Raw genomic sequence first — 115,343 nt, 5'->3', positions numbered from 1 at the left:
CATTTTCCGGTGTGCCGATGGAGCCGACCGTCAGCGGATCGCCGTCACCGTCGATATCGTTGACCAGCGGATTGATGGTCTGCGGGGTGTCGACGTCGGTGGTGTAGAAATCATCCTCGGCGATGGGCGCGGTATTGCCGGGGGCGGTGTCGTCGCCCACCACAACGGTGATCACGCCATCATCGCTGCCGCCGTTGCCGTCATCGACGGTGTAGGCAATGGTGTCATTGCCGGTAAAGCCATCGTCGGGCGTGTAGGTGAAGCTGCCATCGCCATTGTCGGTGACGGTGCCATTGTCGGCATCGCCCAAGGTGCCGGTCAGCGGATCGCCGTCGACATCGCTATCATTGTCGGTCGGATCGAAGCTCACCGGGGTGCCCGCGCCGGTGGACACGGTATCATCCACCGCAACGGGATCGTCGTTCACCGGGGTGACGGTGACCGCAACGCTCGCGCTGTCGGAGGTCCCCTCGGGGTTGGTCACGGTATAGGTGATCTCGTCCGGGCCGTTGTAGTTTTCGTCGGGCGTATAGGTCAGGGTACCATCGTCGTTGATGGTGACGCTGCCGTTGCTCGCCGTGGCGCTGGTCACGCTCAGCGCGCCGCCTTCGGGGTCGCTGTCATTGTCCAGCACGTTGATCACCACCGGGGTATCCTCGGGGGTCTCGGCGACATCATCCTCGGCCACGGGTGCCAGATCGTCGGCGTCGATGGTCGAGAAGGACACATCGGAAATCAGCACGCCCTGGGTGGAGTCGCCGCCGTTCTCGTAGACGATCTCGATGCGCGAAACCGGACCCTCGATGCTGACCTTGAGCGTGCCATCCTGATCAGCAAAGGCGGTGATGGCATCGCCGGTTGCGGTGTCGCCATCGACGCTGGTGGTGGTGCCAAGCGGCGAAATGGTGACAGCCGTGGCGTTGCCCTCGGCATCATAGGCGAGAACCGTCACGTAATCCTGAAAGCTGCTGCTGGTGTCGCCACCTTCGGAATATTCTACCAGATCGCCAAGGTCAGAGCCAGCGCCGCCATCGACGTCATTCAGCACGAATGTAACGTTCTGCACGGAATCCGAATACAGCGCGTCACTGGCGCTGAAATTCAACACGGTGGTCGAGGTCGGCGACACGGTGCCGCCGTCGCCGCCAAGGCCGAACAGCTTGAGGTGGGAGTTGGGGTCGATGCCCGACCCCTCTGGCACGTAGCCGTCATAGGTGGCGGTGAATGCCTGAGCTTCGTCGTCCTGCGCGGTGAATGTGATGTCGACGGTTACGCCGCCCGTGTCGACAGAGGTGGTCACCGCATCCGCAGCAGTGTCTTCCAGATTGGTGCCGTAGGCACCAAGTGCGCTCCAGTCCAGAACCAGATCAGCCATCGTTTTCGACCCTCAATACGTCGGCGCTAGGTAAAACCGCGCCAAATTCACTGTGACGCGCGTCAACGATGTCGCCGTCATTTTTCTGTATCGCCAGCAAGGTCTGCAATCGGGGTTGCGCGCCTTTGCCCACCTGTCACATGCGTGGACGAAGTTCGCTCTTGGCGACGGAGGTTTTCCTCCAGCGCATCCCTTCCGCACCCTTGGCAGGCACTTTCCGTTCAGCGGCCGCCCCCGTGGCCTATGGTCCTCACTCCCGCTTGGACTTGGCGAGATTATTAGGGTGCGAAATGCGTCGGACAAAGGATAAAATGTCTGCATCTAGCTTGTCCCTGCGAACAGAGGCCAGATCACCGCATGATTTTGACATGGTTAACAAAATCTTGCTGGCGCTTTGTTTCCAGATACCGTCGGGAAAAGCGGCGAATATCCCCGGATTCCAGCAAAAACAGGCGCTTTTCCCCGGCCCTGCTGTGGCCCACTGTTTCCAACAGTGAGACAGCACGGTGCTGGCAACACCTCGGGCACCCTTCACGCTGGCGTGAATAATTTTGGCGGTCGCTGTCTCTGCCTCGTGGTCAATCCACCAAGATCATGAAGATTAGCCAGCACGACATCGACGTCGTGCTGGCGGTAATGCGAATCATTTGAAGGAAATGCAGCAAAACCGGCGCTGGCCGTGCTCTGCCTCAGGCCCACTAAACCTGCGCGTCAGGCTGGTTCGAGATCCAGCGGCACTGATAGGGCGCCAGCGACACCGGCCCGGCAACGATCTCTTCGCCGCTCAGCAGGTCGACCCAGCGCTCGTCGGCGATCAGGTTCAGATCGGCTTCGGGGATCTCGACGGTCTCGGCGCTGACATTGTGCAGGGTAAAGATCGACTGCGCCCGATCCAGCGATTGCCGCCACAGGCCAAAGATCCGCGGATCGAGGTTGAGCGTGAACTGCGTCGCATTGGGATGGAACCCCGGCTGCTTTGCCCGCAGCCTGAGCCGTTCGGACAGCGCGCCAAGCACCTGCGCATGAATCGTCTCGGGATCTTCAAGCTTGCCGATCAGCGTCGGGTAATCCCAGCGATGCCGGTTGATCGCACGGTTCATGCCGCGCCGCTCGACCGCCTCCAGATCGTTCGGCGTCGCCAGCATCGAGTGGATGTAAAACGCCGGAATGCCTTCAAGCGACATCGGAATGGTCTGCGAACACAAGAACCGCGCAATGTGATGCTCGTCGCGGCCCTCGAAGGTCTGCCCCATCGCCTCGAAATACGAACAATTCAGCTCGTAAGGCGCCTCGCCGCCGCCGGGCAACGAGCGCATCGACACCCGCCCGCCGATCTCGCGGATGGTCTCGATCATCTTGCCGATCTCGGGCGGCGGGATCAGCCCCTCCGCCGGGCGCATACCGATACCATCATGCGACGCGGTGAAGTTGAGATAGGCGCAGCCCAGCGGCGCCGGCGGCATGGTGCGCTGCCAGTTGATCAGGTACTTCGCATTGCCCGACATCATCGCATGCAGGATCAGCGGCGGCAGGGGGAAGTTATAGACCACATGCGCCTCGTTCCGGTGACCGAAATAGCTGAGGTTTTCGGCCTTGGGCACGTTGGTCTCGGTCAGCAGGATCACCGTCTCGGTGGCGTAATCCATCAGCAGGCGCATCAGCTGGATCACCGCATGGGTCTGCGGCAGGTGAATGCAATTTGTGCCAAGCTGCTTCCACAAAAAGGCCACCGCATCCAGCCGGATGATGCGCACGCCCTCGTCGATGTGCAGGCGGATGATGCGCAGGATCTCAAGCAGCACTTCGGGGTTGCGGAAATCCAGGTCGATCTGGTCGTGGCTGAAGGTACACCAGACGTGGCGCGTGCCCATCGCCGTCTCGACTTCCTGAAGCAGCGGCGTGGTGCGCGGACGCGTCACCATGCTGACGTCATCCTCGGGCGAGGCTTCGAAAAAGAAGCCGTCAAAGGGCTTTTGCCCTTGCCGATAGGCATTGAACCAGACGCCTTGCGACGAGACGTGGTTCAGCACCAGATCCGACATCAGATGGAATTCACGGGCGATCCGGCCCACATCCGACCATTCGCCAAGCTGGGGATTCACCTTGCGATAATCCGTCACCGCAAAACCATCGTCCGAGGTGAACGGAAAGAACGGCAGGATATGCACGCCGTTCACGACGCCCTTCATATGCGTCGCCAGAAAGTCGTGCAGCAGGTCAAGCGGCTTGTGGGTGCCATCGATCAGGCTGTCACCATAGGTGATCAGCACCGCGTCATTTTGCGTCCACAGATTGTTGCCCGGCTTGCGCGGCTGCTTGCGCCGATGCTTTTCATCCGGCCAGAATGCTTCGACCACCTGACTGCCAAGAATATCGGTGTTTACGTCCGGATAGATGAAACGCAGCAGTTCGGACAGTTTGGCACTAAAGGTTTTCGCGGTCATGAGATCTCCCGGTTTCCCGTCCGGAGCCATGGCCCCAGCATCAACCGGCCAGAACAAAGCCCCTCTTTATTTTGCGCTTTGCTCGCGCCATGACGAGCTTGAAAGAGGGTTAAGCCCTTGCAACTTGAGGCACAAGCGAAAACCCCGGACCCAGCACGCCCCATCCCGCCCCCGCCACTTTCGCCCGCAGTTTCTTCTGGCAGGAAAATATCCCGGGGGGTGAGGCCGCAAGGCCGAGGGGGGCAGAGCCCCCCAACCCCCACAATGCCGGGCGCTGCCCACAGCTCTTCTCGCGCAGACGCTCAGCGCTTCTCGCGCAGACGGATCGCCCCGGCCTTTTCGGCCAGATCGCGCGCGATGGCATAGGCGCCCTTGATCTTGTCCGCGTCCGAGCGCCAGTCGCGGCGCACCACGATCTTGTTGTCCTTGATCTTGGCCAGCCCGTCTTCACCCTGAATAAAGGCCACCAACCCCTCGGGCTTGGCGAACTTGTCGTTGTGAAACTGGATGGTTGCGCCCTTAGGTCCGGCGTCCAGCTTGGCGATTCCAGCGCGTTTGCACATGTCCTTGATTCGCACCACCAGCAGCAGCGTGTTGACCTCCTTGGGCAGTTTGCCGAAACGGTCGATCAGCTCGGCGGCAAAGCCCTCCAGCTCGACCTTGGTGGTCAGCCCCGACAAGCGCCGGTACAGCCCCAGCCGCACATCCAGATCCGGCACAAAGCTTTCGGGGATCAGCACCGGCACGCCAAGGCCGATCTGCGGCGCCCATTGCCCGTCGTCATCTAGCAGTCCAACCGTCTCGACCGAGCGGATCTTGGCAATCGCCTCCTCCAGCATCGACTGGTACAGCTCGTAGCCCACATCCTTCATCTGGCCGGACTGCTCCTCGCCCAAAAGATTGCCCGCCCCGCGAATGTCCAGATCCTGTGAGGCCAGCGTGAACCCTGCTCCCAGCGTATCCAGCGAGCCCAGCACCCGCAGGCGTTTCTCGGCGGTATCGGTCAGCTTGGCGCGCGGCTTGGTGGTCAGATAAGCATAGGCACGGGTCTTCGAGCGCCCCACCCGGCCACGGATCTGGTACAGCTGCGCAAGGCCGAACATGTCGGCCCGGTGCACCACCATCGTGTTGGCCGTCGGAATATCCAGACCCGATTCCACGATCGTCGTGGCCAGCAGCACATCGAATTTGCCGTCGTAAAACGCGTTCATCCGGTCATCGAGATCGCTTGCGGCCAGCTGGCCGGTGGCAACCACGAATGACACCTCAGGCACCTGTTCGCGCAGGAATTCCTCGATTTCGGGAATGTCCGAGATGCGCGGCACCACGTAAAAGCTCTGGCCGCCGCGATAATGCTCTCGCAACAGCGCCTCGCGCACGGTCACCGGATCGAATTCCGACACATAGGTGCGGATCGACAGCCGGTCGACCGGCGGTGTGCCAATGATCGACAGATCGCGCACCCCCGACAGCGACAGCTGCAAGGTGCGCGGGATCGGCGTCGCGGTGAGCGTCAGCACGTGAATGTCGCTACGCAGTTCTTTCAGCCGCTCCTTGTGACCCACCCCGAAATGCTGTTCCTCGTCGATGATCAGCAAGCCAAGGTCCTTGAACCGGATATTCTTGGCCAGCAGCGCATGGGTGCCGATGGCGATATCGACCGTGCCCTTGGTGATGCCATCACGGGTTTTGGCCGCATCGCCTGCCGTCACGAACCGCGACAGCGGCGCGACATTGATCGGAAAGCCGCGAAAACGCTCGGCAAAGCTCTTGTAATGCTGGCGCGCCAGCAGCGTCGTGGGCGCAATCACCGCCACCTGCTGGCCCGACATCGCCGCAACAAAGGCCGCGCGCATCGCAACCTCGGTCTTGCCAAAGCCGACATCGCCGCAGATCAGCCGGTCCATCGGCTGGCCAGAGGTCATGTCGCCCAGCACATCCTCGATGGCGCTGATCTGATCGTCGGTCTCGGTATAGGGGAAGCGGGCGCAAAAGCTTTCCCACGCCCCGGCGGGCGGGTCGATGATCGGCGCCTTGCGCAAGGCGCGTTCGGCGGCGACGCGGATCAGCTTGTCCGCCATCTCGCGGATGCGCTCCTTGAGGCGGGCCTTCTTGGCCTGCCATGCGCCGCCGCCAAGCCGGTCGAGCAAACCGTCCTCATGGCCGTAACGCGACAGCAACTCGATGTTCTCGACCGGCAGGTACAGCCGCGCGCTTTCGGCATATTCCAGCAGCAGGCATTCATGCGCCGCCCCGGCGGCGGTGATCACCTCGAGCCCCTGATAGCGCCCGATGCCGTGATCGACATGCACCACCAGATCGCCCGGCGACAGCGATTGCGCCTCGGTCAGGAAATTCTCGGCCTTGCGGCGCTTTTTCGGGGCGCGGATCAGCCGGTCGCCCAGAACGTCCTGTTCCGAGATCACCGTGATGCGCTGATCACCCCAAGGCGCTTCAAAGCCGCTTTCCAGCGCCCAGACCGCAAGATGCAGCCCACGCTTGCCGATCCGCGTGCCGTTGGTGACAGGGATCGCCTCGGCCAGACCCTCGTCTTCGATCAGACCGGTCAGGCGCTCGCGCGCGCCTTCAGACCACGATGCGATCAGCACAGGGCCATCGTTCATCTTTGCCTTGACGTGGCTGGCCAGCGCGCCGAACAGGCTGATGTTTTCCTGCTGCCGCTCGGGGGCGAAATTGCGCCCGATGCGCCCACCCGCATCCACCACCCCCGGCCCGCTGGCCTGCGGCAGCGGGTGAAACTGAACCCGGCGGCGGCCCGAAACGGCGGCCTCCCACGCGGCATCGTCGAGATAAAGCTGCCCCGGCGGCACCGGCTTATAAACCGATTCCAGTCGGCCCTTTTGCGTCATCGCATGGCGGCGGGTTTCGTATTGATCCTTGATGCTGTCCCAGCGCGACAGCCGCGCCGGGGTCATCTGGTCATCCATCAACAGCGGCGCGCCCGGCAGATAATCGAACAGCGTCTCCATCCGTTCATGAAAGAACGGCAGCCAATGTTCCATGCCCTGCTGCTTGCGCCCGGCGCTGACCGATTCATACAGCGGATCGTCCGAGCCGCCCGCGCCAAATTCGATGCGGTAATTCTGTCGGAACCGGGTAATGGACGCCTCGTCGAGGATCACCTCGGACACCGGCGCCAGCTCGACCACGTCGAGCTTTTCGGTGGTGCGCTGCGTCGCGGCATCGAACCGGCGCGCGCCGTCCAGCACATCGCCGAACAGGTCAAGCCGCACCGGCCCGCCCTCGCCCGGCGGGAAAATGTCGATGATGCCGCCGCGAATGGCGTAATCGCCCGGCTCGGTCACTGTCGGCGCCATGGAAAAGCCCATGCGCACCAGAAAGGCGCGCAACGCGGTATCATCGATCCGGTCGCCGACGCGGGCGGTAAAGGCCGCTTCGCGCAGCACCTCGCGCGCGGGCAGATACTGCATTGCCGCCGACAGCGTGGTCAGCAGCACAAACCGCGTCGGCATCGCATGCACCAGTGCCGCCAGCGTCGACATGCGCGCGGCGGAAATGTCGGGGTTGGGCGATACCCGATCATAAGGCAGGCAATCCCAGCCGGGGAAGGTGATCACCGGCATGTCGGGCGCAAAGAACGCCAGCGCATCGCGCATCGCGGCAAGCCGCTTGTCGTCGCGCGCCACGTGAATGACCGGCCCGCCGGCCTTGTCGGATTCAGACAGGACAAGCTGCGCGTCGAAGCCTTCGGGCGCGCCGCCCATGACGATACGAGAGGTCGGGGAAAGGGTCTGTGCCATGCTCAAGCCATGTGGCGCGATGGCGCGCGCCCGTCAACCACAATGCGCGCCTTAGCCGAGCGTCTGATACCCCATGTTCTGGAACATGCCCCAAAGCGCCGTGATGAAGATCGAAATCAGGCCGATCACCTGAATCCAGAAGCGATGCGTCGCGAGGCGTTGCCACAGCTCCGGGCCGCTCAGACCCAGACTGCGGATCTGCTTCGCCACCCGCAGGCTCAGAAGCGCAACCAGCGTCATCGGCACCACGATCAAAGCCACGGCCTGAGTCAGCTCGACCCCATACCAGAACCCCGCCACCAGCAGCATGGTCAGGAACAGTGCGCCGAAAGCGACAATCCAGACTCCAGCCTCGTTGACGGTGAACAGAATGCGATTGACGTTGATGCGGACCATGTCTTCAAGATCGCTTGCCGCCTGCCCGCCGTTGCGCTTGGCGCGCACGACCATGTCGAACGGCACCCCCAGCACCCAGTGGCTGGCCTTCGACCATGTGACCGCAAGCGCGATCCAGTACCACAGGTTGGAGAACGACCGCAGGTCAATGGTCTCGAGAACGGTTTGGTACCAATCCACTTGTCGCAGGGCCCCTCTTGCGCGCGGCCTGTTGAAGCACGCAAAGTGCCGGGCCTTGTGACAGCCGCCTTTCCATGCCACCCAAGAGCCGTGTTATCAAGAGAGGCCCACGATGAAACCCACGATTGCCGGTTTTCCCGCAACACGCCTGCGCCGCCTGCGCACCAGCCCGGCGATCCGCGCACTGGTCGCTGAAACGGTGCTGAGCCCGTCGGATCTCATCTGGCCGGTGTTTGTGCGCGACGGCAGCGGCGTGGTGGAACCCATCGGCTCGATGCCCGGGGTGAACCGGCTTTCGGTGGACAAGGTGGTCGAGGCGGCGCGCGAGGCCCATGCGCTCGGCATCCCGGCGATCTGCCTGTTTCCCTATACCGACCCTGCCCTGCGCAGCGAAGACGCCGCCGAGGCGTGGAACCCGGAAAACCTGACCAACCGCGCCATTCGCGCCATCAAGGACGCGGTGCCGGACATCGCGGTGATGACCGATGTGGCGCTCGATCCCTATTCCTCGACCGGGCATGACGGCTTTGTGGTGGACGGCGAGATCGTCAACGACGAAACGGTCGAGGCGCTGGTGAAACAGGCGCTATCGCAGGCGCGCGCGGGCTGCGACATCATCGGCCCGTCCGACATGATGGACGGGCGCATCGCCGCGATCCGCTCGGAGCTGGAGCGTGAGGGTTTCAAGAACACCGCGATCATGAGCTATTCGGCCAAATACGCGAGCGGCTTTTACGGCCCGTTCCGCGATGCGCTCGGCGCCTCGGGGGCGCTCAAGGGCGACAAGGCCACCTACCAGATGCAGCCCGCCAATTCCGACGAGGCGATGCGCCTGATCGAGCGCGACCTGTCCGAAGGCGCCGACATGGTGATGGTCAAACCGGGGATGCCTTACCTTGATATCTGCCGCCGCGCCAAGGACAGCTTCGGCGCGCCGACCTTTGCCTATCAGGTGTCGGGGGAATACGCGATGCTGACCGGCGCTTTCGAGCGCGGCTGGCTGGATGGAAACAAGGTGATGCTGGAAAGCCTGATGTGTTTCCGGCGCGCCGGCTGCGACGGGGTGCTGACCTATTTCGCCCCCGCTGCGGCACGGCTGCTGAACGGCTGAGCCGCTGAGCCGCTGGCAAGCGCATCACGTCTGCCGAGATGCAATGTCAGCGGGGCGGTGGCGCCACAGCTCGCCCCGCTATCCGGCAAACGACAAAACACCTGCCCCTTAACTTGATGCACCAGCGCGACCCACCATCAACTGTCCTCCCAAGCAGAGACCGCCATCCAGCGACGCGTCAGAGCGATCATCGCTGCGACCAGCAGGCTGGCGCTGCCACGAAAACAGCTTGACCGCGCGGAACCCTGCCGGGCAAGACATATGGCGGGTGACACTCGCAGCCACCTTGGCTATCATTTCCGCACAACCGGCGGTACAGCCGGACCAGAACAGGCACCGGCCCGATGGGAGAGGGCCCTGGCATCAGGACAAGAGAGCAGACCGATGAACATGACCCGACGCACGCTCACCCTCTCGCTCGGCGCGATGGGAGCACTCTCCGCCTGCGCAAACGGTGTGGGAAGCACCGGCGGCGCGACCATCGACGCGCGCGTCGATTCCACGCTCAGCCAGATGTACTATCAGTTCCCCGGCACTGTCGATCTGGGCAACAAAGCTGCCGGGATGCTGGTGATGCCGCTGGTGACCGAAGCCGGGCTTGGCATTGGCGGTGCCTACGGCCGCGGTGCGCTGCGCGTGGGTGGCTCCACGGTGGATTACTATTCGATGGTCAAGGGGTCTGGCGGCCTGCAGATCGGCGCTCAGCAATACGCGCATGTGCTGTTCTTCATGACCCAGAACGCCCTCTCTGATTTCCGTCGCTCCACGGGCTGGGCCGCTGGCGCCAATATTGAATACGCGACCCCGGAAAAGGGCGATACGCTCGCCGCCGAGACGACCACCTCGATGTCGCCAGTGATTGCGGTGATCTTCGGGCAATCCGGCCTGCGCCTTGGCGCGACGCTTGACGGCACGAAATATTCGCGGATCATCCCGTGATTTGCCTCGCGGCGGGGGCGCTGCCCCTCTTCGCCTGACGGCGAATTCACCCCGGGATATTTAGAGCCAGAAGAAGCGCGGGCCCGGTTTTCTTCTGGCTCTAAATATCCCGGGGGTAAGCGGGCTCCGGCCCGCGAAGGGGGCAGCGCCCCCTTTCCTTCCTCTTAGTGGTAGCGAAATTCGCCCACAACTTGCCGCCATTCGCCCGAAGACATCATTTTGCGGTGCGTGAAACGCACCGAATGCAGAGGACCTTCGATCTTGTCCTGCCAGAATTCAATGAAGCCGAACAGCTTCGGATGATCCGGCGCCAGATCGTATTCCTGCCATACAAAGGTGTTGAGAACGTTCCGATAGTCCGGCATGCGGTAGAAGATCTCGGCGGTGGTCAGCCCATAGCCTTTCAGCATGAGCTCTGTCGGCGTTTCCTGCATCGCTTTACCTCTTGCGGGTTCCATCCTAGAACGGTGCCGTACGAGTCGTTATATTTCAATGAAAACAGGCTGTTATCACCCGAAGTTGGCGGCTGCCAGAAAACCGCGTGTGCGGCCATTGCGCGCAACATCCTGTCTGGGGTATAACCCCCGCTAACAAGATATAGCACAAGAACAAGCAGGCGAACCCCGTGACTGATACGCCCGAACCCCCTGAGAACGACGAAGAAATGGGCGGACCCGAACGCCCCACCTACAAGGGGCCCGGAATCTCGATCATCGACGAGATGAAATCGAGCTATCTCGACTACGCCATGAGCGTCATCGTCAGCCGCGCGATTCCGGATCTGCGCGATGGCCTCAAGCCGGTGCATCGACGCATTCTCTACACCATGTGGGAGAATGGTCAGACCCGCGCCAAGGGCTATCGCAAATGCGCGACGGCCGTGGGCGACGTGATGGGCCGCTATCACCCGCATGGCGACAGCGCGATCTATGATGCGCTGGTGCGGATGGCGCAGGATTTCTCGATGTCGCTGACGCTGATCGACGGTCAGGGCAACTTTGGCTCGATGGACGGCGATCCGCCCGCCGCCTACCGCTATACGGAAGCCCGGCTTGAACGATCCGCCGAGGCGCTGCTCGAGGACATCGACAAGGACACCGTCGATTTTGTCCCGAACTACGCCAATGAGCGTCTGGAGCCGGTGGTGCTGCCCGCGCGCTATCCCAACATTCTTGTCAACGGCTCCGAAGGCATCGCCGTCGGCATGGCGACGCGTATCCCGCCGCACAACCTTGGCGAGGTGATCGACGCGACGCTGGCGCTGATCGAAAACCCCGATCTGTCCTCTGAGCAGCTGATCGACTATATTCCAGCCCCCGATTTCCCGACGGGCGGCGTGATCCTTGGCCGGTCGGGCGCGCGCAAGGCCTATCTCGAAGGGCGCGGCAGTGTCATCATTCGCGCCAAGACCCGCGTCGAAGAGATCAGGCGCGACCGCTTTGCCATCGTCATCGACGAGATCCCCTATCAGGTGAACAAGGCGGTGATGATCGAACGCATCGCCGAATCCGTTCGCGACAAGCGGATCGAGGGCATCGCCCACGTTCAGGATGAATCCGACCGCTCGGGCGTGCGCGTGGTGATCGAGCTCAAGCGCGACGCCACCGCCGAGGTGGTGCTCAACCAGCTGTATCGCTTCACCCCGATGCAAACCTCGTTTGGCTGCAACATGCTGGCGCTCAACGGCGGCAAGCCCGAACAGCTGACGTTGCGCGCCTTCCTCACCGCTTTCGTGGATTTCCGCGAAGATGTGGTGGCGCGGCGCACCGCCTACCTGCTGCGCAAGGCGCGCGAGCGGGCGCATGTTCTGTGCGGCCTCGCCGTGGCCGTCAGCAACGTTGACGAGGTGGTGCGCACCATCCGAGGCTCTGCCGATGCCGCCGAAGCGCGCGAAAAGCTGATGACCCGCCGCTGGCCGGCCGAGGAAATCCTGCCCTATATCGCGCTGATCGACGATCCGACCCATACCGCCAACGACGACGGCACCTACAACCTGTCGGAAACCCAGGCCCGCGCCATTCTGGAACTGCGCCTGCAACGGCTCACCCAGCTGGGCGTCAAGGAAGTCACCGACGAGCTCGAAGAGCTGGCCGGAAAGATCCGCGAATATCTCGAGATCCTGTCCAGCCGCGAACGCATCATGGGCATCATCACCGACGAGATGAAGGCCGTGCGCGACCTGCACGCAGTGCCCCGCCGCACCGAGATCATCGACTGGGCTGGCGACCTTGAAGACGAAGACCTGATCGAACGCGAAGACATGGTCGTCACCGTCACCGCCGAGGGCTACATCAAGCGCACCCCGCTGGCCGATTTCCGCGCGCAAAAGCGCGGTGGCAAGGGTGTGTCGGGCGGCTCGCTCAAAGAGGATGACGTTGTCACCCAGCTGTTCGTGGCCAACACCCACACGCAGCTGCTGTTCTTCACCACGGCGGGCATGGTCTACAAGCTCAAGTGCTGGCGTCTGCCGCAGGGCGGCCGTACGTCCAAGGGCAAGGCCATCGTCAACATCCTGCCGATCCCGCAGGGGGTTTCGGTCGCAGCGATCATGCCGGTCGACCGCGACGAGGCGGAATGGGACGATCTGCAGATCGTCTTCGCCACCTCCAAGGGGTCGGTGCGCCGCAACCGCCTGTCGGATTTCACCAACGTCATGCGCAACGGCAAGATCGCGATGAAATTCGAAGGCGAGGATGAAAGCACCCGCCTGATCAACGCCCGCATCTGTTCCGAAGATGACGATATCATGCTGGTCACCAGCTCGGGCCGCGCAATTCGTTTCCCGGTGCCTGACGTGCGCGTGTTCAACTCGCGCGCCTCGACCGGGGTGCGCGGCGTGCGGCTGCTGGGATCGGATGAGGTGGTGTCGATGTCGGTGATCCGCCATTTCGACGCAACCTCGGACGAGCGCGCTTCTTACCTCAAGATGCGCCGCCTGATGGCCGGTGTCACCGACGACGAAGGCGCTGACGAGGAAGATGGCAATGCCGACAGCCTGCTGCCGACCGAGCGTTATGCCCAGATGTCCGCCGCCGAGAACCTGCTGCTGACCATCACTGCCAAGGGGCTTGGCAAACTGACCTCCTCGCATGACTATCCGGTGCGTGGGCGGGGCGGCATGGGCGTCACCGCATGGGAAAAGACCATGCGCGGCGGCGAGATCGTGGCCTCTTTCCCGGTCGAGATGGAAGACCAGATCATGCTGGCGACCTCCACCGGCCAGTCGATCCGGGTTCCGATCGATGGCATCTCGTTCCGCTCCCGCAACGCTGGTGGGGTCAAGGTCTTCAACACGCGCGCCGATGAAACCGTGGTGTCGGTCGCGTGGATCGCCGATCAGGGCGAGGACGACGAAAGCGCTGAAAGCTAATCCTCTGCCATGGACAGCCCGCCTGTGCCCACAGCGACACATGGCGGGCGCCGTGGAGGGATCTCTGACACAGGACGAAGCCCGGAGCGCGCTGCTCCGGGCTTCTTTCGTTTCACCAGCTCTGCGCGGCGTGCAAAGCCCGCAGCATCAGCGGTGCTGCGCAAAAGCGGCAATCACCACGACCAACGCCGCGACGGGAAGCCACATGGCCGGCCCGACGCCTCCGGGCGCCGGAGCCGCATGGGCAGGTTGCGGCGCTGGCGCAGGTACAGGAGCCTGCTGCGCGGTTGACGATACCGGGGCCAGCAGTGCGGCAGCGGTTAACACGATCACGAGGTGCTTGCGAAACATGGGTCTCTCCTGTTCTGGCGTTGTTCGCCATTGCAGCACCGACCTACGGAGAGTCTCGGGAGCCGGTGTGCAGGGAATATGAAGAGACTGTGCAGCGCGCCCCAAAAGGCTGGCAGCCGACATTTTTCCCACAGCAGCCGTCCCAAAGCGCCCGATGCCGCCTTGGCAGCACCGGCCCCCGGCCCCATATTCAAGCCATGCTGCGCTTTACCCCCATCCTGCTTGCGATCCTTTACGCCATCGCCATGTACCGCTTTTCAAGCTGGCGCACGGCGCGCGAACTGGATGAGAAATCGACGGAACTGGCGGACCCGACGCTAGCTGCGTTGACCAAACGCATGGCGCAATCGCTCGATCTGCCACGCATTCGGGTCAATATCTACGAGATCGACCCGGTGAATGGCCTTGCCGCGCCCGATGGCCGCATCTTCATCACGCGCGGTTTTTATAAACGCTACCGCGCCGGCGAGGTCACGGCCGAGGAACTGGCCTCGGTCATCGCGCATGAACTTGGCCATGTGGCGCTAGGGCATTCGCGGCGACGCATGATCGATTTTTCCGGCCAGAACGCCATCCGCACAGCGCTGGTGATGGTCCTCGGGCGGTTTGTTCCGGGCATTGGCCCGCTGATCGCCAATGCCCTGACCTCGCTTCTCGCCGCCCGCCTGTCACGAGGCGATGAATACGAGGCCGATGCCTATGCCGCCGCCCTGCTACACAAGACGGGAATCGGGATCGAGGCGCAGAAATCGCTGTTTCGCAAGCTCGATGCGATGAACACCGCGGGGCGCGGCGTTCCGGCCTGGCTGATGTCTCACCCCAAGACGGGCGAACGGATTGCGGCGCTCGAGTCGCTTCAGGACCGCTGGGCGGCGCTGGAGCGCTGAGTGTTCCCTAGCGCTTGAGCAGCCATTTGATCTGGTTCCGCTTGTAGCTGTCGCTGCGATCGCTGTGAAGAACGCCGCGCAACTTGCCGCTATTGGTTGCGGAGACTCTCGACATGTCGACGCCCGGAATCAGGTAACGGATGCTGCTGCGCTCGCCCCGGGTGAGCGGCACGGACCGTCCGATGACAAATGTCCATTCCCGCGTATTGAGGCTTTGGGCGCTGGCCAGCTGCGGGGACAGGGTCGCCAGCGCAAGCGCCAGAAGGCCGGCTTTCGTCGCGGACTGTTTGATCATCTCGGTCTACCTCATGTTATCTCGTGCTAGATATATGTGTGCTGCTTTTCCAAGTGAAAGTCATGCAGTGCCGATTTGCACCTGCTTGACACTCTTGCGTCGCGCCGCCAAAAGGCAACGACGACATAACCCGCAACCGGGCGTTCCGTGGGCGCCAGACCGACGAGGAGAGCCAGCAAATGGCCCAGATTTCCCTCACCTTCCCCGATGGCAATGCACGCGACTATGAGGCGGGTATCACCCCTGCCGAAGTCGCCGAGTCCATCTCCAAATCCCTGTCGAAAAAGGCGATCTCGGCGACCGTCAACGGCGCGCACTGGGATCTGCAATGGCCGATCGAATCCGATGCGTCCATCGCCATCAACACCATGCAGGACGACGGTCCGGCGCTCGAACTGATCCGCCACGATCTGGCGCATGTCATGGCCCGCGCCGTACAGGCGATCTGGCCGGACACCAAGGTCACCATCGGCCCGGTCACCGAAAACGGCTGGTTCTATGATTTCGACCGCGCCGAGCCCTTCACCCCCGAAGACCTCGGCCAGATCGAAGCCAAGATGAAAGAGATCATCAACGCCCGCGAGCCGGTCCGGACCGAGATCTGGGACCGTGCGCGCACCCGCAAGCATTACGAGGACAGCGGCGAGCCCTACAAGATCGAGCTGCTCGAGCGCATCCCCGAAGACGCGCCGATCCGCATGTACTGGCATGGCGAGTGGCAGGATCTGTGCCGCGGCCCGCATCTTCAGCATACCGGGCAGCTGCCCAGCGATGCCTTCAAGCTGATGGGCGTTTCGGGCGCCTACTGGTTTGGCGACGTCAACCGCCCGATGCTGCAACGCATCTCTGGCGTGGCGTTCCGCAACCGGCAGGATCTTCAGGGCTATCTCAATTTCCTTGAGGAAGCCGCCAAGCGCGACCACCGCAAGCTGGGCCGCGAGATGGACCTGTTCCACCTGCAACCCGAAGCGCCGGGCCAGATTTTCTGGCACCCGAATGGCTGGACGATCTACACCACGCTGCAGGATTACATGCGCCGCCAACAGCGCCGCGATGGCTATGTCGAGGTCAACACGCCTCAGGTCGTCGACCGCAAGCTGTGGGAAGCCTCGGGGCATTGGGACAATTATCAGGACAATATGTTCATCGTCGAAGTCGACGAGGAACATGCCCGCGAAAAGTCGATCAACGCGCTCAAGCCGATGAACTGCCCGTGCCACGTGCAGATCTTCAATTCCGGGCTGAAATCCTATCGCGACCTGCCCCTGCGCATGGCCGAATTCGGCTCGTGCAACCGCTATGAGCCGTCGGGCGCGCTGCATGGCATCATGCGGGTGCGCGGCTTTACCCAGGACGATGCGCACATCTTCTGCACCGACAGCCAGATCGAAGTTGAAACCAAGAAATTCATCGAATTTCTGGCCGGAATCTATGCCGACCTTGGGTTCGAGAACTGGACGATCAAGCTTTCGACCCGCCCCGAAAAGCGCATCGGCTCCGATGAAAGCTGGGACCGGGTGGAAAAGGCGCTTGGCGATGCCTGCGCCAATGCTGGCTACGATTTCGAGCTGCAGGAAGGCGAAGGCGCCTTTTACGGGCCGAAACTGGAATTCACCCTGACCGATGCGATCGGGCGTGAATGGCAATGCGGCACGCTTCAGGTCGATCCCAACCTGCCCGACCGGCTGGATGCCAGCTATATCGGTCAGGACGGTGAAAAGCACCGCCCCGTCATGTTGCACCGCGCCGTTCTGGGCAGTTTCGAGCGCTTCATCGGTATCCTGATCGAGGAACACGCCGGCAAGCTGCCGTTCTGGCTGGCGCCGCGTCAGGTCGTGGTGGCATCGATCACCTCGGAAGCCGATCCCTATGTCGACGAGGTCGTCGCGACGCTGCGGGCCGCCGGGGTCCGGGCCGAAGCGGACACGCGCAACGAAAAGATCAACTACAAGGTGCGCGAGCATTCCGTCGGCAAGGTTCCGGTGATCCTTGCGGTGGGCGCGCGTGAAGTCGAAGAGCGCACCGTCACCGTTCGCCGCCTTGGCGAAAAGCAGACGCAGGTCGCTGCGCTTGACGAGATCGTGGCGCAGCTCAAGCATGACGCAACGCCGCCCGATCTGCGCTGATCCCGCAAATATACGAAATGGCCGGGCCCATAGGGTCCGGCCATTTTTTCAGGCAAGCGCCGCCTGCACATCCTTGTCCCAGCCCAGCCACATCGCCGCGCCATCGACGATCAGCGGCCGCTTCATCAGCGCCGGATGCGCCGCCAGAAGCTCTTTTGCAGGCTGCGCCCGCTGTACTTCGTCAAGCCCACGCCATGTGGTCGAGCGGGTGTTGATCAGGCGGTCCCCGAACTGCTCAAGCGCTTGCTCCAGCACCTCGGCCGGAACGCCTTCGCCCCGCACATCAACAAGTTGCGCCTCTGGCAACGCCTTGAGCGCCTTGCGGCAGCTGTCGCAGTTTTTCAGGCCATATAGCTTCATGACGCCCTCTCCTTCGCCTTGCATTTGGTAGCGCCGCACAATTTATCGCCTATTGCTGCAAGAGCGAAGTGTTTCTCTTGATTTTTACATCGCCTGTGTAACGCTTTGGAATGTGACTTCGTCGATCAGTTCCGGAAGACCAGCCCAACCGCTGACTTCCCGCTGAACGGCGAATGTAGCGAGGCGTCCGGGACACCGGGCTATTGTATCGACGACGATTGTAAGGAGCACGGGAACATGCCAAGCGGCACCGTGAAATGGTTCAACACCACCAAAGGCTATGGTTTCATCGCTCCGGAAGAGGGCGGAAAAGACGTATTTGTGCATATCTCGGCGGTTGAGCGGTCGGGCCTGACGGGGCTCGCCGACAACCAGAAGGTGAGCTATGAACTCAAGGAAGGGCGGGACGGCCGGATGATGGCCTCCGATCTCAAGACGCAGTGAACTTGCCCTGTTCGCAGGAGACGTAATCAAGGCCCGGCCCTCGCGGCGACGCGGACCGGGCCATTCCATGCCATCGCACTAGGGCATCGTACTGGGCCATCTCACCGGGCCATCGCAAAACAGGCGCGCCGTCAGGCCTGAAGGCGCCGCGCCTCTTGTCCGGCAAGGCGGACAAGATCGGTCATGAACGGCTTTGCAAGATCGCTGCTGCGCGTTGCCGCATACAGGCTGCGCTTCAGCCCGTCCTTGGTCAGCGGGCGCGTGACGTAATCCGAGCTGTATTTCACCTCGCGCACCACCCAGTCGGGCAGCACCGAAACCCCCCGGTTCGACGCCACCAGAAGCAGGATGACCGCCGTCAGCTCGACCTGCCGGATCGCCGCCGGTTCAACCTTGGCCGGCCCCAGAAGCTGCGAGAACACATCCAGCCGCGCGCGATCCACCGGGTAGGTGATCAGCGTCTCGCCGCGAAAATCCTGCGCCTCGATCCATAGCTTGGCCGCCAGCGGATGCGCCGCCGCCGCCACGAAAACCGGGCTGTAATCGAACAGCGGAGTGAAAGTGACGCCCGGCAGCGTCTCGGGATCGGACGAGATCACCACATCGACCTCTTCCCTGACCAGCGCCGGCAGGGCGTCAAAGGCCAGCCCGGGACGGATGTCGACATCCACATCCGGCCAGCTGCGCCGAAACGCTTCGAGCACCGGAAACAGCCATTCGAAACAGGCGTGGCATTCGATGGCAATGTGCAGCCGCCCGGATTTTCCGGCGCGCAACCCGGCGAATTCCTCTTGCAAGGCTTCGACCTGCGGCAGCACCTGATCGGCCAGCCGCAGCAGGCGCAGCCCGGCGGCGGACAGTTTCATCGGCTTGGCGCGCCGCACGAAAAGCTCGACCCCGGCCTGCTCTTCGAGCCCCTTGATCTGATGCGACAGCGCCGATTGCGTGATGTTCAGCTGATCGGCAGCGCGGGCCAGACCGCCGGCCTCGTGGATCGCCTTGACGGTGCGAAGGTGCCGAAATTCGATGTGCATCCTCAAATCCTCCTCATGTTCTTGATGAGATATATGAGTTTGTCTCACTAGGGTCGATATGTCACAAGGGCGCCGCAACACGCAAGGACTTCGCCTGATGACCCGCCCCGAGATCTCGTTTGAATTTTTCCCGCCCCGCAACATCGAGGGGACGTTCCGGCTGTGGGACACGGTACAGACCCTGTCGCCGCTGCGCCCGCGCTTTGTGTCGGTGACCTATGGCGCCGGTGGCACCACGCGTGAGCTGACCCGCGAAGTGGTGGCGACGCTGCACAAGCATTCGGGGCTGAAGGTCGCTGCGCATCTGACCTGCGTCGATGCCACCCGCGACGAGACGCTGGCCATCGCCGAGCAGTTCCGCGCCGCTGGCGTGACCGACATCGTGGCGCTGCGCGGCGATCCGCCCAAGGGTGATGCGGGATTTACCGCCCATCCCGATGGGTTTGCCAGCTCGGTCGAGCTGATCACCGCGCTGCGCGACTCGGGCGATTTCAACATTCGCGTCGGTGCCTATCCCGACATCCACCCCGAGGCAGCCTCGGCGCAGGCGGATGTCGACTGGCTCAAGCGCAAGCTCGATGCCGGTGCTTCCGAAGCGCTGACTCAGTTCTTCTTCGAGGCCGAGACGTTTTTCCGTTTCCGCGACGCGTGTGCGAAGGCTGGCATCGACAAGCCGATCATCCCCGGCATCTTCCCGATCGAGAACTGGAAGGGCGCGCGCCGCTTTGCCGAAGGCTGCGGCACCAAGATCCCCGGCTGGGTGATCGAGGCGTTCGAGGCCGCCGAAAAGGATGGCCGTCAGGATCTGCTGGCGACGGCGATGTGCACCGAACTGTGCTCGGAGCTGATCGACGGCGGCGTCGAGCAGCTGCATTTCTACACACTGAACCGCCCCGAGCTGACCCGCGATGTCTGCGAGGCGCTTGGCGTCACGGCGACGGCCCCGCTGGGCGCTGTCGCCTGAGCCTATCCTGATCGGCATGGATCCGGCCCTCGGGTCCATGCCATACTCCGGCCCCGTTTGCAGGCGCGCGACGGTCAGAACGGCCGGAATCGCGTCTCGCCTGCCCCGTTGCGCTGTTCGTGGCGGATTGAGGCGCGTCAAGATCAGCCAGCAACGCTGCGGCTGATTGCTGCGCCATCATGCGACAGCCATTTGCTCTGTGCGAACAATCTGCTTAACCTTGCTGCAGGGCAGCAAAGGGGCGCGCAGGTGACACCGATCGTCTTTACCGATCTGGACGGAACGCTTCTGGATCACGACAGCTACAGCTACGCTGCGGCGCAGCCTGCGCTTGATGCGTTGCGGCGGGCGGGCATTCCGCTGATCCTTGCCAGTTCAAAGACCGCCGCCGAGATCGCCCCGCTGCACGCCGCCCTTGGCCTTGGCGACTGGCCGATCATCGCTGAAAACGGCGCGGCACGGCTGATTCCCGGCGCCGCCGTGAGCGACAGATCGATCTACCACAGGTTGCGTTCAACACTAGACGCGCTGCCAGCCGATCTGCGTGCGCCCTATCGCGGCTTTGGCGATATGGACGATGCCGAGGTGGCGCGCATCACCGGACTGCCTCTGCCGGGCGCGGCGCTGGCCCGCGCGCGCCAGTACAGCGAACCGGGACTGTGGTCGGGCAGCGCGGCGGGGCTGGACGCGTTTCTGGCGGCGCTTGGCGCGCAGGGCATCACCGCGCGGCGCGGCGGGCGGTTCCTGACCCTGTCCTTTGGCGGCACCAAGGCCGGGCAGATGGCCGCGATCATGCGCGATCTTGGCCGTGACACCGCCATCGCCCTTGGCGATGCCCCCAACGATATCGAAATGATCGAAACCGCCCGCTATGGCATTGTCATCCGCAATGACCACGGCAGCGGCATTGCGCCCCTTGCGGGCGAAGCCACCGGGCGTATCCTGCGCAGCACCAGCCCCGGCCCCAAGGGCTGGAACACCGAACTCCTTGCTCTGCTCGGCAGGCTTGGCGTCACCGAAGGACAGACCTGAATGGCGGATTTCCAGCAAAACGGCAACATCGCGCAGTTTCACAACCTGCGCACGCGCCCCCTTGAAGAGATGATCTACGAGCTTGAGACGTTTTCGCAAAGCCGCAAGATCTCGTTGATTCTGCCGTCGCTGTTTTCCGAGCTGGAAGGCGACGCGCTGCCCAACATCCTGTCGGAGCTGGCCAAGGTCAGCTACCTGCACCGCATCATCATCGGGCTCGACCGCGCGGACGAAGCGCAGTATCGCCACGCCCGCAGCTTTTTCAGCGTGTTGCCGCAACAGACCACGGTGATCTGGAACGACAGCCCGCGGATGCTAGACATCCAGAGGCGGCTCAAGGAGCTGGGCCTTGGGTCGGTTGAGCCGGGCAAGGGCAAGAACGTCTGGGGCTGCATGGGCTACCTGATTTCCTGCGCCGACAGCGCGGTGATGGCGATCCATGATTGCGACATCGTCACTTATAAGCGCGAGATGCTCGACCGGCTGGTCTATCCCGTGGCCAACCCGACCTTTCCCTACCAGTTGTCCAAGGGCTATTACGCCCGCGTCGGCAATGGCAAGCTCAACGGGCGAGTGACGCGGCTGCTGGTCTCGCCGCTGCTGATCGCGCTCAAGCGCACCATCGGCGATCGCGATTACATCGATTATCTGCGCGCCTTCCGCTACCCGCTGTCGGGCGAAATGGCGCTGCGCACCGGGCTGTTGCCGGATCTGCGCATCCCCTCGGACTGGGGGCTGGAAATCGGCGTGCTGTCCGAAGCGTGGCGCAATCTCGGGCCGCGGCAGGTCTGTCAGGTCGAGGTGGCGGACAATTACGATCACAAGCATCAGGATCTGTCGCCCGAGGATGCCAGCAAGGGCCTGTCGCGCATGTCGACCGATATCTGCAAGGCGATTTACCGCAAGCTTGCCGCCGATGGCACGGTGTTCACGCCGCATGTGTTCCGCACGCTGAAGGCGACCTATTACCGCTCGGCGCTGGATCTGCTCGAGGCCTATTGGGCTGATGCGCGGATGAACGGGCTGCAGATCGACCGTCATGCCGAGGAACGCAGCATCGAGATGTTCGGCGAAAACATCACCCTTGCCGGGCAGATGTTCATCGAGAACCCGCAAGAAACGCCATTCATCCCGACGTGGAACCGGGTGCATTCCGCCGATCCGACCCTGCTTGCCGATTATCGGGCCGCGGTTGCGGCGGATGAGGCAGAGTTCACCCCGGCGTGATGTTAGCGCCTTACATCCCTAGCCCGTTCCATGGTAAAGGGCGGGCAATTTCCCATCTTCAAGAGGCTTGCCATGATCACCCCGCAAGACGCCAGCATCCGTGCCGAAAAGCTTTGCCGTATGGCTCCGATCATCCCCGTCATCGTCGTGAACGATGTGGCCCATGCCGTGCCGATGGCACAGGCGCTGGTCGCGGGCGGTCTGCCGGTGCTGGAGGTGACGCTGCGCACCCCCTGCGCGCTTGAAGCCATCGCCGAAATGGCGAAGGTCGAGGGCGGCGTGGTCGGCGCCGGAACCCTGCTGACCCCCGAAGACGTGCGCAAGGCTGTCGATGCCGGCGCGACCTTTGGCGTCTCGCCCGGCGCAACCGACCGTTTGCTGGATGCCTGCGAAGAAGCGGGCCTGCCGCTGCTGCCCGGCGCTGCCACGGCCTCCGAGGCGATGGCGCTGCTGGAGCGCGGCTATACGGTGCAGAAGTTCTTCCCGGCAGAAGCTTCGGGCGGCGCTCCGGCGCTCAAGGGGATCGGCGCGCCGCTGCCGCAGATCCGCTTTTGCCCGACCGGCGGCGTCAACCTGAAGAACGCTGGCGATTACCTGTCGCTGCCCAACGTGCTGTGCTGCGGTGGCAGCTGGGTCGCTCCGGGCGATGCGGTCGCCGCAGGCGACTGGGCCCGGATCGAGGCGCTCGCCGCCGAAGCGGCCGCGCTGCCGCGCTGAACTGATAGGACCATGGCCCCGAAGCAGCAGCTTCGGGGCTGCGTCATCAGCCGATCAGCCCGCCGCCGGGCATGCGGTTTTCGGCGTAATGGCGGCTGAGACGCTGAAGCGCGATCCGCAGCACCACCTTGCCCGAGCGCGCCGCCCAGCCCATGCGCTTTTCCGTGGTCTCGAGGCCTTCGAGATAGCAGCAGCATTGCAGCGCCACATCGCCCAGCCCCGGCCCCAGATCCCGCAGCGCCGCGATCAGCCGCGCTTGCGCTGCATCTGGCCCGCGTGAGGCGTCATCGCCGCTGATGCCACCGGCACCGCCGCTAAGATACCGATCCCAGTTCTGTGTCCCGCGGGATCCCATCTGCGCCAGCTCGAAGTCTTCGCGCAGACGCTCGCCAGCGCGCACGAGGTCATCCGTCAGGAAGGTCTCGCCCTGGGCATCGCGGCGGCGGGCCAGCAGCACCAGCGGGCTTTCCGCCATCACATGCCGCCGACGTGCCTGCGGATCGGCAGCGGCGGCAGCCATCGCCTGTTCCGCCTCGCGCGAGGTGCCAAAGCCTGCCTGCGCCTCGGCAAAGCCGCGCAGCTTGCTTTCCTGCTCGGCCAGCAGCTTGCTCAGCGCCGTGCGCCCCGCAGGCGTGATGCGATAGCGCGAAATCCGCCCCGGCGCATCGCAGGCGATCCAGCCCTTGAGCGCCATCGCCTGCGCAATGGGCGAGTCGACCACCGCCGTGCGCTGGTTGCCTCCGTCGCCGGTGTCGCGGACCACGACGGCCTTGTCCATTTCCGCCGCGACCGCAAGCATCGCCCCGCTTTCGCAAAGCCGCCGAAGCACGCGACGCGCCTCGTTTGACAGCTTGGTGGCATCCGGCGTCAGTTCATCGCTGAGAGGCTCTTTCATTCCATCCATCTCCTTCATGGAAGGTTGCGACAATCTCGCCTGAAGCTTGCCAAGGCGTCTAAGCGCCCCGTCAACCAGAGGATCGTCCCGCAACGTTTCGATCCGGCGGACCTGCCGCAGAACCGTCGACGCGTGACATCCCGCTTCACGCGCCAGTTTCCGTATCGCCTCTCCGCCCTCGGTATGGGCGAGGTAGTTTCTTGCATCCTCCGGCACCCAGGCCGGCAGCTCTTGTGCCGTTTCGGCACCGGATCGGCAGAGCAACATGACGTATCCCCTCGATCTTCTTTCAGTCCACAGAGTTATCCCCAGAGCGATTCAACCATGACGGGAGCTAGTTACTTCAAAGTTAACGTCTCTGCGTGTTCTCTAAATTCCCTGACAATTTCTAAACAAAGGTGAAATGACCGGGCTCGCACTGCGCCCTTCCCGCAACACCTGCCCCAGACGTGCCATGTTTCGACCACACTCACGAAGAGGGAAACGTGAACATGCAGGATATCCTGAGTCTGATGAACAGCCTTCGCCGCCCGCGTCTTCTGGTACGCACCGCCCGGATCGGGGCGGATGACTACCGGCGCGAAAAGCACCTTCGCCGCATCCTGCCGGGGCTTGCCCCCGGGCGCAGCGGCCCGGTGCTGATGAGGCTGATAGAGATCGAGGCAAGCCTCGACGCCAGCCGCCGGGCATCGGATGCCAGCTATTCGGTGGCCCGCCACGTCGAGGTGCTGGCAGCGATGCTGGGCGAAGCCCGCCTGATGCGCGAGCGCGCCTGATCGCGTTGCACCCTCCCATTGGCCGTGGGGTTCGGCCTTTGGGCCCCGTGCACGACGACACAGCCACTTAGGCGCGGGCCGCGGGTCTCTTCCACGGGGGCAACCCCCAACCTGCTGGCATCGATCGCATGATTTTCGAGGCACGCGCCCGCAACCGGTGCGCAGCCTCTTGCGCAAGCGACAAAGCGACCCTAAAGCACGGGCATGACCCAGCATGACCGACTGCTCATCATCGATTTCGGCTCTCAGGTGACGCAGCTTATTGCGCGGCGCCTGCGCGAGCTCGACGTCTTCTGCGAAATCCATCCCTACCAGAACGTCACCGACGCCTTCCTCGAAGACTTCGCCCCCAAGGCGATCATCTTCTCGGGCGGGCCGGACAGCGTGACGCGCGAGGGATCGCCCCGGCCGCCGAAAAAGGCCTATGAACTGGGCGTGCCAATCCTTGGCATCTGCTATGGCCAGCAGGTCATGATGCAGGATCTTGGCGGCAAGGTAGAGGCGGGGCAAAGCCATACCGCCGAATTCGGCCGCGCCTATGTGACCCCCAAAGACGACCGCATCGACCTTCTGGCCGGCTGGTTCCTTGACGGAACCGGGCGCGAACAGGTCTGGATGAGCCACGGCGATCACGTCTCGGAAATCGCTCCGGGCTTCGAGGTCTACGCCACCTCGCCCGGCGCGCCTTTTGCCATCACCGCCGATCTGGAGCGCCGGTTCTATGCCGTGCAATTCCACCCCGAGGTGCACCACACCCCGAACGGCAAGACGCTCTACGAGAACTTCATCAAGGACGCGGGCTTTACCGGCGACTGGACCATGGGCGCCTACCGCGAGGAAGCGGTGCAGAAGATCCGCGATCAGGTTGGCGATGCGCCGGTGATCTGTGCCCTGTCGGGGGGCGTCGACAGTTCCGTCGCCGCCGCCCTGCTGCACGAGGCCATCGGCGATCAGCTGACCTGCGTCTTTGTCGATCACGGCTTGCTGCGCCTCAACGAGGCCGAGGAAGTCGTCGGCATGTTCCGCGACCACATGAACCTCAAGGTGATCCACGCGCAGGAACAAGAGCTGTTCCTTGGCGAGCTTGAGGGCGTCTCTGACCCCGAAACCAAGCGCAAGATCATCGGCAAGCTGTTCATCGACGTGTTCCAGAAATACGCCGATCAGATCGAAGGCGCGCAATTCCTTGCACAAGGCACCCTGTATCCCGACGTGATCGAAAGCGTCAGCTTCAGCGGTGGGCCCTCGGTGACGATCAAGAGCCACCACAACGTCGGCGGCCTGCCGGAAAAGATGGGGCTCAAGCTGGTCGAACCGCTGCGCGAGCTGTTCAAGGACGAGGTCCGCGTGCTGGGCCGCGAGCTGGGCCTGCCCGCCAGCTTCATCGGCCGCCATCCCTTCCCCGGCCCCGGCCTTGCGATCCGCTGCCCCGGCGAGATCACCCGCGAAAAGCTGGAAATCCTGCGCAAGGCGGATGCGGTCTATATCGACCAGATCCGCAAGCATGGCCTGTATGACGAGATCTGGCAGGCGTTTGTCGCCATTCTGCCGGTGCGCACCGTGGGCGTGATGGGCGACGGGCGCACCTATGATTACGCCTGCGCGCTGCGGGCTGTGACCTCGGTCGATGGTATGACGGCGGATTACTATCCGTTCAGCCACGAATTCCTTGGTGAAACCGCAACGCGGATCATCAACGAAGTCAAGGGCATCAACCGCTGCACCTATGACATCACCTCGAAACCGCCCGGAACCATCGAGTGGGAATGAGGCGTGGCGCTTTACGCCCCTGAGCCGGACGATATTCGCATCGTCGGCCATGATCTGACGGACCGGCCGGGGCTCAGCCTCGTGTCGGTCCTTCGCAATGAAAGCTATCTGCTACCGGCGTTTCTGGAGCACTACCGCGCGCTTGGCGTAGACCGTTTCGTGCTGCTCGATGATCGTTCTGACGATGGGTCTGCCACCTTCCTTGCCGAACAGCCTGACGTGATGCTTTTGCAAAGCAGCCGCCGCTACGGCGACAGCGTGCCCGAATCCGAACGCCCACCAACCGTGCGCAGCAACGATTACCGCCAGATCCACCTGTGGCGCAGCGCGCTGGCCAACAGGTTCTGCGATGGGCGCTGGATGATGCAATGCGACATCGACGAATTCGCCTGCTTGCCGCCGGGCCGTCGCCTGCCCGATCTGTGCGCCCTGCTCGATCAGCGCGGCGAAGCCGGGGCGTGGGGCGGCATGATCGATCTCTATCCCGCGCATGTGTCTGATCTTGCGCCCGGCGCGCCCGGCGCCGACGATCCGCGCGGCGCTACGTGGTATTTCGATGGCACGCGGCATTTCTCTCTGCGCGATGGCGGCCCGCCGCGGCATCGCTACGAGGGCGCGCGCAGCCGCCTGAACCGCTCGCTGATCGACGGGCAGGAGCCGCTGTCGCTACGCGCGCGGCTCAAGCTGAAATGGCTCGGCGCTCGCAAATCGCCTTCGGGGCGGTTCGTGAAGCCGCTGTTGCAGAAATGGCAGCGCGGCACATGGTACCTGTCCTCGCACGAGATCTCGCGCCCGCTGTCGGCACACATACTGATCCCGTTGCTGCATTACCGCTACACCCCGGCGCTCTATGCCAAGGTGGCATGGGCGATCACCGACGGTGGCTATTCCAAGGGCAATTCCGATTACCACACCATCGACAAGCTGCTCGAGGCGATGGCGCGCAAGCAGGCGGGCTTCCTTGGCCCCAATTCGCGCAAGCTGACCGGCTACGCCGATCTGAAGGCAACCGGCAACGCCATCGGGCTCGACTAAGCGTCTGAAGCATCTTGTCCTTTGCCAGATCACCGGGCAGTGTCGCCGCCAGTGCAGGAGGAGACGCACCGTGGCCCAGATCATCTTGACCGGTACCCTGACCTGCCCGCCAGAGCGGGCGCAATCGGTGCGCGACGCCCTGCCCGAGCATCTGCGCCTGACCCGCGCCGAACCGGGCTGCATTGCCTTTGATGTGCAGGAATCCGCGCCGGGCGTGTTCGACGTGAGCGAGCGTTTTGCCAGCCGCGCCGCGTTCGACGCACACCAGCAGCGCGCCGGGCAAAGCGCATGGGCCGAGATCACCCGCGACTGCCCGCGCGATTACGCGATTTGCGAAGCATGAGCCCGACGTTTCAGGCCGTGCTGTGGATGTCGGGCTCGGTGGTGTCCTTCACCGCCATGGCCTTGGCGGGGCGCGCCATCAGCCTCGAACTCGATACGTTCGAGATCATGCTCTATCGCTCGGTCATCGGCTTTTTCATCGTGATTGCCGCGCTGGCCCTGACCGGCCAGTTCCAACAGGTGACGCGGCGCCGGCTGGGCCTGCACGCGCTGCGCAACCTGAGCCATTTCACCGGACAGAACCTGTGGTTCTTCGCCGTTGCCTCGATCCCGCTGGCGCAGGTGTTCGCGCTGGAGTTCACCTCGCCGCTCTGGGTCATCCTGATCTCGCCGCTGATCCTGGGCGAGCGCATCACCGCGACCCGCGCGCTGTCGGCGATCATCGGCTTTCTCGGCATCCTGATCGTTGCCCGGCCTTCGCCCGAAACCCTGTCGCCGGGGTTGATCGCGGCGGCGGGCTGCGCCGTGGGCTTTGCCGGATCGGCGGTGTTCACCCGCAGGCTGACCCGCACCGAAACCGCTGGCTGCGTGCTGTTCTGGCTGACCGCGATGCAGGCGGTGTTCGGCCTGATCTGCGCCGGATATGACGGCGACATCGCCTTGCCGGGGCTGCACAGCTGGCCGCTGGTCGCGGTGATCGCCGTCGCCGGACTGGTGGCGCATTACTGCCTGACCACCGCGCTCAGTCTTGCCCCGGCGCCGGTGGTGATTCCCATCGACTTTGCGCGTCTTCCGATGGTGGCGATCCTTGGAATGCTGATCTACGCCGAGTCGCTCGACCCTTACGTGTTCCTTGGCGCGGCGATCATCTTTGGGGCGAACTACCTCAATATCCTCAAGGAAACCCGTCCGCGCCCCTCTGTCTCGTGAAAATGACGTAGCGGCGCTTTACGCAAGCTCACGTGTCGTAAAGAATTGACTGGCAAATCAGCGCCTCGCTACCCTGATTGGCGGAGGACGAGCAGGCAATGAGGGAGGAGGGTGACGCTATGCAGACGTCGCTTAAGGGGGCTGTCGTTGTCGCCCTGAGTACCGGTGCGGTTCAGGCTGGCGGTATAGAACGCACGCCGCAATCGCCCTTGCTGCTTTACGAGACCGGCAATGTTCTGGAGGTCAGCCTTGCCTATGCGTCGCCGCAACTGACCGGCAAGAACCAGAGCCCGCCGTTCCCGGCGCAGGATTTCGACAACGCCGGGCGGGATTTTTACCTGCCGTCCTTTGCGCTGAAATACGACCTGACAGAGACATGGGCGCTTGGGGTGATCTATGAGCGCCCGTTCGGCGCGGATGTGGCCTATGGCGACGAAAACGTGGTGCTGGGCGGAACCACGGCACAGGCATCGACCCACGCGCTGACGGCGCTGCTGAAATACCAGATCAATGACAATTTCAGCGCCTTCGGAGGGCTTCGCCTGCAACAGGCCTCGGGGCGGATCCATCTTGAGGGCCTCGCCTACGGCGCGGTCAGCGGCTATACCGTCGATCTCGACAAGGCCACTGGCACCGGCTACGTCGCGGGTGTCGCGTATGAAATCCCCGATATCGCGCTGCGCGTCGTGCTGACCTACAGCTCGGCAATCACACATGACATGGAAACCCGCGAATCCGGGCCTGCGATTCCGGTCGATGTGACCGGCGACGGCGTGCCCGATGTGTCTTTGCCGCTGCTCGACGGCAGTGGCAGCACCGAGGTCAAGACACCGACCAGTTGGACCCTCGATTTTCAGACCGGCATCATGGCCGATACGTTGCTGTTCGGGTCGGTGCGCTACCTCAAGCACCGCGAATTCCGCGTCGACCCCGACAGTTTCGTCCTTGTGACCGGCGACGGGCTGATCGATCTTGACGACACCACCGCCTATACGCTCGGCATCGGACGCAGGTTCAACGACCGGATCTCGGGGGCCATCAGCGCAACCTTCGAGGCGCCGACCGACATCCTCGTCTCGCCGCTGGCGCCAACATCCGGCTACACGCAACTGCGCCTCGCGGGGGCCTACAAGGCAAGCGAACGGGTGACGCTGTCGGGCGCTGTCAGCCATTTCTGGCTTGGGGATGGCAAGCCGCAGACCGCCCAGACCGCAAGGGCGAATTTTTCCGACAACCGCGCCTGGGGCATTGGGCTCAAGCTGTCGTACCACTTCTGATCGGCGCTCCCTTCGCCCGTGCGGGGGGGATACGGTTTGACGATGGCCTCGGGCGCGATTACGCCTTGCCGGGTTCACATTGTCAGGGATCTTGGCCACGATGCTTTACCAAACTGCCGCCGACTGGCGCACCGCGCAGCACAAGCGTGTCGTGATCTTTGCCATGTCGGGGCTGGGCAAGACCCATGTCTCGTCGATGCTGCGCCAGTCGGGCGACTGGTTCCATTACTCGATCGATTACCGCATCGGCACCCGCTACATGGAAGAATACATCGCCGACAACGCCAAGCGCGAGGCGATGAAAGTGCCGTTCCTGCGTGAACTGCTGCTGTCGGATTCGATCTATATCGGGTCGAACCTGACCTTCGACAATCTCAAGCCGGTGTCGGCCTATCTCGGCAAACCGGGCGATCCGGCGCGCGGCGGGCTGCCGATGCAGACCTATCAGCAGCGTCAGGACCAGTTTCGCCGCGCCGAGGAACAGGCGCTGCTCGACACGCGCTATTTCATCGACCGGGCGCAGGATCTCTATGGCTATCCGCATTTCGTCTGCGACACCGGCGGGTCGATCTGCGAATGGGTCGATGCCGAAGATGCCGCCGATCCGATCCTGACCGAACTGTCGCGCAGCGCGCTGATGGTCTGGGTGCGCGGCTCCGACGCCCACACCGAAGAGCTGATCCGCCGCTTTGACCGCGAGCCCAAGCCGATGGCCTACCAGCCCGCCTTCCTTGCCCGCAGCTGGGCGGCCTATCTTGCGCAGACCGGCCTGTCCGAAGATCAGGTCGATCCCGACAGTTTCATCCGCTGGACCTATGCGCAGGCGCTGGCCCATCGCCAGCCGCGCTACGAGGCAATGGCGCGCAACTGGGGCGTCACGGTCGAAGCCTCCGACATGGCAACGGTGCGCGACGAGGCCGATTTCACCGACGTCATCGCCGCCGCCCTGCCCGGCTAAGCTTGTTTTCCGGGCGTCTTCGCCCTATTTGCTCTGGTCTGTCCAATCGCTGCGAGCTGCCATGCCCATCCGTCTGCCGTCCGATCTTCCCGCCTATGATGTCCTCACCCGTGAGGGCGTCTCTCTCATGGACGAAGACAGCGCCGCGCGGCAGGACATCCGGCCGATTCGCATCGCGCTGCTCAACCTCATGCCCAAGAAGATCCAGACCGAAACCCAGTTCGCTCGGCTGATCGGCGCGACGCCGCTACAGATCGAATTTTCGCTGATCCGCATGAGCGAACATCAGACCCGCAACACCGCCGCCGAGCATATGGAGGCGTTCTATCGCCCCTTCACCGAGGTCGAGGCTTCGGGCGAGAAATTCGACGGGCTGGTGATCACCGGCGCGCCGATCGAACATCTGCCCTTTGACGAGGTGTCCTACTGGGACGAGCTGACGCGCATCTTCGCCTGGACGCAGACCCATGTGCATTCGACCTTTGGTGTGTGCTGGGGCGCTATGGCGATGATCCATCATTTCCACGGCGTGCAAAAGCATATGCTCGATCACAAGGCCTTTGGCTGCGTGCGCCATCGCAACCTTGAACCCGCCTCGCCGTTCCTGCGCGGCTTTTCCGATGACATGGTCATGCCGGTGTCGCGCTGGACAGAGGTGCGCCGCGCCGAGGTCGAGGCCGCCGGGCTGCCGGTGCTGATCCATTCGCCGGAAACCGGCCCGGCGCTGGTCGAAGATCGCTGCCACCGGGCGCTGTATATCTTCAACCATCTTGAATATGATTCCGGCACGCTGAAGGAAGAATACGACCGCGATATCGCCTCGGGCACGCCGATCAACATCCCGGCGAATTATTATCCCAATGACGACCCCTCGCAGCCGCCGCAGAACCGCTGGCGCAGCCATGCCCATCTGCTTTACGGCAACTGGATCAACGAAATCTACCAGACCACCCCGTTCGATCTGGCGCGGATCGGGGTCGAATCCACCGACTGGCGCGCCCGCGCAGGGGCGGCATGAAGCGGCGCGGCTTTTGCGCGACGCTGCTGGCGCTTGGCGCTTGCGGCACCGGCAAAAGCGCCGCGAAGGACGCAGAGACCCGTTATCCGCCCGAGGGGCGCTTTCTGAACGTCGACGGACACCGGGTGCATTACGTCGAAAAGGGCGCTGGCCCGCCGCTGGTGCTGATCCACGGCGCCAGCGGTAGCCTGCGCGACTGGACCTATGGCGCAGTGGACCGGCTGTCGGCGCGCTACCGCGTCATCGCCTTTGACCGCCCCGGCCTTGGCTACACCCCCAGCCTCGATTCCGATGGCGCGTCGATCTTTGAACAGGCCGATCTTCTGGCTGGCGCCGCGCGCCAGCTTGGCGCAGCGCGGCCCATCGTGCTGGGGCACAGCTATGGCGGCGCGGTGGCGCTGGCATGGGCGCAGCGGCATCCTGATGCGGTGTCGGGCCTCGTGCTGGTCTCGGCGCCCTCCCAGACATGGGACACCGGGCTGCCGTTTTTCTACCGGCTCAGCGCCGGGCCATTGCGGGGCATCGCCAATCCGGCCATCGCCTCGCTGGCCTCGGATTCGCAGGTGCAGCAGGCCATCGCCTCGGTGTTCGCGCCGCAGCAAGTGCCGCCGGGCTATGCGGACCACATCGGCGCGTCGCTGGCGCTGCGCCCGGACTCGCTGCGCGAGAATGCCTTGCAGCGCGCCTCTCTGAAATCCGAGATCGCGCAGATGGTGCCGGGCTATCCCACGCTCGACCTGCCGGTGGAACTGCTGCACGGCGACGCAGACACCACCGTCGGGCTCAACATCCACTCCGTGCCGACAGCGCGGCAGATCCCCGGCGCGCGGCTGACGGTGCTGCCCGGCGTCGGCCACGCGGCGCAGCATGTGGGCGCGGCGCAGATGGACGCCGCAATCGACCGCACCGCCCGCCGCGCGGGTTTGCGTTAGACCGCGCCGCGTCCCATATTGCCTTGCAAGACAAAGATCAAAAAAGGACAGCAGGCCGTGACCCTTCCCTTCGACGGTGCCATTTCCGAGTATTACAACAACGACGCCCCGGACGAGATCCGCAACGCGCTCAAACGTGCCGATTCCGATGACATCCTGTCGACTTCCTATCCTTATTCCGAAGAGATGAAGAAGAAGGCCTACGAGAAAGAGATGGCCGCGCTGCAGATCGAACTGGTCAAGATGCAGGCCTGGGCGCGCGAGACCGGCCAGCGCATCGCCATAGTGTTCGAGGGCCGCGACGCCGCCGGCAAGGGTGGCACCATCAAGCGGCTGCGCGAAAACCTCAACCCGCGGGGGGCGCGGGTGGTGGCGCTGTCCAAGCCCTCGGATACCGAGGCAACGCAATGGTATTTCCAGCGCTATATCGAACATCTGCCTGCGGGCGGAGAAATGGTGTTCTTTGATCGCAGCTGGTACAATCGCGGCGTGGTGGAAAAGGTATTTGGCTTTTGTACCGAATCCGAGCGCGAACATTTCTTTGCGCAGGTGCCGCAATTCGAACAGATGCTGGTGAACGAAGGCATCCGCCTGTTCAAGTTCTGGCTCAACGTCGGGCGCGCCGAACAGCTGCGCCGGTTTCTGTCCCGCGAAAAAGACCCGCTGAAGCAATGGAAGCTCAGCTGGATCGACGCCGAAGGGCTCAAACGCTGGGATGACTACAGCGCCGCGATCGAGGAAACCCTGTCGCGCAGCCACAGCGCGCAGGCGCCTTGGACGGTGATCCGCGCTGATGACAAGAAACGCGCCCGGCTGGCGGCGATCCGCCATGTGCTGAGTCATCTCGATTACACCCAGAAATCCGACAAGGCGCTGGGGGCGCCCGATCCGAAAATCCTCGGCGGTCCGGAGATCTGGAACGCCTGATGGGAAAGCGCGGCTATCATCATGGCAACCTGCGACAGGCGCTGGTCGATGCGGCGCTCGATCTGATCGAACAGAAAGGCCCCACCGGTTTCACCCTGTCAGAGGCGGCAAAGCTGGCGGGCGTGACCCCGGCGGCGGTCTACCGCCATTTCGAGGGGCGTGAAGACCTGATCGCCGAAGCCGCGCGGCAGGGTTATGAGATCTTTGCCGATGTGATGCAATTTGCCTATGACAGCGGCCAGCCCTCGGCGCTGGCCGCGTTCGAGGCGACGGGCCGCGCCTATATCGCCTTTGCGCGCAAACATCCGGGGCATTACATCTCAATGTTCGAAAGCGGCATTTCGGTCAACCATTCGCCCGAGCTGGCGGCGGTATCCTCGCGCGCGCGCCGGGTGTTCGAGCGCGCCGCCGAAGACCTGTCGCGCCACATCCCGCCGCAAAAGCGGCCCCCTGCCAGCATGTTCTCGGCCCATATCTGGGCGATGAGCCACGGCGTTGTCGAGCTTTACGCCCGCAATTCGCCCGGCACGCAATCGCCCTTTCCGCCCGAAGACCTGCTGGAATCGGGCATCGGCATTTATCTGCGCGGGCTTGGCCTGCTGCCCCCCGACGCCTAGCGCAGGCTGGCGCGCATGGTGTCTTCGAGCCGGGTCAGAAGCGCGGCGTTGTCATAGCGCGCAACGGCAGTGTCCCGCGCTGCCTGCGCCATGGCCGCGCGCTGCTCCGGTGCAAGCGCCAGCGCCTGCGCCAGCGCCGCCGTATAGCCCACCGCATCATGTTCGGGCACCAGAAAGCCGGTTTCGCCCTCGCTCACCGCCTCGGGGATGCCCGCGTGCCGGGTCGAGACGATGATACAGCCCGCCGCCATCGCTTCCTGAATCGAGGTCGGCAGTCCCTCGGTATTGCCATTGCGGGCGGTGACGGAATGCTGGGCATAGATCTGCGCGCGTTCCAGATGGGCGCGCACCGTGTCATGCGGCAAGGCGCCGGGCAGTGACACCTTGTCGCCCAGCCCCAGCTCGGCCACCAGCGCGCGGGCCGGCTCATACAACTCGCCATCACCGATCAGGGTCAGATGGGCGTGGGGATGGTTTTTCGACGCCTCGGCAAAGGCACGGATGGTCAGCAGCGGATGCTTTTTCTCGACAAATCGCCCGATGCCCAGCACACTTCCGGGGCGTTTCTCGCCCGGCACAAAGCGGCGCACATCGACGCCAGAGGGAATGACATGGGCGTTGGGATGCACCACGCCAACCGCCGCGAGGTTGTCGAGCAAGGACTGGCTGACCGCAAACACCCCCGCAAGGCGCGGCATCATCCGCCGGTAGGCGCGCTGCACATGGGTGTGCCGCAGCCGGGAAGACGCATCAGCGCCGCGAAAATAGCAGAACATCGGAACCCCGAGCGCATTGGCGATGGGCGCAAGCGCCACGCCTTGCGGGCCGAATTCGGCGAGGATCACATCAGGGCGATGCTGGTCGAGAAAATCCCCAACAGCGCGCCGCGCCGCCCCCCAAGGCACCCGGTTCGAGCCGTGCACCAGATGACCCTTTAGCCGGGCCGCGGGCGCGATCAGCCGGTCGAGCATTGGCCGCGAGATATCGTCAAGCGCCAGATACCGCCCATCCTTCGGCGCATCTGACGTCAACCGGTCCGCAATCACGCAGACCGCCCCGCCGAACAGATGCTGGATGTGCCGGTTTACGAAGGTCTGACCGGGGGTGATGCAGGTCTCGACAACGATGCAGGGTCTCATGAAGGCCTTTCGGGATCGGGTCACATGTCTAGCTGTTTGCGCCGGTATCGGACAAGCCCGCGCACCAGCCCCGGTGCCAGCCGGATCCACCTTGCCCACCTTAGCCATTCGCGCCGCTTGCGCGAGCGCCGCCCAAGGTTCTTGAAATGCAGCACCTTGCCGGTGCGCCGCCCGGTATCGTTGAACACCCTTGGATCAAGTCGGGCCAGTGTCAGGCCGTCGCGTGTCTCGGCCTTGGATGACGGGTCCAGAGACCAGCCTTTCAACACCTCACTCATCGCCCGTTGATCCGAAAACTCGCTGGAGGCACACAGATCGCGCCACCGTTCCAGCACCGCGCGCGATGCCTCGGACCCCGAGAAATACAGGAAGCCCGCATTGATCTGGCCATTCTGCTGCAGATCATCGGCCGACAGTTCATCGGGATGGCGCGGCGTGACGGCCAGATCGGCGTTCAGAAAATCGCCCATGACAATCGCTTCGGTCAGCAACATGTCGGCATCCAGATACAGGCAGGGCCGCCCGGCGTTCAGCACATGGGCAATCGCGGTCGGCTTGTGGGTGGTGCGGATGAAGCCGTCAGCGTTGATCTGATTGTATTCCGCCGCCACGTCGATGCTGACAAGTGGCGATTTGATCGAGGCTTTCTGCGCATCGGTCAGGCCAAGATCGAATACGGTAGGATAACGCCCCATCACCGCATGGATGTTGCGTTCGAAGACGCGCAGGATCTCGTAGAACTGCGCATCGGCGCAGGTGATGATCTCGAACTCCGGCCTCATTACAGCCATCCCCGATCGCCAAGACGAAAAAAGGCCGCCGAACCAACGGCGACCTTTCTGAATGTATGATCGTAACCGATCAGCGCTTCGAGAACTGGAAGCTGCGGCGCGCCTTGCGCTTACCGAACTTCTTACGTTCCACCACGCGGCTGTCGCGGGTCAGGAAGCCTGCGGCCTTGAGAGCCGAGCGCAGCGAGGGATCATAGAGCTGCAGCGCTTTGGACACGCCATGCTTGACCGCGCCGGCCTGACCGGAGAGGCCACCGCCTTTGACGGTCGCGACAACGTCGAACTGGTCTTCGACACCGGCGATCGAGAACGGCTGGCGCAGGATCATCTGCAGCACCGGACGCGCGAAATAGCTGTTGATCGGCTTGCCGTTGACAATGACCTTGCCCGAACCCGGCTTGATCCAGACGCGGGCAACCGCGTCCTTACGTTTGCCGGTGGCATAGGAACGCCCCAGCGCATCACGAACCGGCTCGCGCGGCTCTTCGATGGCGACGGGTGCGGTGTCGAGACCAGCAGCGGTGCCGAGCTCTTCCAGAGAATTGATCTGTTCAGCCATGATTACACCCGGGTGTTTTTCTTGTTCATCGACTTGACGTCCAGCACTTCGGGCGATTGCGCCTCGTGCGGGTGCTCGGCGCTGGCATAGACACGCAGGTTGGTCATCACCTTGCGCGACAGACGGTTGCCCGGAAGCATCCGCTTGACGGCCTGAACGACGACGCGCTCGGGGTGTGCACCCTCGAGGATCTGGGCCTTGGTGCGCGACTTGATGCCGCCCGGGTGGCCGGTGTGCCAGTAGAAGTTTTCTTCACGCTTCTTGCCGGTCATCTGCACCTTGTCGGCGTTGATGACGATGACATTGTCGCCCATATCCATGTGCGGGGTGAAGGTGGCCTTGTGCTTGCCACGCAGACGTGTGGCGATGATCGAGGCGAGACGGCCAAGAACGACGCCTTCCGCGTCGATCACGATCCATTTCTTCTCGATATCTGCCGGAGTCGCAGAGAAGGTTTTCATTGGATTGCCCTTGAGCTTTGTACTGGATGCGATGTCGCCACCGCCTCCGAATTCCGATTGCCGGGTTATACGCGTGCAGAATTCCCAGTCAAGCGAACAAAACACCTATTAATCTTTATAAATCAGTTAGTTAGAAATTAGGTATTTGAATACCCCAAATTTCAGGCCATCATCGACTGCTCCGGCGGGTTGTCGAGCAGGCGGCGCAGTCGCGCCAGCGCGGCTTCGAAATCGGGCAGCGCGATCTGGGCATTCATGCCGATGCGCACCGCATGCGGGGCAAAGCCGTTGCGCGGGGCGAAATCCTCGGCGGGGCGCACCTGCACCCCCTGCGCCTCGGCGGCAAGGCAGAACACGGCAGAGCGCCAGCCCGGCGGCAACCGCAGCCATGCAAAAGGCGAATGCTCGTTCCAGCTCAGATCGTGATCGCCAAGCGCGTTCACCACCGCGCGCACGTAAACCGCATTCTGGCGGCACACGGCGCGGACGATCTCGCGGGTCTCATCGCGGGTCAGAAGATCCTGCGTCAGATCCGCCAGCGGTTTGGCAAGGCCGAAAAAGCCGTTCTCGGCCACCCGCCGCAGCATCTGGCGCTTGCCCTGCGGCGCGATGGCAAAGCCGATGCGCAGCGCCGGTGTCAGCGTCTTGGAGATCGACGACACGAACCACCCCTGCTCCGGCAGCAGCGCCCGGTAGGTTTCGGGGCGACTCTCGCCCAGAAAGGTGCAATCGTCTTCGAGAACATCAAAGGCGCAGCGCCGCGCCACCTCGGCAATCTCGCGGCGGCGGTCGAGCGGCGTGGTGATGGCCGTCGGATTGTTCAGTTCCGGAGAGGTACACAGCAGCTGCGCTTCGTGCTTGCGGGCGAGATCTTCAAGAGCCGCTGGTACAATGCCATGCGCATCCATGGGGACCGATACAATTTCGGCCCGCAGCAATTCGGCGGCGCGGCGAAAGCCGGGATAGGCCAGTTCCTCAACCATCACCACCGGGCGACGGCCGCGCAGCACCGCCTGCATCACCAGCGAAATCGCGCTTTGGGCGCCATGAGACAGCACCACGTCTTCGTGATTGAGAACGCCAAGCGGCACCGCCGACAGCCAATCGACCACCGCCTGACGCGCCGGAACAAAGGCGGCAGCGGTGGGATATTCAAGAAGCGCCCGGTCGGGACGCTCTGAAAGCCGTTGAAAAGCCTGATTTATCAGCGCTACCTGCCCCAGATCGGGCAGCCTTGCGGTGAACAGATTGATCATTTCGGCCCCGTCCGGGCCTTCGGCCCAGGGCCGCGTTACATAGAGCGGCGGGCGCTGTTCTGCCTGCCCCGCAACGAATGTGCCGCGACCGATCTCAGCGCTCAGCTGGTCTTCGTCGGTCAGCAGCGTATAGGCCCGCGCCACCGTTCCCGGCGTCATCCCCAGCCGCCACGCCAGATCGCGCACGGGGGGCAATTGCGTGCCGGGCGGCAACTTGCCCGCCGAAATCCCCTGCCGCAGCGCGCCGGCAAGCATCCTGTACTTCGCTCCGTCCGGCTGGCGCGCGTAGAGATCGAAGATTGTATCGGTCACAATGTTTTTCTCGACGGTCATACCCGCACAATGTACCAACGCGATACCGAACTCAAGGAAATTGTACCAATACACACTAACGGAGACATCCCATGACCTACACTGCCCAAGCCCCGCTCATCGCCGAACTCGACGCGCAGCGCCCGCTGCCGCTGATGGCGAATATTGCGCTGCGCCTTGCGGTGGTGCTGGCGAAATGGTCCGAGCGCGCCCGCAGCCGCAAGGCGCTCGGTCAGCTCGATGCCCATTTGCTGCGGGATGTCGGCCTCGAACGGCGCGTCGCCCAGCGGGAGGCGCACCGGATGTTCTGGCGGAGCTGATCCCCGGATCTGCCGGAACTCTTCCTGAACTGGGCGCGGGCTGTCCCCCGCGCCTTTTTTTGTTTCAGGCGCCGCCCCTCATCCAACCCGCGCCGGAGGGATCGAATAGGTCAGCGATGCATGGGCCACCGGCGCGTCTGATCCTTCGGAAAACAACAGCACATCGGTGACGCTAAGCGTGCGCCCCAGCTTGAGCACCCGCGCCTGCGCCAGCAGATCGACCCCGGCTTCGGGTTTGCGCATGAAGTCTATGGAACAATGCGTCGTCACCGCCAGCGCCTGCCGCCCGATCCGCGCCAGCGTCGCGACATAGGCCGCAACATCGGCCAGCCCGAACATCGACGGGCCCGACACCGTGCCCCCCGGCCGCAGATGGGACTCGGACACCACAAGCCGCATCACCAGAAGCTGCTCATCCATCTGGTCGATGGCGAACATACCTTCGACCTGCGGGAAAACCTCGGACAGATACTCTGTCATCTCGGCGATCGTGAACGCCAGCGCCATGTCTTTCCTCCTGCAACCGCTGCGGCTAGGCTGACCGCAAAGCCAAGGGAGGACAAGATGGCGCTTCTGGAACGTCACGACACGGGGCCGGTGGCCCATTTGACCATGGCCGCGCCCGAGCGGCTGAATGCGCTGTCCGACGAGATGCTCGCGGCGCTGTCAGAGCAGATCACGGCGCTGTCGACGGATCGCACGATCCGCGCGGTGGTGCTGTCGGGCACCGGCAAGGCGTTCTGCGCCGGGCATGATCTCAAGCAGATGCAGGCCGGACGGCAGGCCGAAGACGGCGGCAAGGCCTATTTCGCCGATCTGTTTGCGCGCTGCTCCAAGGTGATGACCGGGCTGCGCGCCCTGCCCCAGCCGGTGATCGCGCAGGTTCACGGCATTGCCACTGCCGCTGGTTGTCAGCTGGTGGCAAGCTGCGACATGGCGGTTGCGGCTTCGGGCACGCGCTTTGGCGTCAACGGCGTCAATATCGGGCTGTTCTGCTCGACCCCGATGGTGGCGCTGAGCCGCAACATTCCGACCAAACAGGCGTTTGAAATGCTGACCACTGGCCGCTTCGTCGATGCCGAGGAGGCGCAGCAGTTGGGGCTGATCAACCGTGTGGTGCCGCCGGATGCACTGGCCGCCGAAACGCAAACGCTGGCCAACACCGTCGCCGACAAGCTGGGCGCGGCAGTGAAGATCGGCAAGCAGGCGTTCTACGAGCAGGCCAGCCTGCCGCTGGACGAGGCCTATGCCTATGCCGGGGCTGTCATGGTCGAGAACATGCTGTGGCGCGACACCAACGAGGGGATTTCAGCATTCCTCGAAAAGCGCGCGCCGGGCTGGTCGCAATAGTCTGCGCTGTGTGACGAGGTCACAGACAGGGCGGCGCGACTCGGGCAGACCAAGGCGGCAACACCCGAAAGGACACGCCATGTTTGCAAAGAATGTCGGAGGGATCGACAAGATCCTGCGCATCGCCGTCGGCGCTCTGATGATCGCCGCTTTCTTCCTGACCGATGGCCCCTACCACTGGCTTTATCTGCTGGGGATCATTCCCCTCGTGACCGGCCTTATGGGGCGCTGTCCGCTCTACGCGCTCATCGGCGTGAACAGCTGCCCGATGAAGAAGTAGGCCCATCGCTCACGGCCCCGCGCCGTGAGCATTTTTTTCGCTTTCGGTGATTTTTCCGGAACGGAACTGCCGAGCTGCCACGTTGTATCTTCAGACAGACATCTGGAGACACATAATGTTCCGCACCCTCACCCTCGCCGCCGTATCCATTCTCGCGCTTGGTGCGCCGATGGCCGCCAACGCCGGATCAAAGGACTGCCCGCCCGGGCTGGCCAAGAAAAGCCCGGCCTGCGAAGCCCCCGGTCAGGCAAAGAAGCACGACGATCGCGACGATAAGCGCGTCGAGCAGAAGGCGAAGAAAGATACCCGCGAGGTCCGTCAGGAGGTGCACCACAAGCGCGGCGACCGCATTCCCAGCGGCTATGTGCGGGTCAGCCACCCCGAGCGCTACGGTCTGGGCAGCGGCACCTATTACCACCGTGGCGGCGATGTGATCCGGGTCGATCCCGACACGCAAAAGATCCTTGCGGCGATCGGCCTGATCAACGCCCTGACCAACTGATCGCGCCAGAAACGCGATGGCCGGGCCCGGCGGGTCCGGCCATTTTCGACAGGGGTTTATTCCGCCGCAACCGTGCGCGGCTGAAGCATTGGCCCAAGGTAGCGCCCGGTATGGCTGCGCTCGACCGCGGCGACCTGTTCGGGCGTGCCGGTGGCAACGATCTCGCCGCCACCATCGCCACCTTCGGGGCCGATGTCGATGATGTGGTCGGCGGTCTTGATGACATCGAGATTATGCTCGATCACCACCACGGAATTTCCTTGCTCCACCAATTCGTGCAGCACTTCGAGCAACTTACGGACATCCTCGAAATGCAGGCCGGTGGTCGGCTCGTCGAGGATATACAGCGTGCGACCGGTCGAACGGCGCGCCAGCTCCTTTGACAGTTTGACGCGCTGCGCCTCGCCGCCAGACAGGGTGGTCGCCTGCTGGCCGACCTTGACATAGCCCAGACCCACCCGCATGAGCGCGTCCATCTTTTCGCGGATCGACGGCACCGCCTGAAAGAAGGTCTGTGCCTCTTCGACGGTCATATCCAGAACATCGGCGATGGACTTGCCCTTGAACTGCACCTCGAGCGTTTCGCGGTTGTAGCGCTTGCCCTTGCAGGTCTCGCATTCGACATAAACGTCGGGCAGGAAGTGCATCTCGATCTTGATGACACCGTCGCCCTGACAGGCCTCGCAGCGCCCGCCCTTGACGTTGAAGCTGAACCGCCCCGGCTTGTAGCCGCGCGTCTTGGCCTCGGGGAGCCCGGCGAACCAGTCGCGGATCGGGGTGAAGGCGCCGGTATAGGTCGCGGGGTTGGATCGCGGCGTGCGCCCGATGGGGCGCTGGTCGATGTCGATGACCTTGTCGAGATGCTCGAACCCCTTGATGGTCTCGCAGGGCGCCGGGGTTTCCCGCGCGCCGTTCAGCTTCATCGCGGCGTTCTTGTACAGCGTTTCGATGGTCAGCGTCGACTTGCCGCCGCCCGACACACCGGTGACGCAGACGAACATGCCCAGCGGGAATTCCGCCGTGACGGTCTTGAGGTTGTTGCCCGTGGCCTTGACCACCTTGAGCTTTTTCTTGTTGCCCTTGCGGCGGGTCTTGGGCACGGCGATTTCGCGGGTTCCGGCAAGGTACTGCCCGGTAAGGCTTGCCGGGTCGGCAATGATCTCGGCCGGGGTGCCCTTGGCGACAACGCGGCCGCCATGAACCCCTGCACCGGGGCCGATGTCAAAGACGTAATCGGCCTGACGGATCATGTCTTCATCATGTTCGACCACGATCACCGTGTTGCCCTGATCGCGCAGCGATTTCAGCGTGCCGATGAGCCGGTCATTGTCGCGCTGGTGCAGGCCGATGGACGGCTCGTCAAGCACGTACAGAACCCCGGTCAGCCCCGAACCGATCTGGCTGGCAAGCCGGATACGCTGGCTTTCGCCGCCCGACAGTGTGCCAGCGGCGCGGGACATGGTGAGGTATTCCAGGCCGACGTTGTTGAGAAATCCCAGCCGCTCGCGGATTTCCTTGAGGATGGCGCGGGCGATTTCGTTCTTCTGCTTGGTCAGCGCCTCTGGCACCGTCTCGATCCAGTCATGCGCCTCGCGGATCGACATCTGCACCACCTGACCGATGTGCATAAGGTTGCCGGGGATGCCGATCTTGACCGCCAAGGCTTCTTCACGCAGGCGGTAGCCGTCGCAGGTGCCGCAGGGGCGGTTGTTCTGATAGCGCTCGAATTCCTCGCGCACCCAGTTGCTGTCGGTCTCGCGGTAGCGGCGTTCCATGTTGGGAATGACGCCTTCAAAGACGCGGGACACGTTGTAGACACGCCCTCCCTCGTCATAGCGAAAGCCGATTTCCTCGTCGCCGGAACCGTGCAGGAAGACCTGCTGCACATGCGCCGGAAGATCCTTCCAGCGGTCGTTCTTGTTGAACTCGTAATGCTTGGCGATGCTTTCGATGGTCTGCAGGAAATACGGCGATTTGCCCTTGCGCCAGGGCGCGATGGCCCCGTCATAGACCTTGAGCGTGGCGTCCGGCACCACCAGCCGCTCGTCAAAGAACAGCTCCATGCCAAGGCCGTCGCAATCGGGGCACGCGCCAAACGGGGCGTTGAACGAGAACAGCCTCGGTTCGATCTCGGGGATGGTGAAGCCGCTGACCGGGCAGGCGAAATTCTCGGAAAAGGTGATGCGCTCGGGCTCGCCGTCCTTGGGCGCGGTTTCCAGAATGGCGATGCCGTTGGCCAGATCCAGCGCGGTGCGGAAACTGTCGGCAAGCCGCGTCTCCAGCCCTTCGCGCACCACGATGCGGTCGACCACCACGTCGATGTCATGGCGGAATTTCTTGTCGAGCGTCGGCGGCGTATCAAGCTCGTGGAATTCGCCGTCGACCTTGACGCGCTGAAAGCCCTGCTTGCGCAGTTCAAGCATTTCCTTGCGGTATTCGCCCTTGCGGTCGCGGATGATCGGGGCCAGCAGGTAGCCGCGCGTGCCCTCCTCCATCGCCATCACCCGGTCGACCATGTCCTGCACCTGCTGCGCCTCGATGGGCATACCGGTGGCGGGGCTGTACGGGGTTCCGACGCGGGCAAACAGCAGGCGCAGGTAATCGTAGATTTCGGTCACCGTGCCGACGGTGGAGCGCGGGTTCTTCGACGTGGTCTTTTGCTCGATGGAGATCGCCGGGGACAGGCCGGAGATCTGATCGACATCGGGCTTTTCCATCATGTCGAGGAATTGCCGCGCATAGGCGCTGAGCGATTCAACGTAGCGGCGCTGCCCCTCGGCATAGACCGTGTCGAAGGCCAGCGACGATTTGCCAGACCCCGACAGGCCGGTGATCACCACCAGCTCGTCACGCGGAATGTCCACGTCGATGGATTTCAGGTTGTGCTCGCGCGCACCGCGAACTTCGATCTGCTTCAGCTCAGGCATGAGACCTCCGGGGACGGATAGCCGGTTACATAGGCGAGCGACCGGCCTTCGCCAATGGCAAATGGTGAACATATCGCGAACTTCACGCTGCGACGCTGAGATTCGGTCTCGCAAATGTAGATCGCTTGGGCAATCGGACTCTGGCGTTCGCGCCCTGTTCTTACAGGCGCCCGCGGGATTTCGGCGGGCGCCCCCAAGCCGGCGGCGCGCGCGGGCGTCAGCGATAGACCAGAGAGCGCCCCTCGCTGAACAGATGCACCTTGGACGGGTCCGCCGTCAGCTTTACAGTGTTGCCGCGCAGCCCCTGATGAATGCCTGGAAGCTTGGCGATCACCGGCTCTTTCGCGGCCGGGTCCGGCTCGAAATGCAGCAGGGTCACCTCGCCGAGCGCTTCGGTCAGCGCGACCTGCCCGGTATAGATCCCCGCCTGCCGTGCAATGGTGAAATCCTCGGGCCGCACGCCGACATTGACCGACAGGCCAAGATCGCCGTCCCCGGTCGGGATATCCGACACCGCGGTACCGCCGCCCTCGAGCCTGACCGTGGTGCGCATTCCGGTGCCGGTGATCTCGCCCGGCAGCAGATTCATCGCCGGAGAGCCGATGAACTGCGCGACGAATTCGCTGTTGGGCGTCTCGTAGAGTTCGAGCGGAGAGCCGACCTGCGCAATGCCCTTGTTGGCAAGCACCACGATCCGTGTGGCCAGCGTCATCGCCTCGACCTGATCATGGGTGACGTAGATCATCGTCCGGTCGGGCATCTGTTCCTTGAGCTGGGCGATCTCGATCCGCGTCGCCACCCGCAGCGCCGCGTCGAGGTTCGACAATGGCTCGTCGAACAGAAACACCTTGGGGTCGCGCACGATGGCACGCCCGATGGCCACCCGCTGGCGCTGCCCGCCCGACAGCGCCTTGGGCAGGCGATCGAGATAGGGCGTCAGTTGCAGCATCTTTGCCGCGCGCTCCACCGCTTCGGTGATCTCGGCCTTGGGCTTCTTGGCGATCTGAAGCGCAAAGGACATGTTGTCGCGCACGGTCATATGCGGGTACAGCGCGTAGCTCTGGAACACCATGGCGATGCCGCGCTGCGCCGGGGGCACATCGTTGACGCGCTGACCGTCGATCTCCAGCGTGCCCGAGGTGATTTTTTCGAGCCCGGCGATCATCCGCAGCAGGGTCGATTTCCCACAGCCCGACGGGCCGACAAAGACGATCAGCTCGCCCGCCTCGATCTCGAGGTCGATGTGTTTGAGCACTTCGATGGTGCCACCGTAGGTCTTGCCCACATCGCTCAGTTTCAGATCGGCCATTGGTCTTCCCCCCGTTACCGTTTGAGCGCGAGCACAGGCTGCCAGCGCCCGAAATGCAGCTTGCCGTCGGGCAAAGGCCCGGCCGAGCCAAGTTCCTCGCCGATCTGGAACCACTTGCCCTGCGGCGCCTCGACGGTTGCCAGCTCGTCGCTGATGTTGAAGCCGCAGAAGATTTCCTCGTCGCCAAGGCAGCGGTGGAATTTCAGCACGTTGCCCTCGTGGCTGACATGGCTGATATCGCCGGTTTTCAACGCGGCATGGGCATGGCGAAAGCTGATCGCGTGCCGGTAGTGGTGCAGAATGGCGGCAGGGTCCTTTTCCTGCGCCGCTACGGTGCGCCGCAAATGTTCGGGGCTGACCGGAAGCCACGGATGCGAGCTGGTGGTGAAGCCGCCGTTATGGGTGTCCGCCTCCCAGACCATCGGGGTGCGGGCGCCGTCGCGGCCCTTGAACGCCGGCCAGAAACGCTTGCCGTAAGGATCCTGAAGATCCTCGAAGGCGACATCGGCCTCGGGCAGGCCCAGCTCTTCGCCCTGATAGAGACAGGCCGATCCGCGCAGGCACATCATCAGGGTGATGTACATCCGCGCCGCCTGTTCGGGGATGTTCCAGCGCGAGACATGGCGCACCACGTCATGGTTGGAAAACGCCCAGCAGGCCCAGCCCCCGGGGGCTTTTTCCGCGATGTCGTCCATCACCTTGGCGATATAGGCGGCGGTGGGCGCGTGGTCCGACAGCAGCTCGAACGCGTAGGACATATGCAGGTGATCGCTGCCACGGGTGTAATCGCCCAGCACTTCAAGCCCGCGCTGGTCCTCGCCGATCTCACCCACGGCGGCGGCTTGGTAGTCGTTCATCAGGCTGCGCAATTTCTTCAGGAACAGCAGGTTCTCGGGCTGGGTCTTGTCGTAAAGATGGTTCTGCCATGTGTAGGGGTTGACCGCCGGGGCGGTGATCGGGTTGCGCTCTTCGGGTGGCAGGGGCGGATTGTCGCGCAGCTGCGCGTCATGGGTGTAGAAATTCACGGTATCGAGCCGGAAGCCATCGACGCCGCGATCCAGCCAGAAGCGCGCGATTTTCAGCAATTCTTCCTGCACCTGCGGCTCGTGGAAATTCAGATCGCCCTGTTCGGTCAGGAAGTTGTGCAGGTAGTATTGGCAGCGTGTCGCATCCCATTGCCACGCCGATCCGCCAAAGATCGACAGCCAGTTGTTGGGCGGCGTACCATCGGGCTTGGCATCGGCCCAGACGTACCAGTTGGCCTTGGGGTTGTCGCGCGAGGCGCGGCTTTCGACAAACCACGGATGCTCGGTCGAGCTGTGCGAGATCACCAGATCCATCAGCACCTTCAGCCCATGGGCATGGGCCGACTGGATCAGCACATCGAAATCGGCGAGCGTGCCGAACATCGGATCGACATCGCAATAATCGCTGACGTCATAGCCAAAGTCCTTCATCGGCGAGCGGAAGAACGGCGAGATCCACACCGCATCGACCCCCAGTGAGGCGACATAGGGCAGACGGTTGGCGATGCCCAGAAGATCGCCCACGCCATCATCGTTGCTGTCCTGAAAGCTGCGCGGATAGATCTGGTAGATCACCGCCCCGCGCCACCAGTCGGGATCTTTGGTCAGGTACTGGTTCGGGTTCGTGTCGCTCATCGTAACGTCCTATTTCACCGAGCCGGCCAGCAGGCCGCGCACGAGGTATTTCTGCATGAAGAAGAAGACCAGCAAGGGCACCGCGATCGACACAAAGGCCGCCGCCGCGAGGATGCCCCAGTCGCCGCCGCGCGATCCAAGAAGGTCGTCGGCGATCTTGACGGTCATCACCCAGCTGTCGCTGCCCGCGGGCAGGAAGACCTTGGCCACCAGCAGATCGTTCCATGTCCACAGGAACTGGAAGATGGCAAAGCTGGCCAGCGCCGGGAAACTGAGCGGCAGCACGATCTTGGTGAACACCTGAAAATCGGTGGCCCCGTCGACCTTGGCGGATTCGATGATGTCGCGCGGCAGCCCGATCATATAATTGCGCAAAAGGTACACCGCCAGCGGCAGGCCAAAGCCGGTATGCGCCATCCAGATGCCCAGAAAGCTTTGCCCGATGCCGATCTTGTTGTGCAGCGTCAGCATCGGCACCAGCGCCAGTTGCAGCGGCACCACCAGCAGGCCGACAACGGCCGCGACCAGCCAGCCCTTGCCCGGAAATTCCATCCACGCCAGCGCATAGGCGGCAAAGGCCGCGATCAGGATCGGGATCACCGTGGCGGGCACGGTGACTGTCAGCGTGTTGATGAAGGCCCGGTCCATGCCGTCGGAGGTCAGGATCTGCTGGTAGTTCTGCAAGCCGAAATCCGGCGGCTGCGTGGTGACCACATAGATCGACGGATCGCGGCTGATCTCACCCTCGTCGATATAGGTGAAATCGCCGTTCTCTGCCACGGTGAGCGAGCGTTGCAACACGCCGCTGCCGGGGGTGATCGGCAGCCCGTCCGCCGTGGTATCGGGGAATTGCGGCTCTTCGCCGGCGGGATAGGCGATCTCGATGCGCTCGTCGTCAAGCGCGCCGTCTTCGGTGACGGTGACCTCGTACCATGCATAGGTTTCGCCGACCTTTGCCGCGCCCGGCTCGCGCCCGATCAGGCCAAAGGCCGAGACGCTGCCGGTGCCGCCTTCGAACAGATTGCCCGTCAGCACGCCGTAAGCGCCATCCATGCCCGCGCCCGCGGCCGAGGGGCGCACCCGCACCGCAGCCTCGACCGGGAACAGCGACTCCCACCAGCCGGTTTCCGAAATCTGCGCCCGCTCGCGGAACGACGACACCAGCAGCCCTACGGTGGGGATCATCCAGATCACCACGAGGAAGATCACCGCAAGGTTGGTGACGATCGACAGCGAGGTTTTCTGTCCGGCAAGATTGTCCATTACAGTTCCCTCCGCGCCTGACGGATGTTGTAGATCATCACCGGCGTGACGATCAGCATGATGACAAAGGCGACCGCCGTCGCGCGCCCGTCATCGCGGAACATGTAATCCATCATGTAGCTCGGCAGAATGTCGGTTTCGAAATTGCCGCCCGTCATGGTGTAAACGATGTCGAAGACCTTGAGCGTCAGGAAGGTGATGGTGGTCCAGACCACGCCGATGGTGCCAGCGATCTGCGGCACCTTGATCTTGAAGAACAGCTGGAACGGGTTCGCGCCGTCGATGATCGCGGCCTCGATGGTTTCCTCGGGAATGCCGCGCAGCGCCGCCGACAGGATCACCATGGCAAAGCCGGTCTGCATCCAGACCATGATGATCATGATGAAGAAGTTGTTCCAGAACGGGATTTGCAGCGGATCGACCGGCTCGGCCCCGAAATAGGCCCCGATGGCATTGATGATGCCGATGTCCGGATCACCGGCATAGACGAATTTCCAGATCAGCGAGGCGCCGACAAAGCTGATCGCCATCGGCATGAAGATCAGGGACTTGGCGATGCTGCCCCAGCGCAGCCGGTCGGTAAGTTGCGCCACCAGAAGACCGAAAAAGGTCGAGGCGGCAGGCACGAACAGGATCCACAGGAAATTGTTGAACACGGCGGTTCGAAAACCGGGTTCCCCGATCATGTCGATGTAATTGCCAAGGCCCACGAAGCTATCGCCCGAGCGGTCGTAGAGCGAGCGGATGAAGCTGCCAATCACCGGGTACACAAGGTAAAGCCCCAGCGCGAGGATCGCTGGCAGCAGAAACAGCCACGGGCGCACCATGGTGGCGCGGCGGATGTTCCTGCCCTGATCATTGGTCCGGGGTGGAAAGATCACCCTATCGAGGATCAGGTTCGATCCGTAGAAATAGGCAAGGCAGCCGCCCACGCCGATAATGATGGTCAGGATGCCCTGAAGCATTGGTGACATGGTCGCCCCCTTGATGCGAAGGCGCGCCCAGTAAAGGGCGCGCGGCGCTTTACTTCAGCGTATCCCAGCGCGACTGGATCGCCGCTGCCGCGTCTTCGGCCGATTCGCTGGTGACAAAATCGACCATGCCGGACCAGAAGGCCCCCGCGCCGATTTCCGACGGCATCAGATCCGACGCGTCATAGCGGAAGGTGGTCGCATCGGCGATGATCTCGCCCATGGCGCGCTGCGCATCGGTTGCATAGACATCAAGGTTGACCCCCGCATGGGCGGTCAGGAACCCGTCCTGCGCCATCCACAGCTCATGCGCGATCGGCTCCTTGAGCCATTCGAGCAGGGCATCCGTCGCCTCGGACGGGTTGGTGATCGAAAACAGCGTCCCGGCCCCAAGCACCGGGGTGCCAAGATCCTTGTCCTCATAGGCTGGGAAGTAGAAGAAATCGACGTTATCGCCCAGCTCGGCGTTGTCGGGGAAGAACGCCGGGATAAAGCTGGCCTGCCGGTGCATGTAGCATTCTGGCGGCACCGCAAACAGGCCCGCCGGGCTGTCGCGGAAATCGGTGGTGGCCGCGACCTGACTGCCGCCCTTGACGTAATCGTCGGTCTTCACGAACCAGCCGAAATCGTCGATCGCCTCGACCACCTTGGGGTCGTCGAACGGAATCTCGTTGCTCACCCAGTCATCGTAGACCTCGGGCGGCTGGAGTCGCAGCATCAGGTCTTCGACCCAGTCGGTCGCAGGCCAGCCGGTGGCCGCGCCCGACCCCAGCCCAATGCACCACGGCGTTCCGCCATCGTCGACGATCTGCTCGGTCAGCTCCTTGAGCTCTTCCATCGACTCGGGGATTTCGTAGCCCATTTCGTCAAAGGCGATGGGCGAATACCACACCAGCGATTTCAGATCTACGCGGTAGAACTGGCCATACAGATGGTCTTCGCCATCCTCGCCCTCGTAGGTGGCCAGATCGACCCAGCTTTGCCCGGCGGCATAATTCTCGGCGACCCAACTGGCGGTCTCGTCGGGCAGCGGCGTCAGCAGCCCCTGTTTCGCCATATCGGCGGCAAGGCCCGGCTGCGGAAACACCGCGAGATTGGGCGCTGTACCCGCGCGGGCGGAAATCACGATATCCTGCTCGAAACTGTCCGAGCCGGAATAGCTCACCTCGGCTCCGGTCGCCTCTTCGAAGTAGCGGAACATGATGTCGACCTTGGCCTTTTCGTTGCCGGTCCACGGCCCCGTAATAGTGACGGTCTGCCCGCTCAGGTCGAATTTGTCGGCAAAGGCGGTGTAGCCATCCCAGTGAAACCCGCCCTCGCCGATAGCAAATGGCATGTCCTGCGCCGAGGCGGAACCGGCCAGAAGCGCCGCGACGGCAGCGCCTCCTAGGATCCGGCGTTTGATCTGTGCTGTCATGACGTTCCTCCCGTCTGGTTGCGGTTGATCCCATGCATCAGTCTGCACTTTAAACGAATCCCTCCCGAGTCGTTTCAAAGCGCTTTGAACTTGCCGCAGGGTCTTACGAGCAACCTAGCGTGTCAATCGCTGGTTGCCAGTTTTTCGGATTGCTTTCATGATGCATCATCACCATTGCGACGGATGGAGAAAGGGCCTTCACCTCCCCCCGGATTTGCGGTTACGCTGACGGAAATTCGAAGCGCTTTGGATTGGGACGGGGGGCCAGGGCGATGAACCTCAAACAGCTTGCGACCCAGCTTGGGTTGTCGCAGACCACGGTGAGCCGCGCGCTCAACGGTTACCCTGAAGTGTCCGAAGCGACCCGAAAACGGGTCTGCGAGGCGGCGCTTGCGGCGGGCTATGTCGCCAATCCGCGCGCCCGCGGGCTGGCGACCGGCCGCGCCATGGCCATCGGCCACGTGATTCCGATTTCGACCAGCCACGAAATGATGAATCCGGTGTTCGGAGATTTCATCGCGGGCGCCTCGGAAACCTATCTTGCCGCCGGCTACGACATGACGCTGACCCTGACCGGAGACGCGGACGAGGCCGACAATTACCGTCGACTCAAGACCAAGGGCCATGTCGATGGCATCATCGTTCACGGGCCAAAGATTGCGGACGGGCGCATCCCCTTCCTGACCGGGCTGGGCATGCCCTTTGTCGTGCATGGGCGCGCCTCGGACATCGCGCAGCCCTACAGCTGGATCGACATGGACAACGCCAGCGCCTTTCGCCGGGCGACCTCGTTCCTGCTCGATCTCGGGCACCGGCGTATCGCGCTGCTCAACGGGCTCGAATACATGGATTTCGCCCATCGCCGCCGGGTCGGCTATACCGAAGCGCTGCGCGCGCGCGGTCTTGCCCCGGACCCCGCAATCATCAGCGGGCAAGAGATGACGGAACCCTACGGCTATCGCGCGGCAAGCGAGATGCTGGCGCTGGAGGCGCCGCCGACCGCCTTTCTTGTCTCGTCGCTGATCTCGGCCATCGGGGTGCGGCGGGCGCTGCACGAGGCCGGGCTGGAGATGGGGCGCGATGTGTCGGTGCTGACCCATGACGACGATTTCAGCTATTTGTCGAACGGGCGCGACGTGCCGATCTTTACCGCGACCCGCTCGCCGGTGCGCGAGGCCGGGCGGCTGGCCGCCGAGATGCTGCTGCGGCGCATCGCTGAACCGGGCCGCCCCCCCGAAACCCGCATTCTCGAAGCGCAACTGATCATCGGGGCCTCGACCGGCCCTGCCCCCTCTGTCCAGTCGAAGGCACCTGCATGAAACTGACCCGAAAGGATTTCCCCGAGGATTTCATCTTCGGCACCGCCACATCGAGCTATCAGATCGAAGGCCACGCCTTTGGCGGCGCGGGCCGCACCCACTGGGATGACTACGCCGCGACGCCCGGCAATGTCAGCCGCGCCGAAGATGGCGGGCGCGCCTGTGATCACTATCACCGCTACCCCGAGGATCTTGACCTCGTGGCGGCTGCGGGCTTCGATGCCTATCGCTTTTCGATCTCATGGGCGCGGGTGCTGCCCGATGGGCGTGGCGCGGTGAATGCCGAAGGGCTGGATTTCTACGACCGACTGACCGATGCGATGCTGGAACGCGGCCTTGCCCCCTATGCCACGCTGTATCACTGGGAGCTGCCCTCGGCGCTGGCCGATCTGGGCGGCTGGCGCAACGGTGATATCGGCGACTGGTTCGCCGACTATACCGAGATCGTGATGACCCGGCTGGGTGATCGCATGGCCACCGTCGCCCCGATCAACGAGCCATGGTGCGTGGCATGGCTGTCGCATTTCATGGGGCTGCAAGCACCCGGCATCCGCGACATCCGCGCCGCTGCCCGCGCCATGCATCACGTGCTGCTGGCGCATGGCCGCGCCACGCAGGTGATGCGCGGGCTGGGCATGGGCGGGCTTGGCGGGGTTTTCAACCTTGAATGGTCGAACCCCGCCGATGACAGCGAGGCTTCCCGCCTTGCCGCCGCGCGCTACGATGGCATCTACAACCGCTGGTTCATGGGCGGCGTGTTCAAGGGCGAATACCCCGCCATCGTGCTTGAGGGGCTGGAGCCGCATCTGCCATCAGGCTGGCAGGATGACATGGCGCTGATCTCGCAGCCGCTCGACTGGTGCGGCATCAATTACTACACGCGCAAGAACATCGCCGCCGATCCGCGCGCGCCATGGCCATCGCTGACGGATGTGCCCGGCGTGCTGCCAAAGACCTACATGGACTGGGAAATCTACCCCGAGGGGCTGCATGATTTCCTGATCCGCACCGCCCGCGAATACACCGGCGATCTGCCGCTATACGTGACCGAAAACGGCATGGCGGCGCATGACGACATCATGGCCGGGGAATGCCGCGACCCGCATCGCATCGACTACTACGAAAAGCATCTGTCTGAGGTGGCCCGCGCCATTGCGGGCGGCGCCCCGGTCAAGGGCTACTTCGCCTGGTCGCTGCTGGACAATTACGAATGGAGCTTTGGCTATGACAAGCGCTTCGGCCTTGTCCATGTGGATTTCGACACGCTTGCGCGCACGCCAAAAGGCTCCTACCACGCGATGAAGGCGGCACTGACGGAGGCAGGACGATGAGCGAAAACATCACGGCGGTTCTTGCGGATATCGGCGGCACCAACACGCGGGTTGCGCTGGGCCACGGCACCGAGGTCGACCTGAGCAGCGCCAGAAGCTATCGCAACGTCGATTATCCGGGCATCGACGCGGTGCTGCGCCAGTACCTGAGCGAAACCGGCGTAGCGCCGCAGGGCTGCTGCGTTGCGGTGGCCGGGCCGGTGCGTGACAGCGCCGGGCGGCTGACCAACATCGATTGGACGGTCGATCGCGAGATGCTGCACGAGGCCACCGGCGCCCACACGCTGGCGGTGCTCAACGATTTGCAGGCGCAGGGCCATGCGCTGGGCCATATCGCGCCCGAAAACCTGACCACGCTGATGCCCGGCAAGCCGGCGAGCCCGCAGTCTGCGCGGCTGGTGGTGGGGGTCGGCACCGGCATGAATGCGGCCCCGGTCTATCGCCTTGGCGATCGCACGCTGGTGCCCCCGGCCGAGGCTGGACACGCCACGCTGGGCCTGCGATCGGACGAAGAGCTACGCCTGCTCCAGCACGTCTCGCGGCTGCATGAAAGCCCCGGCATCGAACATTTCCTGTCGGGGCGCGGCTTCGAGCGCATCTGGAACTGGCTCTGTGTCGAGGAAGCCATCGAAGATCCCAAAAGCGCGGCAGAGATCATGGCGCTGATGGAAACCGGCCACCCGCGCGCCACCGCGGCGGTGCGCATGTTCTCCACCCTGCTGGGCCGGGTCTGCGGCGACCTGGCGCTGACCACCCTGCCCTTTGGCGGCATTTTCCTGATCGGCGGCGTGGCGCGGCATTTCGGCCCGCACCTGCTCAGCCATGGCTTCCCCGAGGGCTTTGGCGACAAGGGCCGGTTCAGCGAGTTCATGGCGCAATTCCCCATCCATCTTCTGACTGACGATTACGCGGCACTGACGGGATGTGCGTGCCACTTGACCGAACAGTTGCAATTGCACGACTAACGCTGGCACAATCTTGCCTTTTAGCGCCCCGCCTGTTGAGACAGAGGTGTTTCCGCGCCGGGGCGCGCGGTTCCTCAAAGGAAAGAAGACGCTCATGTTGCAGCTATCGACCCCCTCGCTTCGCGATTCCATTGTTCGGCACCTGACCTATTCCTTTGGCAAGGACCCCGAACACGCGATCCTGGAGGATTGGCGCATGGCGCTGAGCTACGCCGTGCGCGATCGCATCGTCGATGCCTGGTTCAAGGCCACTGAAAAGACCTATGAAACCGGGGCGAAGCGCGTCTATTACCTGTCGATGGAATTCCTGATCGGGCGCTTGCTCGAGGATGGCATCGTCAACCTCGAACTCGTCGAAGAGGCCAAGGCGGCGCTGGCGGAATTCTCCAAGGATTACCACGAGGTGCTGTCGGATGAACCCGACGCGGCGCTGGGCAACGGCGGGCTTGGCCGTCTTGCCGCCTGTTTCCTTGAAAGCCTGTCGACCATCGGCTGCCCGGCGCATGGCTATGGCATCCGCTACGAACACGGGCTGTTCCGGCAAAGCTTTGTCGACGGGCGGCAGGTCGAGCAGCCCGAACAATGGCTTGGCCAGCGCCACGCGTGGGAGTTCGAGCGCCCCGAAGTGCGCTACCGCATCGGCTTTGGTGGCCATGTCGATGTGCGCGGCGAAACCGTGCGCTGGTATCCCGGCGAAGAGGTCGAGGCAGAGGCCTTTGACACCCCCGTGGTCGGCTACAAGGGCCGCTGGGCCAACACGCTGCGCCTGTGGTCGGGCCGCGCCATCCATCCGTTCGATCTCGATGCGTTCAATCATGGCGATTATGCCCGCGCCGCCGCGCCCGAGGCGCTGGCCCGCACCATCTCGCGCGTGCTCTACCCGGACGACACCACCGAGCAAGGCAAGGAGCTGCGGCTCAAGCAGGAATATTTCCTGACCGCCGCCGCGCTGCGCGACATCCTGCGCCGCTTCAACCACCAGTTCGGCGATCTGCGCAAGCTGCCGAGCAAGGTCGCGATCCAGCTCAACGACACCCACCCGGCGATTGCCGGCCCGGAACTGGTGCGCATCCTGCATGACGAGCGCGGCCTGACCTTCGAGGAATCGGTCGAGATCGCCCGCGGCACGCTGAGCTACACCAACCACACCCTGCTGCCCGAGGCACTAGAATCCTGGGGCGAGGGCCTGCTCGGCCGCCTGCTGCCGCGTCACCTGCAACTGATCGACCAGATCGACAATGCGCATGCCACGCAGCACCCCTCGCGCACCCAGTCGATGCGTTCGGACCATCAGGTCAAGATGGGCCAGCTGTCCTTTGTGATGGCGCATCATGTGAACGGCGTCTCGGCGCTGCACACCGATCTGATGAAAACCACGGTGTTTTCCGAATTGCACCGCCTGCACCCCGAGCGGATCGTCAACCAGACCAACGGCGTCACCCCGCGCCGCTGGCTGCTGGCCTGTAACCCGGCGCTGGCCGGGCTGATCACCGAGTCCATCGGCGGCGGCTGGGTCGATGATCTTGAACAGCTTGAAAAGCTGGAACCGTTCATCGAAGACAGCGCATGGCTGGACAAATACGGCGATGTCAAACGCCAGAACAAGGTCGAGCTGTCAAACTGGATGGGCCAGACCTATGGTCTGCATGTCGATCCGTCGATGCTGTTCGATGTGCAGATCAAGCGGATGCATGAATACAAGCGTCAGCACCTCAACATCCTCGAGGCCATCGCCCACTGGCAGGAAATCCGCGAGAACCCCGACGCTGGCTGGATCCCGCGCCTGAAGCTGTTCGCCGGCAAGGCGGCGCCGGGCTATTTCTTTGCCAAGGACATCATCCGGCTGATCAATGACGCCGCCCTTGTGATCAACAACGACCCGGTGACCAACAAATATCTCAAGATCGCCTTCCTGCCGAACTACAACGTGACGCTGGCGGAAAAGCTGGTGCCAGCGGCGGACCTGTCGGAACAGATCTCGACCGCGGGCAAGGAAGCCTCGGGCACCGGCAACATGAAATTCGCCCTGAACGGCGCGCCCACCGTCGGCACGCTGGACGGCGCGAACGTGGAAATCCGCGATCACGTCGGGGCCGAGAATTTCTTCCTGTTCGGCATGACCGCCGAAGAGGTGATGGAACGGCGCAGCGTCGAGGACCACGCGCGTCAGGCCATCGACGCCGATCCCCGCCTTGCCGGGGCGCTGCGGATCATCCGCGAGGGGCGCTTCAACCCCTCCGAACCCGAACGCTATCACGGCGTGGTCAACAATCTCGAAGGGCCGGATTACTTCCTCGTCTGCTCGGATTTCACCGATTACTGGCGTGCGCAACGCGAGGTCGACCGGGCCTTTGCCGACCGTCAGGGATGGGAACGCATGGCGGCGCTCAACACCGCGCGCTCGGGCTGGTTCTCGTCCGACCGGACGATCCGTGGCTACATGAAGGACATCTGGAAAGCAGAGAGTCTTTTGACCTGATCGTCGGGCAACCTTGATCTGGACCATTGCAGAGCGCCAATAGTGTACTAAGCTCCGGGGTATGATGGATGAAATTCACCCCGCCGCCCCGGACTTTCACCGCCTGATCAACGGGCATCACGACGATCCTTTTGCGCTGCTTGGGCCGCATGTCTTCGACGGCGCCCGGCACGTGACCGCGTTCGACCCCGGCGCCGAAGAAATGTGGGCGATGATCGGCGAGGACTCGCACCGGCTGGAACCGGTCGCAGAGGCACCGGGCATCTTTCGCGGCCCGGTTCCCGGCGATTTACCCTATTACCTGCGCGGCAGCGCGCAGGGCCGGCACTGGGATTACGAAGACGCCTATCGCTTTGGCCCGGTGCTCGGCGAACTCGATGAATACCTGCTGGGCGAAGGCAGCCACCTGCGGCTCTGGGAAGCCCTTGGCGCCCATGTGATGCAGCACGAAGATCAGCACGGCACCCATTTCGCCGTCTGGGCCCCGAATGCGCGCCGGGTCTCGGTGGTGGGCGATTTCAACGGCTGGGACGGGCGCCGCCATGCCATGCGCCGCCGCGGCGCCACCGGCGTCTGGGAGATTTTCATTCCCTATGCCGGGGATGGCGCGTTCTATCGCTACGAGATCATCGGCGCCGATGGGGCCATGCAACCGCGCAAGGCCGACCCGGTGGGTTTCGGCTCGGAGCACCCGCCCGCCAATGCCTCCATCGTGCGCGACATCCGTGCCTATGACTGGTCTGACAGCGGCTGGCTCGGCACCCGCGCCGAAGCGCAGCAACGCGAGGCCGCGATCAGCGTCTACGAGGTGCACCTACCCTCATGGCGACGCAAGGACTGGGGCCGCCCGATTTCCTATATCGAAGCGGCAACCGAACTGGTGGAATACGTCACGCAGATGGGCTTTACCCATATCGAACTGATGCCGATCAGCGAATATCCGTTTGACGGCTCGTGGGGCTATCAGCCCATCGGCATGTTCGCCCCGACCATCCGCTGCGGTCTGCCCAATGAATTCCGCGATCTGATAAACGCCGCGCATCGCGCCGGGCTGGGGGTGATCCTTGACTGGGTGCCGGGGCATTTCCCGTCCGATCCGCACGGGCTTGGCAATTTTGACGGCACGCCGCTGTATGAACACGCCGATCCCAAGGAAGGATTCCACAAGGACTGGAACACCCTCATCTACAATTTCGGGCGCGCCGAGGTGTCTAACTACCTCACGTCCAACGCGCTGTACTGGCTTGAAGAATACCATATCGACGGGCTGCGCGTCGATGCGGTGGCCTCGATGCTGTACCGCGATTATTCGCGCGATCCCGGCGAATGGGTGCCCAACAAGGATGGCGGGCGCGAGAATTACGAGGCCATCGCCCTGCTTCAGCGCATGAACATCGCCGCCTATGGCGATCACGTCGGCATCATGACCGTGGCCGAGGAAAGCACCGCCTATCCCGGCGTGTCGCAGCCTGTCGATCAGGGCGGGCTTGGTTTCGGGTTCAAGTGGAACATGGGGTGGATGAACGACACCCTCGAATACATGAAGAAAGATCCGATCCACCGATCCTTTCATCACCACCAGATGACCTTTGGCCTTGTCTATGCATTCTCGGAAAACTTCATCTTGCCGATCAGCCATGACGAGGTGGTGCACGGCAAGGGTTCGATGCTGGGCAAGATGCCGGGCAACGACTGGGAAAAATTTGCCAACCTGCGCGCCTATTACGGCTTCATGTGGGGGCATCCCGGCAAGAAGCTGCTGTTCATGGGGCAGGAATTTGCCCAGCGGTCGGAATGGAACCACGATGCCCAGATCGACTGGCCCTGCCTTGAAAGCCCGATGCATTCGGGGGTGCAGCGGCTGGTGCGCGATCTGAACCATCTTTACCGGGACATGCCGGCGCTACATCGGCGCGACTGTTTCGCCGACGGGTTCCAGTGGATCTGCGGCGACGATGCCCAGAATTCGGTGCTGTCCTGGGTGCGCCGCGGCGCGCCGGGCGATCCCGAAGTGGTGGTGGTGTGCAATTTCACGCCACAAGAGCAGACGCACTACCGGATGGGCATGCCCTCGGCCGGGACGTGGAAAGAGGCTCTCAACAGCGATGCCGAGGTTTATGGGGGCGGCAATCGCGGCAATTACGGAGCGATCGAGGCCCTTCCGGGCGAAAGCCACGGACAGCCGGCACATGCAGAGATCCTGCTGCCGCCACTGTCGGTGATCTATCTGGTGCGCGATCACTAGAGCGATTTGGCGGGGTCATTAAAATAGCGCCGCCCGGTTCTCGGGGCCGAGTGGCGGGCCATCATGAGGAGACCTGAGATGCCAACGAAAAACCAGCGCCTGACGGCGCGCAGCATGGCCTTCGTGCTGGCCGGGGGCCGCGGCTCACGCCTGTACGAATTGACCAACAGCCGGGTGAAGCCGGCGGTGTATTTCGGCGGCAAAGGACGCATCATCGACTTTGCCCTGTCGAATGCGCTCAATTCGGGCATCCGGAAGATGGCGCTGGCGACCCAGTACAAGGCCCATAGTCTGATCCGCCACGTGCAGCGCGGCTGGAACTTCTTTCGCGCCGAGCGCAACGAGTTCCTCGATATCCTGCCCGCCTCGCAGCGGGTCTCCGAAGGCATGTGGTATCGCGGCACGGTGGATGCCGTGGCGCAGAACATCGACATCATCGACAGCTATGACATCGACCATATCGTGATCCTCGCCGGGGATCATATCTACAAGATGGATTACGAGTTGATGCTGCGCCAGCATGTCGAAAGCGGCGCGGATGTCACCGTTGGCTGCCTGACGGTCGATCGCAGCGAGGCCTCGGCCTTTGGCTGCATGGCGGTGGATCGCAACGATCGCATCACCTCGTTTCTGGAGAAACCGCAGGATCCGCCGGGGCTGCCCGACGATCCCGAAAAGACGCTGGTGTCGATGGGTATCTATGTCTTTGACTGGAAACTGCTGCGCGAACGGTTGATCGAAGACATCTCGAACGAGGCATCGAGCCATGACTTCGGCCATGACATGATCCCCGCGATGGTGCGCGACGGCAAGGCGCAGGCTCATCGCTTCGAAGACAGCTGCGTGCGCCCGCGCCCCGATGCACCGGCCTATTGGCGCGATGTCGGCACCATTGATGCGTTCTGGAAAGCCAATATCGACCTGACCGATTTCACCCCGGAGCTGGATCTGTGGGATCAGGAATGGCCGATCTGGACCTATTCTGAACAGCACCCCCCCGCCAAGTTCATTCACGACGAAGAAGACCGGCGCGGCGCAGCAGTCAGCTCGATGATTTCGGGAGGCTGCATCATTTCGGGCACCGAGGTGCGCGAGTCGCTGCTCTCGACCATGGTGCACACCAATTCCTATGCCTCGCTGCACCGCGTCGTGGCGCTTCCGGATGTTTATGTCGCGCGCCACGCAAGGCTTAAAAATTGTGTCATCAACCGGGGTGTATACATCCCCGAAGGGCTCGTGGTTGGCGAAGACCCCGAAGAAGACAAGAAGTGGTTCCGCGTCACCCCTCAGGGCGTGACCCTGATCACCCAGAGAATGCTTGACCGACGGGATGCCGAACGATGACCAGAGTGCTGTCTGTTGCATCCGAATGCGTGCCGCTGATCAAGACCGGCGGGCTGGCGGATATCGCGGGGGCGTTGCCGGGGGCGCTGGCGCCGCACGGGGTTGAGATGCGCACATTGCTGCCGGGCTACCCGGCAGTGATGAAAGCCATCGGCCGCAAGCGCAAGGTGGCCGACCTGGACGACCTGTTTGGCGGCTTTGCTCGGGTCTATCGCGGAAACCTTGGCAAGAATGTTCTGTATGTTCTTGATGCACCACATCTTTTCGACCGCGAAGGTGGTCCCTACAGCGACCCGCAAGGGCGCGACTGGCGCGACAACCCCGAACGCTTTGCGGCGCTGTCCAGCGCCGCTGCGATGATCTGCGCCGATGGCATCGAAGGCTGGTTCCCGCAAATCATGCATTGCCATGACTGGCAGTCAGGTTTCGCGCCGCTATATCTGCGCGAACTTGGCGCGGGAGATCGCGTCGCCTCGCTGATGACCATTCACAACATCGCCTTTCAGGGCATCTGCCAGTCCAACATGATCGACACGCTGGGCCTTCCCCGATCTGGGTTCAACGAAAAGGGCTATGAGTTCTGGAACAATATCAGCGCGTTGAAGGCCGGTCTTGTCTATGCGGATAAGCTTTCGACGGTCTCGCCGACCTACGCGTCCGAGCTGATGACACCAGAGTTCGGCATGGGGCTCGACGGGCTGCTGCGTGAACGTCAGGAGGATCTGGTCGGTGTGCTCAACGGCATCGACGACGATCTCTGGACACCGCCCTATGCCACCCCCGCTGGCAAGGCCAAACACCGCGCCGCCCTGCGCGCGGAATTCGATCTGCCCGACTGGCCCGGCCCGGTCTGTGTGCTGGTGTCGCGGCTGACCGAACAAAAGGGGCTCGATATCCTGCTTCAGGCGCTGCCCGCGCTGCTGGATCGCGGCGGGCAGCTGGTGCTGCTGGGCTCTGGCGATCGCGAACTTGAACGCGCCTTCCTCGCCTTTGCGCAAAGCCATGCGGGCGTGGCGACGACCATCGGCTATGACGAAGCGCTGGCGCGTCGGATGATCGCCGGGGGCGATGCGATCCTCGTGCCCTCACGCTTCGAACCTTGCGGTCTGACCCAGCTTTACGGCTTGCGCTTTGGCACGCTGCCGGTGGTGGCGCTGACCGGCGGGCTGGCCGATACGGTGATCAACGCCTCGCCAGCCGGATTGGCCGCTGGATGTGCAACCGGCATTCAATTTCATCCACTTAATGCCCAATCTCTGGCTCAGGCGCTGATGTCTCTGGTCAAGCTGCACGCAGATCGGCCAGTGTGGAAACGGATGATGAAGAATGCCATGGCCTCTCCGGTCGGCTGGGAACACTCTGCCGCGACCTATGCCGCGCTCTATGCCGAGATGGTGAAAACCGTATGACCACACCCGAAATCCTCGCCGGACGCCCCACGCCTCTTGGGGCGAGCTTCGACGGGGATGGCGTCAATTTCGCCATTTTTTCGCAACATGCCCAGTCGATGCACCTGTGTCTCTTCGACGAGCACGGCATCGAAACCGCGCGGCTCGTCATGCCCGAACGCGACGGTGACATTTGGTATGGCCGCGTGCCCGGCATCACCCCGGGTCAGGCCTATGGCTACCGCGCTTCGGGGCCGTTTTCGCCGCGCGATGGCCACCGCTTCAACCCCGCCAAGCTGCTGCTTGATCCCTATGCGCACCGCCTGACCGGGCATCCAACGTGGAACGACGCGCTGATGGGCGGCGTCGAGGCGCCCGATCCACGCGACAGCGCCCGTTTCATGCCCAAAGGCGTGATCGAGGACACCACCTATGACTGGGGTCACCACGAGGCACCGCGCACCCCGCTTGAAGAAAGCGTGTTCTACGAGGCCCATGTGAAGGGACTGACCAAGCGCTTTCCGGACATCGAACATGCTGGCCATTTCCTTGGGCTTGCTTCCGATCCGGTGCTGGACCACCTGACCAAACTGGGTGTGACGGCGGTTGAGCTTTTGCCGGTACAGGCCTTTCTTAACGACAGATTTCTGGTCAAGAAGGGGCTGGTGAACTACTGGGGGTACCAGACCCTTGGGTTTTTCGCGCCCGAGCCGCGCTATCTCAGCCATGGCCGGCTCTGGGAATTCCAGTACATGGTGGCGCGGCTGCATTCGGCGGGGATCGAGGTCATTCTCGACGTGGTCTACAACCACACCTGCGAGGGCGACGAGAACGGCCCGACCTTCAGCTTCCGTGGTCTCGACAATCGCGCGTATTATCGTCTCCACGAAGACAAACGGTATTACATCAACGATACCGGCACCGGCAACACCGTGAACATCGAACACCCGATGGTGATGCGCATGGTGATGGACAGTTTGCGGTACTGGGCGACCACGATGGGCGTCGACGGCTTTCGCTTCGATCTGTGCTCGACCCTCGGGCGCACGCGCCATGGCTTTGACCCGAATTCCGCCTTCTTTAAGTCCATTCGACAAGACCCTGTTCTAGCGACGAAAAAGCTGATTGCGGAACCTTGGGACATTGGCCCCGGTGGCTATCAGCTTGGCAGCTATCCCACGCCGTTCTCGGAATGGAACGACCAATACCGCGACGGCGTGCGGCGGTTCTGGCGCGGCGATCTGGGCCATGTGCCGGTGCTGGCCGACCGCATCACCGGCTCTGCCGGAATCTTCGATCACTCCGGGCGGCACGCCACTTCTTCGGTGAACCTGCTGACAGCGCATGATGGCTTCACGCTGGTCGACGTGGTGAGCTACAATGAAAAGCACAACGAGGCCAACGGCGAAGACAACCGCGACGGCCATGGCGAGAATTACTCGGACAATTTCGGCATTGAGGGGCCGAGTGATGATGCCGCCATCAACGCCGCCCGCACGCAGCGCCGCCGCAACATGCTCGCGACCCTGCTGCTGAGCCAAGGCACCCCGATGATCCTTGCCGGAGACGAGATCGGCAACACGCAGCAAGGCAACAACAACGCCTACGCGCAGGACAACGAGATCGGCTGGCTGGACTGGGACGCAGCGGACCCGGACTTTGCCGAGTTCACGCGACGGCTGATCAGCTTCCGCAAATCCCATCCGATCTTGCGGCAGAAGCGCTTTCTTCACTCTATCGCTCGCAAGGTCGATGGGGTGATCGACCTGTTTTGGTGGCGCCCAGATGGCACCGAGATGACCCGTGCCGACTGGACAAATGGCCATTTGCACGTGCTGTGCGCCGAATTTCGCATGGCCAGTGGCACACCGCTTTATGCGCAGCGCGAAGAGGCGATCTATGTTGCCTTCAATGCCGGCGGCGCGGTCGAGCTGTCGCTCCCTGTCCTGACGGAGGGCTTCCACTGGGTGCGCCATATCGATACCGCAGAACCCGAGCTGTCCGCCGAACCGGTCGGGACTACCTACGCGATGAAGGCCGAATCCGTGATCGCGCTTGTCGAGGAGCCCGCATGACTGACCAATCGCTTGACGCACGCGCCGAACGTGCCGGAATCATGCCATCTTTCAAGGACTTGTTCGGCGAAACTCAGGTAACGACGGCAGAGACCAAAGCGGCGCTTCTGACCGCCATGGGGCTGGCCGATCGCGATCTTCCCGAACCGGCCAGCCTGCCGTTCTGGCATGTCTGCGAGCCTAGCCAGCCGGTGGGGATCGTCGCCCCCGAAGACTGGACGCTGACGCTTGAAGACGGCACCGAGCAGGAAGGCCGCGGCCCGCTGCCGACTTTGCCGCTGGGGCGTCATCTGCTGCAAAGCGCCGGGGCGCAGTGCTGGCTGCTCTGTGCGCCCGGCAAGCTGGACCTGCCGCCGCGTCTATGGGGCCTGATGGCACCGCTGGCCTGTCTGCGCAGCGCGGCAGAGGGCGGCCTTGGCAGCTATGATGACCTTGCGCAGCTGGCCGAGGCCGTCGGCGGCGCTGGCGGGGCCTTTGTCGGCATCAACCCGATCCATGCCGGGTTTCCCACCGAACCGGGCGGCTTCAGCCCCTACACGCCCTCGCACCGCCGCCGGTTCTCGCCGTTTTATCTGCCGACCGGCGCACAAGCGGCGCAGCCCGGCCCGATCCTGATCCTGCCCGAGGAACTCCCCGCCCGGCTTCACGCCCTTGAGGCAGAGTATCACGCCAGCGATCCCGGTGACGCCTTCGAGCGCTACCTCGCCCATGAGGGCGCGCCGCTGCACCAGTTCGCGACTCATCAAGCACTTTCGGAAAAGCTTGGAACCTATTGGGATAAATGGGATTCCGCCTATCAAGACCCAACGTCGGATCAGGTTGCCAAGGCCGCGCGCGATCTGGACGACAGGGTGCGCTTTCACGCATGGCTGCAATACCGCACCGAGGGCGCGCTTTCTGAGGCGCAATCGCGCGCGACAGCCTCGGGGATGCGCCTTGGCCTCTATCTCGATCTGGCGGTCGGCACCCATCCGTCTGGCGCTGAAACATGGGCCGACCGCGATAATTTCGCCTTTGGTGCCAGCCTTGGCGCGCCGCCCGACGCCATCGCGCCGCAGGGGCAGAACTGGCATCTGGCGCCCTTCAACCCGCGGCATCTTGAAAAGACCGGCTTCGAGGCGCTGGCCCTGACCCTGCGCCAGCAGCTGCGGTTCAGCGGCGCGCTGCGCATCGATCACATCCTTGGCTTCGAGCGCGCCTATTGGGTGCCCGACGATTCGCCCGGCGCCTATGTCACCATGCCGCGCGAGGCGATGCTGGCCATCGCCCGCATGGAGGCGGCGCGCGCCGGGGCGGTGATCGTCGGCGAAGATCTTGGCGTGATCCCCGACGGCTTGCAGCAATCGCTGATCGACAGCGGCATCCTTGGCTGTCGTCTGACCATGTTCGAACACGCGGGCGATCCGCCGTGGTACAAAGCGCCGCAGGATTATGACGAAGGCGTCATCGCCAGCTTTTCCTCGCATGATCTGCCGACCTGGAAAGGCTGGCGTGATGGGCGCGAGGTCAAGACCCGCGTCGAGCTTGGCATCACCCCGGCGGAATATCTCGATGACACGCTGGCCTGGCGCGGGCGCGAGGTCGCGAGCTTTGACGGCGCGACCGAACCTTACCGCGAAGATGCGCCGGCGGACGGGCTCGAGGCGCTGGCAAGCTTCCTTGCGGCGACGTCTGCGCGTATGGTCGCCATTCAGGTCGAAGATATTCTCGAGATGGAGCACCAGCCCAACCTGCCCGGCACTGTCTGGGAATACCCCAACTGGCGCCAGCGCCTTCCGGTGGGTGTCGATGGCATCGCCAACGCACCCCTGCTTGCAAAGACCGCCCGGATCATGAAACGTGCCGGGCGTTAGGAGACGACCATGACGACAATCCGAACCATCCCCACAGAGCCGATCGACGGCCAGAAACCCGGCACCTCGGGCCTGCGCAAGAAGACCGTGGTCTTTCAGGGGCACCATTATCTGGAAAACTTCATCCAGAGCACCTGGAACGGCATCGGCGGGGTCAAAGGTAAGACCTTAGTGCTCGGCGGCGACGGTCGCCATTTCAACAGCCAGGCGGCGCAGGTGGTGATCCGCATGGCCGCAGCGGGCGGTGCCAAGAAGATCATCGTCGGCAAGCGGGCGCAGCTGTCGACCCCGGCCGCCTCGCATCTGATCCGCAAGCATGGCGCGGATGGCGGCATCATCCTGTCGGCCAGCCACAATCCCGGCGGGGCGAACGGCGATTTCGGCGTCAAGTACAACATCTCCAACGGCGGGCCAGCGCCCGAGAGCGTGACCGCCAGCATCTATGATGCCACCAAGGTCATCAGCGAATTCCAGATCCTCGAGGCACAGGATGTCGGTCTGCGCATTCCCGAGACGGTGATGCTGGGCGACATGGAAATCGAGATCGTCGACAATGTCGCCGATTACGCCGCCCTGATGCAGGAGCTGTTCGATTTCGATGCCATCACCGGGCTGTTCAAGAGCGGCTTCCGGATGCGCTTCGATGCGATGCATGCGATCACCGGGCCCTATGCGCAGACCATCTTCGAAGACATGCTCGGCGCGCCGCCGGGCACGGTGATGAACGCCCTGCCGCTGCCGGATTTCGGCGAAGGCCATCCCGACCCGAATCCGACTTGGGCCAAGACGCTCTGGGACGAGATGATGTCCGACACCGGCCCCGATTTCGGCGCCGCCTCGGACGGTGACGGCGATCGCAACATGATCATCGGACGTCAGGCTTATGTCTCGCCCTCCGACAGCCTCGCGGTGCTGGCGGCGAATGCCACGCTGGTGCCCGGCTACAGGGATGGGCTCAAGGGCGTGGCGCGTTCGATGCCGACAAGTCAGGCGGTGGACCGCGTGGCGGCAAAGCTCGGCATCGATTGTTACGAGACCCCGACCGGCTGGAAATTCTTCGGCAACCTGCTGGATGCGGGCCGGGCCACCCTGTGCGGCGAGGAAAGCTTTGGCACCGGCTCCGACCATGTACGCGAAAAGGATGGCGTCTGGGCGGTGCTGTTCTGGCTTAACATCCTTGCGGTCAAAGGCGGCTCGGTGGCCGATCTGCTCAAGGCGCATTGGGCCGAATACGGGCGCAACTACTATTCGCGCCACGATTACGAAGGCGTCGATAGCGACGCCGCCAGCGCGCTGATGGATCACGTGCGCGGCCAGCTTGCCAGCCTGCCGGGCAGCACCTTTGGCACACTGACGGTCGAGACCGCCGACGAGTTCGCCTATGACGATCCGGTCGATGGCTCGCGCTCCGAAGGTCAGGGCCTGCGCATCGCTTTTGCCGGAGGTGGCCGCGTCGTGCTGCGCCTGTCGGGCACCGGAACCGAAGGCGCAACCCTGCGCGTCTATCTCGAGAAGGTCGAGGAAGACCCGGCCAAGTTTGCTCAGGATCCGCAGGAAGCCCTGGCCGAGACCATCGCAGCAGCCGAAGCCATCGCCGGGATCAAGGCCCGCACCGGACGCGACGCGCCCGATGTGATCACCTGATCGCGTGGACACGCTGCGTGCCATCGGGCTGATGGTGGTCGCAATGGCGTTTCTCGCGCTGAGCGACGCCTTCCTGAAACTTGCCTCGGGCTATGCATCCCCGGGGCAGGTCATGGTGATGCTCAGCGTCGGAGGAACGCTGCTCTTCGTTCTGGTCGCCCGCCTGCGCCGCGTGCCCTTGTCACTGAACGATCTGCGTCACCCAAGGATCATCCTGCGCAACCTGTGCGAGATGATCGGCGCAATCGGCATGGTGATCGGTCTGGCAAAGATCCCCCTGTCGCTGATGGCCGCGATCATGCAGACCGCGCCGCTGGTGGTGACACTTGGCGCGGCAGCGATCCTGCGCGAGCCGGTGGGCTGGCGTCGCTGGACGGCCATCGCGGTCGGGCTCACGGGCATGTTGATGGTGATCCGCCCGTTCGGCGCGGCGTTTACCGGCTGGGAGATCTTTCCGGTGATCGGCGTCACCGGGCTTGCCGCCCGCGATCTGGTGACCCGCACACTGCCCCCCTCGATGCCGTCGCTCGCGGTCAGCGCCTACGGCTTCGCCGCCGTAGCGCCCGCCGGGCTGGCCGTGCTGCTGATCAGCGGCGCGCCGATCTCGACCGCCCCCATGGCGTTCGGTTTTATGGCCTGCGCCGTTGTCGTCACCGCGATTGGATATCTCGCGGTGACATCGGCCATGCGCATGGCACCGGTCTCATCGGTCTCGCCCTTCCGCTACACACGGCTGGTGTTTACCGCCGGGCTCGGCATGGCCATTTTCGGCGAACGGCCAGATGGCTGGACATGGGCCGGCGCGGCGCTGATCCTCTGCGCCGGGCTCTACAGCTTCCTGCGCGAACACCGCCTCGCCCGCCAGCAATTCGAGCTCCTGCACCCCTGACGCCCCCTGCAACGCTGGGAACACTAGCGCCGCGCCCCGGCTTCATCTTGCCCGGTAAACTCCGGGGGGAGCGCGCAGCGCGGGGGGCTGGCCCCCCTCGGCGCTGGACAAGCGCGCACGCGGCCACTACCGCTTGATCCATGGACATCGCCTTTTACGTCACCGCCTTTGCCACGCTTTTCGTGGTGATCGACCCAATCGGGCTGGCCCCGGTCTTCATCGCGCTGACCCAAGGCGCCGATGCGCGCCATCGCCGCGTTCTTGCGCTGCGCGCCTGCATCATCGCCGCCGGCATCCTGATGCTGTTCACCTTCTTCGGCGAAGCGGTGCTGGGCTTCATCGGCATCTCCATGCCGGCCTTCCGCATCGCGGGCGGCATCCTGTTGTTCATCACCGCCCTCGACATGCTGTTCGAACGCCGCAGCAAGCGGCGCGAGGACAAGGCGGGCGAAGACGGCGCCCTGCCGGACCCGTCGGTGTTTCCCATCGCCATCCCGCTCATCGCCGGGCCGGGCGCCATCGCCACAATGATCCTGCTTGCCGGGCAGACCGATGGCGCGCTTGGCGTCGCCGGGGTGATCGGCGTGATGCTGAGCGTCCTCGCCATCGTGCTGCTGCTCTTCCTGACCTCTGGCCCGATCGAGCGCGCGCTGGGCCATACCGGCATCGTGGTGGTGACGCGGCTGCTGGGCATGTTGCTGGCGGCGCTGTCGGTGCAATTCGTGCTCGACGGGCTCAGCAACGTCGGCGCGCTTGGCTGACAGGCCCTGCGCCCCCATATATGTCTGGTCCGCCAAGGAGCCTTACGTGAGCCAGCATGACGTCGCCCGCCTGATCTACCTCGGCCTGCTTGTCCTCGTGATCGGCGGCGGCCTGTTCCTGAGCAAGCGCCTGACCCCGGGCCGAAAACTGCACTATCTGGGTTCCTGGGCGCTGATCTTTCTCGGGGTGATCGTCGCGGTCGGGCTGTGGCAGGATGTGCGCGCCACGGTCCTGCCGCAGCAAGCGGTCTTTGCCGAAGTCGGCCGGATCGAGCTACCCCGCGCCCCCGATGGGCATTATTACGTCTCGCTCGAGATCAACGGGGCACCGACGCGCTTCGTGGTCGACACCGGCGCCACCGGGATGGTGCTGACCCGCCGCGATGCCGAGCGCGCCGGGCTTGATGTCGACGCGCTGCTGTTCCGGGGCGAAGCAAGCACCGCGAACGGCCCTGTGCGCACGGCGCCTGTCACGCTGGATGAGGTGGCGCTTGGCCCCTTCAACGACACGAACCTGCGCGCATATGTCAACGAGGGAGAGATGACCACCTCGCTGCTTGGCATGAGCTATCTGCAACGCTTCGAGCGGCTTGAGATCTCGTCAGGCCGCATGGTTCTGGAGCGCTGAGCTACTGCGCCGGGGAGACGACGCCGCACAGGCGGCGAAATACAAGCCACCCCCCCCAGCCCGCGGACGCCGACACAAGGATCGCCGTAGCCATCGGCCCCGCGCTGCCGGTTCCGGCCAGCGCCACCAGCGTCGATGTCGCAAAGGCCAGCCCGAATTGCAGCGCACCGATGCCAGCGCTGCCAAGCCCCGCAGCCCCGGCGGCCCCCGCCATCGCGATGCTCATCACATTGGCCGACAGCAGGCCGACCAGCCCCAGCGACAGCCACAGCGGCACCACCAGCACCCAGAGCACGGACGTGCCCGACACCCCAAGCAGCAGCGCTGCGGTCAGCACGAACAGCGGCAGCCCCCGCGCCACGATCTGCTCTGGCTCGTAGCGGTTCAACAGCCATGTGTTGATCTGGCCAAAGATCACCATCGCCGAGGCGATCAACCCGAACAAAAGCCCGTAAGCCTGGCTCGACAGCCCGAACGCGCCCTGAAACACCCCCGAAGAGCCGGTGATGAAGGCAAAGATCGACGCCTGCACGCAGGCCGTCACCAACGCTGGCAGGATGAAGGCGGGAGTGCGGCACAGGCCCGCAAGGCGGCGCAGGGTACCGCCAATGGCAGCCTTGTTGCGTTTGTCCGCCGGCAGGGTCTCGGGGATCACCACCTGCGTCAGCACCAGCGCGAAGAGCCCCACCAGAACCAGCGCCACGAAGATCGAGCGCCAGCCAAGCAGCGTCAGCAGCAACGAGCCAAGGAACGGCGCAAGGATCGGGCCCAGCGTCATCAGCATCACCAGAACGGTCATCACCTGCGCCGCGCGCCGCCCCTCGTAGAGATCGGTCACCACGGCCCGCCCGACCACCATGCCCGCACAGGCCCCAAGCGCCTGAACGAAGCGCAGCGTGTTGAACACCACGATATTGTCGGTCAGCAGCAACCCGATCGACGCCAGCGTGAACACCGCCACCCCGATCAGCAGCGGCCCTTTGCGCCCTGCCACGTCGATCATCGGCCCCACGATCAGCTGGCCGACACAAAGCCCGAGAAAGAACAGAGACAGCGACAATTCCGCGCCCGCGGAACTGGTGTTCATCGCTTCGGCCAGAGGCTCCATCGCCGACAGGTACATGTCGGTCGCCAACGGCGGAAACATGGCCAACAACGCCAGAACGATGGTAATCATAGTGGCTTTCATGCCGGTGGGGCTGAGCATCTGGATCTCCGATGTGACGCGCTTTGGCTCCATTTATTGACCGTAGTCCATAAATGCAACCGATAAAATTGACTGCAGTCTTGTAATGGGTATTTTCAACCCGCTCGCCTCGGTGTATGCCGCGTTCATGACCACAAATGATTCCAGCAAACGCAACGGGCCCGGACGCCCGCGCGACGCAGAGGCCGCGGATGCGCTCAAGGCCGCCGCAATCCGGTTGGTACGCGACCGCGGCTATTCCCGTGTCACCATCGGCGCGCTCACCGATGCCGCCGGCGTGTCGCGCCAGACGCTATACAATCGCTGGCCGTCCAAGGCGGAACTGGTGATGGATGCGTTTTACGACGCCGCAAGCGTGAACGTGCCCAATCCCGGCCCGGACGTGCCGGGAGAGACCGCCTTGACGCAGTTCCTGTCGGAAATCTTTGAACACCTGAAGCGCGACGGCGACTGCCTGCGCAGCCTCGTGGCCGCCGCGCAGGATGATACCGATTTCCGAGACGTCTTCTGGCAGCGCTTCGTCGCGCCGCGGTCCACAATCGTCAAGGATCTCCTGCGTCGCTCGCAAACCCGCGGAGAGCTTGCGCCAGATCGCGACATCGACATCCTCTCCAACATGATCCACGGGGCGTTCTGGTACCGATCGCTTAACGGGCAGCCGCTGGGCGTGCGCGAGGCGCAGCTGATTGCACGCGACGTCTTTCGCCAATAACCGCGGCTTGTGACTTCCCCCCGCCCTGGCCTATCTAGGGGGCAGATGCGGCAAGGAGACATGGCGTGCAGATCTTTGTTGGGCTGGGCAACCCCGGCGCGAAATACGCCGGAAACCGGCACAATATCGGCTTTATGGCGATGGACCGGATCGCGCAGGATCACGGCTTTTCACCGTGGCGCGCGCGGTTTCAGGGCGAGGTCGCCGAGGGCCGTCTTGGCGGTGACAAGTTGCTGTTGCTCAAGCCCGCGACCTTCATGAACCTGTCAGGCCAGTCGGTCGGCGAAGCCATGCGGTTTTTCAAGCTCGAGCCCGGCGATGTCACGGTGTTCCACGACGAGCTCGATCTTGCGCCCGGCAAATGCCGGGTCAAAACCGGGGGTGGCCATGCCGGTCACAACGGGTTGCGCTCGATCCATGCCCATATTTCCGAAGCCTATCACCGCGTCCGGCTTGGCATCGGCCATCCGGGGCGCAAAGAGGCGGTCGCGGGCTATGTGCTGCATGATTTCCCCAAGGCCGAGCAAGACTGGCTTGATGATCTGATGCGCGGCATCTCGGACGGGGCCGATGCGCTGGCGTCCGGCGACCGGTCGAAATTTCTGAATGCCGTGGCATTGCGGGTCAATCCGCCGCGCTCGTCAACCACCCCGGCCAAGCCGCCCGCCCCAAAGGACGCCCCTGCCGTGGAAAGCGCCGAAGATCCGCGCTCGCCGCTGCAGAAGCTCGCCGACAGGTTCCGCTAAGCGTATCATGCTGGACAGCCGCGCAGCGCTTTGACAGGCTGCGCCGCGAGGAGGCCGACGCCATGCCAGTCAAAGACCCGTCGCTGAACGTGCTGAACCGAGCGCTGGAACCCTGTTCCACCGCGCCGCTTACTGGCTATTTCCGGGATGGTCATTGCAACACCTGCCCCGAAGACAGCGGCAGCCATACGGTCTGCGTGGTCGTGACGGCGGAATTCCTTGCCTTTTCAGCCTATGTCGGCAACGACCTCAGCACCCCGCGCCCGGAATTCGGCTTCGCGGGGCTGAAACCCGGGGATTGCTGGTGCCTCTGCGCCATCCGCTTCCTGCAAGCCCATGACGAGGGCTGCGCCCCGAAAGTCCGGCTGGCCTCGACCCATCGCCGCGCGCTCGAGATCGTGCCGCTTGGCGTTTTGAACCAGCATTCGATCTGACGGCTCACGCCTTTGGAAGCAGGCGCGCCTCGACCTGACCGTCGAGCAATTCGTCGATGAACAGGCTGAGCAATTGCGTGCGGCCCGACACCCCCGCCTTGCGATAGATCGCGTTGGTCTGCGCCTTGACCGTGCCATCCGACACACCGCGCATCCGGGCAATCTCGGCGATGGGAAACCCTTTGATCGCCATCATCGCCACATCGCGTTCCGCTGGGGTCAGGGACCAGTCGGCAAAGCGTTCTTCGAGCACATCGAGAAACGCACCGGAGGCAAGGCGCAGGCTGTCCTCGGCCTTGTCGCGGGCACTCAGCGAGCGCAGCAGCAGCTTCGCCGTGACCGCAACGCCGATCAGCAAGCCAACCGCCGCGCCGATTTCGATCAGCTCGTAAAGCTGCCAGTCGATCGGGGCGATCCGAAGCCCCAGAAGCGATGACAGGATGTCGTAAAGGAAGAACCCGGTACAACAAAGCTGGACCGCAAGAAGCACGACAAACACGCTGCGCTCGGCCACTCTGGCACCGCTCACGGGGCGGGCATCAGGCGCCGCCCCCGTCCCCAAGGCCACCGCATATTCGCGCGCCTTGGCCCGCCAGATGGTAGCGCCGCGCAACCACGAGAAATCGATCATGTCGTATCTTTGCCTTGTCGCCGCTATTGCGCCAGCCCCGAAGGCCGCCCGCCCGGCTCGGGCGGATGGCCGCCGGTCGAAGTCGGGCGATCCCTCGGCCCCGACGGCGGATTTCCCCTGGCCCGTTGCCCGCCGCGATCGCCATCACGCTCGTCAGGAAGGCGCCGGCGCGTGACATAGTCTCGAAGGATGACGCCAGTGGATGGGTTCAGAACGACTTCACGCAGGATGTCGCCGCGCTGTGCCCGGAACCGAAGGCGGCCCAGCAATGTCCTGCGAATATCGAGCACTTCGAACCCGTCGACGGCCAGATGCTCTACGACATCCTCGGCATCGGATTGCGCCATGGCATCTGCTGGCAACAGGGCCAACACCGTCGCAAATCCGCATATGCAAAGAAACCCGCGCAACTGCATCTGCTCAGCCGGCAATCCGCCAAAGCCCGTTTTCCGGGCGTGGCTCTGCCTTGGTCGCGCCAACCGTATCGCCCGCACGGCGCACCCGGGTAGATTTTGACATGATCTTGGTGGTGCAATCGCCGATCGTCACCGACGTCACGGTCTGCTGCGTTGTCCAAACCGGCGTCACCGCGAGCGTCACTACAGACCTCGTGACCTTTGCAGTCTTTGCACGCATGATGACCTCTTGCCTCGGCTTTGCCTTTATAACGCACCAACTGCCACCTCGTTCAGGGATGCGCCACAGTTAAGTTGTGGCCGTTCGCTGCGCACCCGAAAGACCGGGATAAAATGCCGGATGGTCGGTCCCAAATGGGGGCTTCACACCGGCACTGAATGACCCTCGATCCGGAGGATCACCCGAGGAGCCTTTCACGGGGACATGTGAGAGGCACGCAGCGAACGACGACCGGCGGGGGGACCGGCCTGATGATCACAGCACATCCGTGCGGCCTGCAAAATCAGCCGCGGGTTTAGAAATCCGGGATAAACCAAAGTTTATGCCATTATTTCGGGCGGCATTGCGCCAGAATAGCGTTTCGGTGACAAGGGTTGCAGATAGCAAAGCGGGCGTTACCATGTCGGGGCGTTCCCGGTTTGATCGCGTCGCCACGAAGGGTCCAAGCCATGTTCGTACCGTTCTTCGAAGCCCTCCGCAGCGCGCAGGTTCCCGTAAGTCTGCGCGAATACCTGACGTTCCTCGACGCGATGAAGGCCGGGCTGGCCACCTATGACGTCGAGGGTTTTTACTACCTTGCCCGCGCCTCGATGGTGAAGGACGAGCGCCATCTCGACCGCTTTGACCGTGCCTTTGCCGAAGCCTTTCGCGGCATCGACGCGCTGACACCCACCGAGATGCTCGAAGCGCTCGAACTCCCCGCCGACTGGCTGCGCAAAATGGCCGAAAAGCACCTGAGCCCCGAAGAGCGCGCCGAGATTGAGGCGCTTGGCGGGTTCGACAAGCTGATGGAGACGCTGAAGCAGCGGCTCGAAGAGCAGGAGGGCCGCCATCAGGGAGGCAACAAATGGATCGGCACAGCTGGAACCTCGCCCTTTGGCGCCTACGGCTTCAATCCCGAAGGCGTGCGCATCGGGCAAAAGGAAAGTCGCCATCGCCGCGCCGTCAAGGTCTGGGACAAGCGCGAATTCCGCAATCTCGACGATTCCGTCGAACTGGGCACGCGCAACATCAAGGTGGCGCTGAAACGGTTGCGCAAATGGGCGCGGGACGGGGCGCATCAAGAGCTCGACCTTGATGGCACCATTCGCGCCACCGCCGAACATGGCTACCTTGACGTAAAGACCCGCCCCGAACGGCGCAACGCCGTCAAGCTGGTGCTGTTCCTCGATGTCGGCGGGTCGATGGATATGCATATCCGCGTGGTCGAAGAGCTGTTTTCGGCCGCCAGATCGGAATTCAAGCATCTGGAGCACTACTATTTTCACAACTGCCTGTATGAGGGCGTGTGGCGTGACAATCGCCGCCGCTGGGATGCCCAGATTCCGACCTGGGAGATCCTCAACACCTATGGCCCCGATTACAAATGTGTTTTCGTCGGTGATGCGTCGATGTCCCCCTATGAGATCGCCTATCCGGGCGGCGCCACCGAGCATTGGAACGCCGAGACCGGGCAGGTCTGGCTGGAGCGCGCCAAAGCGCAATGGCCCGATCATCTGTGGATCAACCCGGTGCCCGAAAGCCACTGGAGCTATACCCAGAGCATCGACATGATCCGCGAGATCTTTGACGATCGCATGGTGCCGATGACGCTTCAGGGCATCGAACGCGGTATGCGGGAGTTGACGCGATGATCCTTGGCGTCGATGCGGGCGGCTCGACCTGCCGGCTTGCGCTGAAGAGCGGCGCGCAGCGCTTTGACGTGACCCTCGGTCCCTGCAACGTGACCAGCGATTTCGACGGGGCGATCGCGGTGCTTTTGACGGGCTTGGAGCAACTTGCAGCGCAGGCCGGGGTGACGCTGTCGGCGCTGGCGCCCTGCCCGGCGTGGCTGGCCCTCGCTGGCGTCACCGGGCCTGCGATGGCCGAACGAGTGCGCGCCGCGCTACCATTGACGCGCGCGATTATCGATGAAGATCGCCGCGCCGCGCTTGTCGGCGCGCTCGACGCACGCGACGGCTGCCTCGTCGGCATCGGCACCGGGAGCTATCTGGCGCGCCAGCACAACGGCGGCTTCGCAACGCTTGGTGGGCACGGGCTTGTCTTGGGCGACGAAGCATCGGGCGCATGGCTCGGGCGTGAGTTGCTGGTCTATGCGCTGCGCGCGCACGACCGGCTGGAACCGCCGACGCCGCTGGCAAAGCTCATTCTGGGCGAATTGGGCGGTCCGGCAGGGGTCGTCGATTTTGCCCAAAACGCCCGCCCGGCGCAATTCGCCGCGCTCGCGCCGCGCATCCTGCGGTCTGAAGATCCGGCAGCGATGACGCTGATGCGACGCGGCTGCTCTTGGCTGACAACCGGGCTGAACGCCCTTGGCTGGCGACCCGGAGAGCCGATCTGCCTTGTCGGAGGCATTGCCCCCAGCTACGCGCCCTGGCTTCCCCGCGACATGGCCGACGCCCTCATCGACCCGGCCGGCAACGCGCTGGATGGTGCCCTGACGCTGGCACGCCGAACGGGCGAAACAAGACCGCCGCAGAGCGAAAGCATCTGCGGCGGCTGAAAAATCATCCTGCGAAGAGAGGGTTACTCTTCGATGAAATCATCGTCTTTGCTATCGGATTCCGACATGTGAAAATCAAGCCCATGGGCGGCGCGGATCTTGTCCTCGACTTCGATCGCCATGTGAGAGTTTTCGCGCAGGAAGTTCTTGGCGTTCTCACGCCCCTGCCCGATCCGCTCATCCCCATAGGAATACCATGCGCCGGACTTGTCGATCACCCCCGCCTTGACACCAAGATCGAGCAGTTCGCCCATCTTAGAGATGCCCTCACCGTACATGATGTCGAATTCCACCTGCTTAAACGGCGGCGCCACCTTGTTCTTGACGACCTTGACACGGGTCTGGTTGCCGACAACCTCGTCGCGATCCTTGATCGACCCGATGCGGCGAATGTCGAGGCGCACCGAACTGTAGAACTTCAGCGCATTGCCGCCGGTCGTGGTCTCGGGCGAGCCGAACATCACGCCGATCTTCATACGGATCTGGTTGATGAAGATCACCATGCAGTTCGACCGGCTGATCGACCCGGTCAGCTTGCGCATCGCCTGACTCATCAGACGCGCGTGAACGCCGACGCTTGAATCGCCCATGTCGCCTTCGAGTTCGCTCTTGGGCGTCAGCGCCGCCACGGAGTCGACAACCACAAGGCTGACCGCACCAGAGCGCACCAGCGTATCGGTGATCTCGAGCGCCTGCTCGCCAGTGTCGGGCTGCGAAATCAGCAGATCATCGAGATTGACACCAAGCTTTTTGGCATATTGCGGATCGAGGGCGTGTTCTGCGTCGACAAACGCACAGACGCCGCCCTTTTTCTGCTCTTCCGCCACGACATGCAGCGTCAGCGTGGTCTTGCCCGAGCTTTCGGGACCGTAAATCTCGATGATGCGCCCTTTGGGCAGGCCGCCAATTCCAAGAGCGATATCCAGACCGAGCGATCCGGTGGAGGTCGATTCGATATCTTTGAGGGCGTTCTCACCGCCGAGCTTCATGATGGAGCCCTTGCCGAACTGCCGTTCGATCTGGGCCAACGCCGAATCCAGCGCCTTCTGTCGGTCCGCGTTGCGCTTTCTATCCATATTGAGAAGATCTGCCGTTGCCATGTATCTCGATCCTTATTCCACACCCGGGGTGGGGCGGCAATCGCTGCTTTCGTTCGCCGCTTGTTCTCGATAAGATGAGATCAAAAGGAGAACATTTCAAGTTAAATTTTCATAGACCATCCTGTTCCGAGGAGGTTAAGAAGTTATTGACGGCAGACGGAATTCGAAAGGACCGCGCGTGCTGGTGTTCTGGAATGCACGACTGGTGATGCTTGCGGTTCCCAAAACGGGCAGTTCAGCCTATGAACGCGCGTTGGCGCCGCATGCATCGATGAGCGTTCTCGATCCGCCAGAGCTGAAACATGCGCCGGTTTATCGCTACAACAGATTTTTTCGTCCGATGTTCGACAAGATGGACCGGCCGGACATGGAGCTGATGGCGGTCTTGCGCGAGCCGATATCCTGGCTCGGTTCCTGGTATCGGTATCGGCAGCGGTCCTTTTTGGATGGCAAGCCGGTCTCGACCAAGGGGCTGACCTTCGATGATTTTGTCGACGCTTACGCCGGCGGCGATCGGCCGGCCTTCGCCAATGTTGGAAGTCAGGCAAAGTTTATTGAACCTCGGCCCAACGGAACCGCCGTAAGCCATCTTTTCCGATACGAGAATCAGGCGGCCATCCTCGCCTTTCTGGAAAACCGCATCGGTCAGTCGATTGAGCTGCCCCGCGCCAATGTATCGGCGGCGATGCCACTTGATCTCAGCCCACGCGTCGAGGCGAAGCTACGCCGCAATTGCGCAGCGGACTTTGCCGCGTGGGAACGCGCGACATGAGCTTTGGGGTCAGTTCAGCTGAAGATGTACCGTTTCGGTCAACTGGTTGAGCGAGAACGGTTTCGGCAAGAAAATCGAATTGGGCACTTGGGCCTCACCTTCCGCAAAGACATCTTCCGCATAACCAGAGACAAAGACGACGCGGGTCCCCGGGCGTTGCTTCAAGGCTTCGCGGACCCAGCTTGGCCCATCCATGCCCGGCATGACCACATCGGTCACGAAAAGATCGATCTTCATATCACGGTCTTCGAGCAATTCGAGCGCCTCTTCGGCGGTTCCGGCCTCGTGGACCGTGTAGCCGCGCATCCTCAAGGCGCGCGCCGCGAAAGCCCGCACAGGTGCCTCGTCTTCAACCAGTAGGACGACGCCACTACCTGTTTGCGGCATCTTGCGTTTTTCAACGACTTTTTCCGGAAGCTGCGCGGTGACAGGCATCTCGTAAGCGGGGAAGAGCAACGAAAAACTGCTGCCTTCGCCAACCGCGCTGTCGACAAAGATGAAACCGCCGGTCTGCTTCACGATACCATAGACCGTTGACAGCCCGAGGCCGGTCCCCTCGCCAGTGCGCTTTGTCGTGTAGAACGGCTCGAACACCTTCTGGAGTTTGTCTTGTGGAATGCCGACGCCTTGGTCAGACACCCGAACGACGGCATATTGACCCGGCTCGACAATGGCCCGATCGCGTTGCAGCGGTTCCATCAAAGTACGGCACTCTGTCTCGATGTGGATTTCCCCGCCATCGGGCATCGCGTCGCGCGCGTTGACGACGAGGTTCATCATCACCTGCTCAAGCTGACGCCTATCGCCGCGAATGGTTGGCAGGACCGGGTCGTGAGACAGCGTCAGCTGCACCTTCTCGCCGACAAGCCGGTTCAGCAGGTGGGTCAGATCAGACAGCGTGTCACGAAGATCGAGGATCTCCGGGCGCAGCGTCTGCTTGCGTGAAAACGCCAGAAGCTGACCGACCAAAGCCGCCGCGCGATTGGCGTTCTGGTTGATCTGGACCAGATCGCAATAATCCGGGTCGCCCTGATCGTGACGCAGCAGCAGCAGATCGCAATGACCTGAGATTGCCGTCAGGAGGTTGTTGAAATCATGCGCGACGCCACCGGCAAGCTGTCCGATCGCCTGCATCTTCTGGCTCTGCACGAACTGGGCTTCGAGGGTCTTCAGCTCCGTCGCATCATTCAGAACCGCGACCAGTTCCGGCATCCCGTCGATCCGGACCCGTGTCAGCGTTACCTGTACGAATATCTCGCGATCTGATCGGGTCAGCCTGAGAAACTCCGACCGGTGCAACCCGCGCCCCGCCGCCGCTTCAGAGATCCAGCCGCGGATCGAACGCCCGAGCCCCTCCATGAACTCGGACATGTTGCGCCCATCGGCGCGCTCGGCATCCAGCAGCTTGCAGGCCCCGGGATTGGCGCGCAGGATCGTCCCGTCCGGACTGAGCCGCAGCAACGGGACCGGCAGATCATCGAACCCGTCTGCCGCAGAGCTTTCTGCGACCACCGGTTCGATGGCGTCGAGAATGACCTCCTGCCGCCCGATCCCGGTGTCAACGCAGCGCACGCTGTAGCCTTTCGACCCTTCGGGCGTGATGAAGTGATGAACATGGCCATTCTGCAGCGGCGGATCCTCGAGCACCTCGTCGAGACGCTTGATCCGACGCCCCAGCACCACCCTCGCGCGGCCGTTCATGTAGAGCACAGCCCCGCTGCGGCCAAGCGTCAGCACCGGTGGTTCATGCAGCGCATCTTGGCCCTCAGCAGGCAGGGTGTCGGATTCAAACCGCCACAACCAGTTCGACTGGTCTAGCCGGCGCAACGACAAAGCGGTGCGCGGCTCGCCCGAAGCAGACGCCTCGCGGGCAAATCCGGAGCTTTCCGATTGCATTCCAAGCCGATGAATCAACCCAACCGCGTTTGAAATGCGGGTCGCCAGAAGGTCTGAAAGTGGCTCTCCGACGGTGGCACGCAACTGTTCGATCGCAGCCGGGTTCGCATAGGTGATCGTCAGCGAGGCATCCGTTGACAGCGTCGGCACATGATCGTCGCCAGCAAAGCGTCGGATCGCGGCGTAGGAGGCACGCACCCGCCCCTGCTGCACGAGATAGCCGATCGCCGAAATCATGCCCATCGCAGCAAAGGCCGTTGCGGCGGCCAGAAACGCCCCCCGGAAGGCGGCTTCGGCGGCAACCACAGCAACACCGCCGCAAATCAGCGCCAGCACCAGCAGCATCGCCGCACTGCGCAGCACATCGGGTGTCCACTGCGATCTGCGGCGCATCGTTGGCACAACTTCGGACACGTTGCTCCCTTTCCTCTCCTCAGACCGATGTGTCATCGCACGGCAGGGATTAACCAAAAGTAAATCACCGCAAGATTACATCCACAAGTTGCACCTGACGAGGGAAAAGCCGCGCTAAAATGGAAGTATTACAACGAACCCGCCGTCAGGCCGGCGCTGTCAGGCAGGTCAGAAAGAACCCGTCCCCGCCATCCGAGGGCAGGAACTGCCGCTGAAACGTCACCTCCCAACCGGGCATATCGGCGGTGAATTGCGCAATTCGATCCGTGTTTTCGGGATCGAGCATCGAGCAGGTTGCATAAGCGAGCGTGCCGCCAGCTGCGACCAACGGCGCAGCCCGCTGCAGAATGTCGGACTGGATGTCGGTCAGCTCGCGCAGGCGTTCGGCGGTCAGGCGCCACTTGCCTTCAGGCGCGCGCCGCCATGCACCTGCCCCGGAACAGGGCACGTCGCAGAGCACGACATCATAGCGGCCCTGCGGCTTGGCAACCACCCGGATCTGTGCCCCGGCACGCTGGGCTCGGGCGGGCAGATCCTTCATTCGGGCCGGATCGGCATCATGCGCATCGACCGCCCCGCCACTGTGCGCCGCCATCGCCAGCGCCTTGCCGCCACCGCCCGCGCAATAATCCAGCACCCGCGAGCCGGGCTCAAGCGGCAGCGCAAGCGCGATGGCCTGGCTGGCCACGTCCTGCAATTCGACCAGCCCATCGAGATAAGCCTTTGATCGCGCAACGCCGCGCGCGCCGCCCGTCACCTCGAGCGCGGTCTGCGCCAGCGGATGCGCCACGCTCTCGATGCCTTCAGCGGCCAGCAGCGCCTGCGCCTCGGGCACCGAAAGCTTCGCGGTGTTGACCCGAAGATACACCGGCGCGCGCTGCCTCAGCGCCAGAGCCGAGGGTTCCGCCGCATCGCCAAGACTTTGGGTCCAGACATCGGCGAGCCAGTCCGGCAGGTCCAGCGCCTCGGCCCCTTCGGGCGTGCGTCCGGCGGCGTGTTCGGCGTCGCTCAGCGGCTCTGGCGCATGGCCCTCGCCGGTAAACAGGCTGTCCGGGTCAATCCCGGATTGCCGCAGCAAACCCAGCATCCGCCCCCGCCCGGTGTCAGCCCCACCTTGCGCCGCCGTCGAACGCCAGCGCCGCAGCACGTCAAAGACGTGATCGCGCACCGCAGCGCGGTCCTTGGACCCGGCATAGCGGGCCCCGCGCGACCAGCCGAGCAGGGCCTGCTCGGCAGCCGCGCCCGAAGCGATGCGGTCCAGAATCTCGATCGCCGCCTGTATCCGTGCTGCGGGGGTCATGGGCTCAGCCGATCCGGTAGTTGGGCGACTCGCGGGTGATCTGCACGTCGTGCACGTGGCTTTCCTTGAGCCCGGCGTTGGTGATCTTCACGAAGTTGCAGTTCTGGCGCATTTGCTCGACCGTGGCGTTGCCGGTATAGCCCATCGCCGCGCGCAGACCGCCCACCAGCTGGTGGATTACCGCGCCGGCAGAGCCCTTGTAGGCCACCTGCCCTTCGATGCCCTCGGGCACCAGCTTGTCGGAGGCGGCGTCCTTCTGGAAATAGCGATCCGCCGAGCCGCGTGCCATCGCCCCGAGCGAGCCCATGCCACGATAGGCCTTGAACGAGCGTCCCTGATACAGGATCACCTCGCCGGGCGATTCATCGGTGCCAGCGATCATGCTGCCGACCATGGCGCAGGAGGCCCCCGCCGCGATCGCCTTGGCGAAATCGCCCGAGAACTTGATGCCGCCATCGGCAATGACCGGCACGTCTCCGGCGGCCTTGGCGCAATCCATGATGGCGGTCAGCTGCGGCACTCCGACGCCCGCAACCATACGGGTGGTGCAGATCGAACCCGGCCCGATGCCGACCTTGACCGCATCGGCGCCCGCATCGATCAGCGCGCGCGTCGCATCATAAGTGGCGACATTGCCCGCGATCACCTGCACCTCGTTGGACAGCCGCTTGGCGCGGCTCACCGCCTCAAGCACGCCCTGCGAATGGCCATGCGCCGTATCGACCACGAGGATGTCGACGCCCGCGTCCACCAGCGCCTCGGAGCGTTCCAGCCCGGAGTCGCCAACGCCGGTCGCCGCCGCGACCCGCAGGCGGCCAAGGCCATCCTTGCAGGCGGTCGGGTTGACCACAGCGGTTTCCGTGTCCTTCAGCGTCAGCAGGCCGGTCAGCTTGCCAGCGGCATCCGTCACCAGCAGCTTTTCGATCCGGCGGGCGCGCATCAGGCTGATCGCCTCGTCGCGATCGGCGGGTTCGTGCAGGATGGCAAGGTTCTGCGACGTCATCATCACGCGCACCGGCGTGTCGTCCTTTTGCGCAAAGCGCATGTCGCGGTTGGTGACGATACCGACCACATGATGATTGGCATCGACCACCGGAAAGCCAGTGAAGCCATAGCGTTCCGTCAGCGCCTTGGCGTCGGCAAGGGTCTGGTCGGGGGTCAGCGTCACCGGATTGTAGACGATGCCGGATTCAAACCGCTTGACTCGGCGCACCTGCCGAGCCTGTTCCTCGACCGTCAGGTTCTTGTGGATCACGCCGATGCCACCGGCCTGCGCCATGGTGACGGCCATGCGCGCCTCGGTCACAGTATCCATCGCCGAGCTGAGCAGCGGGATGTTCAGCGCAATGGATTTCGTGACCCACGTGCGGGTGTCGGCGGTGCTGGGAAGCACGCTGGACGCGGCGGGAACGAGAAGGACATCGTCGAAGGTGAGGGCCTCGCGAATCTCCATGGGGGCAGCTCCTTGGGAGGGGATCGGTTGGCACGTCCCTATTGCATGGATGTCCGGCAGGGGAAAGGGCGAAAGGGCACGCGGCGGCATCGACAAGCGCGCCATTGCGCGGCAGCCTCGCTGCCAACATCCATACCTGACGCGACAATCTGCTTGCGGCCCTCACGGCAAGCAGTGAAAATCAAGGGCAATGACCCCTTGCCCGAGAGCCCCATGACCCACGGATACGACAGCGGCCGCCTGAACCTGCCCTTCACCGGCATCTGCACCTTTGCCAGAAAGCCCTATGTCGCCGATTGGTCGCAGATCGACGCCGACGCGGCGATCCTTGGCGCGCCTTTCGATGCGGGCACGCAGTGGCGCGCCGGGGCGCGGTTCGGGCCGCGCGGCGTGCGCGAGGCCTCGACCTTGTTCAGCTTCGGTCACGCCGGAGCCTATGACCACGAAGACGACACCACCTACCTTGGCGAGGACGTGCGCATCGTCGACATGGGCGACGCGGACATCGTGCACACCGATACGATCCAGAGCCATGCCAACATCCGCGCCGGGGTCGAGGCGGCGCTGAACGCCGGCGCGCTGCCGGTGGTGATCGGCGGCGATCATTCGATCAACATCCCCTGCATCGAGGCCTATGAAGGCCACGCGCCCTTTCACGTTCTTCAGATCGACGCCCATCTCGATTTCGTCGACATCCGCCACGGGGTCACGCGCGGCCATGGCAACCCGATGCGCCGCGCCGCCGAAAAGCCGTGGGTCAGCGGGTTGACGCAGGTCGGAATCCGCAATGTCTCATCCACTGCCCGCGACGGCTATGAGGATGCCCGGCAGATGGGCTCGGACATCCTGTCGGTGCGTCAAGCCCGCAAGCTGGGCCCGCAAGGCGTCGCCGCTCGCATTCCTGCCGGGGCTCCGGTGTATATCACCCTTGATATCGACGCCTTCTGCCCGTCTATCGCGCCGGGCACCGGCACACCGTCCCATGGCGGGTTCCTGTATTACGACGTGCTCGAATTGCTGCAAGCGGTGGCGCGCGACCATCCCGTCATCGGCATCGACCTCGTCGAGGTGGCGCCCGATTACGATCCCACCGGCACGACCTCGATCCTTGCGGCGCAGGTGCTGATGAACCTGCTCGGCTTTGTGTTTCACGCGCGAAAGATGCAAACCAAAGCAAGCTGAGCGGGAAAGTCACGTTCGGGGCGAAAACCGGCCAGCCCCGACAAAAGGCTTGCCCGCGAGGCAAACGGCATGACAGCCTGCCCCCAGAGCAGCCCCTCGACAAGAGAGCCAAAGGCCCATGTCGCTTCCCCTTTCCGGCGTCACCGTCGTTGATTTCACCCGGATTCTATCCGGGCCCTTTGCCACGATGATCCTCGCCGACCTCGGCGCGGCGGTGATCAAGATCGAACGCCCCGGAGCGGGCGACGGCGCGCGCACGCTGCCGCCGCTCAAGGATGGCAAGTCGGCCTATTTCGCCGCCGTCAACCGGGGCAAGCGCTCGATGGCGCTCGATTTCGACAAGGCTGATGATCGCGCCGTGCTGGACCGGATCCTCTCGCGCGCCGATGTGCTGGTCGAAAACTTCCGCCCCGGCGTGATGGACAGGCATGGCCTTGGCTGGGATCTGCTGCATGCGCGCCACCCGGCGCTGATCTATGCCTCGGTTACCGGCTTCGGGCAGACCGGGCCGGATGCCAGACGTGCCGCCTATGACGTCATCGTGCAGGCGCGCTCTGGGCTGATGAACCGCACCGGCACACCAGACGCCCCCCGCCGCGCAGGAAGCAGCTTTGGCGATCTGTCGGGCGGCATGTTCCTTGCTCAGGGCATCCTCGCCGCGCTCTACGACCGTGGGCGCACCGGTGTCGGGCGGCGGGTCGATGTCGGGATGCTCGATGCGCAACTGGCCCTGATGGAACAGGCCGTGCCGCAACAGGCCACCGGCGCGACGCCGCCGCCCCATCCCAGCCGCCACCCCTCGATCGCGCCCTGCGAGGCTGTCTCGGCGTCTGACGGCCCCTTCGTGCTGACAGCAGGCACCGAGGCGCAGTTCGAGCGGCTCTGCCTCGTGCTCGACCTGCCCATCGCGCAGGACCCGCGCTTTGCCGACAATGCCGCAAGGCTGGCCAACGCCCGCCTGCTCAAACGCCTGATCGAGGCAGTCACCCTCGAACACCCGCGCAGCCACTGGCTGAGCCGGATGACCGCCGCCGGAGTGCCCTGCGCGCCGATCCAGTCGATGGATCAGGTGATGAAAGACCCGCAGATCGCCGCGCGCAACATGATCGTCGACGTGCTCGACCGCTACGGGCGGGCCAGCTTCAAGGCGGCGGGCAATCCGATCAAGATGTCAGGCATGGAAGATCCGCCCGCCCGCGCGCCCGCGCCGGAACTTGACGGCAACCGCGCCGACATCCTGCGCTGGCTGGAAAAAGACTAGGCGTCAGCTGGAAAACGACGCGGCGTCAGTCGGTCTTGGCGTCGGCACGCGACTTGCCAGACGCCTGCTGCGCCAGCGTCGCCGCCATGAACGGATCCAGCGCGCCGTCCAGAACCCCCTGCGTATCGCTGGTCTCGTGGTTGGTGCGCAGATCCTTGACCATCTGGTAGGGCTGAAGCACGTAGCTGCGGATCTGGTTGCCCCAACCCGCATCGCCCTTGGCCTCGTGCTGGGCATTGATCTCGGCATTCCGCCGGTCCAGCTCCATCTGGTAGAGCCGAGATTTCAGCGCCTTCATGGCGATATCCCGGTTCTGGTGCTGCGACTTCTCCGACGAGGTCACGACGATATTGGTCGGAATATGGGTGATCCGCACCGCCGAGTCGGTGGTGTTGACATGCTGCCCGCCCGCGCCCGACGAACGATAGGTGTCGACGCGGATATCGCTCGGGTTCACCTCGATCTCGATATTGTCGTCGACCACCGGATAGACCCAGATCGACGCAAAGGACGTCTCGCGCGTGCCCTTGCCAAAGGGCGAAATCCGCACCAGCCGGTGCACACCAGATTCCGACTTCAGCCAGCCATAGGCGTTCTGCCCGGAAATCTTGTACCCGCAGGATTTGATCCCAGCCTCGGCACCGGCTTCCTCAAACTGAAGCTCGACCTCGTAGCCGCGCTTTTCCGCCCAGCGGACATACATGCGCTGAAGCATCGCCGCCCAGTCGCAGGCCTCGGTGCCCCCGGCGCCAGCGTTGATCTCCAGAAACGTGTCATTGCCATCGGCCTCGCCGTCCAGCAGCGCCTCAAGCTCCTTCTGCGCGGCCTTCTCGGCCAGCGCCGCCAGCGCGGCCTCGGCGTCGCCGACCACCTCGCCGTCGTCCTCCATCTCGCCAAGCTCGATCAGTTCCAGATTGTCGGACAGGTCCTGCTTGATGGAACTATAGGTCTCCATCGCATCCACCAGCATCTGCCGGTCCCGCATCAGCTTCTGCGCCGCCGCCGGATCGTTCCACAGATTGGGGTCCTCGACCCGCGCATTGAACTCTTCCAGCCGATAGGGCGCAGTCTCCCAGTCGAGCCGCTGGCCCAGCAGGTTCAGCGACTTCTCGATCCGTTCGACGGTCTTCTGGGTCTCGGCGCGCATGGGCTGTCTCTTTCAAGGTTCGCGGGTGGTCAGGGCAACTTAAGGGCGCGACATAAACCAGCCGCCCCGCCCCTTCAAGCGCCGCGCCGCGCCCGCCCTTCATCTTGCCCGATAAACTCCGGGGGTGAGGCCGCAAGGCCGAGGGGGCTGGCCCCCTGCTCCGGCCCGGCCAGGCGCGGTCGATCTCAGTAAAGCCCGCCCGAAGACAAGGTGCCAAAGCTCGCCTTGGGGCCAACGACGGCCTTCTTCCCGGTAGAGGTGGTCACCTCGCGCGAGCGCGTCGAGCCGTCCGGCTGGATCACGTCGAAATTTCCCGACATCGCCCAGCCCCCGTCCAGCGCGATCCCGAACATCGGCTCTTCGCCGCGGCGGAAACATTCCGACACCACATTGGGGCCACTGGCGTTCGGCCCAAGCCGCGCCCCCGAGAAACGGTCCATGTTCATGAACTCGCAATCCTCGGGAACCTTGAACTTGCCGCCGCCGTATTTCTTCACCGCCTGCGTCATGAAGCGCTGGAACACCGGCCCGCACATCGACGCGCCATAAGCGCCCCGACCCAGCGGGCGCGGCGTATCGTAGCCGATATAGCACCCCGCCACGATATTGCTGGTGAAGCCGATGAACCAGACGTCCTTGGCATCGTTGGTGGTGCCGGTCTTGCCCGCCGTCGGCACCCCAAGATCGACCACGCCCGATGCCGTCCCGCGCTGCACCACGCCCTGCATCATCGAGGTCAGCTGATAGGCGGTCACTGGATCCATCATCCGCTCGCGGCTGTCGACGATGCGCGGGCCGCGCCCCGGCGGCAGGTTGGGATCGGCGCAATCCTCACAGACCCGCTCGTTGCCCTTGACGAATTCGTGGTTGTAGATCGTCCGGCCCCAGCGGTCCTGCACCCGGTCGACCAGCGTCGGCTCGACCTTCTCGCCGCCATTGGCGAATTGCGCATAGGCCGAGATCATCCGGAACAGCGTGGTCTCGTCGGCGCCAAGCGCGTTGGCCAACACCCGGCCCATCTGATCGTATACGCCGAATTTCTCGGCGTAGCGCGCCACCGTGTCCATGCCGATCTCTTGCGCCAGACGGATGGTCATCAGGTTGCGCGACTGCTCGATGCCGGTGCGCAGCGGCGTCGGTCCGTAATAGGTGTTCGACGAGTTCTTCGGCCGCCAGACCCCTTGCGGGGTGTCGATCTCGATCGGCGCATCGATGATGATGGTCGACGGCGAATAGCCCGAATCCAACGCCGACGCATAGACGAAAGGCTTGAACGACGAGCCGGGCTGGCGCATCGCTTGCGTGGCGCGGTTGAACACCGAATCCTGATAGCTGAACCCGCCCTGCATGGCGATCACCCGGCCGGTATTCACGTCCATCGCCATGAACGCGCCCTGCACCTTGGGAATCTGCCGCAGCGTCCAGCGGATGAAGGCGCCGCTGTCGTCTTCGGTCATCTCGCGCACATACACCACATCGCCGCGCTTGAAATTGTCGGCAAAGCTGCCGCGAACCCACGAGATATCCTTGCGCGGCACCGAATTGCCGCGCGGATCGTCGCTGGCAATGCCCTCGATCCCCAGCCGCATCGACTGATCGCCGATCTCGAGCACCACTGCGGGCAGCCACTTGCTTTGCAGATCGACGTCCCGCGCCACCGAGGTATTGGCCAGCGCCTCGCGCCAGTCGGCTTCGCTGTCCAGAAGGGCCGCGTCGATGGTCTTGCCGGTGCCATTCCAGCGCCCGGTGCCCCGGTCGTAGTCTTCTAGCGCGATGCGCAGGCTCTCGGCGGCCTTCACCTGCATTTCGGGATCAAGCGTGGCGCGCACCGACAGACCGCCGGAAAAGAATTCCCCTTCGCCGAAATTCTGCGTCAACTGGCGGCGGATCTCGTCGGTGAAATAGTCGCGCGGCGGCAGCGCCTGCTGATAGGGCTCGTAATCACCGTTTTGCACCGACAGCAGCGGCTGGGCCACCTCCTGCTCATAGACCGCCCGGCTGATCACGCCGTTTTCACGCATCTCGCGCAGCACGTAATCGCGCCGCTGTTGCAGGCGTTCCTTGTTGCGCACCGGATGGAAATCCGACGGCGCCTTGGGCATCGAGGCCAGAAACGCCGCCTCGTTGGGGGCAAGCTCGGACAGCGACTTGTTAAAATAGGTCTGCGCCGCGGCGGTCACGCCATAGGAATTCTGGCCAAGGAAGATCTCGTTCATGTAAAGCTCGAGGATCTTTTCCTTGCTCATCGCCTTTTCGACCCGCGCGGCAAGGATGATCTCCTTGATCTTGCGCTCGGCCTGACGGTCGCCAGACAGCAGGAAATTCTTCATCACCTGCTGGGTGATGGTGGAGGCCCCGCGCACGTCGCGCCCGCGCGATTTCACCGCATCAATCGCCGCCGCCGCGATGCCGCGAAGGTCATAGCCCGAATGCTCGTAGAAATTCTTGTCCTCGGCCGAGATGAACGCCTGTTTCACAAGGTCTGGAATCTGGTCGGCGGGGGTAAAAATCCGCCGCTCCTGCGCGAATTCGTCGATCACCCGGCCTTCGGTCGAATAGATCCGACTGATTGTCGGAGGCGTATATTGCGCGAGGCTCTCATGGCTCGGCAAATCCTGACCATAGATCCAGAACACCGCACCGATGGTGATCGCCATCGCGGTCAGGCCCAGCGTGATGAGGCTGAAGATTCCGCCGAAGAAAGAGAGAATGAACCGAGTCACAAGGGCCGCCTTTCAGGATTGCCACGTCCCTTATACCGTCCGTCTACGCGCGTCAAAACACACGCCGGCGTGATGCAAGGCGATTGCCCGCTCACTGCCGGCGCAGACGCGACAGCGCGGCGTCCTCAAGCGACCATGCGGCGATGCCATCGCGGATGCCTGCGGCCATGCCGTTGCGCCAGTCGGGGTCCAGCAGGTTGGCGCGGTCGCGTTCGGTCGACAGGAAGCCCAGCTCGATCAGCACCGAGGGAATGTCGGCAGCCTTGAGCACCGAAAACCCGGCGCGGCGCAGCGGGCGCTTGTGCACCTCGCCCACGGCGTTCTCGATGCCGCCCAGCAGATGCTGCGCCAGCGACAGGCTGCGCGGCCCATTGTCGAGCCGCGCAATATCCAGCAGCACATCGGCGATGCGATCATCCGCCCCGGACAGATCGAGCCCGGCAAGAATGTCATCGCGGTCGTGACGTTCGGCCAGCGCCTCGGAAGCGGCATCCGAGGCCAGCTCGTCGAGCATGTAGACCGAGGCGCCATGCGCGATCCCCTCTTCGATGGCATCTGCGTGCAACGAGATGAACAGATCGGCGCGCGCCTCATGCGCGGCGGCGACCCGCCCTTCGAGCGAGACAAAGACATCCTCGTCGCGGGTCAGCAGAACCTCGTAACCGGCGCGGCGCAGCACGTCGCGCAGCTGGCGCGCGAAGGTCAACATCAGAGCGGCCTCCCTGACACCGCCGCGCTCGGCGCCCGGATCGATGCCGCCATGGCCGGGGTCAAGCACGATGCGCAGCGGCGCGCCCTCGGAGCGCGGCGGGGCTGTCAGCAAGGCTTGCGGGCGATCCCAGCGCGGATCGCGCGACGCACCAGAGCCAGCCTCCATCTCTGCCGCGCTGGCATCCTTTAGCAGAATCGACAGGGTTGCCTGCCCCGACCCCTCGTCGATGGTCATGCCTGCCTCGCGGATCAGCGCCGGGCGGGTCAGTACCGCGACCAGCCGCGACCAGCCCGCGCTGAACGGGCCCATCCGCAGCTCGGCCACATCCTGCGAGCGGTTCATCTGCTCGGCGTCGGCGCCCGCCCAGTCAACCTCGCGAAAGTCGAGCACCAGTCGCGGCGGATCGACCAGCGTAAACGCGCGCCAAGGCACCCCTTGGCTAAGATCGAGCGTCAGCGCCGCCCCCCTGCGGGCATCGACGACCCCGCCGCCCAGATAGCTCGCCCGCCCGCCAAGGCTCTGCGCCAGCGCAGCTTGGCTGAACAACGGCAGCAAAAGCAGCCAAATCAGGATTGCGCGCATAGACCTGCCTGTCATTCTCGTTGCTCCGGACGCTGCAATGCCGACGCGTGTTGGTATGAGAAACCTTTGATTACCGCTGCGCCATGAAGCGCCGCAGCCGGTCCAGCCCTTCGGCGATGTCCGCAGTGCCGCGCGCATAGGAAAAGCGCAGCGTGCCATGGCCGCGCACCGGATCGAAATCCAGCCCCGGCGTCACGGCCACCCCGGCCTTTTCAAGGATTTCCGCCGCAAAGGCCCGGCTGTCCTGCGTCAGCGCGCTGACATCGGCGTAGATATAGAACGCCCCATCCGGCGGCGCGATGCGATCAAAGCCGATCTTCGGTAGTTCGGCCAGCATCATGTCGCGGTTTTTCGCATAGACCGCGAGGTTGGCCTCCAGCGACTCGGTGGCGTCCATCGCCGCCAGCGCCGCGACCTGCGCCGCATGGGGCGGGCAGATGAACAGGTTCTGCGCCAGACGTTCGATCTGGCGCACCTGCGCATCCGGCACCACCAGCCAACCGACGCGCCAACCGGTCATGCAGAAATACTTGGAAAAGGAATTGATCACGCAGACATCGTCTGACACTTCCAGCGCGCTGACCGAGGGCGCGGCGTGTTCGATGCCATGATAGATCTCGTCCGACAGGAAGGCCGCTCCGCGTGACTGGCAGCACCCGATCAGCGCCCCAAGCGCCTCGCGCCCCAGCATCGTGCCCGTCGGATTGGCGGGCGAGGCCAGCAGCAGCCCGTCGAACGAAACGCCTTCGAGATCCGATGGCACCAGCTGATAGCCATTGGCGGCGCTTGCCTCGATCTCGGTCGGCAGCAGATCCAGCGCCTTGAGGATCTGGCGGTAGGACGGATAGCCCGGCCGCCCCAGCGCCACCCGCTGCCCGGCATCGAACAGCGCGGTGAAGGCCAGAACGAAGCCGCCCGAAGAGCCGGGCGTCACCACCACCCGCGCCGGGTCAAGATCGACCCCGTGGCGCTCGCCGTAATAGCGCGCGATCCGCGCCCGCAGCTCTGGCAGCCCCAAGGCAACCGTATAGCCCAGCGGATCGGTTTTCATGCGTGATGCCAGCGCGTCGAGCGCCTCCTTCGGCGCCCCGGCCGATGGCTGGCCGACTTCCATATGGATGATATGCCGCCCCGATGCCTCGGCCTGCCGGGCCGCTTCCATCACGTCCATCACGATGAAGGGATCGACCGCCCCCCGGCTTGAGTTTCGCATCTGGCTCTCCCATGCTGGCATTACTCATCGCATAGAAGCGATACCATCAAGGGTCAATGTCCGCTGCCAACCGCCTGTCTGCCTTGCTCTCAGCGCCCTTGCGGCTGCTCAACTGCCCAACCGGCAGCGCCCACGCATGGCATCGCGCTTGCCGCTACGCCCGGCGCCGTGACGGCGCGCGCAGGATACCGTCGACGCCGCCCGGCGGGCCGGCGTTCTGCACTGAACCGTTGCCGCGCCGCGCCGCGTAGCGCATAACCTCACCGGACAACCTCAGGGAGCCCCCATGTTCAATCGACCGATCCGCACCGCAACCGCGCTGGCCCTTGCCGCGGGACTGGCCCTTCCGGCCGCCGCGCAAGAGTTCGACCCGGCCAGCATGACCCCCGAGCAGCGCGAGGCGTTCGGCGCGCAGGTGCGGGCCTATCTGATGGAAAACCCCGAGGTCATCATGGAAGCCGTCAGCCAGCTTGAAGCGCGGCAGGCGCAGCAGCAGGCCGTCGATGACGAACAGCTGGTGTCCCGCAATGCCGATGCGATCTTTGACGACGGCTATTCCTATGTCGGCGGCAACCCGGAGGGCGACCTCACCATCGTAGAATTCTCGGATTACCGCTGCGGTTATTGCCGCAAGGCCTTCGACGAGGTCGAAGAGCTGATCGCCAGCGATGGCAACATCCGGTTCATCCTCAAGGAATTTCCGATCCTTGGCGAGGCCTCGCTGACCTCGTCGCGCTTTGCCATCGCCACCATGATCGAAGCCGGGCCCGAAGCGTATAAATCGGTGCATGACGCGCTGATGACCCTTGGCGGCGAGCCCTCCGAGCCGGTGCTGCGCCGCCTTGCAACGTCGCTTGGGCTTGATACCGACGCGATCCTTGCCCGCATGTCCGACCCTGAGGTCGACCGTCGCATCTCTGAAACCCGCGCGCTGGCGCAGACCATGCAGATCAACGGCACCCCGAGCTTTGTCTTTGGTGGGCAGATGCTGCGCGGCTACGTGCCGCTTGCGGCGATGCAGCAGATCGCCAGCGAGATCCGCGCCGACGGCTGAGGCCTCAGCCCCGTGCCATGCCTTCGGCCCGGGGCGCGGCGCCCTCCCTTGCAGGCACCGCGGGCAGGTCGAACCAGACCCGCGTGCCCTGCCCGTTCGGCGCTGGCTCGATATGCATCTCGCCAGCGGATTGCTCGACAAAGCCGCGCACCATCGGCAGGCCCAGTCCCGATCCCTGCCCGCGCGGCTTGGTGGTGAAATAGGGTTCGAACACGGTGTCGCGCAGGTGGTCGGGAACACCGCTGCCCGCGTCGGTCAGGCTGAACCGCACCGCCTGCCCCGGCGCGTCGGCGCTTTGGTTGACGGACAGCGTCATCTGCCCGCCATCCGGCATGGCATCGCGCGCGTTGGTGATCAGCTCGAGCAGCGCCGCCTGAAGGCTGGTCGGATCGGCGAACACCGCCGGAAGATTGCGCTCCACGGATATATCCAGCCGATGTTCGGGCCGAAGGATCCGCCCAGCCAGCGCCGGGATCGGCTTCATCATTTCTTCGGGGCTTTCCGAAACCGGGGCCAGCCGCGCATTGCGCGACAAGGCCAGCAGACGTGAGGTCAGCTCGGCCCCGCGCCGCGCTGCGCGCTCTGCCTCGCCGATCAGCTCGTCCCGCTCGCCATCGCGCGCGCTCAGCCGCGCCAGTTCCATGTTGCCCAGAACCACGGTCAGCAGGTTGTTGAAATCATGCGCCACGCCGCCGGTGAATTGCGTCATGCTGCGCTGACGCGCCAGCGCATCCAGGGCGGAACTCCGGGCATTCAGCCTTTGGCGCATGTTGCGAAAGTCGATGGTGACGTGGATGAAGTAAATCAGAATGGCCAGCAGCGCGGCGCTGAGCATCCACGTTTCCATGGTCATCGGCGTCTGATACCACAGCCAGCCAATCCGCAGCAGCGTCATGACCGAGATCAGCCACAGATCGATACGCAATTGCACAGGCAATCGCGAGCGCGCCGACAAGGCGTTGAGCACCGCAGCGTTCAGCAACAGCAAGGACATGATGCGCTGGGTCTCGCCGCCGCTGACCCAAAGCCCGAGCCCCAGCGCGCCATAAACGATCCCGACAAGGACCTGCGTTGCCACGATGCGTCGGATCAGCCGCTTGGGGCCCGTGTCCGGCAGGCGGGCAAGGGCAAGGTGATGCAGCCCCTTCGCCAGAAGAACCGCGATCACCCACGCCAGCACCAGCCCGGGATCGCCCTTGATCACGATGATGCCGCAACAGATTGCCAGCAGCAGATAATACGGCATCTGCCGGGCCGAGAACGGGGCATCGAGCCGCTTGACCTCGGTATAATCGACCTGCTCTTCCGAGATGCCGCCCAAGGTGTCGCGTGCCCCTGTCACCTGGTCATTCCGCGGCTTCGGATGGAATCTCTGCCGCGTCGATCTGGGCGGCCTTTTTCTCGACCTCTTCGACGATGTGGTCGATCATCTGCTCGTTGCTCATCTTGTGGCTGGCCTTGCCGGCAAGGTAGACCATGCCGCTGCCCGCGCCGCCGCCGGTGAAGCCGACATCGGTCATCAGCGCCTCGCCCGGCCCGTTCACCACGCAGCCGATGATCGACAGGCTCATCGGCGTCTTGATGTGTTCCAGCCGCTGTTCCAGCGCCTCGACCGTCTTGATCACGTCAAACCCCTGCCGGGCGCAGGACGGGCAAGAGATGATGTTCACTCCCCGGTGCCGCAGCCCGAGCGATTTCAGGATCTCGTAGCCGACCTTGATTTCCTCGACCGGATCGGCCGAGAGCGAGACACGGATGGTGTCGCCAATGCCCATCCACAGCAGCTGGCCAAGGCCGATGGCGCTCTTGATGGTGCCAGAGGTCAGCCCGCCCGCCTCGGTGATGCCCAGATGGATCGGCTTGTCGGTGACCTCGGCCAGCCCCATGTAGGCGGCTGCCGACAGGAACACATCCGAGGCTTTGACGCTGATCTTGAATTCGTGGAAGTCGTTGTCTTCCAGAATGCGGATGTGATCGAGCGCCGATTCAACCATCGCGTCGGGGCATGGCTCGCCGTATTTCTCCAGCAGGTGGCGTTCGAGCGAGCCGCCGTTGACGCCGATGCGCATCGAACAGCCGTTGTCGCGGGCGGCGGCGATGACCTCGCGCACCCGCTCGGGGCTGCCGATGTTGCCCGGATTGATGCGCAGGCAGGCCGCGCCCGCCTCGGCGGCCTCGATGCCGCGCTTGTAGTGGAAATGGATGTCAGCGACGATCGGCACCGGGCTTTCGCGCACGATTTCCTTCAGCGCCTTGGCGCTGGCCTCGTCGGGCACCGAAACACGCACGATATCGGCCCCGGCGTCGGCCGCGCGCTGCACCTGTGCCACCGTGGCGGCGACATCGGTGGTGATGGTGTTTGTCATGGTCTGGACAGAGATCGGAGCGTCTCCGCCCACCGGGACATTGCCCACCATGATGCGACGCGACGCGCGCCGCTCGATGTTGCGCCATGGACGAATGGGATTGTGGCTCATACCTGCAGGACCTCCGCGGGACGATGGGTATTTTCTTGGCCCTACCTAACGCCCCAGCGGGCTCAAGACCAGAGACGTCACCTTTACGTCAAGGTCAGACTCGCGAAAATGCGCGTTCGCTCGGGCGGTGCCTGACAGGTTGGACTATTCTGTGAGGGCGGCGCTGTTCAATTCTGCCACCACACGTTCAAGATCGGAATCCTGGGCGATATCCGCAACCTGATAGCTCTTGGTCAGGTTGTCGACCGACAACGCGAGGTTCTTGGTGACCTTGCCACTGCTGCCAGCCGGACCGTAGGTCTGGCCGTTGACCGCGAAATAGACCGCGCCGGATTCTCCCACCCGCAGGGTCGCGGGCTCTTCGGTGGCGGGCAGTTTGAAGGTGTCGCCAGCGTTCATGATCGCCTCGTAGATCACCGAACCATCGGCGGCGCGCACGCGCACCCAAGCCGGGCGTACCGCGATCATCGTCACACCGGGCGCGCCGTCTTCCAGCACCTTGGGCTGGCCGGGCACGCCCTGCACGCTGGCAAACTGCGGGCGATCCGCAAGCATCCGGTCCAGATCGGCATCTTTCGACAGATCGGCGGGGCTCAGCACCGCTGCCAGCAGGTCGGGCTGCAGCGACAGATCGCGGGTGGTGCGACCAGCGGGGCCGACCGGACCGTAGGTCTGGCCGTTAATGGCAAGGTACACCGCGCCGGATTCCCCGGCGTTGAGCTGGGCATCCGCCTGATCCGCAGGAACGGTCCAGGTCTCGCCCGCGTTCATCACACCTTCGTGCAGCACGCTGCCATCCGCGGCGCGCACCCGCACCCATGCCGGGCGCACGGCAACCACCGTCACCTCCCCCGGAGCCGAAACCTGCGCCAGACGCTCCGAGCCATCGGGCGAGGCGAGAGACTTGGGCGCAGAGCCGCGATTGGCAAAGACCCCTACCGTCGACGGATCGAGCGACGAGATCGGCGCATCACGCGCCACCAGCACCGGCACATCAAGCGCCTGCGGTCGATAGAGCCGATCCATCGCCTCGGCAGAGGGCGGCGTAAAGGCGCCGATGCCAGCGATCTCATCCTCCGGCGCTTCGCCTGCGCGGGTCGCGGCCTCAAGAGGATCAAGCTCGCTCAGCACAACCGGGGTCTGATCGACCGGGGCCAGCTGCACCCGCTGCACCTCGCGCAGAACGGCGTAACCGCCATAGCCGATGCCCCCGATCAGCGCGATCAGCACCAGCATCGAACCAACGGCCCCCGGCTCGATCCGCGACAACAGGCTGTCGCCACGCGGCACGAAGGGCATCTTGGGATCGCGGAACGGGTCGCGCGCCACCGGGCGCGGCATGTCGCTGACAGAGGCGCTGCCGACCGAGGCCTTGCGGATGGTCGATGCCTTCTCGGACATGCCATGCGCAACGAAGAAGCCGCTTTCATTGCAGAACTGGCCGAAGCACTCATCGGGATCCATGCCAAGGTATCGCGCGTAAGAACGCACGTAACCGGCGATAAAGCCCGGAGTATCAAAAGCAGAAGGGTCGCAATTCTCGATCGCTGCGATGTAGCTTGCCTTGATGCGCAGCTCGCGCTGAACATCCAGAAGGGACTTGCCCATCGTCGCACGTTCGCCGCGCATGACATCACCAAGCTTCAACGAGTAATCGTCGAAGCCGCGAGGCCGAACCACGGCCGCGCCGTCAGCCTTGCGTGAGGATTTCCGCCCGATCATGCGTTCAACCCGATTACCGCTGTCCCAATGCCGCCCAATCACGCCTGCGCGATTCGCGATGCGCTTCTTATTGAGATTAGGTTAGCACATCACAACTGGTTTTACACAGCAACGGCGCGCATAAGCGTGGTTCCGCACATGTCGAAAGCCTGCCCCCGGCCAGCGGCGTTAGCGCCAACCAAGGGCAACCCGCATGAATAGCTGGAAAAATCGAGGGTTTGTCGATCTGGTGAACTGCGGTTGTAAAGATATTGTCAAATCAAGAAAAAAGCCTTCCACCAGCGGGAGAAGGCTTGTTTTCGAGGCAATGAGATCAGCCGCGAGAGGGGATCAGGCGCTCATCTCCTGACGGTTGAGCGCGCAATGCGACCACAGCGCATCCATCGCCCGGACCAGCACATCCATCTCTGCTGCGCCATGCACCGGAGACGGCGTAAAGCGCAATCTTTCGGTGCCGCGCGGCACTGTCGGAAAATTGATCGGCTGCACATAGATGCCGTAGCGATCCAGCAGCATGTCCGACAGCACCTTGGTGTGCTTGGGATCGCCGACAATGACCGGCACGATGTGGCTGCCGTGGTCGATGATCGGCAGGCCCATCGCCTTGAGCCGGGTCTTCAGGATCCGGGCCTGGGTCTGGTGACGCTCGCGCAGCGTGGCATCAACCTTGAGATGCGCAATCGACGCCGCCGCCCCGGCCGCCACGGCGGGCGGGATCGAGGTGGTAAAGATGAAGCCCGGCGCGTAAGAGCGGACGGCGTCACACATTTTCGAAGACGCCGCGATATAGCCGCCAAACACCCCGAATGCCTTGCCCAGCGTGCCGTTGATGATGTCGATGCGATGCGTGAGCTGGTCGCGCTCGGACACGCCGCCGCCGCGCGGGCCGTACATGCCCACCGCGTGCACCTCATCAAGATAGGTCAGCGCGCCGAATTCGTCGGCCAGATCGCAGATCGCTTCGATGGGGCCGAAATCGCCATCCATCGAATAGACCGATTCAAAGGCGATCAGCTTGGGGGTGCGGGGATCGTCTGCCGCGAGCAGCTCACGCAGATGCGCCAAGTCATTGTGCCGAAAGATCCGCTTGGCCCCGCCGTTGCGCTTGATGCCTTCGATCATCGAGGCATGGTTCAGCTCGTCGGAATAGATGATCAGGCCGGGAAAGAGCTTCGGCAGGGTCGACAGCGTGGCATCGTTGGCGATGTAGGCCGACGAGAAAACCAGCGCGCTTTCCTTCTGGTGCAGATCGGCCAGCTCGGCTTCGAGCCGCTTGTGATAGACCGTGGTGCCCGAGATGTTGCGCGTGCCGCCCGAACCCGCGCCGGTGGCATCAATCGCCTCATGCATCGCCGCCAGCACCGCCGGGTGCTGCCCCATGCCCAGATAATCATTGCCGCACCACACGGTGATCGGCGTTTCAGAGCCGTCGGTCTTGCGCCATGTGGCGTGAGGAAACTGCCCGTTCTTGCGCTCGATGTCGATGAAGGTGCGGTAGCGGCCTTCGTCGTGCAGGCGGTTCAGGGCTTCGTCGAGCTTCGCGGTGTAATCCACCGGCATCTCCTCGTTGATCATGGCCGCACCTTCTTGTCTGTCAGTCGTCTTTGGTTGTGCGGCGTCTTCGGGTTGGCTTGTCCCGCATTCACAGTCGTGAATAAATAACGTCCGTACATCTTTATGTCCACGCTTTATCGCCATTCTAGCCGCGCCCTCCTTGATTTGCATCAAGACTTAAGGATGGCAATGCGACGCTCTGTCCACCGCACAACAGACGCATTGCCCCACCCGCCAAGGCGCAGGGGAGCGGCCACGGACTGAATCTGCGGCACACGCGTCGCCGGGCTGGTGATGATTGGTCTCGTGGTCGTGACGTTGCCGTGCAGGGGGTGTACTGGACACCCCGTGCGCCGCTGCTAGGCTCGCGCCAAAGTGACCGTGAAAGGACCCCCCATGTCTCTCGATGCCGTTCTCGCCCGGATCGATTCCGACCTGCCCGCCGCCACCGAACGGCTTCTGGAACTGCTGCGAATCCCGTCGATTTCGACCGATCCGGCCTATAAGGCCGATTGCGACCGCGCCGCCGACTGGCTGGTGGCCGACCTGCAATCGCTGGGCGTGAGCGCCTCGAAACGCCCGACGCCGGGCCATCCGATGGTGGTGGGCCATTACGACGGCGATGGCCCGCATATCCTGTTCTATGGCCATTACGATGTGCAGCCGGTCGATCCGCTGTCGCTGTGGAAGCGCGACCCGTTCGATCCCGCGATCGAAGACACGCCCAAGGGCAAGGTGATCCGCGGGCGCGGCGCAGCGGATGACAAGGGCCAGCTGATGACCTTTATCGAGGCTTGCCGCGCCTTCAAGGCCGAGCATGGCAAGCTGCCCTGCAAAATCACCTTCTTCCTTGAGGGCGAAGAGGAAAGCGGTTCGCCCTCGCTGATCCCTTTCATGAAGGAAAACGCCGACGAGCTGAACGCCGAGCTGGCGCTGATCTGCGATACCGGGCTGTTCGAATCCCGCGTGCCGGCGATCATGACCATGCTGCGCGGCCTGCTGGGCGAGGAATTTACCATCACCGGCCCCGACAAGGATCTGCATTCGGGCATGTACGGCGGGCTTGCGATGAACCCGGCGCGGGTGATGACCCGCATCCTCGGGCAGCTCTTCGACGACAATGGCGTCATTCAGGTGCCCGAGCTCTACGAAGGCGTGCCGGTGCTGTCGAACGAGCTGAAAGCGCAATGGGAAGGGCTGGGTTTTGACCATCAGCGCTTCCTTGGTGATGTCGGCCTGTCCGAGCCCGCCGGGGAAGCGGCGGTCAGTCCGCTCGAAATGATCTGGGCGCGCCCCACCGCCGAGATCAACGGACTCTGGTCCGGCTATACCGGCGCGGGGTTCAAGACGGTGCTGCCGTCGGAAGCCTCGGCCAAGATCAGTTTTCGCCTTGTCGGCACGCAGGATCCCCACGCCATCCGCAAGAACTTTCGCGCCTGGGTCGAGGCGCAGCTGCCCGCCGATTGCAAGATCGCGTGGAAGGATCACAGCTGTTCGCCCGCTGCGCAGATGTCGACCGAGCACCCCGCATTCGAGGCCGCGCGCGCCGCGCTGACCGATGAATGGCCCAATCCGGCGGCCTATGCGGGCTGTGGTGGCTCGATCCCGATCGCGGGCTATTTCAAGTCTATTCTGGGTATGGATGCGATGCTGGTCGGCTGGGGCAAGGATGACGACCAGATCCATTCTCCGAACGAAAAATACGACCTTGAGAGCTTTCACAAGGGCACGCGCAGCTGGGCACGCATTCTGGCTGCCATGGCGGGCTGATCCATCACAGCGTCGCGACGATCGTGCAAGGGCGGGAGCGATCCCGCCCTTCGGCATTCCAAGCTCGCCCTTCTCGGCGGCTGCGCGCCGCGACGCTGAATCGCTTCAGGGCCTTGAGCCTGTACAATTTTTAACAGGGTTTAGAGAACGAGTGGACCCAACGCGGTGAATCCGCGACTTCGGCGCAATCGGCCACATGCCCGCCATATTTCATTCCTAGCGTTCAATACGTGGTCATCACCTGCGCTGCCGCAGGACACCGCCCGGGACGGACAGAGCCAAGCCATGCGAAGCCCGGTCCGGTACGTTGGAACGCAAAGACGCTTCGAAGTGTGACAGGGACAGAGCCGATGAAGAAACATGCCTTCCGCAAGATGACGCAGGATGATTTCCAGGCTCGTATCAAGCGAGTCGATCCCTGCTATGTGCAAGCGAGCCGCAGACCAGATTCGACGACGCCCCCAGCACCTTCGCGCCCGTTCGTATCGCTGCTGCTTGGCTTCGGCTGGGCCTTTGTCTGCCTCTCAGTCGCCCGCAACCGCGATTCCATCGAAACAAGCCTGCTTCGCGGCAAGCTCGACACCCAGTATCACGACTACATCTTTTACGGGCTGGCAGCGTTGCTGGCGATCTCGGCAGTGATGCTGGCGATGCATCTGCTGCGTTACCTTTTCGCCTGCACGCGCGGGGCCACAAAGGGAAACTCTGGCGGGCTGCTGTTTGGCGCGATGCTGGCCGCTGGCTTTGTCTATACGCCCGACAGCGTCTTCGAGGCGGCTTTCGGCCTGCTGGACACCAACTCGCGCTCGCTGATCGTTGCTGCTGCCGACAAGATGCCTGTCGATCTGGGCAACATCGCCTTCGTGTCGTCAACCGGCGGTTACTGAGCGTTCAGAACAGCCCGAAGAACCGCTCTGGCAGGCAATATTGCTGGTCATACTCCGGCCGGTCGAACTGCCAGAATCCCGTATCGCCACGGGGTTTCCAGCTGCGCTTCATCCGCTTGCGCACCCAGCCAAGATCGAACCCGTCCTGCATCCTGAGCCCGGCAAAGCGGTCAAACACCGCTCGGTCTTCGCCCCGCGCCTCGGCAAACCAGTGTCGACCGATGGCCGCCTCTTCAACGCCCGCGCCGACCGCGCCTGTCATGGCATTGCGCCGGTCCATCGTCGCGCTATAGGTCGCGAGATCGCAGAATTTCAGATGGAACAGGTAAAGCGGATCGGGCACATGCAGCGTTTCGGCCTGAGTGAAATGCCCGCCCCGCGCGATCTTGGTGCCCATCGAAAGCACGCAGGGCTTTGAATAATGCGGCGCAAGCCGCACATGGCGCCGCGCCCCAAGGATGCCCGCGCCCAGCGGCTCGGTTTCGATCTCGGGGCGGTGGATCACCTCCAGCCCAAGCGGTGTCAGCACCCGCCGACCGGGCTGTGCGCGCAGCCAGTCCAGCAGAGCTCCGGCTTCGGGATCGAGCACCACCAGCTCGTCGACATCGCCAACGATCACATGGCGGTAATAGCCGCGCAGCCCCGCCACCAGCCCGTTCAGCAGCCGCCAGCGTTTCATGTCGAAATTCCGGTGCAGATCGCCGGGAATGCCGATGAGGTTGCAACCCTCGGCAATGCGGGCGACCTCGGGCTCGTGACCATGGTTGACCACGGTGCAATTCTCGCGCCCCAGCAGGTCGCCGTAATAGCGCACCCATGTTTTCAGGAAGACCGGATCGTCCCGCACCATGGTGACTGCCGCGCAAATGCTCTGCATCAAGATCTCTTTCGTGTCATCGCCTGCCCGGGTACGAAGCGGCGCACGCCTCGTGCTGACACGAACTCTAGCCGCGAGGGGCCGGAAAGACTATCGCCCAGAGGCCGCAGCGCGGGTAACATTCTGAAAATCGACGGTGAGGCAGGGTCATGATTTCCGAGGCATTCCCAGAAACCGGCTGGCAGATCGCCCATGATGGCGGCGCGATCACCCGCTTTCAGGTGTTCGGAGAGCGCTCGTCGGGAACCAATTTCGTCAAGCGATTACTGGGCCGCAACACCGCGCTGGTCCCGACCGAGGCGCTGGGATGGAAACACGCCCTGCCCCATATGACGGCGATCCCGGCGGATACGGCGGCGGTCTGCGTGATCCGCCACGCCGAAGATTGGGCGCGCTCGATGCACGCCAAGCCGTGGCATTGCCCGCCGCAGATGCAGGCGCTCGAATTCGCCGATTTCCTGCGCGCCGAATGGGCCACCATCGCCGACCGTGAACGCTATTTCCCGCCGCTCAAGACGATTGGCGGCGTCGGACAACCCTTGCAACTGGATCGCCACCCGTTGACCGGCCTGCCCTATGCCAATCTGTTCGCATTGCGCCGGGCCAAGATCGAAGGGTTGCTGAGTTTTCTGAACCGCGGCTGCACGATGATCCTGTGTCGCCTCGAGGCGGTGCAAGGCGCACCGCGCGATTTCGTCGCTGCAATCGAGCAGAGCCTGGCGCTGCCACCTGCGCCGCAGGGGTTCCGCCCGGTGACAAAACGGCTTGGCGCGCGCTTTGTGCCATCAGTCGCGCCGCGCCCCGCAACACCGCCGCAGCTGTCCAAAAACGACCTGACCTTCCTGCGCAGCCAGATCGACCTCGGAACAGAGGCCGCTTTGGGCTATCTCTACCGTGGTTGATGCCCGTCCTTTTCAACCGCAGATCGGATGCGGCGCAACCCGAGCCACACCGCAAGCACGACCGGCGGCACCGCCAGCGCCGTCAGCATGCCCTTACTCATGCCGATCACATCCGCCAGCGGGTACAGCAGATATCCCACCAGTGACACCGCGTAATAGCTGATCGCCACCACCGACAGCCCCTCGACGGTATGTTGCAACCGCAATTGCAGGTCGGCGCGGTGGTTCATGCTTTCCAGCAAATCCTGATTTTGCGCCGAGCGCTTCACCTCGACCCGCGTGCGCAGCAGATCGCCCGCGCGCACGGCCCGCGCCGACATTGACTCCAGCCGCTTCTCGGCGCTCTTGACGGTGCGCATCGCCGGATCAAAGCGGCGCGCCATGAATTCGCGAAACGTCTGCCGACCGCCACACCGCTCTTCGCGCAAAACCGCGATGCGCTGCGTTACCAATGCCTCGTAAGCCTCTGTCGCAGATAGACGAAAGGCCGTCTGCGCCGAGAGTGTCTCAAGCTCGGACGACACCCGCAGCAGCGCCGTCAGCGTCTCTTCCTCGGGCGCATCGCCATGGGTCATCGCGGTCATCAGCCGGGTAAGCTCCTCATCGATCTCGGTCATCCGGCCAGCGATGGCCCGCACGCGGGTAAAGCCAAGCATCGACATCGCCTTATAGGTCTCGATCTCGCACAGGCGCTGCACCACGCGGCCAACCCGTCGCTCGCCGACCCCGCGCCGCGGGAAGACGGCAAACCGCAGATGTCCGCCCTGATCGATGCGAAAATCCCCCGCCACGATCATCGCATCATCCAGCACCGACGACACCGCCATGCTCTCGGTGACCAGCCACGCGTTCGCCAGAAGATTCACGTCGGCGTCATGGTCCGCCCGCTCACAGATCCGGATCATCGCCGAGGTCACCCGCACGCCCGGCGCGCTCTCCAGCCAGTCATCGGGAAACACGTCGAAATCCGCTGGATCGAAAGGCCGCTCGCCCAGCCCGGCAAGAAACACCGTATAAGACACAAATTCCGTGTGCTGCTCCCATTTGAGCACATGCTGCCCAATGGCCGCGGTAAAATGCGTCGCCCCCGGCTGCGGATGCTGCGTGCCATAGCGATCGAGCAACGCGATCAAATGCGCCAGATCCTTGGCCCGATCCCGAGAAGAGGCATCCTGCGCCTTCTTGATCGCAAGATACACCGCCCGGCAGGGTGCCTTCAAAGACGGAAACGGGCGCGCGTGCAACTCGTTGGCAAGCTGATAGCGCAGCGGGTGATCCTGAATCGGCGGCATCGGGGCAGTCCTGACAATATGATTGATGGAAACCTACAGGCCCGTCGCGCCAAAGCAAGACATTTAATCTATATATTTCAGAGAGTTAAATGAATACTTCGGCATACCGAACCGAAAGCCCATAAAATCGGCGGCCCTGCAACTGGTTTCGCACGGCGAACGCCGCTCTGTACCGTCCTCCATACTGCCCTGTGCGCCTCAATGCGGCAATCAACCAGCTGCCCCGCCCCCAAAACCACCCAAAGGCACCCCGCGCCCACCCTTCTTCTGGCCGCAAATATCCCGGGGGTGTGGGGGCTGGCCCCCACTGCGAGCGTTCAGTGCAGCACCGCGCCGCGCCCATCACGCCCCCTGCACACTTGCCGCGCGGCCCCTTCCGCCCTATGACCCGCACAATTCCAGCGCAATCCCGAGGACCGCCGATGATCCCCCGCTATTCCCGCCCTGAAATGGTCGCCATCTGGGACCCCGCCACCAAATTCCGCATCTGGTACGAGATCGAAGCCCATGCCTGCGATGCCATGGCCGCACTCGGGGTGATCCCGAAAGAAAACGCCGAGGCGGTCTGGAAAGCCAAGGATGTAGAATTCGACGTCGCCCGCATCGACGAGATCGAGGCTGTGACCAAACATGACGTCATCGCCTTCCTGACCCATCTTGCCGAACATGTCGGCAGCGACGAGGCACGCTTCGTGCATCAGGGCATGACCAGCTCCGACGTGCTCGACACCTGCCTCAACGTGCAACTGGTGCGCGCCGCTGACATCCTGCTCGACGGCGTCGACAAAGTGCTCGCCGCGCTGAAGAAGCGCGCCTTCGAGCACAAGGACACCGTGCGCGTCGGGCGCAGCCACGGCATCCACGCCGAGCCGACCACCATGGGCCTGACCTTCGCGCGTTTTTACGCCGAGATGGACCGCAACAAGAACCGGCTCGAAAAGGCCAAGTGGGAAATCGCCACCGGCGCGATCTCGGGCGCGGTCGGCACCTTCGCCAACATCGACCCGGCGGTCGAGGAACATGTCTGCGAAAAGCTCGGCCTGCGCCCCGAGCCGATCAGCACCCAGGTCATCCCACGCGACCGTCACGCGATGTTCTTTGCCACGCTGGGCGTGATCGCGTCGAGCATCGAGAACATCGCCATCGAAATCCGCCACATGCAGCGCACCGAAGTGCTCGAAGGGGCGGAATTCTTCTCGATGGGTCAGAAGGGCTCGTCGGCGATGCCGCACAAGAAGAACCCGGTGCTGACCGAAAACCTCACCGGGCTGGCCCGGTTGGTGCGCATGACGGTGATCCCGGCGATGGAGAACGTGGCGCTCTGGCACGAGCGTGACATCTCGCACAGCTCGGTCGAGCGCGGCATCGGGCCGGATGCGACCATCACGCTTGACTTCGCGCTGAACCGGCTTGCTGGCGTTGTCGACAAGATGATCATCTATCCGCAGAACATGCTGGACAACATGAACAAGTTCCCCGGTCTGGTGATGTCTCAGCGGGTGCTTCTGGCGCTCACGCAGGCCGGCGTATCGCGCGAGGACGCCTATTCCATGGTGCAGCGCAATGCGCTGAAGGTTTGGGAGGAACGGCTCGATTTCCGCGAGTTGCTGCTGGGGGATGACGCCGTGGTGACAGCTCTTGGCGTCGATGGCATCAACGAGAAATTCGACATGGGCTACCACACCAAGCATGTCGACACCATTTTCCGGCGGGTGTTCGGCGAAGGCTGACACTGCGAGCGGGGGCCAGCCCCCGCACCCCCGGAGTTTAAGGGCAAGATGAAGGGGCGGGCCGCGCTTGGAGCCGAACGGCTTTTCTGCACGGATCGGTAGAATCATGATAGTCTGCGTTTAGTCTGACAGGAGGACGCACCATGACGATCAAGGCAATACTGACCGCCATCGCCCTCGTTTGGGCGCCCGCGTTTGCGTGGGCCTGCGCTGCGCATGAAGACGCCAGAATGACCTGCGCCGAGGGTGCGGTTTACGACTCAGCGACCCATAGCTGCAAGGTCGTTTCGGGCTGATCATCCGGACCAATCGGTAACAAGGGGCGGCGCTTGGCAGTGCCGCCCTTTTTTGTTGGTGCGCCTGCGGAAATCCGCGGCTGAGGTGAAGCTTCATTAACCTCGTCAGGGTAACCCTTGGACGGAAGAAATGGAGCGGTTTAAAATGAACAGCCTTTCCCCCCTCGCGGCCCTGCCCGGGCCCGCTTTCAATCGCCCGCCGCTGACCCGGCGCGCAAAGGCCGCCATCGTCGTTCAGTTCCTGCTGAATGAGGGCGCCGACGTGCCGTTGTCCTCGCTGCCCGACGATCTGCAAGGCGAACTGACCCAGCAATTGGGCCGAATGCGCTATGTCGATCGCGAGACCCTGAATACGGTCATCCAGGAATTTGCCGATGAACTGGATTCCGTCGGCATGTCTTTTCCTGGGGACATGGCCGGCGCGCTGTCGGCCCTTGACGGCAAGATCAGCCCCCGCACTGCCGCCCGCCTGCGCAAGGAAGCGGGGGTACGCCAGACCGGCGATCCTTGGGAGCGCATCAACAAGCTGGAAGAAGATCGTCTGGCAGAGCTGGTCGGCGGCGAATCAACGGAGATCGCTGCGGTGATGATGTCGATGATCGAAACCTCCAAGGCCGCCAAGGTGCTGGCCCGCCTGCCCGGCGATCGTGCACGCCGGATCAGCTATGCGATCTCGATGACCGGCGGCGTAAGCCCTGAGGCTGTGGATCGCATCGGGTTGAGCCTTGCCGCCCAGCTTGACGCAGAGCCTGCGAAAGCTTTTGAAAAGAAACCGGATCAGCGGGTCGGGGCGATTCTGAATTACGCCAACAGTGCCAAGCGCGACGAACTTCTCGAAGGGCTCGACGCCACCGATAAGGATTTCGCCGAAGCTGTACGCAAAGCGATCTTCACCTTTGCCAACATCGCTGAGCGGCTCAAGAAGATCGACGTTCCGAAGATCGCCCGCGACGTTCCCGCAGAAACACTGACCATGGCGATCGCTGCCGCCAAGTCTGACGCCGACATGAAATCTGTCGAATTCCTGCTGGAAAATATGTCAAAGCGCATGGCCGGAAGTCTGCGGGAGGATGCAGCGGGCCTGTCGGTCAACGCCAAGAAAGGCGAATTGGCCATGAACCAGGTCGTTTCGGCGATCCGGGATCTCGTTGCAACTGGCGAGGTTGAATTGCGAGATGGTGACGACGCCGACGAGTGACCGAAGCGATACAGCGCCGGCAGCGCCGTGGCCCGGCATGAAATCGCCGGTTGCACCTCGGGGGTCTCCATGGTTCCTGCAAGACGAACCTTGTGGAGACCTCCGTATGCTGCGCCGCCTATACGATTGGACGATGTCGCTTGCCGATCACCCGCGAGCGCTGTGGGCGCTTGCCGCCGTCGCCTTCATCGAAGCGTCGGTGTTTCCGATCCCGCCCGATGTGTTGATGATCCCGATGGTGCTCGCGGCGCCGCGTCGGGCTTGGCTGATCGCGCTGGTTGCAACCGCAGCATCGGTGTTGGGCGGGCTTGCCGGATATGGCATCGGGCATTTCTTCTTTGAAGGCATTGGCCGCCCGATCCTTGAATCGCTCGGAAAGAGCGACAGCATCGAAGAGTTCAACACGCGGTTCAACGATGTCGGGTTCTGGGCCGTGCTGATCGCCGGGGTTACCCCGTTTCCTTTCAAGGTCATCACCATCATGTCGGGCTGGACGGCGATGCCGCTGGGGACGTTCGTCGTCACCGCGATCATCGCCCGTGCGCTGCGGTTCTTTGTGGTGGCCGGGCTGCTTTACGCCTGCGGTGCGCCGATCCGCGATTTCATCGAGCGCCGACTCGGGCTTGTCTTCACCCTTTTCATGCTGCTTCTCGTGGGTGGCTTTTACGTCGCGAGATATCTGTGATGCTCAATCGCAAGGTCCTTGTTCTTCTGGCAGCCGGTGGCTCTGCCGCCGTGCTGCTTGGGGCGCTGTATTTCCAGTTTTTCGAAGATCTGCCGCCGTGCAAGCTGTGCATCTGGCAGCGTTGGCCGCATGTTGCCGCCGTGGGTATCGGCCTTGCCGCGCTTGCCATCGGTGGCCGGCTTCTGCCGCTCGCCGGGGCCCTAGCTGCGCTGTGCACAGGGGCGGTCGGGCTGTATCACACCGGGGTCGAACGTGACTGGTGGCAAGGCCCCACCTCCTGCACTGGCTCTCAGTCGATCACCGAAATGTCACCAGCGCAGGCCGCTGAGCTGATCATGAACATGGCGATCCAGCGCTGCGACGACGTGCTCTGGAGCTTTCTCGGCCTGTCGATGGCAAGCTGGAACGCTCTCGCCAGCCTCGCCTTCGCTCTGATCTGGATCGCTGCGGCACGGCGGTCGCGCTAAGCCACAACATACCGCATATTCAACACACTAGCCAAAGATGATCATCCTATCATTTTCAGTCCCATGAACCGGGCCCCGCGTCTGCCGCTATGTGAAGGACCTGAAATAATCCGGGGTCGGCTGGCCACACATCGGACATGGTCGGAGTCAGCTTTACACCGCCTCGCTGAGGCGGCTGGTTGCTGGATTGGAAAGTCTGTGGCCCGAAACTGTCGGCTGAACGACGCTGCGGCGGAAAGTAATCTGCGGCGATCCATTTCGAACTGCCAGAAAGACAAGCATTGATCGAAGGACAGGAACGAAGATGGGGTCCAGAGTGGCGTAGCGCCCGGCTTGCCTTACACTGACAGGCGGGCCGCGTTGATCGGGCGGTTCCGTGAGACGATGAGATCATCCCAAACTGCCACAGGCGTTTCGAACGTCATGTAGCGAGTGAGCTAACAAGCCTTCGCTCAGTCTGTTTCGTTAGAATGCCGCTGACCAGGCTGCGGATCAAAGCCGGACGGATGGCGGCGATTGGCGGCATCGTGCGGTTCACTTCGCCCTACAAACAGATGGGCTGTTTCGGGCTGAATCCGCGTCTGCGCCGCCTCCGATGACCGGACCTGCAAGGCCGCGGCAAGGGCCTCGGGTCCGTCGCGCGCCGTCATCATCTATATCTGCGTGACGTGGTCATCAGCTCGCCGCTCGTGGGTTTTCCGGGCAACCCATTGCCCAGATTGTCTTGCGATCGGGCGCTCCTGAAAGCTAGCCACCCTTCTGTGGCAAATATTGACGAAGGGACAGAGCTATCGCCGGGCCCGGCTTACGCGCCAACAAGCTCCGGGCATTGGAACTGGCCGCCGAGAAGTTGCGGAAAATGGGTACAAGGCAGGGCGCGTGCTACGTCTGTAACGTAATGAAACCTCACCACCACGAATCCCAGATTGAAGAGAGTGTCGGAAAAAGCCCTAAGCCCTTCGCGGCGGCCTAGCCGCAACCCCCTTCCAGAACAGCCGTCTCAAACCGGCCGGGGCTAAACAGGCGGCCCGGTGCAGCTGCCACCCGAGAGGCTGCGCTTCGCCCAGAGGTCGTCCGTACAGGGGCTTTGTCTCTCAAACCGTGAGAAGGGCGAACTGTCCCTTTCCCCAGACGGATTTGGCCTACGGGCATGGTGACAGCTATGCCAAGCACAGAATACCGATTGAGCGCGGCGATACGGATTTGGATTTCTGCGACCTGGCGGACGAAGTCCGGTGCCCTGAGGCGCTGTCTCAGCAGCTTTATACAGTGCCTCCATTGACCGAGCAGGACGACGGACGCAATGTCTCGACAGGTCTGGTCTCCACGCGGCGTCTTCGGGGCTATCTGCTCCCGCGTCGCCAGAGTGCGCGCTGCTGGTATCGTGAGGCATCAACGGTATCCTTTCGGGCGCTCGTGGGCTTCCACGGCTCGGCAGCCTTGCGCGGCGGAAGGACAGCATGAGCGCCGCGTGCCGCGATTTCGTCATGGCATTTGCGGGTGTCGTAGGCCCGTCTGCCGTCACTGATGGGGTGGAATTTAGGCCAGTAACTCAGGTAGCATCGGCGCGTCACCACTGTTGCCCATCGTGATCTCTCCTTTCGGCAGATTTGCCATGCAAATCGCCTGCCGGGCGGCGGACAGTCCGAACCTCAAGCGTTTCTTCATCTTCCCCTACTTATTTCTTTCGCCAGATGCGCCGTTTGGAGCCGCCATGCTTGCGGGCATTCCACTCGCCTTCACCCACGGATGTGGTGCCTGCGCTGTCGTTGTAAGACGAGCTGTGCGTGGTCTTGTATGTCGCGGGGGACCAACTGCGCACGCCTTCCAGCTATCTTGCTGGATTCACCCAGTGAATTCCTGACGGGATTTGGGCAACAATGGCTCCGGGCGCTGCACAAGGCGCGTGACAGCCCCCCCGGGCTCTGGCATCAGGGGGCATGACCAATCGGATCGCCATCTGGCTTGCCCTGCTGATCGTCGCGCTGCTGGCGCTGGACACGTGGTTTTTTGGATCGGATCACATACTGTTCCTTGGCCGCAAGTTGTTTGCCCTGCTCGATTGGGTTGCGTTCTGGCGCTAGCCCGCGCCGCGTCGATACGGCAGGTTGACTTGTCACCGCGAACCTGATGACTTGCCCGCAAACACCAAATTCACCATAGCGAGGAGTCTCCCAATGACCGTCAAAGTCGCCATCAACGGCTTCGGGCGCATCGGCCGTAACGTGCTGCGCGCCATCATCGAGTCGGGCCGTACCGATATCGAGGTCATCGCCATCAACGATCTGGGGCCGGTCGAGACCAACGCCCACCTGCTGCAATTCGACAGCGTCCATGGCCGTTTCCCGCAGACCGTGACGGTTTCGGGCGATACCATCGACGCCGGGCGCGGCCCGATCAAGGTCACCGCCGAGCGAAACCCCGCCGACCTGCCCTGGGGCGACGTCGACGTGGTGCTGGAATGCACGGGGATCTTCACGGCCCGCGACAAGGCTGCGCTGCATCTTCAGAACGGCTCGAAGCGCGTGCTGGTATCGGCCCCTGCCTCGGGTGCGGACAAGACCATCGTCTTTGGTGTGAACCACGACACGCTGACCGCGGACGACATCATCGTGTCGAACGCCTCCTGCACCACCAACTGCCTGTCGCCCGTTGCCAAGACCCTGAACGACACGGTCGGCATCATCAAGGGCTTCATGACCACGATCCACAGCTACACCGGCGACCAGCCGACGCTGGATACGATGCACAAGGATCTCTACCGCGGACGCGCTGCGGCGATGTCAATGATCCCGACCTCGACCGGCGCGGCCAAGGCCGTCGGCCTCGTGCTGCCCGAGCTGAACGGCAAGCTTGACGGTGTCGCCATCCGCGTGCCGACGCCGAATGTGTCTGTCGTCGATCTGGTGTTCGAAGCCAGCAAGCCGACCACCGTCGAAGAGATCAACGCCGCGATCAAGGCAGCCGCAGACGGCCCGCTCAAAGGCGTTCTGGGCTATACCGAAAAGCCGAATGTCTCGATCGACTTCAACCACGATGCGCATTCGTCGATCTTCCACATGGACCAGACCAAGGTCATGGACGGCACCATGGTCCGCATCCTGACATGGTATGACAACGAGTGGGGATTCTCGAACCGCATGAGCGACACAGCTGTCGCCATGGGCAAGCTGATCTGATCCCTCGCCGGGCGCGCGCCCGGCAAATTGGATGCTTTCAGGGGCGGGGCCGGCAGCGGCCTCGCCCTTATTCGTCTTGCAGCATGGTCCTTGCAAGGGCGTAGCCGCGCGTTGCGCCATGGTCTCTCGCGCGCGCCGCTTTCCACAATGGCAACATTTTAGTGGTGACGGGCGCCGGTGGCGGAAGCCTGCGGTGCACGGTAACGGCGCTTGGCGGCGCGGCGGCGGGCACGGCATGAATGGCGTGGCGGCGCAGCGATGGTGTTCCCGAACGAATTTCCATGAATTGTCTCCTTGAGCGGCACCCTACTCCTGTCTTTCATGGGCGTAAGGTTAACGCCGAAGGATGAACAAACCCCTTACGCCCTTGCATACAAGGGCGATCCGGCCGTGTGCGGCAAAAACGTCTTAACCAGAGCCCGCGACACCCCGTCGTGCCATGCAGTTTTTGCAAGGCGGGAAGACCTTCTGGGAAGTTGTGCTGCACCGCAGCAAACCCTAAGTTAGCGCCAACAGCAACGAGGGAGGAGCCACGGAGCAATACCATGAACCACCTCTTGAAAACCCTCGGATCCCGTCTGGAACGTCGAGTCAAATACCTGCGCACCCTGCGAGAGCTTCGCAGCATGCCGCTGGATGTGGCGCTCGATCTGGACATCAACCCGGGCGATGCACGCCGCATCGCCGCATTGGCCGTCTACGGCCGCGCCTGACACATAGGCACCCGGCCGGTGCCCGATGCACCGGCCATTGGACTTAAAGGAAAGCACCCATGTCCGTACTGAACGCACTTTTTCGCCGCTATGCCTACCACCGCACGCTGCACACGCTCAACACCCTGCCGGCCAAGACCCGGTTCGATTGCGACATCGTCGGCCACGAGGCCGAACTGGCGCATCGCGCCGTCTACGGCAACTGATCAGGCAAACCGCTCCTGTAGCGCGGCATAGACCGGCGGCGTCACGAATTTGCTGACGTCGCCACCCAGCCGGGCGATTTCCTTGACCAGCTTCGAGGCAATCGCCTGGTGACGGGCTTCGGCCATCAGGAACACGGTCTCGACGCTGCTGTCGAGCACCCGGTTCATCCCCACCATCTGAAATTCATATTCGAAATCCGCGACCGCCCGCAGGCCGCGAATGATGATCTGTGCGCCGACATCGCGCGCACAATCGATCAACAGGTTCTCGAACGGGTGGACCACGATCTCGGTTCCGGTCCGCTCTGACAGAACGGCGCATTCCGCCTCGATCATCGCGACCCGTTCTTCCAGCGAGAACAGCGGCCCCTTGTCGCGGTTGATCGCGCAACCAATCACCAGCCGGTCGACCAGAACGGTGGCCCGGCTGATGATGTCGATATGACCGATCGTGATCGGATCGAAAGTGCCGGGATAAAGACCGATACGCATGGGGTGACCCTCCGCCGTTTTGCGGCACGCAACAATATTGCGTCAAAGATTGCAACCCCTTCCGGGTGCCTTCGCCGCTCAGTGGCCCATGATCATTCCCTGAAGCGCGTCCTTCTCCATCGACAGTTCGGAGATCTGCGCCGCAACCACGTCGCCGATGGTGATGATCCCGACCATCACCCCGTCTTCGACCACCGGCATGTGGCGGAACCGCCCTGCGGTCATGCGCCGCAGCACCTCGTCGCTGTCATCCGTGCGGGTGCAGCTCTTGAGCTCTTTTGTCATCAGCAACTCGACCGACTGTCCCAACACAGCCGCACCTTCGGCGGCAAGGCGGCGCACGATATCGCGTTCCGACAGGATGCCAAGCGGGGTCAGACCGTCTTCGGAGATCACGACGCCGCCGATACGCCGCTCGGCAAGCACCTGCGCCGCGTCGGCCACGGTGGCCTTGGGGCCGACCGTGAACACGCCATCCTCGCGCTTGTCCTTGAGAATCTGCTGAACCTGCATGAGCACTCCTCCATCGCTCTGGTATTGATGGAAGGCTCGGCTCCCGGGGGAAGTTTGTCAACTCAGACCTTCAAGCCGGGTCAACTCGCGGCGCACGCCATGCACCAAAGCCTTGGCAAATGTATCGAGCCGCCCCAGCCTCTGGTCATCGGCGTGGCGCACCAGGTAAAAGCTGCGGCTCAGCGAAATGTCCTCTGCCAGGATCTTTCGCAGCCCCGGCGCCGCGGGCAGCGCGAAGTCATGCACCATGCCGATCCCTGCCCCAAGGCGCAGCCAGTGAAACTGCACCGACACCGAATTCGATGCGAGACCGACCCGGTCGATGCCGATTTCCGACAGGTAATCCAGTTCCTTGTCGAAAATCATATCGGGGATGTAGCCGATGATCCGGTGCGCGCTCAGATCCGCCTTGCTGCGGATCGGCGGGTGCTGGGCAAGGTAGTCTTCGGAGGCCGCGAGATGCAGGCGGTAATCGGTCAGCTTCTGCACCACCAGCCGGCCTGCGGTGGGGGCCGACACGCCGATGGCCAGATCCGCCTCGCGGCGCGACAGGTTGACGATGCGCGGCAGCGCGACGATCTGAATTTCCAGATCGGGATTTTCGACGCCGATCTGCGCGCAGACCTGCGGCAAAAGAAAATTGGCCAGCCCGTCCGGGGCGCCGATGCGAATCTGCCCCGACATGCCGGTCCCGGCCCCGCGCACGGCTTGCGTGCCCAGCCCCAGCGCCGCCTCGGCGCTTTCGGCATGGCTCAACAGACGCGCTCCGGCTTCGCTCAGCGCATAGCCCTGCGGGCCTTTCACGAACAGCGGCT

General features: G+C 63.4%; 103 protein-coding genes and 1 pseudogene (2 of these 104 cut by a window edge). 59 read left to right on the top strand and 45 right to left on the bottom strand.

Annotated elements, in window-relative coordinates:
- From KO516_RS15975 to KO516_RS15960, 4 genes are all read right to left on the bottom strand, one after another.
- Nucleotides 1-1,375 carry the 5' portion of an Ig-like domain-containing protein gene (locus KO516_RS15975; RefSeq protein ID WP_216004777.1) on the bottom strand. 1,037 nt of this gene lie to the left of the window's left edge, so the window shows 1,375 of its 2,412 coding nt (coding positions 1-1,375); it begins with the start codon at nucleotides 1,373-1,375; the stop codon falls past the left edge of the window.
- Between the two features lie 698 nt (nucleotides 1,376-2,073).
- The gene (locus KO516_RS15970; RefSeq protein WP_216004776.1) at nucleotides 2,074-3,819 is read right to left on the bottom strand and encodes an alpha-amylase family glycosyl hydrolase; all 1,746 of its coding nucleotides are present in this window, start codon (nucleotides 3,817-3,819) and stop codon (nucleotides 2,074-2,076) included.
- Nucleotides 3,820-4,121: 302 nt separating this feature from the next.
- On the bottom strand, nucleotides 4,122-7,601 hold the full coding sequence (gene mfd, locus KO516_RS15965; protein ID WP_252737640.1) for a transcription-repair coupling factor: 3,480 nt from the start codon (nucleotides 7,599-7,601) through the stop codon (nucleotides 4,122-4,124).
- A gap of 51 nt (nucleotides 7,602-7,652) precedes the next feature.
- Entirely contained in the window at nucleotides 7,653-8,177 is a 525-nt protein-coding gene (locus KO516_RS15960; protein WP_216004775.1) for a component of SufBCD complex, read from the bottom strand.
- 112 nt (nucleotides 8,178-8,289) lie between these two features.
- Between KO516_RS15960 and hemB the strand changes: the two genes are divergently transcribed.
- A complete protein-coding gene (gene hemB, locus KO516_RS15955) occupies nucleotides 8,290-9,288 on the top strand; it encodes a porphobilinogen synthase (RefSeq protein ID WP_216004774.1) in 999 nt (332 codons plus the stop codon).
- 384 nt (nucleotides 9,289-9,672) lie between these two features.
- Nucleotides 9,673-10,227 (top strand): YSC84-related protein, encoded by a 555-nt coding sequence (locus KO516_RS15950; RefSeq protein WP_216004773.1) that lies wholly within the window; start codon nucleotides 9,673-9,675, stop codon nucleotides 10,225-10,227.
- Between the two features lie 164 nt (nucleotides 10,228-10,391).
- On the opposite strand, the gene KO516_RS15945 is transcribed toward KO516_RS15950, so the two are convergent.
- Nucleotides 10,392-10,661, bottom strand: a complete 270-nt coding sequence (locus KO516_RS15945; protein WP_216004772.1) for an usg protein — start codon at nucleotides 10,659-10,661, stop codon at nucleotides 10,392-10,394.
- A 191-nt stretch (nucleotides 10,662-10,852) separates the two neighbouring features.
- On the opposite strand from KO516_RS15945, the gene gyrA reads away from it, so the two are divergent.
- Complete coding sequence (gene gyrA, locus KO516_RS15940; protein ID WP_216004771.1) at nucleotides 10,853-13,597, top strand: DNA gyrase subunit A; 2,745 nt, start codon at nucleotides 10,853-10,855, stop codon at nucleotides 13,595-13,597.
- Between the two features lie 147 nt (nucleotides 13,598-13,744).
- Here gyrA and KO516_RS15935 read toward each other — a convergent pair whose 3' ends face one another.
- Complete coding sequence (locus KO516_RS15935) at nucleotides 13,745-13,948, bottom strand: hypothetical protein (RefSeq protein WP_216004770.1); 204 nt, start codon at nucleotides 13,946-13,948, stop codon at nucleotides 13,745-13,747.
- Nucleotides 13,949-14,145: 197 nt separating this feature from the next.
- Here KO516_RS15935 and KO516_RS15930 point away from each other — a divergent pair, with 197 nt between their 5' ends.
- A complete protein-coding gene (locus tag KO516_RS15930) occupies nucleotides 14,146-14,835 on the top strand; it encodes a M48 family metalloprotease (RefSeq protein WP_216004769.1) in 690 nt (229 codons plus the stop codon).
- Nucleotides 14,836-14,842: 7 nt separating this feature from the next.
- Here the strand turns inward: KO516_RS15930 and KO516_RS15925 are convergent, their stop codons facing one another.
- The gene (locus KO516_RS15925) at nucleotides 14,843-15,130 is read right to left on the bottom strand and encodes a hypothetical protein (protein ID WP_216004768.1); all 288 of its coding nucleotides are present in this window, start codon (nucleotides 15,128-15,130) and stop codon (nucleotides 14,843-14,845) included.
- Between the two features lie 179 nt (nucleotides 15,131-15,309).
- Here KO516_RS15925 and thrS point away from each other — a divergent pair, with 179 nt between their 5' ends.
- Nucleotides 15,310-17,256 (top strand): threonine--tRNA ligase, encoded by a 1,947-nt coding sequence (gene thrS / locus KO516_RS15920; protein ID WP_216004767.1) that lies wholly within the window; start codon nucleotides 15,310-15,312, stop codon nucleotides 17,254-17,256.
- A gap of 48 nt (nucleotides 17,257-17,304) precedes the next feature.
- Here thrS and KO516_RS15915 read toward each other — a convergent pair whose 3' ends face one another.
- Nucleotides 17,305-17,616 carry an arsenate reductase family protein gene (locus KO516_RS15915; protein ID WP_216004766.1) on the bottom strand — a complete coding sequence of 104 codons (312 nt, stop codon included), beginning with the start codon at nucleotides 17,614-17,616 and terminating at the stop codon, nucleotides 17,305-17,307.
- 237 nt (nucleotides 17,617-17,853) lie between these two features.
- On the opposite strand from KO516_RS15915, the gene KO516_RS15910 reads away from it, so the two are divergent.
- A complete protein-coding gene (locus tag KO516_RS15910; protein ID WP_216004765.1) occupies nucleotides 17,854-18,060 on the top strand; it encodes a cold-shock protein in 207 nt (68 codons plus the stop codon).
- A gap of 131 nt (nucleotides 18,061-18,191) precedes the next feature.
- Here the strand turns inward: KO516_RS15910 and KO516_RS15905 are convergent, their stop codons facing one another.
- The gene (locus KO516_RS15905; protein ID WP_216004764.1) at nucleotides 18,192-19,094 is read right to left on the bottom strand and encodes a LysR family transcriptional regulator; all 903 of its coding nucleotides are present in this window, start codon (nucleotides 19,092-19,094) and stop codon (nucleotides 18,192-18,194) included.
- A gap of 97 nt (nucleotides 19,095-19,191) precedes the next feature.
- Between KO516_RS15905 and metF the strand changes: the two genes are divergently transcribed.
- The 4 genes from metF (at nucleotide 19,192) to KO516_RS15885 (ending at nucleotide 23,034) form a co-directional block, all read left to right on the top strand.
- The gene (metF, locus tag KO516_RS15900) at nucleotides 19,192-20,058 is read left to right on the top strand and encodes a methylenetetrahydrofolate reductase [NAD(P)H] (protein WP_216004763.1); all 867 of its coding nucleotides are present in this window, start codon (nucleotides 19,192-19,194) and stop codon (nucleotides 20,056-20,058) included.
- A gap of 249 nt (nucleotides 20,059-20,307) precedes the next feature.
- Nucleotides 20,308-21,090, top strand: coding sequence for an HAD-IIB family hydrolase (locus tag KO516_RS15895; protein ID WP_216004762.1), 783 nt, complete (start codon nucleotides 20,308-20,310; stop codon nucleotides 21,088-21,090).
- Nucleotides 21,091-22,317 carry a glycosyl transferase gene (locus KO516_RS15890; protein ID WP_216004761.1) on the top strand — a complete coding sequence of 409 codons (1,227 nt, stop codon included), beginning with the start codon at nucleotides 21,091-21,093 and terminating at the stop codon, nucleotides 22,315-22,317. It abuts the gene before it with no gap.
- A gap of 72 nt (nucleotides 22,318-22,389) precedes the next feature.
- Nucleotides 22,390-23,034 carry a bifunctional 4-hydroxy-2-oxoglutarate aldolase/2-dehydro-3-deoxy-phosphogluconate aldolase gene (locus KO516_RS15885; RefSeq protein ID WP_216004760.1) on the top strand — a complete coding sequence of 215 codons (645 nt, stop codon included), beginning with the start codon at nucleotides 22,390-22,392 and terminating at the stop codon, nucleotides 23,032-23,034.
- A gap of 46 nt (nucleotides 23,035-23,080) precedes the next feature.
- Here the strand turns inward: KO516_RS15885 and KO516_RS15880 are convergent, their stop codons facing one another.
- On the bottom strand, nucleotides 23,081-24,196 hold the full coding sequence (locus tag KO516_RS15880; RefSeq protein ID WP_216004759.1) for a DUF6456 domain-containing protein: 1,116 nt from the start codon (nucleotides 24,194-24,196) through the stop codon (nucleotides 23,081-23,083).
- Between the two features lie 224 nt (nucleotides 24,197-24,420).
- Here KO516_RS15880 and KO516_RS15875 point away from each other — a divergent pair, with 224 nt between their 5' ends.
- The 11 genes from KO516_RS15875 (at nucleotide 24,421) to KO516_RS15825 (ending at nucleotide 34,451) form a co-directional block, all read left to right on the top strand.
- Nucleotides 24,421-24,705 carry a DUF6477 family protein gene (locus KO516_RS15875; RefSeq protein ID WP_216004758.1) on the top strand — a complete coding sequence of 95 codons (285 nt, stop codon included), beginning with the start codon at nucleotides 24,421-24,423 and terminating at the stop codon, nucleotides 24,703-24,705.
- A 204-nt stretch (nucleotides 24,706-24,909) separates the two neighbouring features.
- Nucleotides 24,910-26,475 carry a glutamine-hydrolyzing GMP synthase gene (gene guaA / locus KO516_RS15870; RefSeq protein WP_216004757.1) on the top strand — a complete coding sequence of 522 codons (1,566 nt, stop codon included), beginning with the start codon at nucleotides 24,910-24,912 and terminating at the stop codon, nucleotides 26,473-26,475.
- Between the two features lie 3 nt (nucleotides 26,476-26,478).
- Nucleotides 26,479-27,510: a glycosyltransferase family 2 protein gene (locus tag KO516_RS15865; RefSeq protein ID WP_216004756.1), complete on the top strand. Its 1,032-nt coding sequence runs from the start codon at nucleotides 26,479-26,481 to the stop codon at nucleotides 27,508-27,510.
- Nucleotides 27,511-27,580: 70 nt separating this feature from the next.
- Complete coding sequence (locus KO516_RS15860; protein ID WP_216004755.1) at nucleotides 27,581-27,853, top strand: putative quinol monooxygenase; 273 nt, start codon at nucleotides 27,581-27,583, stop codon at nucleotides 27,851-27,853.
- On the top strand, nucleotides 27,850-28,722 hold the full coding sequence (locus tag KO516_RS15855) for a DMT family transporter (protein ID WP_216004754.1): 873 nt from the start codon (nucleotides 27,850-27,852) through the stop codon (nucleotides 28,720-28,722). Before KO516_RS15860 ends, KO516_RS15855 begins: the two co-directional genes overlap by 4 nt.
- A gap of 119 nt (nucleotides 28,723-28,841) precedes the next feature.
- Nucleotides 28,842-29,999: an OmpP1/FadL family transporter gene (locus tag KO516_RS15850; protein WP_216004753.1), complete on the top strand. Its 1,158-nt coding sequence runs from the start codon at nucleotides 28,842-28,844 to the stop codon at nucleotides 29,997-29,999.
- A 100-nt stretch (nucleotides 30,000-30,099) separates the two neighbouring features.
- A complete protein-coding gene (locus KO516_RS15845; RefSeq protein ID WP_216004752.1) occupies nucleotides 30,100-30,957 on the top strand; it encodes an ATPase in 858 nt (285 codons plus the stop codon).
- A gap of 61 nt (nucleotides 30,958-31,018) precedes the next feature.
- Entirely contained in the window at nucleotides 31,019-31,975 is a 957-nt protein-coding gene (metA, locus tag KO516_RS15840; protein WP_216004751.1) for a homoserine O-succinyltransferase, read from the top strand.
- Entirely contained in the window at nucleotides 31,972-32,907 is a 936-nt protein-coding gene (locus KO516_RS15835) for an alpha/beta fold hydrolase (protein ID WP_216004750.1), read from the top strand. Before metA ends, KO516_RS15835 begins: the two co-directional genes overlap by 4 nt.
- A 57-nt stretch (nucleotides 32,908-32,964) precedes the next feature.
- Nucleotides 32,965-33,834: a polyphosphate kinase 2 gene (gene ppk2 / locus KO516_RS15830; protein ID WP_216004749.1), complete on the top strand. Its 870-nt coding sequence runs from the start codon at nucleotides 32,965-32,967 to the stop codon at nucleotides 33,832-33,834.
- Nucleotides 33,834-34,451, top strand: coding sequence for a TetR/AcrR family transcriptional regulator (locus KO516_RS15825; protein ID WP_216004748.1), 618 nt, complete (start codon nucleotides 33,834-33,836; stop codon nucleotides 34,449-34,451). The genes ppk2 and KO516_RS15825 overlap by 1 nt, the downstream gene beginning before the upstream one ends.
- On the opposite strand, the gene KO516_RS15820 is transcribed toward KO516_RS15825, so the two are convergent.
- From KO516_RS15820 to KO516_RS15800, 5 genes are all read right to left on the bottom strand, one after another.
- Entirely contained in the window at nucleotides 34,448-35,590 is a 1,143-nt protein-coding gene (locus KO516_RS15820) for a glycosyltransferase (protein WP_216004747.1), read from the bottom strand. The genes KO516_RS15825 and KO516_RS15820 overlap by 4 nt on opposite strands.
- A 20-nt stretch (nucleotides 35,591-35,610) precedes the next feature.
- Complete coding sequence (locus KO516_RS15815) at nucleotides 35,611-36,372, bottom strand: putative nucleotide-diphospho-sugar transferase (protein ID WP_216004746.1); 762 nt, start codon at nucleotides 36,370-36,372, stop codon at nucleotides 35,611-35,613.
- Nucleotides 36,373-36,451: 79 nt separating this feature from the next.
- Nucleotides 36,452-36,940: a 30S ribosomal protein S9 gene (gene rpsI, locus KO516_RS15810; protein WP_216004745.1), complete on the bottom strand. Its 489-nt coding sequence runs from the start codon at nucleotides 36,938-36,940 to the stop codon at nucleotides 36,452-36,454.
- A gap of 2 nt (nucleotides 36,941-36,942) precedes the next feature.
- Nucleotides 36,943-37,401 carry a 50S ribosomal protein L13 gene (gene rplM / locus KO516_RS15805; protein WP_216004744.1) on the bottom strand — a complete coding sequence of 153 codons (459 nt, stop codon included), beginning with the start codon at nucleotides 37,399-37,401 and terminating at the stop codon, nucleotides 36,943-36,945.
- A 161-nt stretch (nucleotides 37,402-37,562) separates the two neighbouring features.
- A complete protein-coding gene (locus tag KO516_RS15800; protein ID WP_216004743.1) occupies nucleotides 37,563-38,990 on the bottom strand; it encodes a PLP-dependent aminotransferase family protein in 1,428 nt (475 codons plus the stop codon).
- A gap of 71 nt (nucleotides 38,991-39,061) precedes the next feature.
- On the opposite strand from KO516_RS15800, the gene KO516_RS15795 reads away from it, so the two are divergent.
- Nucleotides 39,062-39,289: a DUF1127 domain-containing protein gene (locus KO516_RS15795; RefSeq protein ID WP_216004742.1), complete on the top strand. Its 228-nt coding sequence runs from the start codon at nucleotides 39,062-39,064 to the stop codon at nucleotides 39,287-39,289.
- Between the two features lie 78 nt (nucleotides 39,290-39,367).
- On the opposite strand, the gene KO516_RS15790 is transcribed toward KO516_RS15795, so the two are convergent.
- Nucleotides 39,368-39,796 (bottom strand): PaaI family thioesterase, encoded by a 429-nt coding sequence (locus tag KO516_RS15790; RefSeq protein ID WP_216004741.1) that lies wholly within the window; start codon nucleotides 39,794-39,796, stop codon nucleotides 39,368-39,370.
- A gap of 57 nt (nucleotides 39,797-39,853) precedes the next feature.
- Between KO516_RS15790 and KO516_RS15785 the strand changes: the two genes are divergently transcribed.
- From KO516_RS15785 to KO516_RS15775, 3 genes are all read left to right on the top strand, one after another.
- On the top strand, nucleotides 39,854-40,639 hold the full coding sequence (locus KO516_RS15785; RefSeq protein ID WP_216004740.1) for an enoyl-CoA hydratase: 786 nt from the start codon (nucleotides 39,854-39,856) through the stop codon (nucleotides 40,637-40,639).
- Nucleotides 40,640-40,718: 79 nt separating this feature from the next.
- Entirely contained in the window at nucleotides 40,719-40,919 is a 201-nt protein-coding gene (locus tag KO516_RS15780) for a DUF2892 domain-containing protein (protein WP_216004739.1), read from the top strand.
- 115 nt (nucleotides 40,920-41,034) lie between these two features.
- The gene (locus KO516_RS15775) at nucleotides 41,035-41,421 is read left to right on the top strand and encodes an excinuclease ABC subunit A (RefSeq protein WP_216004738.1); all 387 of its coding nucleotides are present in this window, start codon (nucleotides 41,035-41,037) and stop codon (nucleotides 41,419-41,421) included.
- Nucleotides 41,422-41,477: 56 nt separating this feature from the next.
- Here the strand turns inward: KO516_RS15775 and uvrA are convergent, their stop codons facing one another.
- The 6 genes from uvrA to KO516_RS15745 form a co-directional block, all read right to left on the bottom strand.
- Nucleotides 41,478-44,348 carry an excinuclease ABC subunit UvrA gene (gene uvrA / locus KO516_RS15770; protein WP_216004737.1) on the bottom strand — a complete coding sequence of 957 codons (2,871 nt, stop codon included), beginning with the start codon at nucleotides 44,346-44,348 and terminating at the stop codon, nucleotides 41,478-41,480.
- A 217-nt stretch (nucleotides 44,349-44,565) separates the two neighbouring features.
- Complete coding sequence (locus KO516_RS15765) at nucleotides 44,566-45,657, bottom strand: ABC transporter ATP-binding protein (RefSeq protein ID WP_216004736.1); 1,092 nt, start codon at nucleotides 45,655-45,657, stop codon at nucleotides 44,566-44,568.
- Nucleotides 45,658-45,671: 14 nt separating this feature from the next.
- Complete coding sequence (locus KO516_RS15760; protein ID WP_216004735.1) at nucleotides 45,672-47,318, bottom strand: alpha-amylase family glycosyl hydrolase; 1,647 nt, start codon at nucleotides 47,316-47,318, stop codon at nucleotides 45,672-45,674.
- Nucleotides 47,319-47,327: 9 nt separating this feature from the next.
- Entirely contained in the window at nucleotides 47,328-48,581 is a 1,254-nt protein-coding gene (locus KO516_RS15755) for a carbohydrate ABC transporter permease (protein ID WP_216004734.1), read from the bottom strand.
- Nucleotides 48,581-49,555, bottom strand: coding sequence for a carbohydrate ABC transporter permease (locus tag KO516_RS15750; protein WP_216004733.1), 975 nt, complete (start codon nucleotides 49,553-49,555; stop codon nucleotides 48,581-48,583). Before KO516_RS15750 ends, KO516_RS15755 begins: the two co-directional genes overlap by 1 nt.
- Nucleotides 49,556-49,604: 49 nt before the next feature.
- Nucleotides 49,605-50,969 carry an ABC transporter substrate-binding protein gene (locus KO516_RS15745; protein WP_216004732.1) on the bottom strand — a complete coding sequence of 455 codons (1,365 nt, stop codon included), beginning with the start codon at nucleotides 50,967-50,969 and terminating at the stop codon, nucleotides 49,605-49,607.
- Between the two features lie 272 nt (nucleotides 50,970-51,241).
- Here KO516_RS15745 and KO516_RS15740 point away from each other — a divergent pair, with 272 nt between their 5' ends.
- The 13 genes from KO516_RS15740 (at nucleotide 51,242) to KO516_RS15680 (ending at nucleotide 69,890) form a co-directional block, all read left to right on the top strand.
- Nucleotides 51,242-52,288: a LacI family DNA-binding transcriptional regulator gene (locus KO516_RS15740; RefSeq protein WP_216004731.1), complete on the top strand. Its 1,047-nt coding sequence runs from the start codon at nucleotides 51,242-51,244 to the stop codon at nucleotides 52,286-52,288.
- The gene (locus tag KO516_RS15735) at nucleotides 52,285-53,619 is read left to right on the top strand and encodes a GH1 family beta-glucosidase (RefSeq protein WP_216004730.1); all 1,335 of its coding nucleotides are present in this window, start codon (nucleotides 52,285-52,287) and stop codon (nucleotides 53,617-53,619) included. Before KO516_RS15740 ends, KO516_RS15735 begins: the two co-directional genes overlap by 4 nt.
- Nucleotides 53,616-54,584 carry a glucokinase gene (locus KO516_RS15730; protein WP_216004729.1) on the top strand — a complete coding sequence of 323 codons (969 nt, stop codon included), beginning with the start codon at nucleotides 53,616-53,618 and terminating at the stop codon, nucleotides 54,582-54,584. The genes KO516_RS15735 and KO516_RS15730 overlap by 4 nt, the downstream gene beginning before the upstream one ends.
- Nucleotides 54,585-54,678: 94 nt before the next feature.
- Nucleotides 54,679-57,063, top strand: coding sequence for a glycogen/starch/alpha-glucan phosphorylase (locus KO516_RS15725; RefSeq protein WP_216004728.1), 2,385 nt, complete (start codon nucleotides 54,679-54,681; stop codon nucleotides 57,061-57,063).
- A gap of 61 nt (nucleotides 57,064-57,124) precedes the next feature.
- On the top strand, nucleotides 57,125-59,308 hold the full coding sequence (gene glgB / locus KO516_RS15720) for a 1,4-alpha-glucan branching protein GlgB (protein ID WP_216004727.1): 2,184 nt from the start codon (nucleotides 57,125-57,127) through the stop codon (nucleotides 59,306-59,308).
- 78 nt (nucleotides 59,309-59,386) lie between these two features.
- Nucleotides 59,387-60,652: a glucose-1-phosphate adenylyltransferase gene (glgC, locus tag KO516_RS15715; RefSeq protein WP_216004726.1), complete on the top strand. Its 1,266-nt coding sequence runs from the start codon at nucleotides 59,387-59,389 to the stop codon at nucleotides 60,650-60,652.
- On the top strand, nucleotides 60,649-62,061 hold the full coding sequence (gene glgA, locus KO516_RS15710; RefSeq protein WP_216004725.1) for a glycogen synthase GlgA: 1,413 nt from the start codon (nucleotides 60,649-60,651) through the stop codon (nucleotides 62,059-62,061). Before glgC ends, glgA begins: the two co-directional genes overlap by 4 nt.
- Nucleotides 62,058-64,115 (top strand): glycogen debranching protein GlgX, encoded by a 2,058-nt coding sequence (gene glgX / locus KO516_RS15705; RefSeq protein WP_216004724.1) that lies wholly within the window; start codon nucleotides 62,058-62,060, stop codon nucleotides 64,113-64,115. Before glgA ends, glgX begins: the two co-directional genes overlap by 4 nt.
- Nucleotides 64,112-65,968, top strand: a complete 1,857-nt coding sequence (malQ, locus tag KO516_RS15700) for a 4-alpha-glucanotransferase (RefSeq protein ID WP_216004723.1) — start codon at nucleotides 64,112-64,114, stop codon at nucleotides 65,966-65,968. Before glgX ends, malQ begins: the two co-directional genes overlap by 4 nt.
- 9 nt (nucleotides 65,969-65,977) lie before the next feature.
- Nucleotides 65,978-67,612 carry an alpha-D-glucose phosphate-specific phosphoglucomutase gene (locus tag KO516_RS15695; RefSeq protein WP_216004722.1) on the top strand — a complete coding sequence of 545 codons (1,635 nt, stop codon included), beginning with the start codon at nucleotides 65,978-65,980 and terminating at the stop codon, nucleotides 67,610-67,612.
- A gap of 4 nt (nucleotides 67,613-67,616) precedes the next feature.
- A complete protein-coding gene (locus KO516_RS15690) occupies nucleotides 67,617-68,501 on the top strand; it encodes a DMT family transporter (RefSeq protein ID WP_216004721.1) in 885 nt (294 codons plus the stop codon).
- Between the two features lie 140 nt (nucleotides 68,502-68,641).
- Nucleotides 68,642-69,262: a MarC family protein gene (locus KO516_RS15685; RefSeq protein ID WP_216004720.1), complete on the top strand. Its 621-nt coding sequence runs from the start codon at nucleotides 68,642-68,644 to the stop codon at nucleotides 69,260-69,262.
- A 46-nt stretch (nucleotides 69,263-69,308) separates the two neighbouring features.
- Nucleotides 69,309-69,890, top strand: a complete 582-nt coding sequence (locus KO516_RS15680) for a TIGR02281 family clan AA aspartic protease (protein WP_216004719.1) — start codon at nucleotides 69,309-69,311, stop codon at nucleotides 69,888-69,890.
- A 1-nt stretch (nucleotide 69,891) separates the two neighbouring features.
- Here the strand turns inward: KO516_RS15680 and KO516_RS15675 are convergent, their stop codons facing one another.
- A complete protein-coding gene (locus KO516_RS15675; protein WP_216004718.1) occupies nucleotides 69,892-71,097 on the bottom strand; it encodes a Bcr/CflA family efflux MFS transporter in 1,206 nt (401 codons plus the stop codon).
- Nucleotides 71,098-71,182: 85 nt separating this feature from the next.
- Here KO516_RS15675 and KO516_RS15670 point away from each other — a divergent pair, with 85 nt between their 5' ends.
- The 3 genes from KO516_RS15670 (at nucleotide 71,183) to KO516_RS15660 (ending at nucleotide 72,989) form a co-directional block, all read left to right on the top strand.
- Complete coding sequence (locus KO516_RS15670; RefSeq protein ID WP_252737638.1) at nucleotides 71,183-71,809, top strand: TetR/AcrR family transcriptional regulator; 627 nt, start codon at nucleotides 71,183-71,185, stop codon at nucleotides 71,807-71,809.
- A 65-nt stretch (nucleotides 71,810-71,874) separates the two neighbouring features.
- Nucleotides 71,875-72,555, top strand: coding sequence for an aminoacyl-tRNA hydrolase (pth, locus tag KO516_RS15665; protein ID WP_216004717.1), 681 nt, complete (start codon nucleotides 71,875-71,877; stop codon nucleotides 72,553-72,555).
- Nucleotides 72,556-72,617: 62 nt separating this feature from the next.
- Nucleotides 72,618-72,989 (top strand): DUF2237 family protein, encoded by a 372-nt coding sequence (locus KO516_RS15660; RefSeq protein ID WP_216004716.1) that lies wholly within the window; start codon nucleotides 72,618-72,620, stop codon nucleotides 72,987-72,989.
- A gap of 4 nt (nucleotides 72,990-72,993) precedes the next feature.
- Here KO516_RS15660 and KO516_RS15655 read toward each other — a convergent pair whose 3' ends face one another.
- The 3 genes from KO516_RS15655 to KO516_RS15645 all read right to left on the bottom strand — a co-directional run bounded on the left by KO516_RS15655 (nucleotide 72,994) and on the right by KO516_RS15645 (nucleotide 74,256).
- The gene (locus KO516_RS15655; protein WP_216004715.1) at nucleotides 72,994-73,620 is read right to left on the bottom strand and encodes a helix-turn-helix transcriptional regulator; all 627 of its coding nucleotides are present in this window, start codon (nucleotides 73,618-73,620) and stop codon (nucleotides 72,994-72,996) included.
- 23 nt (nucleotides 73,621-73,643) lie between these two features.
- Nucleotides 73,644-73,967 (bottom strand): hypothetical protein, encoded by a 324-nt coding sequence (locus tag KO516_RS15650; protein ID WP_216004714.1) that lies wholly within the window; start codon nucleotides 73,965-73,967, stop codon nucleotides 73,644-73,646.
- A gap of 73 nt (nucleotides 73,968-74,040) precedes the next feature.
- Nucleotides 74,041-74,256 carry a hypothetical protein gene (locus KO516_RS15645; protein ID WP_216004713.1) on the bottom strand — a complete coding sequence of 72 codons (216 nt, stop codon included), beginning with the start codon at nucleotides 74,254-74,256 and terminating at the stop codon, nucleotides 74,041-74,043.
- A gap of 449 nt (nucleotides 74,257-74,705) precedes the next feature.
- Here KO516_RS15645 and KO516_RS15640 point away from each other — a divergent pair, with 449 nt between their 5' ends.
- Nucleotides 74,706-75,890 carry a VWA domain-containing protein gene (locus KO516_RS15640; protein WP_216004712.1) on the top strand — a complete coding sequence of 395 codons (1,185 nt, stop codon included), beginning with the start codon at nucleotides 74,706-74,708 and terminating at the stop codon, nucleotides 75,888-75,890.
- Nucleotides 75,887-76,759: a BadF/BadG/BcrA/BcrD ATPase family protein gene (locus tag KO516_RS15635; RefSeq protein ID WP_216004711.1), complete on the top strand. Its 873-nt coding sequence runs from the start codon at nucleotides 75,887-75,889 to the stop codon at nucleotides 76,757-76,759. The genes KO516_RS15640 and KO516_RS15635 overlap by 4 nt, the downstream gene beginning before the upstream one ends.
- Before the next feature lie 23 nt (nucleotides 76,760-76,782).
- Here KO516_RS15635 and recA read toward each other — a convergent pair whose 3' ends face one another.
- On the bottom strand, nucleotides 76,783-77,859 hold the full coding sequence (gene recA / locus KO516_RS15630; RefSeq protein WP_216004710.1) for a recombinase RecA: 1,077 nt from the start codon (nucleotides 77,857-77,859) through the stop codon (nucleotides 76,783-76,785).
- Between the two features lie 178 nt (nucleotides 77,860-78,037).
- On the opposite strand from recA, the gene KO516_RS15625 reads away from it, so the two are divergent.
- Entirely contained in the window at nucleotides 78,038-78,631 is a 594-nt protein-coding gene (locus tag KO516_RS15625) for a gamma-glutamyl kinase (protein ID WP_216004709.1), read from the top strand.
- Between the two features lie 9 nt (nucleotides 78,632-78,640).
- Here KO516_RS15625 and KO516_RS15620 read toward each other — a convergent pair whose 3' ends face one another.
- The 3 genes from KO516_RS15620 to guaB form a co-directional block, all read right to left on the bottom strand.
- Nucleotides 78,641-80,920 (bottom strand): ATP-binding protein, encoded by a 2,280-nt coding sequence (locus KO516_RS15620; RefSeq protein WP_216004708.1) that lies wholly within the window; start codon nucleotides 80,918-80,920, stop codon nucleotides 78,641-78,643.
- A 166-nt stretch (nucleotides 80,921-81,086) separates the two neighbouring features.
- Entirely contained in the window at nucleotides 81,087-82,241 is a 1,155-nt protein-coding gene (locus KO516_RS15615; protein WP_216004707.1) for an RsmB/NOP family class I SAM-dependent RNA methyltransferase, read from the bottom strand.
- 4 nt (nucleotides 82,242-82,245) lie between these two features.
- Nucleotides 82,246-83,694, bottom strand: coding sequence for an IMP dehydrogenase (guaB, locus tag KO516_RS15610; protein ID WP_216004706.1), 1,449 nt, complete (start codon nucleotides 83,692-83,694; stop codon nucleotides 82,246-82,248).
- 213 nt (nucleotides 83,695-83,907) lie between these two features.
- Between guaB and KO516_RS15605 the strand changes: the two genes are divergently transcribed.
- Both KO516_RS15605 and KO516_RS15600 read left to right on the top strand, forming a co-directional pair.
- Nucleotides 83,908-84,876, top strand: a complete 969-nt coding sequence (locus tag KO516_RS15605) for an agmatinase (protein WP_216004705.1) — start codon at nucleotides 83,908-83,910, stop codon at nucleotides 84,874-84,876.
- A gap of 118 nt (nucleotides 84,877-84,994) precedes the next feature.
- The gene (locus KO516_RS15600) at nucleotides 84,995-86,137 is read left to right on the top strand and encodes a CaiB/BaiF CoA-transferase family protein (RefSeq protein ID WP_216004704.1); all 1,143 of its coding nucleotides are present in this window, start codon (nucleotides 84,995-84,997) and stop codon (nucleotides 86,135-86,137) included.
- Between the two features lie 25 nt (nucleotides 86,138-86,162).
- Here KO516_RS15600 and prfB read toward each other — a convergent pair whose 3' ends face one another.
- The 4 genes from prfB to KO516_RS15580 form a co-directional block, all read right to left on the bottom strand.
- Entirely contained in the window at nucleotides 86,163-87,284 is a 1,122-nt protein-coding gene (prfB, locus tag KO516_RS15595; protein ID WP_216004703.1) for a peptide chain release factor 2, read from the bottom strand.
- 185 nt (nucleotides 87,285-87,469) lie between these two features.
- Nucleotides 87,470-90,007: a PBP1A family penicillin-binding protein gene (locus tag KO516_RS15590; RefSeq protein ID WP_216004702.1), complete on the bottom strand. Its 2,538-nt coding sequence runs from the start codon at nucleotides 90,005-90,007 to the stop codon at nucleotides 87,470-87,472.
- A gap of 91 nt (nucleotides 90,008-90,098) precedes the next feature.
- Nucleotides 90,099-91,316: an N-acetylmuramoyl-L-alanine amidase gene (locus KO516_RS15585; RefSeq protein ID WP_252737637.1), complete on the bottom strand. Its 1,218-nt coding sequence runs from the start codon at nucleotides 91,314-91,316 to the stop codon at nucleotides 90,099-90,101.
- A gap of 55 nt (nucleotides 91,317-91,371) precedes the next feature.
- Nucleotides 91,372-92,514: an aminotransferase class I/II-fold pyridoxal phosphate-dependent enzyme gene (locus KO516_RS15580; protein ID WP_216004701.1), complete on the bottom strand. Its 1,143-nt coding sequence runs from the start codon at nucleotides 92,512-92,514 to the stop codon at nucleotides 91,372-91,374.
- Between the two features lie 286 nt (nucleotides 92,515-92,800).
- Here KO516_RS15580 and KO516_RS15575 point away from each other — a divergent pair, with 286 nt between their 5' ends.
- Nucleotides 92,801-93,568 (top strand): DsbA family protein, encoded by a 768-nt coding sequence (locus tag KO516_RS15575; RefSeq protein ID WP_216004700.1) that lies wholly within the window; start codon nucleotides 92,801-92,803, stop codon nucleotides 93,566-93,568.
- Nucleotides 93,569-93,572: 4 nt separating this feature from the next.
- Here KO516_RS15575 and KO516_RS24795 read toward each other — a convergent pair whose 3' ends face one another.
- From KO516_RS24795 to hemA, 4 genes are all read right to left on the bottom strand, one after another.
- Complete coding sequence (locus tag KO516_RS24795; protein WP_216004699.1) at nucleotides 93,573-94,910, bottom strand: ATP-binding protein; 1,338 nt, start codon at nucleotides 94,908-94,910, stop codon at nucleotides 93,573-93,575.
- Nucleotides 94,911-94,914: 4 nt separating this feature from the next.
- Nucleotides 94,915-96,045, bottom strand: coding sequence for a flavodoxin-dependent (E)-4-hydroxy-3-methylbut-2-enyl-diphosphate synthase (ispG, locus tag KO516_RS15565; RefSeq protein ID WP_216004698.1), 1,131 nt, complete (start codon nucleotides 96,043-96,045; stop codon nucleotides 94,915-94,917).
- 144 nt (nucleotides 96,046-96,189) lie between these two features.
- Entirely contained in the window at nucleotides 96,190-97,767 is a 1,578-nt protein-coding gene (locus KO516_RS15560; RefSeq protein ID WP_216004697.1) for a helix-turn-helix domain-containing protein, read from the bottom strand.
- A gap of 330 nt (nucleotides 97,768-98,097) precedes the next feature.
- Nucleotides 98,098-99,321 carry a 5-aminolevulinate synthase gene (hemA, locus tag KO516_RS15555; protein WP_216004938.1) on the bottom strand — a complete coding sequence of 408 codons (1,224 nt, stop codon included), beginning with the start codon at nucleotides 99,319-99,321 and terminating at the stop codon, nucleotides 98,098-98,100.
- Between the two features lie 396 nt (nucleotides 99,322-99,717).
- On the opposite strand from hemA, the gene KO516_RS15550 reads away from it, so the two are divergent.
- A complete protein-coding gene (locus KO516_RS15550; RefSeq protein ID WP_216004696.1) occupies nucleotides 99,718-101,091 on the top strand; it encodes a M20/M25/M40 family metallo-hydrolase in 1,374 nt (457 codons plus the stop codon).
- 350 nt (nucleotides 101,092-101,441) lie between these two features.
- Nucleotides 101,442-101,978 carry a hypothetical protein gene (locus KO516_RS15545; protein ID WP_252737635.1) on the top strand — a complete coding sequence of 179 codons (537 nt, stop codon included), beginning with the start codon at nucleotides 101,442-101,444 and terminating at the stop codon, nucleotides 101,976-101,978.
- A 4-nt stretch (nucleotides 101,979-101,982) separates the two neighbouring features.
- Here the strand turns inward: KO516_RS15545 and KO516_RS15540 are convergent, their stop codons facing one another.
- Nucleotides 101,983-102,855, bottom strand: a complete 873-nt coding sequence (locus KO516_RS15540; protein WP_216004695.1) for a glycosyltransferase family 2 protein — start codon at nucleotides 102,853-102,855, stop codon at nucleotides 101,983-101,985.
- Between the two features lie 149 nt (nucleotides 102,856-103,004).
- On the opposite strand from KO516_RS15540, the gene KO516_RS15535 reads away from it, so the two are divergent.
- Nucleotides 103,005-103,757: a hypothetical protein gene (locus tag KO516_RS15535; RefSeq protein ID WP_216004694.1), complete on the top strand. Its 753-nt coding sequence runs from the start codon at nucleotides 103,005-103,007 to the stop codon at nucleotides 103,755-103,757.
- Here KO516_RS15535 and KO516_RS15530 read toward each other — a convergent pair.
- Complete coding sequence (locus KO516_RS15530) at nucleotides 103,745-105,049, bottom strand: DUF3422 family protein (protein ID WP_216004693.1); 1,305 nt, start codon at nucleotides 105,047-105,049, stop codon at nucleotides 103,745-103,747. The two genes, KO516_RS15535 and KO516_RS15530, sit on opposite strands and share 13 nt — an antisense overlap.
- Nucleotides 105,050-105,471: 422 nt before the next feature.
- Here KO516_RS15530 and purB point away from each other — a divergent pair, with 422 nt between their 5' ends.
- The 5 genes from purB (at nucleotide 105,472) to KO516_RS15505 (ending at nucleotide 109,425) form a co-directional block, all read left to right on the top strand.
- Nucleotides 105,472-106,779 carry an adenylosuccinate lyase gene (gene purB, locus KO516_RS15525; RefSeq protein ID WP_216004692.1) on the top strand — a complete coding sequence of 436 codons (1,308 nt, stop codon included), beginning with the start codon at nucleotides 105,472-105,474 and terminating at the stop codon, nucleotides 106,777-106,779.
- Between the two features lie 143 nt (nucleotides 106,780-106,922).
- Nucleotides 106,923-107,075 (top strand): adenylosuccinate lyase, encoded by a 153-nt coding sequence (locus KO516_RS15520; RefSeq protein WP_216004691.1) that lies wholly within the window; start codon nucleotides 106,923-106,925, stop codon nucleotides 107,073-107,075.
- 145 nt (nucleotides 107,076-107,220) lie between these two features.
- Nucleotides 107,221-108,273, top strand: coding sequence for a flagellar motor switch protein FliG (locus tag KO516_RS15515; RefSeq protein WP_216004690.1), 1,053 nt, complete (start codon nucleotides 107,221-107,223; stop codon nucleotides 108,271-108,273).
- A 106-nt stretch (nucleotides 108,274-108,379) separates the two neighbouring features.
- Entirely contained in the window at nucleotides 108,380-108,958 is a 579-nt protein-coding gene (locus KO516_RS15510; RefSeq protein ID WP_216004689.1) for a YqaA family protein, read from the top strand.
- Nucleotides 108,958-109,425: a disulfide bond formation protein B gene (locus KO516_RS15505; RefSeq protein ID WP_216004688.1), complete on the top strand. Its 468-nt coding sequence runs from the start codon at nucleotides 108,958-108,960 to the stop codon at nucleotides 109,423-109,425. The genes KO516_RS15510 and KO516_RS15505 overlap by 1 nt, the downstream gene beginning before the upstream one ends.
- 1,140 nt (nucleotides 109,426-110,565) lie before the next feature.
- On the opposite strand, the pseudogene KO516_RS24330 reads toward KO516_RS15505, so the two are convergent.
- A pseudogene (locus KO516_RS24330) lies at nucleotides 110,566-111,193 on the bottom strand (transposase); the annotation flags it as partial.
- Nucleotides 111,194-111,365: 172 nt separating this feature from the next.
- Here KO516_RS24330 and KO516_RS15500 point away from each other — a divergent pair.
- Nucleotides 111,366-111,509, top strand: coding sequence for a hypothetical protein (locus KO516_RS15500; protein WP_216004687.1), 144 nt, complete (start codon nucleotides 111,366-111,368; stop codon nucleotides 111,507-111,509).
- Between the two features lie 93 nt (nucleotides 111,510-111,602).
- Nucleotides 111,603-112,604 carry a type I glyceraldehyde-3-phosphate dehydrogenase gene (gap, locus tag KO516_RS15495; RefSeq protein WP_216004686.1) on the top strand — a complete coding sequence of 334 codons (1,002 nt, stop codon included), beginning with the start codon at nucleotides 111,603-111,605 and terminating at the stop codon, nucleotides 112,602-112,604.
- Between the two features lie 67 nt (nucleotides 112,605-112,671).
- Here gap and KO516_RS15490 read toward each other — a convergent pair whose 3' ends face one another.
- Nucleotides 112,672-112,887 (bottom strand): hypothetical protein, encoded by a 216-nt coding sequence (locus KO516_RS15490; RefSeq protein ID WP_216004685.1) that lies wholly within the window; start codon nucleotides 112,885-112,887, stop codon nucleotides 112,672-112,674.
- Between the two features lie 262 nt (nucleotides 112,888-113,149).
- Between KO516_RS15490 and KO516_RS15485 the strand changes: the two genes are divergently transcribed.
- Together KO516_RS15485 and KO516_RS15480 are read left to right on the top strand one after the other, a co-directional pair.
- On the top strand, nucleotides 113,150-113,317 hold the full coding sequence (locus KO516_RS15485) for a hypothetical protein (RefSeq protein ID WP_216004684.1): 168 nt from the start codon (nucleotides 113,150-113,152) through the stop codon (nucleotides 113,315-113,317).
- 59 nt (nucleotides 113,318-113,376) lie between these two features.
- On the top strand, nucleotides 113,377-113,523 hold the full coding sequence (locus KO516_RS15480; protein WP_216004683.1) for a glyceraldehyde-3-phosphate dehydrogenase: 147 nt from the start codon (nucleotides 113,377-113,379) through the stop codon (nucleotides 113,521-113,523).
- On the opposite strand, the gene coaD is transcribed toward KO516_RS15480, so the two are convergent.
- The 3 genes from coaD to KO516_RS15465 form a co-directional block, all read right to left on the bottom strand.
- Complete coding sequence (gene coaD, locus KO516_RS15475) at nucleotides 113,524-114,015, bottom strand: pantetheine-phosphate adenylyltransferase (protein WP_216004682.1); 492 nt, start codon at nucleotides 114,013-114,015, stop codon at nucleotides 113,524-113,526.
- Nucleotides 114,016-114,093: 78 nt separating this feature from the next.
- Nucleotides 114,094-114,528 (bottom strand): CBS domain-containing protein, encoded by a 435-nt coding sequence (locus KO516_RS15470; protein WP_216004681.1) that lies wholly within the window; start codon nucleotides 114,526-114,528, stop codon nucleotides 114,094-114,096.
- Nucleotides 114,529-114,585: 57 nt separating this feature from the next.
- Nucleotides 114,586-115,343, bottom strand: partial view of a LysR family transcriptional regulator gene (locus KO516_RS15465; protein ID WP_216004680.1) — the 3' portion only. It continues 139 nt past the right edge of the window; 758 of the gene's 897 nt are visible here — the last part of the coding sequence; the start codon falls outside the window, past its right edge; it ends in the stop codon at nucleotides 114,586-114,588.

Source organism: Citreicella sp. C3M06 (assembly GCF_018860705.1).
GTDB lineage: Bacteria > Pseudomonadota > Alphaproteobacteria > Rhodobacterales > Rhodobacteraceae > Salipiger.
The sequence above is the reverse complement of the archived record's forward strand: the minus strand, read 5'-3'. Positions and strand labels throughout refer to the sequence as shown.

Coding starts and splice junctions, on each gene's coding strand:
- KO516_RS15970 (WP_216004776.1), bottom strand. CDS start 3,819: ATGACCGCGAAAACCTTTAGTGCCAAACTGTCCGAACTGCTGCGTTTC.
- mfd (WP_252737640.1), bottom strand. CDS start 7,601: ATGGCACAGACCCTTTCCCCGACCTCTCGTATCGTCATGGGCGGCGCG.
- hemB (WP_216004774.1), top strand. CDS start 8,290: ATGAAACCCACGATTGCCGGTTTTCCCGCAACACGCCTGCGCCGCCTG.
- KO516_RS15950 (WP_216004773.1), top strand. CDS start 9,673: ATGAACATGACCCGACGCACGCTCACCCTCTCGCTCGGCGCGATGGGA.
- KO516_RS15945 (WP_216004772.1), bottom strand. CDS start 10,661: ATGCAGGAAACGCCGACAGAGCTCATGCTGAAAGGCTATGGGCTGACC.
- KO516_RS15935 (WP_216004770.1), bottom strand. CDS start 13,948: ATGTTTCGCAAGCACCTCGTGATCGTGTTAACCGCTGCCGCACTGCTG.
- KO516_RS15930 (WP_216004769.1), top strand. CDS start 14,146: ATGCTGCGCTTTACCCCCATCCTGCTTGCGATCCTTTACGCCATCGCC.
- KO516_RS15925 (WP_216004768.1), bottom strand. CDS start 15,130: ATGATCAAACAGTCCGCGACGAAAGCCGGCCTTCTGGCGCTTGCGCTG.
- thrS (WP_216004767.1), top strand. CDS start 15,310: ATGGCCCAGATTTCCCTCACCTTCCCCGATGGCAATGCACGCGACTAT.
- KO516_RS15915 (WP_216004766.1), bottom strand. CDS start 17,616: ATGAAGCTATATGGCCTGAAAAACTGCGACAGCTGCCGCAAGGCGCTC.
- KO516_RS15910 (WP_216004765.1), top strand. CDS start 17,854: ATGCCAAGCGGCACCGTGAAATGGTTCAACACCACCAAAGGCTATGGT.
- KO516_RS15905 (WP_216004764.1), bottom strand. CDS start 19,094: ATGCACATCGAATTTCGGCACCTTCGCACCGTCAAGGCGATCCACGAG.
- metF (WP_216004763.1), top strand. CDS start 19,192: ATGACCCGCCCCGAGATCTCGTTTGAATTTTTCCCGCCCCGCAACATC.
- KO516_RS15890 (WP_216004761.1), top strand. CDS start 21,091: ATGGCGGATTTCCAGCAAAACGGCAACATCGCGCAGTTTCACAACCTG.
- KO516_RS15885 (WP_216004760.1), top strand. CDS start 22,390: ATGATCACCCCGCAAGACGCCAGCATCCGTGCCGAAAAGCTTTGCCGT.
- KO516_RS15880 (WP_216004759.1), bottom strand. CDS start 24,196: ATGTTGCTCTGCCGATCCGGTGCCGAAACGGCACAAGAGCTGCCGGCC.
- KO516_RS15875 (WP_216004758.1), top strand. CDS start 24,421: ATGCAGGATATCCTGAGTCTGATGAACAGCCTTCGCCGCCCGCGTCTT.
- guaA (WP_216004757.1), top strand. CDS start 24,910: ATGACCCAGCATGACCGACTGCTCATCATCGATTTCGGCTCTCAGGTG.
- KO516_RS15855 (WP_216004754.1), top strand. CDS start 27,850: ATGAGCCCGACGTTTCAGGCCGTGCTGTGGATGTCGGGCTCGGTGGTG.
- KO516_RS15850 (WP_216004753.1), top strand. CDS start 28,842: ATGCAGACGTCGCTTAAGGGGGCTGTCGTTGTCGCCCTGAGTACCGGT.
- KO516_RS15845 (WP_216004752.1), top strand. CDS start 30,100: ATGCTTTACCAAACTGCCGCCGACTGGCGCACCGCGCAGCACAAGCGT.
- metA (WP_216004751.1), top strand. CDS start 31,019: ATGCCCATCCGTCTGCCGTCCGATCTTCCCGCCTATGATGTCCTCACC.
- KO516_RS15835 (WP_216004750.1), top strand. CDS start 31,972: ATGAAGCGGCGCGGCTTTTGCGCGACGCTGCTGGCGCTTGGCGCTTGC.
- KO516_RS15825 (WP_216004748.1), top strand. CDS start 33,834: ATGGGAAAGCGCGGCTATCATCATGGCAACCTGCGACAGGCGCTGGTC.
- KO516_RS15820 (WP_216004747.1), bottom strand. CDS start 35,590: ATGAGACCCTGCATCGTTGTCGAGACCTGCATCACCCCCGGTCAGACC.
- KO516_RS15815 (WP_216004746.1), bottom strand. CDS start 36,372: ATGAGGCCGGAGTTCGAGATCATCACCTGCGCCGATGCGCAGTTCTAC.
- rpsI (WP_216004745.1), bottom strand. CDS start 36,940: ATGGCTGAACAGATCAATTCTCTGGAAGAGCTCGGCACCGCTGCTGGT.
- rplM (WP_216004744.1), bottom strand. CDS start 37,401: ATGAAAACCTTCTCTGCGACTCCGGCAGATATCGAGAAGAAATGGATC.
- KO516_RS15800 (WP_216004743.1), bottom strand. CDS start 38,990: ATGACCGTCGAGAAAAACATTGTGACCGATACAATCTTCGATCTCTAC.
- KO516_RS15795 (WP_216004742.1), top strand. CDS start 39,062: ATGACCTACACTGCCCAAGCCCCGCTCATCGCCGAACTCGACGCGCAG.
- KO516_RS15790 (WP_216004741.1), bottom strand. CDS start 39,796: ATGGCGCTGGCGTTCACGATCGCCGAGATGACAGAGTATCTGTCCGAG.
- KO516_RS15785 (WP_216004740.1), top strand. CDS start 39,854: ATGGCGCTTCTGGAACGTCACGACACGGGGCCGGTGGCCCATTTGACC.
- KO516_RS15780 (WP_216004739.1), top strand. CDS start 40,719: ATGTTTGCAAAGAATGTCGGAGGGATCGACAAGATCCTGCGCATCGCC.
- KO516_RS15775 (WP_216004738.1), top strand. CDS start 41,035: ATGTTCCGCACCCTCACCCTCGCCGCCGTATCCATTCTCGCGCTTGGT.
- uvrA (WP_216004737.1), bottom strand. CDS start 44,348: ATGCCTGAGCTGAAGCAGATCGAAGTTCGCGGTGCGCGCGAGCACAAC.
- KO516_RS15765 (WP_216004736.1), bottom strand. CDS start 45,657: ATGGCCGATCTGAAACTGAGCGATGTGGGCAAGACCTACGGTGGCACC.
- KO516_RS15760 (WP_216004735.1), bottom strand. CDS start 47,318: ATGAGCGACACGAACCCGAACCAGTACCTGACCAAAGATCCCGACTGG.
- KO516_RS15755 (WP_216004734.1), bottom strand. CDS start 48,581: ATGGACAATCTTGCCGGACAGAAAACCTCGCTGTCGATCGTCACCAAC.
- KO516_RS15750 (WP_216004733.1), bottom strand. CDS start 49,555: ATGTCACCAATGCTTCAGGGCATCCTGACCATCATTATCGGCGTGGGC.
- KO516_RS15745 (WP_216004732.1), bottom strand. CDS start 50,969: ATGACAGCACAGATCAAACGCCGGATCCTAGGAGGCGCTGCCGTCGCG.
- KO516_RS15740 (WP_216004731.1), top strand. CDS start 51,242: ATGAACCTCAAACAGCTTGCGACCCAGCTTGGGTTGTCGCAGACCACG.
- KO516_RS15735 (WP_216004730.1), top strand. CDS start 52,285: ATGAAACTGACCCGAAAGGATTTCCCCGAGGATTTCATCTTCGGCACC.
- KO516_RS15730 (WP_216004729.1), top strand. CDS start 53,616: ATGAGCGAAAACATCACGGCGGTTCTTGCGGATATCGGCGGCACCAAC.
- KO516_RS15725 (WP_216004728.1), top strand. CDS start 54,679: ATGTTGCAGCTATCGACCCCCTCGCTTCGCGATTCCATTGTTCGGCAC.
- glgB (WP_216004727.1), top strand. CDS start 57,125: ATGATGGATGAAATTCACCCCGCCGCCCCGGACTTTCACCGCCTGATC.
- glgC (WP_216004726.1), top strand. CDS start 59,387: ATGCCAACGAAAAACCAGCGCCTGACGGCGCGCAGCATGGCCTTCGTG.
- glgA (WP_216004725.1), top strand. CDS start 60,649: ATGACCAGAGTGCTGTCTGTTGCATCCGAATGCGTGCCGCTGATCAAG.
- glgX (WP_216004724.1), top strand. CDS start 62,058: ATGACCACACCCGAAATCCTCGCCGGACGCCCCACGCCTCTTGGGGCG.
- malQ (WP_216004723.1), top strand. CDS start 64,112: ATGACTGACCAATCGCTTGACGCACGCGCCGAACGTGCCGGAATCATG.
- KO516_RS15695 (WP_216004722.1), top strand. CDS start 65,978: ATGACGACAATCCGAACCATCCCCACAGAGCCGATCGACGGCCAGAAA.
- KO516_RS15685 (WP_216004720.1), top strand. CDS start 68,642: ATGGACATCGCCTTTTACGTCACCGCCTTTGCCACGCTTTTCGTGGTG.
- KO516_RS15675 (WP_216004718.1), bottom strand. CDS start 71,097: ATGCTCAGCCCCACCGGCATGAAAGCCACTATGATTACCATCGTTCTG.
- KO516_RS15670 (WP_252737638.1), top strand. CDS start 71,183: ATGGGTATTTTCAACCCGCTCGCCTCGGTGTATGCCGCGTTCATGACC.
- KO516_RS15660 (WP_216004716.1), top strand. CDS start 72,618: ATGCCAGTCAAAGACCCGTCGCTGAACGTGCTGAACCGAGCGCTGGAA.
- KO516_RS15655 (WP_216004715.1), bottom strand. CDS start 73,620: ATGATCGATTTCTCGTGGTTGCGCGGCGCTACCATCTGGCGGGCCAAG.
- KO516_RS15650 (WP_216004714.1), bottom strand. CDS start 73,967: ATGGCGCAATCCGATGCCGAGGATGTCGTAGAGCATCTGGCCGTCGAC.
- KO516_RS15645 (WP_216004713.1), bottom strand. CDS start 74,256: ATGCGTGCAAAGACTGCAAAGGTCACGAGGTCTGTAGTGACGCTCGCG.
- KO516_RS15640 (WP_216004712.1), top strand. CDS start 74,706: ATGTTCGTACCGTTCTTCGAAGCCCTCCGCAGCGCGCAGGTTCCCGTA.
- KO516_RS15635 (WP_216004711.1), top strand. CDS start 75,887: ATGATCCTTGGCGTCGATGCGGGCGGCTCGACCTGCCGGCTTGCGCTG.
- recA (WP_216004710.1), bottom strand. CDS start 77,859: ATGGCAACGGCAGATCTTCTCAATATGGATAGAAAGCGCAACGCGGAC.
- KO516_RS15620 (WP_216004708.1), bottom strand. CDS start 80,920: ATGCGCCGCAGATCGCAGTGGACACCCGATGTGCTGCGCAGTGCGGCG.
- KO516_RS15615 (WP_216004707.1), bottom strand. CDS start 82,241: ATGACCCCCGCAGCACGGATACAGGCGGCGATCGAGATTCTGGACCGC.
- guaB (WP_216004706.1), bottom strand. CDS start 83,694: ATGGAGATTCGCGAGGCCCTCACCTTCGACGATGTCCTTCTCGTTCCC.
- KO516_RS15605 (WP_216004705.1), top strand. CDS start 83,908: ATGACCCACGGATACGACAGCGGCCGCCTGAACCTGCCCTTCACCGGC.
- KO516_RS15600 (WP_216004704.1), top strand. CDS start 84,995: ATGTCGCTTCCCCTTTCCGGCGTCACCGTCGTTGATTTCACCCGGATT.
- prfB (WP_216004703.1), bottom strand. CDS start 87,284: ATGCGCGCCGAGACCCAGAAGACCGTCGAACGGATCGAGAAGTCGCTG.
- KO516_RS15585 (WP_252737637.1), bottom strand. CDS start 91,316: ATGACAGGCAGGTCTATGCGCGCAATCCTGATTTGGCTGCTTTTGCTG.
- KO516_RS15580 (WP_216004701.1), bottom strand. CDS start 92,514: ATGCGAAACTCAAGCCGGGGGGCGGTCGATCCCTTCATCGTGATGGAC.
- KO516_RS15575 (WP_216004700.1), top strand. CDS start 92,801: ATGTTCAATCGACCGATCCGCACCGCAACCGCGCTGGCCCTTGCCGCG.
- ispG (WP_216004698.1), bottom strand. CDS start 96,045: ATGAGCCACAATCCCATTCGTCCATGGCGCAACATCGAGCGGCGCGCG.
- KO516_RS15560 (WP_216004697.1), bottom strand. CDS start 97,767: ATGATCGGGCGGAAATCCTCACGCAAGGCTGACGGCGCGGCCGTGGTT.
- KO516_RS15550 (WP_216004696.1), top strand. CDS start 99,718: ATGTCTCTCGATGCCGTTCTCGCCCGGATCGATTCCGACCTGCCCGCC.
- KO516_RS15545 (WP_252737635.1), top strand. CDS start 101,442: ATGAAGAAACATGCCTTCCGCAAGATGACGCAGGATGATTTCCAGGCT.
- KO516_RS15540 (WP_216004695.1), bottom strand. CDS start 102,855: ATGCAGAGCATTTGCGCGGCAGTCACCATGGTGCGGGACGATCCGGTC.
- KO516_RS15535 (WP_216004694.1), top strand. CDS start 103,005: ATGATTTCCGAGGCATTCCCAGAAACCGGCTGGCAGATCGCCCATGAT.
- KO516_RS15530 (WP_216004693.1), bottom strand. CDS start 105,049: ATGCCGCCGATTCAGGATCACCCGCTGCGCTATCAGCTTGCCAACGAG.
- purB (WP_216004692.1), top strand. CDS start 105,472: ATGATCCCCCGCTATTCCCGCCCTGAAATGGTCGCCATCTGGGACCCC.
- KO516_RS15520 (WP_216004691.1), top strand. CDS start 106,923: ATGACGATCAAGGCAATACTGACCGCCATCGCCCTCGTTTGGGCGCCC.
- KO516_RS15515 (WP_216004690.1), top strand. CDS start 107,221: ATGAACAGCCTTTCCCCCCTCGCGGCCCTGCCCGGGCCCGCTTTCAAT.
- KO516_RS15510 (WP_216004689.1), top strand. CDS start 108,380: ATGCTGCGCCGCCTATACGATTGGACGATGTCGCTTGCCGATCACCCG.
- KO516_RS15505 (WP_216004688.1), top strand. CDS start 108,958: ATGCTCAATCGCAAGGTCCTTGTTCTTCTGGCAGCCGGTGGCTCTGCC.
- KO516_RS15500 (WP_216004687.1), top strand. CDS start 111,366: ATGACCAATCGGATCGCCATCTGGCTTGCCCTGCTGATCGTCGCGCTG.
- gap (WP_216004686.1), top strand. CDS start 111,603: ATGACCGTCAAAGTCGCCATCAACGGCTTCGGGCGCATCGGCCGTAAC.
- KO516_RS15490 (WP_216004685.1), bottom strand. CDS start 112,887: ATGGAAATTCGTTCGGGAACACCATCGCTGCGCCGCCACGCCATTCAT.
- KO516_RS15485 (WP_216004684.1), top strand. CDS start 113,150: ATGAACCACCTCTTGAAAACCCTCGGATCCCGTCTGGAACGTCGAGTC.
- KO516_RS15480 (WP_216004683.1), top strand. CDS start 113,377: ATGTCCGTACTGAACGCACTTTTTCGCCGCTATGCCTACCACCGCACG.
- coaD (WP_216004682.1), bottom strand. CDS start 114,015: ATGCGTATCGGTCTTTATCCCGGCACTTTCGATCCGATCACGATCGGT.
- KO516_RS15470 (WP_216004681.1), bottom strand. CDS start 114,528: ATGCAGGTTCAGCAGATTCTCAAGGACAAGCGCGAGGATGGCGTGTTC.